This is a genomic window from Streptomyces sp. NPDC054872, from assembly GCF_053610705.1.
In genome coordinates this window covers 112,314-196,685 of the sequence record NZ_JBSGYY010000016.1, presented here as the reverse complement: position 1 = coordinate 196,685, position 84,372 = coordinate 112,314, and the positions used below count along the sequence as shown (strand labels likewise).

The window sequence follows — 84,372 nt, the reverse complement described above, 5'->3', positions numbered from 1 at the left end:
AGCGAGGAGCCCTCCAGATGACGCTGGCTCTCCCGCCACTCCGTCGCGTACTCCTCGAACCGCATCGCCCCATACTTCGCAACACGAACCGCCTTACCCTGGCTCCAAGGTGCCGCTCGTTTCGCTGCGTAGACATCCGCCAGTCGCGAAATCGCACTCTCTTGTGACGCGTACCCAGATTCCTGGGTTTGCCGCCCGCCCACTGCCCTATATCTAATCTTGTATTGATGACCACACTTAGACCACCGGTCCTTCGCGTGCTCACAGTCCTTGAAGAAGGTCCCCATTCCGCGAGCCAGAGTTCTTGCAGCCAATGCGCTAGCACCACCTAATCAACTGATACGAAACCGCAAACCTTAGAGCAGACCGCCCTGCGCCCATATGTCACTCCACCCCTTTTCGCTGACGAATCCACGACTTCACCTCAGACTCCTTGAATTGCAGCTTGGCATTCCTACCAAGACCAAACCGATAGGGAACAAGGCCCGAACGCGGTCCACTCTTGTACACCCAAGAGGCAGACATATTTATGTACTTCGCCGTCTCCTTGACGCCCATGAATCGCTCCACAAAGATCCCCAATGCATCGCATAAAAAATGTCCATGCCACCGGGGAGCAGGCGGATGCGATACACCGCTTTCACCGCTGATCTCAGGAGCACGACTCATCCCTTAGGGTGCGGAGAATCGCCGGTTTGGCTAACCGGCGATCGTCGGCTATGTTGCGCGCAGCATCGGAAGATCCCGACGGCTTCCACGGCTGGCTGCCCTGAACTACCGGCCGTCCAGGCGGAACCCGACGCGCGACCGTGACCGACGGCCCGAGCCTCCAAGGAGACCTCTGGTGATGACCCCGCTGATCGACGACAGCAGGGCCTTCCCCGCGGCACCGCCTGCCGATCTGGACGATCCCCAGAAGATTGCTTCGAACGACTGGGACGCCTTCCGGGCCGTCGAGAGGATGACCAATCACTGGGACAGGCCCGGATGGTCTCCGAGACACCGGGCCTACTACTGGATGCTGGCCTTCCCCGAGGAGCTGGAGCTGATCGCCCAGGCATGCTCGTGCCAGCGGGCTCTGGCCGGCCTGGCCATGGACGAGGTGCCCCAGGACGGACTGCACATCACCATGAACAAGATCGGTAGCTGCGCGGACGTCGAACCCGGCACTGTGGACGCCCTCGCCCAGCTGGCAGACGGCACGCTCGGTGACGACTTCGAGATCCGCGCCGAGCCCCTGGCCGGATCCACAGGGGCGATCCGCTTCAGCGTCACGCCGTGGACACCGCTGGTGGAGCTGCACGCCGCCCTCCACAGAGCCGGACAACTCGCCGATGTCCCAGGCGGAAAGCCGATTAGTCTCTTCCGCCCTCACCTCGGAATTCTCTACAACAACCGGGTCCGGCATGCCGGGCCCGTGATCGACGCCGTGGCCCTTCTGAGGAACCGCCCGTCCATCGCGCTCCCGGTTGAGCGGGTCGACCTCGTCGAACTGCGCCGGGAAGAACGTATGTACCGATGGCGCGTCCTGCACAGCCTGGCTCTGGCAGACCGATCGCTCTCCCGCTGACTCCAGCGGCGCAGCCTCGCCACGCGAACGCTCCGAGCCTTGAGCGCAATCTCGGCCGCTTCCACGTTCGGGGATCGATGCACCATAGGTCGTAGCGGTCATCCTCAGAAGTGTCGAGGACCCTCCGCTCCCGAACACTCACCGCGGGCACCAGTCCTCCTCGTGCCCTACTTCGGCATGAGGGGATCGTGGCGAGGCCGTATCGCAACGGGCATGATCAGCCTCATGAAGATTCTCGTGCTTGGTGGGACATGGTTCTTGGGGCGAGCTGTTGCTCAGGCCGGACTCGATCGCGGATGGTCCGTGTCGGCATTCAACAGGGGGAGGTCAGGCACGGCACCGCAGGGGACACGGGAGGTTCACGGAGACCGGACGGTCCCTGAAGACCTGTCGGCACTCGCCCAGCACGGCCCGTGGGACGCCGTGATCGATACCTCTGCCTCCGAACTGGCACCGAGGGATGTGTTGAGCGGCGCAAAAGCGCTGGAGCCCGTGGCCGGGAAGTACGTGTACATCTCCACGGTCAATGCGTACCGAGGGTGGCCGAACGAGCCGTTGACAGAGTCGTCCGAGGTTCTCGACGGGCCCGCTGAGGCCGACGCTGACTACGGGCGACTGCCTGCGAACTGGGACGGCCCTGACTGGTACTACGGACGGCAGAAAGCGGGGGCTGAGCGTGCGTCGCTGGCAGCTTTCGGCGCAGAGCGCGTGTCGGTCCTCCGACCGGGGGTGATCTTGGGACCAGGCGAGTATGTGGGGCGTCTCCCCTGGTGGCTGCGTAGGGCAGAGAAGGGCGGATCAATCCTCGCTCCGGGCGAGCCGGACAAGTCCATTCAGCCTGTGGACGTCCGAGACGTAGCGGCGTTCGCGCTGGACCAGGCCGTCGTAACGAGCGGCGGAGCGTTCAACGTGACGGCTCCTGTGGGCCGCGAGACGATGGGGGGCTTCCTTACAGCTTGCCTGGAAGCGACGGGGAGTGCGGGACGCCTTGTCTGGGCACCAGACGGCCTCCTGATCGAGCACGGGGTGCAGCAGTGGACCGAGATGCCGCTCTGGCGTACGCATGCCGGCGTGTGGAACATCGACTCCTCTGGAGCGCAGGCCGCTGGCCTGCGGTGTCGGCCCTTGGCTGACACGGTTGCTGCCACGTGGGAGTGGATGCAAGGCGGTGGCACACCAGTTGAGCACCCGCGTTGGGCTGAGCACGGCATCTCGATGGTGAAGGAGGCCGAGATCCTGGCGAGGCTGGGAGCCTAAGCGTCAGCTCTCGATAGCCAGCGGCGTGGTGGCGCCGAGCCTGTGCGCTGTTGCCGCCGCGCTGTACTCCTCGATCTGTTCGCCGAGTGTGCTGGCCTCGGCGGCGCCAGCGAAGGTGGGATGGCAAAGGCCGGAGCGAACGGCGGCCAGACGCTCCAGCGTCCCCGCGCCACGCCATACCGTGGGCACTTCGAAGACGGGGCCCAGAGCGTCGTGGGCCCCGTCGAGTTCACCGCGCAGGAGCCGGGCTCGGGCGAGATCCACCGACGCTTGGGTCGAGATAAGTAGAGGGCGCTGGTCTTCGGGCCTACTGCCCAAGAGGTGCAAGGCGCTATGCGCGGCTGCCTCTGCCCCCTCAGCGTTGCGCAGCAGCAAGTAAGTCGTGGCGTTACTCATGGCAACGCGGTCATCCGGGAACCCGAACTCGCCGCCGATGTCGTCGTGGAGCTCGTCTCGAGCCCCGGTCTGGTGTTCAAGAGCGTTGCGTACAGCGCGCTCTGCTGCGGCTGGATTCCCCAGGTGCCCGTACGCGCGGCCTTCGATAACGGACAGGCGGGTACGCGCGGTGTCGCCGAGCCCTCCGAACTGCTGCGCTGTGTGTACGAGCCGCACGGCTTCGGATGGGCGACCGCCCCAGTACGCCAGGAAGGCGAGCGCGCCGTGAGCATATGCCTGGAGAGGGCCGTGCTCGATGACCTGGCCGTAGAGCGCCGCGGTGCGAGACAGCGATACGGCCGTGGGCAAGGAACCGAGGTCGAAGGCGATCGCGGATAGCAGAGCTGCGGACTGACCGGCGGCGAGGTATCCGCGCGTTCGCTGGCGGGGTATCTGGGTCCGCTCCAACAGGGACTGGGCAGTGTCCAGCAATTCCTTGGCGCGACGATAGACCTCAATCGGTGAGGTGCAATTGTAATCCCGGGCCAGGTCCACCACGTCGTCGTCCAGCTGGTCGAGCGTCATGTCTGGAACGCTGAGGGAGGCGGCGTCACCGGCGTGTGCGGCTGCGTCCCGAGCAGTCATTGCAAGTTCACTTTCGTTGAGCGCAAGTATGTGGATTCCGGGCGGGGCCGGAGGCAGATCGGTCGGCGGGTCCAAGAGCTGCCGCGCGGAGTAGCCGAACATGCGCTCCAGGATCTGCGGGGCCGGTTGATTCGGGAGCCCCCTGACGCGACCTGAGGTCCATCGACGGAAGGTCTGCTCCTCCACCGTCGCGGTAGAAGGTGACTCACCGGATGCGGCTGCGGCCTCCCGGGCGGCCTTCTCATAGGCCCGTCTGAACATGTCATACGTCCAGCCCCGCTCACGAACCAGCACTTGGAGCAGTGTCCGCGCGTCCATGGCTGACGCTTCCTTTCCAACCGATGTGTTCACCGTGGGGCCGAAGCGGCTTTGGTAACCCCACAGCCACTATTGCCCAACCCGAACCGTTAATAGGGATCTTGAGCGCAAGTGGGGTCCAGATGACACGTCGGTGATACCCGCGTCACCTGATGCCGTGCGAGGTGGCACTCGCCGCGACATGGCGAACCTCACGGCACGACGGGAATCTTGATCTCCCCTCGCCGTTCGGGATGCGCATCGAACCCGGCCGGCGCAGGTCGGTCCACTGGGGATTCGACGCCAGGGCGATGGAGGAGCCATGACCGTCATGGCAGAGGCAGGCGCAAAGCAGTACAGGCAAGAGATGACCGTCGACCCGAACAAGCTCGGAATCGTGCGGCGGATCGTCACCGCGCACGTCCGGTGCTGGGGTTGGGCTCCGATGGCGGACGCGGCAGTTATGTGCGTGACGGAACTGCTGTCCAACGTGAGCAAGCACGTCGACTCCAACGAGTGCGTACTTCTCCTGCAGTCGTCTGCGTCCGGTGTGCGGATCGTCGTCAGTGACGACAGTCCGGAGCTTCCCGTGGTGCGCACGCCGGACTGGGACAGCGAAAGCGGCCGAGGGGTGTTCCTGCTCAGTGAGACCGCTGACGCCTGGGGAGTCGACCCGACCGGCAATGGCAAGGACGTGTGGGTCGAGTTCCGTAGGGGAGGTGCCGCATGACCACCTCACCAGCTCTCCAAGCCGGAACCGCCGACCGCTGCCGTGACACCGGGGCCAGCGGTGGCATGACCTACGCCCCCACCCGGCTTCCGATGGAGAGACTCACTCCGGACGCCCGGATCGCCATCCGTATGCTGCAGGATGCCCTTCTTCGCGACGAGGAACTGACGGCCGACCTGGACGCCGTTCTCGGCGCCTCAGCGGGTCCCACGGGTGTAGCTGGCGCCAAGCGTCAGCTGAGCCGGCAGGCCAAGCCGTTCCGTCCGCATTCTCCCGAATTAGAAACGGTGGCCGAGTTAGGCCGCTCCGTCACCCGCCTGGACCGAATGCTCTTCCATCTCGTGGCCATCGCCCGAGAACGTGAATGGAACCCGCCGTACCCGAGCGTCGCAGCAGCCATCGCACGAGCCGAGTGTGTACGGGCCAAGCACAAGAGGCCAGTTGGCGATTTCGCGACCGACCAGACTCACCTGCGGCGCCTCGCGATGGCGGCCTCTGATCTCCTCGACCTGCTGGCCGATGATGACGGGGAGGCCAGTGATGACACTGCCGCGTAAATTCTGGTGCCATGCGGACTACGTCGGCCCCGCGTGCGACGGCCTAACTCCGCAGAGCGCGCTGACTCCCTACCCAGGCCACGCGATCACCTGGCTGCGCGAATCCGTGAGGGATATCGCGCCCCAACTGGATCGTGAGTCTTTCGCGTCCGCCTGGGCCTGGCTCGGTGACCACCAAGGTGTCGGAGTGGCCACGTACGAGCTGCGCTGTGGGCGCCCGTATGGCTTCAGGCTCCAAGCAGAGATCCACCGTTGGATGTGGACCGCGCACCTCGTCACCGTGCTGCCCGTCGTCGACCCATGTCTCGTATCCACGCCGCCACGATGCGAGTTCGCGTCATGCGTTGCGATCAGGCCACCGCCGTGACGGTGCACTCCATGCTCATCCACCGTCCACGTGACCGCTTTTCAGCTCGGAGCCTGACAATGACCAAGGAACCACTGCGGCCGGACAACGTGGTCCACGTTCCGCATCCCTGCGCGCGGGCCCTGGTGGCCGCCCCTGCGATGGGCACCGTCGAAGAATTACGGGAATTCGGGCTACGGACGCTCCGAAGCGTCCAACCAGTACGTGGCCAGCATCTCGCCCGGCCACGCTGGCTGGCGGACTCCGCTTCGAGGCCCCATCTCCACGAAGTACGGCGCCAGGTCGATGACCGGCGTCCCGTCGACGGCGTCAAGGTCCGTGACCATAAGGTCCCGCCCGTCCACTCTCTGCAACCGCGGGTAGCTGGTAGCCAGTTGGTTCGGCCTCCGGTGGTTGCGGTGCCCGAACGTGCCTACCGTCGGCCACCTCGGATTTCCCCTGGGGCTACGCGTGTGCAACTGGACGTCTTCCGGCCGCGCCAGGTGGAAGCGCCACGTCACCGTCAAGTGGGAGAACTCCTCGATACCCTGCAGCGTTTCGAGGGGGTACGCGTCGTTGAGCCGGATGACAGATTCGACCCCGCCCTGGTAGTCGTCCTGAACGCGGGTGTGCCCCCCGACCACCGTTGCGATCGATTCGACCTCGTACGTCGCCATCGAGGCTTGTTCCTCTCCCTCAGAGTTGCACATTCGGTAGTCGTCACTCGAAGCGACGGGCCTGCTCCGTGGTCAGCCTATGTTCAGCAGCATCTCCCGTGCTCGGCGGTCCAGTTCGGCGACATGGCGTCCCCCGCGTTGCCGAACGGGCGAGAGGTCGCTCTGCATCCGAACGATGACATCGCGGGCGCGGCCAGACTGGACGCCGTCCATGGCATCGAGAGCTTGGCCCCAGGTGGCGCATGCCTCATCGAGGCGTCCTTGCTGGACCTGAACAGCGCCGAGGTAGCCGAGCGTAACGCTGTGGGTACGGGCGTATTGCTGCGGGCGGCGGGTGGCAACGCTGCGCCGGAAGTGGATCTCCGCGTCGCGTGGCTGGCCCATGTCGCGCAGGGCGCAGGCGGTCTCGTGGGCGAGGGAGGCTTCCTGGAAGAAGCCCACGCGGCCGGGCGCTTCGTCGTTGTCGGCGCGGGCGAGGTCCCGCTCCGCGCGGCTGATGGCAGCGAGGGTGCCGGGCCGATCGCCGTCGGCCGCGAGCGCTCGGGCGTGGACGATGGCGAGCAGGGCCTTCTCGCGGTGGCTGGCCTGGCCATAGCGGTCGCGGGACATGGAGGCGTCTGCCAGGTCGAGCGCCCTGCGCGGGTGCCCAAGGTCCACTGCTTGGTGTGCGAGGGCGCGCAGAATGTGGCCGCCGAGGGGTCCGTCCTCGGCTTCGGCTGCGATGCGGGCGGCAAGGGTGAGGTAGCGCTGGGCCGTGCGGTGCTCGGAGGCGTCGAAGGCCATCCAGCCGACGAGGTAGGTCATCTCCGCAACGGCGGAGTACGTGTCCCAGCGGTGCCGGTCCGTGTGAAATCGACTGCCGAGCAGGAGAACTGCTTCGTCGCGCAGGTGGCCGGCCAGGGCCGAGCGCCCGGAGGCTCCGCCGCGCTGCTGGTCGCGCGCGGAGTAGAAGTTCGTGAGGTGGCGGACGTCGTCGATGTCAGCCTGGGCCACCAGCCGGGGCGAGACTGCCCTGCGCCTGGCTGCCGCGGCAGGAGCGGCTTCCCACCACGAGGCGGTGGGCAGGACGAGTCCAGCGGCGGAGTACGCGGCGGTCGCCAGCAACTTGCGTCGGTGCATGTCCAGATCGTCGCTTCCCAACTCGGCCAGCACGGTCAGAGGGTCGACGCTCCAGTCGGAACCGCTGTCGGTCGTGTCTGTCGGCTCTTCTTCCAGCCCGAGGTCTGCCAGAGTGAGGGGGCGGCGGAGCCTGCGGGACAGCGTCTCGCGCAGGATATGCCGCGCTCTTCTGCCGGGCTTCGTGCCCTGGACCCACATGGCGATGTGCGAGCGGGAGACTGCCTCCAGCTCCCGTACGGCGCTCTCCGCGGCCACGCGGGCGACCGCGGCGGCTGCTTGGGGCTGGGACCAGCCCGCTTCCCGCAGGAGTTCGGCGAGGGCGACGTTTCGCTCACGGGCCATGGACTGCCCCTCGGTTCCGAAATGATCATTGACGCCTTTGACGGCCTTGGCGGCCATGCAGGCATACCCCTCGTCGGGGATTCACGGTTCGCTCAACGTAGCGGCCAGATCACTCACTTCGCACGTCAACCGTCGGTATTCCACCGCGTACCCCAGTCAACATGGCTGGTCCAAACAGGAGTTGCGCCATGCGTCTATCGCTGTTCCTACGTCGGGAATCCTGTCACCGCGATGGGCGAGGCAGGCGGGGCCACATCACCAAGGAGTCGGCTGATGTGCAGCGAGATCAAACGGTGGCCGCGGCGGAGACAGTGGCGCTCGTGTTGGGCGAGGACTCGCCGCTGCCGGAGAGCACCAGCGACGTGGAGGAGCTCGCGCTGCTCCTTCGCGGTCACATCAGCCAACTTGGGATCGTGGCGCCGCCTGAAGCATCCGCGCTGCGCGGCGCGCAGCAGCTCGCTTCGGCGGGTGTCCCCGACGGCTACATGCCCAGCAGGGTGCATCTGGTCAAGCTGGCCGAAGCAACCCAGGCACTCATCGCTGTCGTGCAAGCCCACGGCGCTGACCCCGCGGAGCCGACGCGCAGACGGCGTTGGTGGAAACCGCGGATCAACATGCTGCGCGGCCCCGTCTTTGCTGTTGCCTTCGCCTGCTGGATTCTGGCCGCGTCCGCGCCCCGGGCATGACCGTCACCGGGGCGATTCTGATCGCACTGATTCTCGGCCCGGTGGCGTGGCTGGTTCTCCGCGGTGGTCGAGCAACCGGTCCCGCCGCTCGACAGGACGAGGACCCCGCACCGGGGCTCGATCGCGGTTCCGGTGCCCCGTTCGACATCACGCAGGCCGCGCCAGACCTGCAAAGACCTGACGTCGCAGCACGCTTAGCCGCCCCATCCACCGACGAGGATCCCCATGCCTGACAGCACGTTCCCGACACGGCCGGCCGCTACCGGCCGCCGCAGACGGCAGCCTCCCCGGCTCGATGCATTCACGGTGCGCTGTGTCCGTCGTGCCGTGGCACTGCCCCTGCTTCTTGTTGCGGCGCTCCTGGGTGCGGCCTTCACCGTCGGGGTGACGTCCGCGGTGGCTCTCGGCTGGCTCCTGGCCGGTCTTGTAATCGGGCTGATCGGAGTCGCGCTGGTGGCGGCCCGTGGAGCGCAAACGGCCGCATGGGCCGTGCAGGCAACCATTGAGGAAGAACGGGCAGCTGAGCTGACAGCGGTCGCGGGGGCCGCGGCGGCCGTCGAGAAGTCGGTGCTGTGGTCGGCAGACGAGCTGTGCCGAGGGGCACGGCCGCCGCTGCCGGACAACCAGATGCCGCAGCCGGCCAGTCCGACCGCGGAGATCGGCAAGGCTTTGAGCGCACTCCAAGTACAGGCCGTCGCCTCGCTGATACGCGTGCACGACGAGTCCCAGTCCGTCGTCCTCCTGGAAGTGCTGCGCCGCCTGGCCATGCGGGAGCACGCCCTGGTCGGGAAGGCACTGGAGGCATTGAGCCAGCTGGAAATGCTGACCGACGACCCGGAGCTGCTGTCGAAGGTCTTCGAGATCGATCACCTCGTGACGCGGATGCGTCGTCAGGTGGAGAGCACGGCGGTGCTGGGCGGGCAGTCCCTGCGAAGCGTGCGTCGGCCGGTTCCCGTCACGACCGCGCTGCGCGGTGCGATCTCCGAGGTGGTGCAGTATCCGCGTGTGGCGGTCGCGGCCGGATCCGTGGGTGCCGAGCTGGGTCTTCCGGGACATGTGGGTCCAGACCTGACGCACCTCCTGGCAGAGCTGATCGAAAACGCCTGCGAGTGCTCCGATCCGACTACACGGGTGACCGTGCGAGCCCAGCGCGTAGCGAACGGGCTGGCGATCGAGGTCGAGGACCGCGCCATCCCCATGCATCCGCAGACACGCGCACAGATGAACCGTCTGCTCCAGGCGCCTGACGAGGTCGACGTCAGCGGTCAGGTACGCGCGGGACAGCTCGGCTTGCTGGTCGCCGCGAAGATCGCCCAGTCGCACGGGCTGTCCGTTCTCCTGCAGGAGAACACGACGGGGGGGACCACCGCCCTCGTCGTCATTCCGGCAAGGCTCCTCGTAGCGGTTCCTTCCGGGGGTGCCGCGGGCGCCCGGGGCCGAGAAGCACGCCCCTCCGCGCCCCCACCGCCGCGGCAGGATGCTACGGGGGCGGCCGACCCGTCGGCAGGCCAGGTCACACGCCCGATCGCCATGGGAGCACCGGAAGCGTCAGGTCACTCTGCTATCGAGCCCGCCCTTCCGAGACGTACGCGCCGGCCCGGTTCATTCCGTCCTCCGCTTGAGCGAGAGCAAGCCCCTGCGAGCGCGGCGACGCCAGGGCTCGCAGCCGCTTTCCGTAACGGCATCGAGGCCGGCGGGACCGTTGGTTCTCCTCCAGCTTCGGCAGAGCAACCCAGGCCCTGACCATCGCCCGTTCCCCCTCTGCGCGTTCCCGCTGGCCCGGGTATGCCGCTGGCCCTTCCCCCTTCTGGAGCGATTCCTATGAGCATCCCCCCTGAGATGAACGACGCGACCGGCGTCGCGCCCGCATCCGAGGCGACACCAAGCGGTCAGCGGAAGGACATGGCCTGGCTGCTGCTGCAGTTCGCCGCCGAGGTTCCGGGCGTCACGCACGCCGTCCTGCTGTCGCGAGACGGTCTGCGCCTGCTGGACAGCGACGTCGACAAGGATTGGGCGGACGAACTATCGGCCGCGCTCAGCGGAGTGGCCTCCCTCGCGGCGAACATCACCGGTCCCAGCCACAAAAGGAGCCCGGCCAGGCAGGTCGTCATCGAGCGAGAGGACCGCCTGTTCTTCGTCCAGAGCGCCGGTCGCAGTGCGGCCTTCGAGGGACATCCCGGCAACGAGCGCGGCGTGGTGGACACGGTCCTCGCTGTCGTCACCACCGCCCACGCGGATGCCGGAACCGTCGGATTCGAGATGGGGCGCCTGGTGCAGAAGTTCGCCCCCTACATGCACATCCCCGTCCGCGTCGGCACGGGTGATGAGGTCCGGTGAGCACACACGGCGGCGCTGCTGAGGATTCGACGTTCGTGCGGACCTACACGCTGACGCGAGGGCGCACCCGGCCACGGCACCTGCTGGCCCTGGACACCGTGCTGGACACCGGAACCGGGCGGCCCGGCCCAGGCCAGGCCGAGGAATGCGCAGAGATCCTCGCCCTGTGCCGCGAGCACCGGCGTTCGGTGACCGAGCTGGCGGGACGACTCGGCCGCCCCATCACCGCCGTCAAGATCCTCGTCTCGGACCTCCTGGACGCTGACGCCCTGGTCGTTCCCGTCACCGCTGCCTATGCCGCATCCGGCACAGATGCGGAAGCGCGCCCCTCCCCACAACTGCTGGCGGCCCTCTCAGCGGGCCTGAAAAGGAAGTGGCCCAATGCCATCGCCTACCCCCAGGCCGGATAACCCGGCCGTGGTACTGCGGACTCCATCGCCCCCGCACGCCGGTGGATCGACCGTGCTGAAGGTCGTGATCGCCGGGGGCTTCGGTGCGGGCAAGACCACCGCCGTGGGCGCGGTCAGCGAGATCACGCCGCTGAGCACGGAGGAGTACCTGACCGAGGCGAGCGCTGACGTGGACAGCCTGGAGGGCGTCGAGGCCAAGCAGACCACCACGGTCGCCTTCGACTTCGGCCGCCTCAGCCTCCCCGACGCGCCCATGCCCCTTGAGCTGTTCCTGTTCGGCACGCCCGGCCAGGACCGGTTCATCAACCTCTGGTACGACCTCTCCCTCGGAGCCGTAGGTGCGGTCGTCCTGGTCGACACCCGCCGCCTGGAAAGCAGCTTCACCCCCGTCAGCTTCTTCGAAGACATCGGCCTGCCCTTCGTCGTCGCCCTGAACCAGTTCGACGGAGCCCACCGCTACCACCCCGAACAGGTCCGCACCGCCCTCGAACTGCCCGCCTCCGTACCGGTGGTCACCTGCGACGCCCGCAATCCGAGCCACGTCGCCGGCGTCCTGCTGACCCTCATCGCCCACGCCGAGAACGCACCGGCAGACCCCATCCGCCGCACACCCACTACCACCCTCCAGGACGCCTGATGGCATATCAGCCCAACGACCCACACCTCGTACCGCAGACCGCCGCAACCACACTGGTGCTGCCGCGACGCGGCAGCCGGGACGTCGCCCACGGGCCGTCCATTGCGGCCGGCGACGCCGTCACCGGCCCGCAATCCCAGCAGGCTGCCGAGCTGGCGCAGCGGTATGAGCTGCTGGAGCACCTGGGCGTGCCCACCGCTGCCAGCGAGGACTTCGACGAGCTGGCCCGCGACATGGCCACGCAGGCCGGATTCCTGTACGGGTTCGTCAACCTCTTCTTGGAGAAGCAGACCTTCGTCGGCCTGCACCAGCCACCCGCGGACAGCGGGTACGTCATCATCGGCCGCACCATGAGCCGCGACTACGGCTGGTGCCCGAACGTCATGGCCCGCAAGAAGGCCCTCCCGCTGCACGACGTGCACGCCAGCCCGCGCTTCAGCGGCAACCACGTGGTCGACGCGGTCGGGATCCGCTCCTACTTCGGCGCACCGCTCATCCATGACAGCGGCATCGTGCTGGGCACGGTGGGCGTCATCGACCCCGAGAAACGGCCCTTGAGCCAGGCTCGACGGATCAGAGACATCACCATCAGCACCGGCGCCCAGGTGATGGGTCGCATCGCCCACGCGCCCGTCCGCTAGGCGCGTTCACCACCCCCACCCGGGAGCCGCAGGCGATCCCCGGCCGCTCCACCGTGTGACCTTCAACCAGGGAGAGGGAGACGACCATGCCCGCCATACCCAGCACGCCGCCGCCGGCGCTGCGCCCGTATCTCACCGCCCGCCACGATCTGCTGTGGGACGAGGTGGACGCCTTCGCGGCCGAGCACATCGCGCCGCGAGCCGTACGGATGGAGGCCGCTCCGGGCCGGGTGGAGCGCAAGGTCGCCGATCTGATGGCCGCACGGGGGTGGTTCGCCGTCACCGTTCCGGCAGCCTTCGGCGGTCTGGGCGCCGGCCATGTGGCCAAGACGGTCCTGGTTCACCGCATCGCCTGCGTCTCGGCGGCTGTCGCGGCCATCTTGCAGGCCACCCTGATCCCCGTCGGCGCCTTGTTGCACTTCGCCACGGATGAGCAGAGGGGCCGCTGGCTGCCGCGGGTGGCGGACGGTTCACTGCTCTTGTCGATTGCCGTGACCGAACCGCAGGCTGGCGGGCACATCGGCGGCATCGAAACCACGGCCGAGCGGACTGGCGATCAGTGGGTAATTACCGGCAGCAAGGTCCACATCGGCAACAGCCATCTCGCGGGAGCCCACCTCGTGGTCGCCCGGACCGCCGAGGCTGGCGTGCGTACCTCCCAGGCACTGACCGCGTTCATGGTCGAATCGGACCGCCATGGGCTCTCCGTCTCCGACCACCGCCCCGGCCTCGGCCTGCACGGTTTCTCCGCCGGCCGCCTCGACCTCGACCGCGTCCGAGTGCCCACGGACCACGTGGTCGGCGAGGTCGGCCAGGGGCTGAGCGTTGCCCAGAGCAGCAGCATCCTGTACGGCCGTCCAAACCTGGCCGCGGTCAGCCTGGGGATCCACGAGGCGGTTGTGGCCACCACGGCTGCTCGCCTCAAGGCACGCTCCCGCTACCGGGGCGCTCTGTCCGATCTGCCGGTCCTGCGGGACCGCATCGGTGGTATGGAGGCTCGCCTGCGCGCCGGACGCATCCTGGCCTACCAGTCCGTACACCTGCTCGACCAGGGCTTGTCCTGCGACGCCGACCTGATCAACGCCAAGTACCTGGGCCACCAGTGGGCCATGACTTCAGCCCAGGACGCCATGGAACTGCACGGCGCCCACGCCCTCGACCGCGACTACGTCCTCCAGCGCCTGTGGCGCGACATCCAGCACACCTACCCGCCCGCCGGAACCGGCGAAGTCCAGCGCATACGCCTCGCCGACGCCGCGCTCAACGAGGACCACATCCAGTGGTCCGAACGCCTCGCGGCCCAATCAGCCTGGGCACATCACGGCTCGACCGCCGCATGAACTCCAAACAGGACCTCCGTGGGTCCAGCCCGCCATCCATCGACACTCCAACGAGAAAGCCGCCCTCATGACCGCCCCAGCATCGAAGACGTCGCTCACCCCGTCTGAACAAAGAACCGCCCAAGCCTTTGTGAACGGCAAGACGGTGCCCGACATCGCGGCAGGCGCGACCATCTCGCCCCACACCGTTCGCGGGCGTCTCTACGTCATGCGCAGGAAGCTGCACTGCCCCGACCGCTGCGCCCCTCACATTGTCATCCACCGCATCATGAACGCGGCAATAGCGACGCCCCCCGGCCCAGCACCCCGGCACCGGCACTTGGCGAGCAGCAGATGTCACTGCTGTAGGCCATCACCGAGAACAGCACGCCGTTCCAGATCTCGCGCGGGGCAGGCATCCCCTCCGGTGAGGTACACGCCGCGATCGACGAGCTGCTGTACCTCACCGACGCTGCGGACACTGCAGACCTGGTCCGACGAGCCTACGGATGTGGGCTGCTGGCCAGTGAGCAGCCCTCTGCCGCTGTGAACGGGGACGGCCGGTGACCGCCCTGACCGCACCCGCAACAGAACCCTTGCAACAGTCCTCGCTCGCGTCCGCGTACGTCCTGCGGCCCGCGAGCGGGCACGGGCTGGGAGTTCATCGCGAGCCAGTTTTGCCGCGCTCGCACCAGTGCTGGGTCCTGCAGGAGGGCGGGCACGTCGGCGCTCGACATCAGCGCCATCGAACCCGGTGAGAGTGCCGGGGTGAGTGCCGCTTCCGATGGCGGATGCGGCTCGACGTGCAGCGGCAGCGCCTGCATCTCCAGCAGCTCCTGACCACACCAGACCACCGGCACGGTGCACCTGCCGTGCCGGCGCCGCCCACGCGGCACGTACCCCGCGGCTCGATGGGAGCCGTGCACACCTACGGAGGTAACAGCAAATGGAGAACGACGACTTCGACCTCGACATCAGCGTCCTGGAGTCCGGCGACGGACAAGCCGCGCTGATCAACCTCACCGACGACGGCTGCGGCAGCACCTGCTCCAGCCCGTGCGCCACCAACGTGGCCTGAGCATCTTCCCGCACGACGAGTAGGGAGAGATCTACATGAACACCAACACGCTCAAGGACCAGGTGCAGTCCGCGAACACCGCGACGGACGGTGACGCATTCGAGCTGGACATCAGCGTCCTGGAGTCCGGTGACGGGTCCGCCTCGCTGATCAATCTGACCGACGACGGCTGCAAGCCCAGCTGCAACGGGTCCTGCGCCACTGCCGTGGCCTGACCGCAAGAACGGACGATCTACCAGCCCGCGCGGGCTCCTGCCGCGCGGGCTGGCACTCCCGACACGTCACGCTCCAGGGAGGGTGCATGGATTCCAGGATGGACAAGCCGCTGTACCGGTGTGCGGACACGACGCTCGTGCGTGCCGCACGTTACTCGCGGCTGTCGCTGCCAGCGTGGCCGGACCTCACCGACGACACTCCGGCCCGACGGGTTCGGTGGCAGGCGTGGCTTGGTGACGTCTGGTCGATGACCGAGGTCGCCGACACCATCGAGCAGGCAAGCCCCTTGCTCGCCCAACAGGTCGAGACCCTTTGCTCGGCGGCTCGGTCCGAAGCCCGTCCGCTACGCCGCGCTGTGGTGTCCGTCATGCGGTACGTGCTGCGGATGACGGGCCGAGCGACTCCCAACGGCCTGTTCGCTGGCATCGCACCCGCCTCCTTCGGAGCACGGCCAGGATGGACCTGGGGCGAGTGTCACCGTGCCGTCGTACGGGCCGACGGCGACTGGATCGCTGACCTGATCGCCCGCCTGGAAGCAAGCCCCGACCTCCTGCAGCATCTGAGCGTAGTGAGTAACAACACCGCCTACGTACGCGGCGACCGGCTGATCGTGCCCTACCCGCCCCGCTCGCACCGCACCAAGAACAGGGCCGCGGCGGAAGTGTCCCTCCGCTACACCGCCGCCGTACGGATCGCCGTCGAAGCCGCCGCCTCGCCCAGCCCCTTCCACACCGTCGCCGAACTGGTGAAGGTCAAGTTCCCCGACGTTCCCCATGGCCGGGCAGAAGGACTCGTCACCAGCCTCGTCCAGCGCGGTGTGCTCATCAGCAGCCTGCACGCTCCCTCCGCCACTCTCGACGCTCTCGACCACCTGGTCCGACAGGCCGAGGCCACCGATAACCCGCCAACAGCAGAGCTTGTGGCCGATCTGCGAACGGTCCGAGACGCCATCAACCAGCACAACCAGGCCCGCGTCACGGAGGACGGCCGACGCCTGCGCACCGCCTTGCGCCAGAAGATGACGGCCTTGAGCCCTGCCAAGGCTCAGCCCCTCACGGTGGACCTGCGCATGGACTGCTCACTCACTCTCCCTACTCAGGTTGCCCGCGAGGCCGAGAAGGCCGCCACCGTACTGGCCCGGCTTACCGCGTATCCCTTCGGCACTCCGGCGTGGAAGGACTTCCACAACCGGTTCTTCGAGCGGTACGGCATCAACGCGCTCGTACCTGTCCGGGATGTCGTGGACCCGGACGTCGGCCTCGGGTTCCCGGCCGGATACCGCGATGCGGAACCTGAACAGCGTGAGTCCCTGACCTCCCGTGAACAGCGGTTACTCGCCCTCGCACAGGCGGCCGTGCTCGACGGTCATAACGAAATCTGCCTGGACGAAGAACTGATCCGCACGCTGACAGTCGGAGACCCGGACACACCGCAAGTACCGGCCCACACGGAGCTGCGCTTCCAGATCCACGCCACCTCACAAGACGCCCTTGCGGAAGGCGACTTCACCCTCCACGGCATCGCGCCCTCCCGCGGAATCGGCACGACGAGCGGCCGAAGCCTGGGGCTGCTCACACCAGAGGACCAGGCCCACGCCGCCACCGTGCTGAGGGAGCTCCCGGTCAATGCGCCCGGCTCGTTGACCGCACAGGTCTCCTTCGCTCCACTCGACCGTGGCGACACCAACGTCACCCGCGTTGCCGAACTCCTGCCCGCCGTCATCAGCCTGGCGGAGCACCGCCCGATGGACGAACGCACCATCCCGCTCGACGACCTCGCTGTGGGCTGCGACCGCCGCAGGCTCTACCTCGTCTCCCTCTCCCGCGGGTGCTTGCTGGATCCCATGACCCTGCACGCGCTGGACCTGCGTGGTCACGCACCTCCTCTGGCGCGCTTCCTCACCGAGATCAGCCGTTCCCAGTGCGCCGTCCTGACCGTCTTCCCGTGGGCATCCGCCACGGCCCTGCCGTACTTGCCACGCGTGCGCTACGGACGCACGATCCTCTCGCCAGCCAGGTGGCGGCTGGACCGATCGGAGTTGCCCGGCCACCGGGCCTCTTGGGAGAAGTGGCTCAAGGCCGCCGCCGAGTGGCGCACTCGCCGCCAAGTGCCCGACGCGGTCACGCTGGCCGAAGGTGACCAGCTCCTACCGTTGGACCTATCCGACAGCGCGCACCTCGCTCTACTGCGTGCTCACTTGGACACCAACGAGTCGGTTGTCTTGACCGAAGTGGTTTCCGATGGCGGCTGGTTCGACGGGCGGGCCCACGAGATCATCGCCCCGATGACGGCCACCCGCCCGCCGCAGTGGCCGGACGTTCCGCCCGTGACCGCTGACCAGCTCGTTACCCGCGACCACGGTCACCTTCCAGGCACCGCACCGTGGCTGCTGGTCAAGCTGTACGGGCACGTCGAGCGTCAGCCCGAGATCCTTGCCGACCACCTTCCCGGACTCCTCGCCCAGTGGGACGAGCCTCCGACGTGGTGGTACATGCGCTACCGCGACCCCCGATGTCACCTGCGACTGCGCATCGCAGTGCCCGGCCCACAGGACTTCGCACGAACCGCCCAGCGCGTGGGCGCGTGGACGGCCGGACTGCGCCGCGCCGGACTGCTCGCCGACCTGCAGTTCGCCACCTCTTACCCGGAAACCGGCCGGTGGGGCACCGGAGCACTGATGGGCCTGGCCGAAGACGTCTTCGCCGCAGACTCCCGCGCCCTGGCCATCCAGTTCGCCCAGCGGGCCCGCCCTCACCAACAGGCGCTCATTGCAGCGCACTTCGTCGCCCTCGCCGCCGCCTTCACCGGCAGCACCGCCGGCGGAATGGACTGGCTGATCGCCCACGGCCGGATCACCGACCCGCGCCCCCTGGACCGGGCGGTGCTCGGTGAAGCGGTACGTCTGGCCGATCCGAACAACGGCTGGGCGGCCCTGCGCGCAGCCCCCGGTGGCGCGGCCATCGTGGCCGCCTGGAGCGAGCGCGACGAAGCCTTGGCCCGCTACCGGCAGTTACTGAATGGATCCCGTGGCATCGACCCGGACCTCGTTCTCGACTCGCTGCTGCACGCCCACCACATCCGCGCCGCCGGCATCGACAAGGACGACGAGCGCATGTGCGTACGGCTGGCCCATGCCGCGGCAATGGCCTGGACCCACCGAGGAGGAGATCGTCATGGACCTGCGTGAGAGCGCACGGGTCGCCACCGACACCATCGCGCAGCGGCTTGCCGCACCGCAGGACGTACGGGCACTGCGTCACCGACAGGGCTGGTGGCCGCAGTCCCTCGCGCACGGCGCAGTCGGTGTCGCATTGCTGCACATTGAACGAGCCCGCACCGACCAGGGGCCGTGGCAGCGCGCACACGACTGGCTCGCCTGCGCCGCAGCAGAACCTGCCGTCGGAGGCCCGGACAGCCACCTCTACTACGGGGCGCCCGCTCTCGCCTTCGCCCTTCATACCGCCGCGGACCGCCCCGGACGATACGCCCGCGCCCTGAGCACCCTCGACCAGTACGTCACCACGACGATCCGAGACCGGCTCGACGGCGCCCATGCGCGCATGGACCGGGGCGAGATGCCCGCGCTGGCTGAGTACGACGCGATCCGGGGCCTGAGCGGGATGGGTGCGCTCCTGCTGCACCGCGACGTCCACCGCGACGTGCTGCGGGGGATCCTCGCGTACCTGGTCCGGCTGACCGAGCCGGTCAAGCACGAGGGTGAACTCCTGCCCGGCTGGTGGAGCCACCTCGCCCCCTCTGGCGAGACCTCCCCGGACTACCCGGAAGGGCACGCCAACAACGGCGTCGCCCATGGCATCGGCGGCCCCCTCGCCGTGCTCTCCCTCGCGGCGCGCCGCGGCGTCACCGTCAACGGTCACCTCGACGCGATCACCCGTGTTCTGGCCTGGCTCGACGAGTGGCAGCAGGACAGCCCCTCCGGCCCGTGGTGGCCGTACTGGATCACCCGCCAGCAGCTGCGATCCGGCGCGTCCGGCCCGGGGCCCTCCCGGCCGTCCTGGTGCTACGGGACCGCGGGGTTTGCCCGCATCCAGCAGCTCGCCGCTCTCGCCCTCAACGACCCCGCACGCCAGCGCAGGGCCGAGACCGCCCTTCGGCGCGCGATGACGGACCCCGGCCAACTTGGCGCGACCGTGGACGTCTCCCTGTGCCACGGCTTCGCGGGCCTGGCACACATCACGCAACTCGCCGCTGCCGACGCCATCACCCCCGGCCTCACTGAGTGCCTGCCCCGACTCCTGGCCCCGATCACCGCCACCGCGCCCGGCACACTGGCGGACTCCCTGATCAACCCTCCCGGAGGCGGGGACATCGGACTCCTCGAAGGTGCCGCAGGCACCGCCCTCGCCCTCCACTCCTTCCACACCGGAACGCCCTCCGCATCCGGGTGGGACACCTGCTTCTTGACCAACTAGCCCTGAAACGAGGAAACATGGCAGCGGACGAATGGCCGCAGCGCCTCATCCGGTTCACCGACTGGAGCCGCGCGGAGGACACCGCCGTGGAGCATCTGCTCCCGGTCCTGACCGCCCGGGACTCGGAACTGGACCAATGGTCGTTCCTGCGGAAGTACCCCTGGTGGCGGTTGCGGTACCGCCCCGCGTGCCCGGACTCCGCGAAGGTCCTGGACGGTGCCCTGGACGAGCTGGTCAGTGCCGGCATCCTCGCCTCCTGGGCACCGGGCATATACGAGCCGGAAGAGACCGCCTTCGGCGGTCCGGCCGCCATGGAGATCGCGCACACCCTGTTCCACCGTGACAGCCGCCATCTGCTGGACGAGCTGGCCCGCGAGCAAGCTGTGAGCGCGCCTGGGCTCGGGCGTCGCGAGCTGGCGGTCCTCCTGCTCAGCGTGGCGATGCGTGCGGCGGGACTCGACTGGTACGAGCAGGGCGACGTCTGGGCGAAGATCGCGGCCGAACGCCCCGGCGGCGGGATCAGCGATCGGCAACGGCACAGGGCCGCTGTCCAGCGTCTGATGACGGTCCACGTCAGCACCACCAGCCACAGCGTCACCCGGGGCCGGCTCGCGCCGCTGGCCGAGTGGATAGCCACGTTCGAGTGGTTCGGCCAGCAGCTCGCAGACCTCAACCGCCAGGGCTGCCTGGAACGCGGACTGCGGGCCGTGATCGCCCACCACGGCATCTTCCACTGGAACCGTCTGGGCCTCCCCGCGGAGGACCAGCACACCTTGTCCACACTCGCGAAAGAGGTAGTCATGGGAACGAACGACAACGCCGCGTCCAGCCGAACCGAGGAGGCTCCGAGCACTACGGTCAAGGCGGTGAACAGTGACACCATCGAAGCCAGTTCAGCCGACCGACTGCGTACCCAGCTGATCGACCATCTGGTCGAGCAGGGATGCGTGCGCACGCCCCGTGTGGAAGAGGCCATGCGGACCGTGCCCCGCCACCTCTTCGTCCCCAACGCCCCGCTGGAAAAGGCGTACGGGAACGCCCCGGTGAACACCAAGCTCGACGAGAGCGGCGCTTCCATCAGCTGCGCCTCCCAGCCCGACATCGTCGCCATGATGCTGGAACAACTCGACGTCGAGCCCGGCCAGAAGATCCTGGAGCTGGGGGCCGGCACGGGCTTCAACGCCGGCCTCCTCGGCTACCTCGTCGGGGAGAAGGGGCACGTCACCACGATCGACGTGGACGAGGACATCGTGGACGGGGCCCGTGGCGGACTGGCCGCCGCCGGCATCCACAACGTGGAGGTGATCCTCGGAGACGGAGCCGTGGGCCACGCCCCCAACGCGAAGTACGACCGCATCGAAGCCACCGTCGGCGCCCACGCAGTGCCCCACGCCTGGCTCGACCAGCTCGCCCCCGGCGGACGGCTCCTCACCCCGCTGCGTCTGCGCGGCAGCGTCTCCCGCTCGATCGCCTTCGAGAATCAGAACGGAACCTGGCGCAGCGTCGGCAGCCAGATGAACACATTCATGCCGTTGCGCCAGGGGATCGCCGACGACCCGCGCGTCTTCGTCCCCCTCGATCCCGACAACACCGTCACCCTCGTCACCAACGGAGACCAGAAGGTCGACGCGGACGCCCTGGCCGACATCTTCCGCACGCCGCGCACCGAGGCGTGGACGGGAGTTAGCTTCCGGGGACCGGAGTCCGCGGAGTACCTGGAGCTGTGGCTCGCCTGCACCATGCCGAACGGGCTGAGCCGGATGCCCGCCAAGGCAGAAGCAGCCGAGAAGGGGCTGGTCACCGCACCCTATCCGTCCTCGACCGCGGTCTTCGAGGGCGGCACACTCACTTACCTCACGCGGCGTCCTGCCGCCGAGAAGACCCCCGACGGCGCCACTCTCTACGAGTTCGGCGTCATCGGGCACGGCCCCGACGGTGAGTCTCTCGCTGCCGACGTCGCGGACCAGATCCGCACCTGGGACCGGGACTTCCGGGCACTCGACGTCGGGTTCGAGATCCAGCCGCTCGACACAGCCCCGCTCGCGCCGAAGCCCGGTCGCTTCGCCTTCGACAACACGCTGAATCGCATCGTCATCGAATGGCTGTGACATGGACGTCGGCCAGATAGCACAGCGCTTCCCGCTTGTTGCCCGTCCACGTCCGGCCTGCCCGCCCCTCGCCGATCGGGTCCGCGAGATCAGCGACCTCGCTCGCGCCGCTGAGCGCGACAGTGAGGTGGCCTCCGCGACCGTCGCCTTGAACAAGGCGGCACTCATCGCGAGCGACTGCGGCATGCCGGACCTGGCGCGCACTCTGTGCTGGCGTCACACCGAGGTCTACCTGCGCGCTCAGCCCCTGAGCGCGCAGGAGGCCCGGTACGCCCTGGAGCCCCTGGTCAACCTGGCCCGTCTCCGCATCCGCGACGGCGACGGCGACGGCGCGTATCACCTGCTCAACTCCCTGAATCGGGCGGTGCGGTCGAAGACAAGCGTGGTCATCGACGGCCGCACCCTGTCCTTCCATCAGCTCACACACTCGGCGGACGAGCATCAGCAGGTGTGCCAGTGGCTCTGGACGGTCCTCCTTGGCGACGGAACCCGCGCCCTCGTCGCAGCAGGCCAATGGGACCGCGCACAGGAACACAGCGAGCAGAATCGCGGAGTGGGCCGGCGCCTCTTCGACGGACGTCAAGTGCAGGTGCTCGTTCGCTGCCTCGATGGGCAGACTCGCCAAGCGCTGGAGTTCCTGAACCAGAGCACCCCGACTGAGGGCTGGGAGCACTCGGTCGCATCCTGCCTCGCCGTGCTCTGCCACGCCGTAGCCGGCGAGCATCCGAGCGGCTCCGTCGAGTCCATGATCACCCGCTACTTGACCCTTGACACACCCCCAGAACTGGCTGTCTTCCGTACCCGTTTGGGACTGGCCGTGCTCGATCTCTCCCCACGTTTCCAACAGGCCGAGGCGCTGAGCCGCCTCACCCGCGAGGCGGCGACGAGTGGCGACGCTTATGTCGCGCGTGACGTCCTCGCGCATCCCGTGTGCTTCCAGGAGATGAGCCTCTACGAGCGCCGTACGTTGTCGGTCGCAGTCGCCTCGGCTGGTCTCGGACAGGGCCATATCCCCGACGGTCTGGAACAGGACTTGCAGAACGCTGCATCGGCCTCCGTAGCTGTGTGCGAGCGCCACAGTGCCTACCGGGCCAAGTGCAACTTGTCTCGGTCGCCGAGGGGCGGTGCGCCGAATTCGGTGGTGTGACGTCCGCCCCCCCCCGCCCGGCAATCCCCCGGAGGAGTTACCTCAACCCACATGAGTGATCGAACACAGCATCACAAACCGTCACGCGCGCCCACACAAGGAAAGGGCTCGGTATTCGAATTCGGGTTCTAGATTTCGCCCTCCTCCACCCGTTACGGCGACGCGAGACCCCCGGTTACCCGATAACTCGTCCGCATCTTCCCGAGGAGCCCTCCGTGCATCCCGTACAGCATCCTGCGCTTGTTCATCCCGCGTTCGAAATCCCTGCCGCCTCCTCGGGCACCGCCTCCGTCCGTAACACTCAGTCCTCCGACGGGTCACGACCGGATACGAGGTACCTGGCATGACGCAGCCCACCGGCCTTCCGTCCTTCCTCGCCCCCTGGGTGGAGAGCGTGCTGGGCCCTTTGGATGATGTGCGGGACACCTCGCACGCCCGCGACAACTCCCGGGTATGGAGGGTGAGCGGGCGCAACGGCGTTCATTACGTGAAAGTGGCGCCCAAGCCGATCCTGTACACGCGCGAGACCTGTGCCTACCGAGTCGCTGTTCCGCACCTCGGTCACGGCAACGCCCCCGTTCTGCTCGACAGTTCCGCAGAGCTGCTCGCCCTGATCCTCACCGCAGTGGACGGCAAACCGCTGAAGGAAGAGGATTCTCCCGCTCGGCGCCGCGTCGCCCACTGGCAAGCAGGCAAGTTGCTGCGCCTCTTTCACGACGCCATGACCGGCCCCCTGGTCCAGCCCGAGGCAGACAGAGTCACCGAACTCACGATGGCCGGCCTGGACAAACACCTCGCCGAAGCCGCTGACCACCTGTCCGCCGCGGAAGCCGACACGCTGCGGCAGTCGGCGAGCATGCTCGCCGACTGCGGCCCGCTGCCGGCCGGGTGGCGGCACGGGGACTTCTGGGAGCGCAACCTGCTGTGGAACGGCAGCCGCTGCGCATTGATCGACTTCGAGCGGATCGAACCGGGCCCGCTCGTCGCCGACTTCGTCAAGCTCGCGACCTCGCTCTGGCCGGACCACCCCGAGCTGCGGGCCGCTCTCGTCGCGGGATACGGCCGCCCGCTGTCCGAGACGGAGGAACGGGCGCTGACCGCGTTCGCGGCGGCTGACGCCGCCAGCGCCCTCGCCTACGGCCCCCGGCACGGCGACACGCTCGTGACCACACGAGGCCGGCGCACCGTCGAACGCCTGGTGCAGGAGGGGCGTCTGTGAGCGACGTGCCTCACCTCCTGATCGCTGACGTGGCCCAGATCCTGCTCCGATCGAACGGCGCCGCCCTATGCGTGCGCCGAAAACCCGACGCCGCCCTCGCACCAGGGCAACTAGCCGTTATCGGAGGCCACTTGGAGGCCGGCGAACCGCTCGACCACGCCGCGCGACGCGAAGCGGAAGAGGAAACAGGGGTCCTCATCAACGCCGAGCAGCAGGAATTCTGCGGCCTCATCCACCATCACGACCCAGGCGGTGGCCTGGACCGGCTCACCGCCGTGTTCGTGGCCCAGTCCTGGAGGGGTGAGCCGTACAACGCGGAGCCGGACAAGCACGAGGGACTGTTCTGGGTACCGATCGAGAAGCCGACCGCCGACTGTCACTCCTACACCGTCGCCATCTTCCACATGCTCACCCACGGCCCGTCCTACCGGGCTTTGAACTGGCCGGCGCAGGGAGGCAGCGAGTGAAGCGGTTCTTCGGCAGGATCCGTATGGCGGAGCCCCAGGTGTCCGAGGCGGAACGTGAACTCTTCGGCGGACCGTTGCGCTACGACATGGGCTGGTCCCAACACGAGCATGCGAGCCTGGACTTGACCATGCGATCCGCGCTACGGCAGATGCCCAGACTCGTCGGTGCCGCCCTGCGGATGGCCTGGAGCGCGGATCGACGCGCGCTCGTGGTGGTGGCGATCAGCGAACTCGGCCAGGGCATCGCCGCCGCGGTCGGCCTGCTTGCCATCAACGCGGTCATGCACGCCCTCTTAGGGGGCGGAGACGCTATCGAGCGGCTGCACGCCTTGCTGCCGGGCCTACTCGCCGCCGCGGGCGTCGCCGTCGTGAACTCCGCCCTGGCCGGCTGGTCGACCTCTCGGGCCGGACGTCTGGAACCGAAGGTCGAGCGGATCGCCACCACGCAGTACCTGGCCGCGGCGACCGCCGTCGAACTTGAGGCAATCGACGACCCGGACTTCCGCCGCCTGATCGACATCGCCCAGTACGGGCCCGCCTCCGCGCGCCGCATGATCGGCGCCTGTGTCTCCGCGCTGAACAGCAGCATCTCGCTGATCGCCACAGCCGGGGTGCTCACCGTCCTCCATCCCGCGCTGCTGCCGATGCTGCTGGTCATCGCAACGCCCCGCGGGTGGGGCGCCATGCGGGTGGCGCAGGAACGCTATGTGTCGATGATGACCTGGATCGAACACGTGCGGGCCATCCGACTCATCGGGAATCTCCTCACTGAGCGGACGGCCGCTCAGGAAGTACGCATCCACGCCGTCGGCCCCTTCCTCCTCGACAAGTACCGGCGCATGGCCGCGAGCGCGGAGTCGGAGCAGGAGCGTCTGGCCTCCAGCAAGGCCCTCACCGAATGGGTGGCCTCCGCGCTGTCCGGCCTGGCGATGGCGGCCACCTACGGCACCATGATCTGGCTGATCATGGCCGGGCACATGAGTCTCGCCGTCGCCGGCACAGCTGTGATCGCGGTACGGACCGGGTCGGCGAGCCTGGGCGCCCTGGTGATGAACATCAATCAGCTGCACGAAGAGTCTCTCTACGTCCGGGACCACGGACAGTTCCTCATCGAAGCTGGCGACCGTGCCATCCCGCAGACCGGCAGCCCCGTCCCCGAGCAAGTCAAGCAGGTCTCTCTGGAACACGTCACCTACCGGTATCCCGACCGCGAGACGCCGGCCCTGGACGATGTGACGCTCGCCTTCCCCATGGGGTCGGTCACCGCCGTCGTGGGCGAGAACGGCTCCGGCAAAAGTACCTTGATGAAGATCCTTTCCGGCCTGCTGCTGCCGCAGGACGGCTCGGTGAAGTGGGGTGGGGCCGACGTCTCCGGGCTCGAACGCGCCCAGGTCTTCGACCGCGTCTCCCTGCTCACCCAGGACTTCCAGCGCTGGCCCGTCACGGCCGCGATGAACATCCGTATCGGCCGTCCTGACCATGATGCCTCGATGCGCGACCTGCAGCAGTCCGTCGAATACGCCGGCGCCGGATCCGTCACCGCCAAACTCCCCAACGGGTTGGACAGCATGCTCGGCCGCATGTTCCGCGGAGCCATCGAACTCTCCGGCGGGGAATGGCAGAAGGTGGGTCTGGCCCGTACGCACTGGCGCGGCGCTACCTCGCGGGCCGACAGTGTCCTCATCGTGGACGAGCCCACCTCCGCCCTCGATCCCGAGGCCGAGATCGCAGCTTTCGACCGCATCCGGCGCCTGGCCGCCCCGCACCGAGCTGTCGTCCTGGTCACCCACCGCATGTCGGGCGTCCGCCACGCCGACCGCATCTACGTCCTCAACCAAGGGCGCCTTGCCGAACACGGCACACACAACGAGCTCATGGCCGCAGGCGGGCGGTATGCCGCGATGTTCGACACCCAGGCCGCCCAGTACGCCCCGGCTCCAAACGTCCCGAAGCCCGCTTCGCCCAACGTCTTGGACAAGGCATGACCCGCTCCACCGAAAGGCAGAGCATGTCCTCATTCCTGCCCCCGTCAGCGCAAGTTGCCTCGCCGTCCGACTCTTCGGCCGCGCAGTACGCCGCGTCCCGGCACGCGGTGTGGCTCGGCGCCGCCGCGATCATCACCGACCAGGTCGGCCGCGTCCTGCTGCTCCACCCGACCTACCGCAAGGACGACTCGTGGCTGCTGCCCGGAGGCGTCGTCGAACCCGGCGAACACCCGCACATCGCCTGCGGGCGCGAGATCACCGAGGAACTGGGCCTGGATCTGCCTTTGTCGGCCGTGCTCGCCGTCCACTCCTTCTCCGCACACCACCCCGACCTTCAGCCCGGCACGCCCTGCCCCGGGGAGGTCCGGTTCGTCTTCGACGGCGGTACTCTCACCCCCGGCCAGGCCAAGGCGATCCGGCTGCCGGGCGAGGAACTATCCGAGTACGCCTTCCTTGAAACCCGGGACGCGGTGCAGCGGCTGCGTCCCGTGGACGGGCAGATCATGCTCGCCGCCTACCGCGCCCGGCTCGGGAACACCGCCACCGCACACCTCGCCGACGGCCGGCGCATCCTCGACGTGCCTGCACTGGACCGCCATGACGTCCACGTCCGCTTCCGGCCTCTGTGGGACCGGCCCCTCGATCGCGGCCCTGTGCCCGAGCGGCTCCCCGTGCAGCAGGCGTGGGGGTGGTGCTTCGTTCCCGACGGCCGGGTCGTCCTCGTAGCCGACCCCGGCCCCCGCGGCGCCCTGCCGATGCTAACTGGAGTGCGAGCGGGTTCCTCAGCCGTCGGCGGCGGACTGTTGACCCATGTCGGCAGGTCGGGGGGAGTGCGATGACTCGACCCCCTCGCTTACTGAATTTCTAGCGCAACTGGCAGAATCTGAGAGTGGTTCCTGTAATCTCGTGGATCGTGACGGATTCCGGGACTCGCGTGCTGTCCCTGGTCCCGCCGCTCACCGACGAGGTGCTGAACGATTCCTCGGACGTGCGGGGCGGCGATCAGGATCTGGTCGACGTGCTCTCCTTGCAGCGCCGGTACGCCGGTGGCGTGTCGGTGGAGGACGAGCAGGCGTTCTTCATGGACACGCTGGTGGAGTACCAGTGGGCGCGGGACGTAGCGGGGCTCGCCTCCTCGACGCTGGATGCGCTGACGAAGCCGGTCATCGAGATCTGTGACCACTACCGGCTGGTGCCGTGGCGATTGACCCCGCGCCATGTGGACGCGTACTTCGCGGGGCCGGGCAAACGGCAGGCGCCGACGATCCGTTCCAAGCTCAACAAGATCGACCACTTCTTCGCGTTCTTGGAGCAGCGCTACGCCCACGAGATCTTTCTGCAGTTCGGGGCGACAGTCGAGTCTCCGGTCGATCCGTTCAATCGGCAGGCGCATCACGGGGACTTCGGGCTGCGGGTACCGCCGTCGGCGCGGGCGACCGGGGAGTTCTTCGCCGCGTGGCGGTCGGATCTGCCGAACGCCCGTAAGGAGGCGGTGGCCTGCCGCGACTACGTAATGTCGAAGATGATCTACATTTCAGGGGTTCGGGCGGCCGAGCTGTGCGGGATGAAGATGTGCGATCTGCACTGGGAGTCGGGGGAGTTCGGGCGATTCCTGGTGCAGGGCAAGGGCGCTCGCGGGTCGGGCCCGAGGCCGCGGGAGGCATACATGTTCGCCGAGGGGCGAGCCCTGATGTGGTGGTACGTCTCTGAGATCCGCGGCCTGTTCGCGGACGATCCGGAACATCCAGAGGCGCCGGTGTGGCCCTCCGAGCGCCTGCCCAAGAGCATCCAGGACCTGAACATGCCGGTGGCGCCGACGGTGACGCCCTCCACGCTGCGCAAGGCGCTGAAGCGGGCCTCGGCCGCCCACCTGCAGGGCCCGGTACGGCAGTTGTTTCCGCACCTGCTGCGGCACGCGTGCGCCACACACCGCTACGAGGGAGGGATGAGTCTGTGGGAGGTGCAGAAGTTGCTGGGGCATGAGTGGACCACGACAACGGTTCGCTACATCTTGTCTGCCCAGGGCGACCCGGAGGTCGCCAGCCGGCAGTCGTCGGAGAGGGCCGCGCAACGTTTGAAGGTCGACGCGGGGAGTCTATCGTGAAGTGGAATTTGCGGTGGGCCGCCGCCAAGCAGAACATCTGGCGGCCCAGCGAGCTGTTGCCGAGGTTCGCGGAGTACGGGTTCACGCCGTCGCTGTCGAAGGTATCGGCGCTGTGGTCCGGCATCCCGGTCACCGTGAGGCTCGAGGACCTCGACAAGATGTGCGCTGCCTTGAACTGCACGGTCGGCGACCTGCTGGAGGCTGATCCCGTCGAGCGGATCGCGCCGAGCGCGGAGCAGGGGCAGTCGCAGGAGCGGGCGGTCGGGGACAATGGCCCGCAGAGCCCGGGGCCCCGTCCGGTGCCGCGGCGCGGTTCGGGGCGGCCTCGGTCACTCCCGCCGAACTGAGCGGCCGCAGGCATGGGGAGGTCGAAGCCGCGGACGGGCGAGTGTGCGGGATGCAACGGGTGGGGCCGGCTCGCGCAGCCGCCGTTTTGCTCGCCCTGCCACCAGTGGCGCTCGAAGCGGCACAATCCCGCAGCCGCATGCCGTCGCTGCCGGCGCGACTGGCGCGTCAACGTCGACGGATTCTGCCGAATATGCGTCCTCGCCATCGTCCACCACGACGCCACCTGGTACTACGAACCCGTAGCGGCGGCCAAGCGGCAGGTCGCGACGCAGCTCGCCCTGATCGTTCCGGGCATCACACTGAAGGCCGCTCCGTTCGGCGCCTACCGGCAGCGCAGCGACGGCCGCTACCACCCACCCGCCTGGGCCCGCGCTCAACGCCCCGATCCAGTGCACGACGATCCGCGAATCTGCCCACCTGCCATACCCGGCCAACTGTCCTTGTTCCCGGCGCCGTACCGGATGCGCCACGAGCACGCCGCCGCCATCCTCGACCGGCCCGAGCATGAACTGCCCGACTTTCGAGAGGCGTTGGAGGCCCTGAATTCCCATACGGACAGGCACGCGTATGGGGCGGGCTCGCACCGTCTGGCGCTGCGGGTGCTGCGTCTGGCTCTGGCGGCCCGCCGCGCGGCCGGCTGCGGCCCGATCGACGACCGGCTGATCAAGGCGCTGCCCGGATCCCGGCCCATCGTGACCGCGACCCTCGGCCGAGCAGGGCTCCTGGCTGAGGGAGTCGGCATGAACGACCCGCAGCCGGACGAGCGCCGCCCGGCCCGCACCCGCGCGCCGATCTCGTGCCCGCAGTGCCAGGCGTGGGGCCGCGGGCACAGCGGGCTCTGCCGGGGCTGCTCCAGCTGGGCCGCTCGCCCTCGCCCCGTGGGGCACTGTGTGCGATGCGGCGCGGGCCCTCTGCCGTTACGGGAGGGCTGGTGCCACGGCTGTCTGCGCCACCGCGCCCTCCTCGGCCCCGCATACGACCACGTGTCCTGGCGGCAACTGCCCCTCACCGAGCGCGCGTTGGACCGGACCGACACGCGGACCAACCTCCGCCCACCCGGGCGCAAGCCCGCCAAGGAGGCCGTCAAGGCCGGAGCGGAGCCCCCGCCGTGCCAGGTCATCGCGCCCGATCCCGTGCCGCACGACCAGCAGGAACTGTTTCCCGCTGAACGCGACTGGTCCGCTCTGTGCCGGGCCGCCCTTCCCAAGCCGGGGCCGGAGGCCGCCCGGCTGCTGGCCACCTTCGACGCCCACGCCCGCGCACACGCCTGGACGGACAACGCCCGCAAAGCCGCCGCCCGCGTCCTGCGCATCGCGGCCACCTGGCTCGGCACCGACGCTCCCTTCAAAGAGTCCGATCTTCGCGCGATCAGGGCCGCCACCGGCCGCGGCAGCCAGTGCCGCCCCCGCGCACTGAGCGCCTTCCTGGTCGAACGTGGCCTGCTTCTCCCGCAGCCCCGGCCCACCATGAGCAGCGCCGAAGTCCTCGTGCAACAGGTCATTGCTGGCTACCCGCCCCGGATAGCCGATGAACTCGCTTCCTGGGCACGCCGATTGCGCAGTCGCCCCAACGGGCCGCCCACTGAATGGCCCACCCTGCGCCGATACCTCTTCTACATCAAGGTGCCGCTCGCCGACTGGGCTCGCCGCTACCAGACCCTGCGCCAGGTCACCGCAAATGACATCCACACCGCGGTCACCGCGGTTAAGGGCGACCGCGCCCACGACCGCGCGGTCGCCCTGCGCTCGATCTTCCGCGCCCTGAAACAGGCGAAGATCATCTTCACCGACCCCACCCGCGGCCTGAGCGTCACTCGCAACGAACCTCCGCCCGCGACTCTGCCCCCTGACCGCCTCGCCGGACTCCTCGACATCACCGACCGGCCCGCCATCCGCCTTGCCCTCGCCCTGGTCACCCTCCACGCACTCAACGGCACCGACCTCAACCGCCTGACCCTGGACGACGTCATCGCTGCCCGCGCCCAGCTCCTCGTCCGCCGGCCGCACGGCCGTCACACCGTCCACCTCGACGGCGTCACCCACCGTCTCCTGCACACCTGGCTCCGCTACCGCCACCAGCGCTGGCCCCGCACCGCCAACCCCCATCTCTTCGTCACCCGCCAGACCGTCATCCACACCGACCCCGCCAGTACCAACTACTTTCCCGCGGCCTTCCAGCACCTGGGTCTCACCCTCAACGGCCTGCGCACCGACCGCATCCTCGACGAGGCCCGCGACACCGCGGACCCCGTCCACCTGGTCCGCGTCTTCGGCATCTCCATATCGACGGCGATGAAGTACGTGCACACCGCTCACCCCCACCGCGCAGGCGTCATCCCACGGTGACGGCGGGTTCACTAGAGTCCGCCGGGAGGATCCCCACGCCGCCTGGCCCGGAGGCGCGGGGTGGGCACCGCTTGGCCAGAGGGCTCCTCCGTTGCACTCCTCAAGAGGAGCGGAGAGGCCCTCCGTTTTATGGGCTCGGGGGCGAGAAGGGGGTAGAGACGGTGGAGACGGCCTACTACAGCCACGGAACCGCGGCGGAGCGCTGGGAGCGCGCGCAACAGTTCTTCGACGCGAAGGAGTACATCGCGGCGGCGTTCCGTGGACGACAGAGCGGGCTTGTGTACTCAAGGGGCCACGCGGGCAGCGACACTGACCGGTGGCGTGGCACCCTTAGCAAAAGGCGGGGAGCGGTCTTCGCGCCAGGCCGTGTCGCGCCCACTGCGGCTGTGTGGCCAAGGCTGCCATGCGAGTTGGGAGCGCAGCCGGTCGAGGATGCGGGGGACGTGCAGCCCCAGAGCCGCAGTAAGGCAGCAGGCGGAGGGCGGTTTCTGACGAAGACGGGATCATGGCGCAGGGACACCGCCGAGATAAGCACGGACCGCTCCTGAGGTCTCGTCGTTCCGGCCGAGGACCAGCAGATCGGGCCCGGGTGGCGCTCCGCGCAGGGGACGGTAGGTGAGGCACGGCAGGTCGATGCGCTGCGTGGCGGTGGGGACGAGGGCCACGCCTGTGCCCGCCGAGGCCAGGGCGAGTGCGCCCAGGGTGCTGCCGACCAGGCGGACTTGGGAATGGTCCCCCTGACCGGCGGGCCAGATCCGGGACAGGACGGTCTCGTCCTCCTTGCTGCTCGCGAAAATGATGAGCTCGTGGGCGCTCAGTGCGGTTGTCGTCACCGCACACTGGGACGCCAGTTCGTGGTCGGTGCGCAGGGCGACGGACAGTGGAGTAGGTGCGCGCCGCGTGACCCTCAGACCGTCGGTGTCGCCGAGGCCCAAGTCAGGGCAGTAGCCGACGTCGATCGCTCCGTCACGCACCGCCTGGATCTGGGCAGCCGGCGGAAGCTCGGTCAGGGTGAGGCCGACCCGTGGGTGCGCCAGGCTGAAGTCGTGCATGTCGTCGGGGAGGACGCCTTCGAGGACGGCGACGCCGGCGAAGCCGATCCGGACCGTCCCCGTCTCGCCGTGCACCGACTCCCGAGCCACCTGCAGGGCGCGGTCGGCCTGCGCCAAGGCTCTGCGGGCCTCGGGAAGCAGAAGTTCACCGGCCTCGGTCAGCTTGACGCGTCGGCTTGTACGGGAGAACAGGCTTCCCCCCACCTCCCGCTCCAGCGCCTGGATCTGGGCACTGAGGGTGGATTGGGTGACGTGCAGCTGCGCGGAGGCGCGGCCGAAATGCTGTTCGTCGGCGACAGCGACGAAGTAACGCAAGTGCCGCAGCTCCATCCTTCACCTTTCCATCGTTCTTGGCGATCGATCGATCGTATCTTTCGGTTGGATCTATCAGTAAGAGAACTGCACTCTGAATACATGAACGCGAACGTCACTTATCAGGACCAGCAGGACATTGCCGATCTCATGACGGGTTGGATCCACCGGGACCTGGGCGAGTGGGACCGGTTGAAGGGTCTCTTCCACCCCGACGGCCGTATCGAGATCACGTGGTTCGAGGGGCGGGCGTACGAGTTCGTGGACGCCTCCGCCCGGATGGGAGAGTCCGCCTTCCGAACCAAGCACCTGATCACGGCGCCCGTGGTGACCTTCTCCCCTGACGGCACACGCGCGGTCAGCGAGACCAACGCTGTCATCATCGGCGAGAACGTCGACCTCCGCCTCGGCTGCAACGGCCAAAACCGGTTCATCGACCGTCTGGAGAAGCGGGACGGGGTGTGGCGCATCAGCGACCGTAAGAGCGTGTACGACTTCGGCTCTTTCACGTACCCCGTCGGGATCGGTCGACGTCGACGCAGAGGCGGTCGCCCGGTTCCCGCGGGAGTACGCGGCCCTCGCCCTACCTGCTGGAGGCCAGCGGATTCCCGGTGCGCCGCGTCTTCGCCACCAAGGGCAGCGACCTGGAGCGCGACATCAAGCAGTCCGCTTTCGCATGGCTGCGCGAAGAGACCGGCAAGTGACCGCAACAACAGCGGAGGAGTGCTGGGGAGCAATGAGACTGATCACGATTGAAGAGCACACGCTGCACACCGGCGTGGCCAAGGCGTCGGCCAGCCGGGCAGGCGCGGTCAGCCCTGGTTTCGGCAGGTCATTCGCCCCGGCGAGCGGTCTGCCTTACAGCCCGTCGGCCGAGGTGTTGGAGGATTTGGACGAGGGCCGGCTCGCTGCCATGGACGCCGACGGCATCGACATGCAGGTGCTGTCCAACCTCACTACCCAGTACCTCCCCGCCGACGTGGCCCCGGAACTGGTCCGCGACGTCAACGACCGCCTCGCGGCGGCTTGCAGGCGCCACCCCGACAGGTTCGCCGCCTTCGCGTCGCTGCCCACCACCGCTCCTGAGCACGCCCCGGACGAACTCCGCCGTGCGGTGGAGGAACTGGGCTTCGTCGGCACCCTCATCCACGGTCGCACCGACGACGAGTACCTCTCGGCGGAACGTTTCGACCTGATCCTGCGCACCGCCGCTGAGCTGCGCGTTCCCGTCTACCTCCACCCCGCTCCCCCTACGTGCGTCACGGCTGCCGACAACTACGAGGCCGGCCTCAATGACGTCGTCGCCACCCGGTTCGCGACCGCGGCGTGGGGCTGGCACAACGAGTCCGGCGTCCATTTCATCCACCTGGTGCTCAGCGGTGTCTTCGACCGCTATCCCGAGCTGCAGTTCATCCTGGGCCACTGGGGCGAGGCCGTCCCGTGGTACCTCGACCGTCTCGACGAAGCCCTGCCTCGTAAGGCCACCGGCCTCGACCGCACCATCGGCGAGTACGTGCGGCAGAACAGCTACTACACCCCGAGCGGCATGTTCACCGGCCCTCACCTGCGCTTCTGCACCGAGCTCCTGGGCACCGACCGAATGATCTACTCGGTTGACTACCCCTTCGTCGGCCAAACCGGATCCCGTGCCTTCCTGGCCGGATCCGGGCTCTCCGAAGACGCTCAGCACGACGTCGCCCACCGCAACGCCGAGCGCCTCCTTCATCTCTGACACCCGAGGCACAGGGCGGGGGCCGGCCTTCGGGCCCACCCTCGCTACGGTGCGGCGGCAGCACGCAGCGGGCGCAGGGCCTCGGTGACGCGGACCAGTTCGTCGAGCATCGCCTTGGCCGAGCTGGTCATGACGTCGTTGGGCAGGAGTCGCTGCTCGTCGTCGAGGAACTGCTGCACGAAGGGGATGGACACCGCCTCGAAGACGGGCGTCATCTTCAGCGTGGTCACCACCTGCTTGATCATCTGCGCTGCCCGTGTTCCCGCCGACACACCGCCGTAGCTGGCTATACCTACCGGCTTGTACTGCCACTCGCTGTAGAGGTAGTCGATCGCGTTCTTGAGTTCGGCGTTGTAGCCGTAGTTGTACTCCGGCATGACGAAGATGAAGGCGTCGGCCTCGGCGACCTTGGCGCTCCAAGCGCGGGTGTGCTGGTGGGTGTAGCGGCCGAACTTCGGGTGGTGGGGTTCGTTCATGAAGGGCAGGTTCACCCCCGCGAGGTCCACGATCTCGATCTCGTCGAAACCGCCGTGTGCCGCCGCTTCCGCATCGATCCAGTGGGCAACGCTCGGCCCTACGCGCCCGGGGCGCGTGCTCGCCACGATGATCTCCAGCTTGCTCATGGGCAGCGGTTACCTTTCGTTCGCGATGGCCACGTGACGCGGCCTGGTTTCAGGCGGACGGAATTCCAGTGGGCTGTGCGAGCGCTGCGACTCTCGCTTTCGCAGCGACCGCGCGAGCACCGCAGGCCGCGGTCCGTCCCGCAGGGGGCTCGCCAGCGGCGCTCTCGCGGTTGGTAGAGACCTCACGCGGCTGCGTATCGGCGCTCTGGGCCCTCGGGCACGGACGCTTACGGCCGGTGCTGTTCCACGGAGTGACCCAGCATCTCGGACATGGCCCGGGTCGAGGTCAGCAGCTCGCCCGAGAGGCGACCCAGGTCCTGCTGTGTGATACCTCGCGCGGGCATGACCAGGGTGACGACGAGAGGGAAGGACTCGCCTGCGGTGAAGACAGGCGCCGCCAGGGAGGTGACGCCCGGGATGACACCGCCGACGGTGCTGGCCACACCGTCTTGCCGCACCTCGCTCTTGATCCGTTCAACGTGGTCCCGAGTGGCTGCGTCGAGCTTTTCCGTTTCGAGCTGTCCGCGCAGCACTGGTTCCGTGAGCTGTTCGGGCAGGTGCGCGAGGAACGCTCCTCCCATCGCCGAGGTGAGCAGCGGCATGGTGGCGCCGACGCGGACCGTGATCGGCAGGGCGTGGGCGCCGTATTCCCAGCGCACGACGACGGGGCCGTGGTCTCCCCACACCGACAGGTTGACCGCGTGCGAGGTGCGGTCCCGCAGGTCCGGCAGGTGTTCGCTGACGAGTGCCACTTCGTCCATCCTGCGCAGCGACTCGACGCCGAGGCGCCGCATGGCCGGCCCCATGTCGTAGCGGCCGGAGCTGGGCGACTGGGCGACGAGGCCGACGCGGGCGAGGCTGACGAGATAGCGGTGGGCCTTGCTGGGCTGCATACCGCTGGCCGCGGCTATCTGCGTCAGGCTCATCGGGCCCCGTCCCTCTTCGAGGGCTTGCAGGACCGTCATCGCCAGTTCGACGGATTGGATGCCCTGCCGGGCCGGCGATGCTTCGCCGGCCTCGGTGTCGGAAGGATGGCGTGTCGTCACAGAAGCGATCATAGAGGCCGGCCTGATCGTGCCACCCGAAACCGTCTGTCCCGGGGCCTGGAGCTGTCGAGAGGGGACATCAGGCGTCCGCCCCCTCGGAGTCGGCCGCGTCGGCATGGATCGCTTCCAACAGCTCGACGGCGAGGGCGACCGCGGCGGAGGGTCCGTTCGCCGCGCCGTACACGTAAAAGTCGGGCCGGACGGCGACGGCGGAGCAGCCCAGCTCCGCGAACCATGCGCGGTAGGTGCCGTCGACATCCCGGACAACGGCCGCCGTCGGGTGCGCCGCCGTCCGCTCGCCGAGGACGACGACGCGCACGCCGGCCACGGCGAGGGCGTCCAGCAGCCGGTCGCTCTCCAGGGTGGCCAGTTGGTCTTCGTCGACGAGCAGGTGGAACCCGTCGCCCACGATCTGGTCGAGGCGGTCGCGGCGCGTGCCGTCGTCCACGACGCCCTGCACCGACAGCTGCCCTCGGCCGGCGCCCGTGCCCCGGGTGAACAGGCCCTCGGTCAGGTCCGGGAAGCGCACGGGATCGGGGGCGGCGGTAGCCACGCGGCGCGCCAGCAGCGTCCGGTCGCGCTCGGCGGCCCTTTCGGGGTCGCGCAAGGTCTGGAGGTGGCCCAGCTCTATGCCCTTCTCGGTGACCGCGCGCACATGCGGTTCGCGCTCGGTCTGGTACGTGTCGAGGATGTGGTCCGACGCGGCGCCGCGCAGGACGAGGTCCAGTTTGAACGCGAGGTTCTGCGCGTCGCGGAATCCGGAGCACATGCCCTGGCCTAGGAAGGGGGGCATCTGGTGGGCCGCGTCGCCCGCGAGCAGGACGCGGTCACGGCGCCACTCGTCGGCGATGAGGGACCGGAAGGTGTAGGTGGCGACCCGGATGAGTTCGGCGTCGTCGGGGGTGAGGTAGGAGGCGACCCGTTTCCAGACGCGCTGCGGGTCGCGCTCGGTCTCGAAGTCGCCGACCGAGTCGAGCATGAAGCTGAACCGGTGGTGCGCGGGGCCGAGCGAGATGATCGAGGTCGGGCCCAGCGGGTCGCCGAGCTGCAGCGCGCGCGGCACCTCGGTGGGGCGGCGGAAGCGGAAGTCGCACACCATCCACGGTTCGGAGAAGCCGTAGTCGTGCAGGTCGACCCCGAGCGACGCGCGCACGAAGCTGTTGCCGCCGTCGCAGCCCAGCACGTAGCGCGCCTCGACCCTTTGGGGTCCTTCGGGCCCCTCGAAGGTGACCGTGACGTGGTCCGCGGCCTGCTGCAGGGCGACGACGGTGCTGTCGTGCCGCACATCCACCCGGGGCATCGAGCGGCACACGGTGTCCAGCGCCTCTTCGAGGTCGGGCTGGTACATCATGTTCCATTCCGCCCAGCCGCTGCGGCCGGTCTCGGCGAAGGACTGCTCTATCAGCAGGTCGCCGCTGGCGTTGCGCCATTCGTAGGTCGGCTGGACACGCACCTTGGGCAATAGCTCCTCCGCCACGCCGAGACGGGCCAGGGTGCGCATGGTCTCGTCGTCGAAGCTGGCCGCTCGCGGCAGGTTGTACAGGCCGGCGTAGCGCTCCAGCACGAGAACGCGGTGCCCTGCCCGTCCCAGAAGTGCGGCCGCCACCATGCCGACCGGCCCATACCCCGCCACGACCACATCCGGCATGGCCCCGTCCGGGACCGGACCCGCCGCGGGGAGCTCCGTACCCGTCATCGGGCACCTCCATTTACTCGGACGTTCCAAAGGGTTGACACCAACGGAACGTACGTTTCACCATCGAGGAAGTCAATGCATATAAGTGAAACGTAGAGGAGTCGCGATGCGGACCATCGGTCTTGAGGAACACTTCGTCACACCCGAGTTGGAGAAGTACGGCGCCTCGGCGGCCGCGATCCTCCAACCGGACAAGTGGCGCGAGGCGTCCCGGCGGCTCCTGGACATCACCGGCGAGCGGCTGGCGGAGATGGACGCAGTGGGCCTTGACATGCAGGTGCTGTCCCTCAACTCCCCTGGTATCCAGGCTGAGAAGGACGCCGCCGTCGCGGTCGCCCAGGCGACTGCCGTGAACGACCTGCTCGCCGATGTGATCACCGACCATCCCGATCGCTTCGCCGGTTTCGCCGCCCTGCCGTTGCAGGACCCGAAGGCCGCCGCCGACGAACTGGAGCGCGCCGTCTCCGAGTTGGGCATGCGTGGCGCCCTGGTCAACGCCCACACCCAGGGCCGCTACCTCGACGATCCCGAACTGCGGATCGTGTGGGAGCGCGCCGCCGGCCTGGACGTGCCGCTGTATCTGCACCCGGCCAACGGTGTCGACGTCCCGCACGTCATCAAGGGGCACCCCGAACTCATCGGCCCGATGTGGAGCTGGGGTTCGGAGACGGCCACCCACTTCCTGCGGTGCGTGTTCGGGGGCGTCTTCGACGACTTCCCCGACGCCAAGATGCTGCTGGGCCACATGGGCGAGGGCCTGCCCTACGTGCTGTGGCGCATGGACTCCCGCTGGGACTACCACAACCACCAGGGCGTCGAGCTGGCCCGGGGCAACCCCTCGGAGTACATCCGGCACAACCTCTACATCACGACCAGCGGCGTGTGCTCGGCCCCACCGCTGTTGTGCTCGCTGCTGGCCCTGGGTTCGGACCACATCCTCTTCGGTACCGACTACCCCTTCGAGGAGATGGCGGCAGCCACCGAGTTCCTGCGCACGGCCCCGATCAGCGAGGCCGACCGGGAGAAGATCGCCCACGGCAACGCCGAGCGGCTGCTCCGCCTGTGAAGACCGGCGCGTTCCGCCGGGCCGCGCCCCCTCCCCCCTCCCTCATCTCCCCCGACCTGATCTCCTCCCTCTCACGCAAGGAGTCGCCGACATGACCCGAGAGAACACCGCACGGCACTGGATCGACGGCGAATGGGTCGGTTCCGCCCGGATCTCCGACAGCGTCGATCCGGCCACGGGCGAGACGATCGGCACCTACGCGGACGCCGACACGGAGGTGGGACAGCTGGCCATCGACGCGGCCGACCGCACGTTCAAGGAGAGCGAGTGGCGTCTCGATCCGATGGTGCGGGCCACGGCGCTCAGCCACCTCGCCGACGCGTACGCCGCGCGCATGGACGAGGTGATCGACACCCTGTGCCTGGAGAACGGCAAGCTGCGCCGCGAGGCCGGCTTCGAGTCGCACTTCATCCTGCGCGCGCTGCGCTTCGCAGCGGGTCTCGCGCTCCAGCCGCACGGCCGGGTCGCCGACACCCAGCCGGGCCGCCAGGCCATGTCGATCCGTCAGCCGGTCGGCGTCGCCGGAATCATCGTGCCGTGGAACTCCCCCGCCTACCTGTGCATCCGCGCGCTGGCCCCGGCCCTCGCCGCGGGCTGCACGGCCGTGGTGAAGATGCCGGGGCAGGCGGCCCGAACGGCCGCGCTCATGAGCGAGATCCTCGCCTCCGTTCCCGAGTTGCCGAACGGGACGGTGAACGTCGTCGTCGAGTCCGGCTCCGACGTCGCCCGACTGCTGGTCGAGTCGCCGCGGGTGCCCGTCATCAGCTTCACCGGCAGCACCGCCACGGGGCGGCTCGTCGCCCAGAGCGCGGCGGCCCACTTCAAGCGGGTCGGCCTCGAACTGGGTGGCAAGACCCCGCACTTGGTCTTCGCCGACGCCGACATCGAGGCCGCGCTGGCCACGGCCGTCGCGTCGTGCACCGTCTTCGCCGGGCAGTTCTGCATGACCGGCAGCCGGGTCCTGGTCCAGCGGGACATCGCCGACGAGTTCACCGCCGCACTGGCCCAGCGCCTGGAGAGCGTGCGCCCGGGCCCGGCCGCCGATGCCGAGAGCCAGATCGGCCCGCTGATCGACAAGGCTTCGGTCGCCCGCGTCGACGCCGCCGTGGAGGCGGCCATCGCGGCCGGCGCCAAACCGATCGTCCGCGGCGGCCCCAGCACCCGCCCCGAGCTGGCCGGCGGCGCCTTCTACCACCCGACCCTGCTGGCGGTCACCGACTCCTCGCTCCCGATCGTCCAGGAGGAGACCTTCGGCCCGGTACAGACCGTCCAGGTCTTCGACACCGAGGAGGAGGCGATCGCCCTCGCCAACGACACCGAGTACGGCCTCAGCGCCTGTGTTTGGAGCCGGGACGCCGACCGGCCAGTGCGGGTCGCACGACAACTCGACGCCGGACTCATCTCGATCAACAGCTGGGCGAACCTCACCATCGAGTTCGAGGAGGGCGGCTTCAAGTCCAGCGGCGTGGGACGTCTGGGCGGCCTGGCCTCCGTCGAGGACTTCCTGGAGTACAAGCAGATCACCCAGGATTACGTGCCGCAGCGCCACTGACGGACGCCTCGGCGAGGGCGGGCCGTCCACCGACCGGAATCCTTGCTGTTATTACATATAGCACCTAGGCTCACAGGCTCGGCGGCGCCCGGAGACGCTCCCATGATCAGTGCGTCCGTGCGCCCGGTTCACATCGCCGAACTGTGCGTCGTCATCCGCCGCAGGCGACCCCTCCCCGCGCGGCCCGCTGGAACCCACCCCTGGCAGGAGGCCACAGATGGCCAAACAGCACGACCTTCTGACCTTCGAGGTCGACGGACACAAGATCACGGCACTCGCGGCGGGGCCTGCCGAACCCACCGGCAAACCCCTCATCGCGGCCCTCCACGGCGGTACGTACACGGCGCAGTACTTCGACGTCGCGGGCGCACCGGAAGGATCCTTCCTGGACACCGCCGTCGCCCACGGGTACCCGGTGGTGGCCTTCGACCGCCCCGGCTACGGCGGCAGCACGGCGCTGGAGCCGGACGCCAACACCTTCACCCGGCACGTGGAGCTGCTCAACGGGGCCCTGGCGCAAGCCACCGAACGCCTCGACGCGCACAGCGTGTTCCTCGTCGGCCATTCGATCGGCGGCATGATCGCCCTGATGATCGCCGCGTCCGATCCGGGCATACCCCTGATCGGTGTCTCGGCGACCGGAATGGGCGCCGTCATCCCGAGCGGCGGAGCGGCCGAGGCCCTCGGCTCCCTGCCGGCAGACGCGACCGTGGACCTGCCCTACGAGGAGCGGGACAAGGTGATGTTCGGCCCCGAGCACACCTACCGGGCGGAGGGCGTGCGCCAGGCGCACGCATCGTATGCACCCGTTCCCGTACGGGAGTTGGTCCAGGCACCCCGGTGGCCGAGGGAGCACCTGCCCGCCCTCGCCCCCCAGGTCCGCGTCCCCGTCCACAACGCGCTCGCCGAGTTCGACGCCTTGTGGAGCAGCGGCGCGGAGAACGTCGCCAAGTTCGCCGCCCTGTTCACGGCAGCACCGTTCGTGGACGCGAGCGTCGCCCGCGCAACGGGGCACTGCATCGACCACCACACGCTCGGCCACGCGCTGCACCTGCGCCAGCTCGCGTTCGCCGAGGAGTGCGCGCACTGGGCCGCACAGCAGAAGACCGAGAGCGGCCGCTGATGTCGTCCGTCGAGAACAAGCACCTCCCTCGACACGTGCAGGTCCTCATCGCCGGCGGCGGACCGGTCGGTCTGGCTGCTGCGGTCGAACTTCGCCTGCGCGGCGTCGACTGCCTCGTCGTCGAGCCGCGTCCCACCGTGTCCCGCGCCCGCCCCCGCTGCAAGACCCTCAACGTGCGAACGATGGAGCACCTACGGCGCTGGGGCCTGGCCGAGCGGCTGCGCGAGCGCGCGCCGCTGCCCGTCTCCTGGTCCCAGGACGTGGTGTTCTGCACCTCCCTGACGGGCAGGGAACTGTCCCGTTTCACCGGTGTCCTGGGGCTGGCCCCGGAGGGCGACCGCTTCCCGGAGACCGGCCAGCAGGCACCGCAGTACGTACTGGAGGAAGTGCTGCGCGAGGCGGTCGAGGAACTGGCCCCGGGGCGACTCGCCCTGGGCTCGAAGGTCGTTGGTGTGCGTCAGGAGGACGACCTGGTGACCGTGACCGTCGAGGACGGCGCCGGGGCGCGCTCCGTCGTCACCGCCGAGTACGTGATCGGCTGCGACGGCCCGCGCAGCGTCGTACGGGAGGAGATCGGCGCCTGCTACACGGGCGGTGAGGCTCTGCGTCCGAACTTCGGCATGGTCTTCCAGAGCCCCGGCCTGGGGAAGCACGTGGCGCACGGGCCGGCTGTGCAGTACTGGGTCGTCAACGCGGAGGCTCCGGCCCTGGTCGGGCCGCTGGACCGGGCGGACACCTGGTGGGCGATCGCCTTCGGCGTCGACCGGGCCACCGGGGAGCGTGAGGCGCGACAGATCATCGACGCGGTGGCAGGCCGCCCGGTGGAGGCCCGAGTACTGTCCACCGACCCGTGGACCGCACGGATGCAGATCGTCGACCGCATGCGCCACGGCCGGGTCTTCCTCGCCGGTGACGCCGCGCACCTCAACCCGCCGTTCGGCGGCCACGGCCTCAACACGGGCATCGGAGACGCCGTCGACCTGGGCTGGAAACTCGCGGCCGTGCTCGAAGGCTGGGGCGGGCCGGACATGCTCGACAGCTACGAGCGCGAACGCCGCCCCGTGCAGGAACGCGTCATCCGCGAGGCGACCGCCAACATGCGCGTGCTCTCCACGGAGTTGCTCGCCGACAACCTGGACGCGGACGACGCAGCGGGCGCTCAGGCACGGCAGGCGGCGGACATGCGGATCCAGCAGACCAAGAAAGCGGAGTTCCACTCCCTAGACCTGGTCATCGGCCTCCGTATCGCCGCCTCCCCGATTCTTCCCGTCGCACGAGACGGAGGTGAGGGGGCTGAGTGCCTCGCGTGGGCCGGGGCCCGGCTGCCGCACCTGTTCCTGGAGGACGGCCGCTCCCTGTACGACCTGCTCGGTGCCGGTCTGACGCTGCTCGCGCTCGGGCCGGACGTATCGACGACCGCCATCGAGGAGACCGCGCACCGGCGGGGTGTCCCCCTCACCGTGGTACGTCTGCCGGACCCGCTGGCCGCCAGGCAGGCCGAACTGCTGAACGCCCGCCTCGTGGTGGTCCGCCCCGACCAGATGATGGGCTGGCTCGGCGAAGAGGCTCCAGAGGACGCCCTCGCCCTGATCGACACCCTGAGCGGCGGCGCACGCCGGGGCGAGACGGCGGCAACCTGCGGTTCTTGAGCCTTTCCGCGCGGCCTGCGAGGAACACAGCCCCATCGACCGGTGCCGTACACGCGCCCCCACCAGACCCCGCCCCGGCCGCACCCTGTCCGAGGCACCTGCCTCGCGGCCGGGGCGGACCGCTTTGCCGTGCGCGCAGGGTCGCCGCCGGCTTCGGCCCGGCTCGTGAGCGCGTGTTGTTCGGTGCCGAATGGTCTGCCGCCCCGAAGCAACGGCCGCCCGCGGCGTGTGACACCAACGGCGGGCCGGTGCGGCTCGTCGCGACGCCACTCCCCACTTCCGCGCCCCGTCTGAGCTTGGCACGCCATCTCTGCACACAAGGACGGCCGCGCCTCCGTGCGCTGCTCCCGCACACGCCGGCGCAGCGCACAGCATCCGCTTCCCACGCACCACAGACACCCTAGGAAAGAAGGCAGCACGTATGAGCGCTCACCCCTGGACCAGACGACAGGTTCTCAACACCGCGGCAGGCACGGCCGCACTCGCCGGCGCCTCCACCCTGGTGACACCCGGCGTTGCCCAGGCCCACGACGCCAAGCCCGACCCTCACGGCAAGCTGCGGATCATCGCCATCGAAGAAGCCATCATCCTGCCCGGCCTCATCACCCAGGGCACGGCGCTGAACGGTGCGATCCCCTTCAAGCCCGAGGTCACCGCCGAGTGGTTCAAGAGGCTGCCGGACGTCACCCAGTACCGCCTCGCCGACATGGACGCCAACGGCGTCACCATGCAGGTACTCTCCCTGACACCGCCCGGGGTGCAGATGCAGCCCGACGCGGCCATCGCCGTACGGGACGCACAGGTTGCCAACGACGCCCTGGCCGCCGTCATCGACACCCACCCCACCCGCTTCGGCGGCCTCGCCGCGCTGCCACTCCAGGACCCACAGGCAGCCGTGCGCGAGGCCAGGCGCGCCATACGTGATCTCAAGATGGCCGGGTTCCTGGTCAACGGCCATACGAACGGCCACTACTTGGACGAGCCGCAGTTCCGGCCCGTGTGGGCCGCACTGGAGGAACTGGGCGCAGCCCTCTACCTCCACCCCACCCCGGCCCCGGCCGGTGAATGGGGGCTGCTGAAGGGCCGTCCCGAGCTGGTCGGTCCCCTCTACAGCTGGGCTGCCGAGACTGGCGGGCACGCCCTACGGGTCATCCTCGGGGGCGTCTTCGACGACTTCCCGGGCGCCAAGCTCATCGTGGGCCACATGGGCGAGTTCCTGCCGTTCCAGGCTCCCCGTCTCGACGTGCAGATCCGAAACATCAACACCAAGGTGCCGCTGAAGAAGAAGCCCTCCGAGTACCTCAGGGAGAACATCGCCATCACCACCTCGGGGGTGATGGACGACACCATGCTCCAGGCCGCCATCAAGTCCGTGGGCATCGACAATGTGCTGTTCGCCATCGACTATCCCTTCGAGAAGAGCGAGCAGGCCGTCGGGTTCCTGCGCAGCGCCCACCTGTCCTCCCACGACCGCCGGAAGATCGCCAGTGGGAACTCCGAACGCATTCTGAAGCTCTGATACCTGCCACCCAGTCGGCCCCCGGCAGCGCCCCGAGCCGTGTCCATCACGGCCCGGGGCGTTGCCGGTGCGGTGTCCGCCGGGCCGCCCTCGTGAGGCACGCAGTCCACCCGTATGAGCGTAGTTATAGTTTGGTGTCCACCGCCGGTCGGCCGAAGCGAGGAACACACCGTGGCGACACCTCGAGGGGCGCTCCAGCCCATCACGTCGCGGTCCGTGGTGGAACAGGCCACCGAAGAACTGCGGCGCGCGATCCTAGCCGGCCACCTGGCCCCCGGCACGGAGTACTCGCTGCGCGAGCTGGCCGGAATGCTCAACATCAGCTTCATCCCCATCCGCGAAGCCCTGCGCAGCTTGGAGAGCGAGGGCCTGGTCGTCATGCGGCCGGGCCGCAGCGCGGTCATCGCCCCGCTCGACCTCGACGACCTGCGCGGTATCTACCGTCTGCGGCGCGCCCTGGAGCCGGAGATCGCCCGACGCTCGTGCGGTCTCCTGACGGACAACGACCTGGACCGGCTGGAGGCCCACGCGGCCGACTTCGGCGCCCGGGAGCACGGCATGGCCGACATCTACGACGACCACCACGCCTTCCACCTGGCCCTCTTGGCGCCCGCTGCGACCGCCTGGGACATTCGGATCCTGACCAGCCTGTGGCGAGCGGCAGAGCGCTACATCCGTATCGGCTTCGGGCAGCTCGACCCCGACCCCGCCGAGCACGAGCGGCGCGGCACAGCCCACATGAACCTTGTGAAGGCATTCCGCACCCGCGACCCCGCCACGGTCGATAAGGCCGTGGAGCAGCACCTCGCCCGCAACGAGAAGATCGCGTTCTCGGCCCTGTCCTGAGCGCGGCCGCTCCCGGCTGTGTCCGGCCAGGATGACTGGGCACAGCCGGGAAGCTTCGCCCGTACCTAGGGGACGGGCGACTCCGTCTCCGCGGAGGCCCCGGTCGACAGCGTGACGTGCGCAGGCTGGCCGGAGCGCAGCAGACCGATCAGGAGCGCTCCGAGGATCGCTGGGACGACAAAGGCATAGAAGCCGGCCTTGGACGAGGCGATGAGCACGGTGACGGCGGCGAGGTAGCTGGGGCCGACGATGGCACCGACTCGGCCGACGCCGAGGCTGAAGCCCAGCGCGGTGCCGCGCAGCCGCGCGGGGTGGGCGTGTGCGACGTAGATGTTGACGAGCGCCTGGGTTCCTAGGGCGCCGAAGCCGGCGACGGCGGAGGCTGCCAGAAGCACGGGGCGGGGCTGCGGCGTGCTCAGAGCGATCATGGCGACGGCGGCGAGACAGAAGCTGACGATCGTGGAAATCTTCAGCAGGCCGTGGTCGGCGACCAGGGCGGCCCCCAGGGTTCCTACGACGGCGCCGACGTTGAAGGCGATGGAGAACTCCAGCGACGAGCTGAGGTCGTATCCGTTGTCGACCATCAGCGTGGGCAGCCACGTGCTGGCGCCGTAGACGATGACGAGTCCGCAGAACGTCGCCGCCCAGAACAGCAGGGTCGAGCGGCGGTAGGTGGGGCCGAGCAGCTGGCGGAGCCGGTTGCGGGACTCCTCCGGCTCGGCGGCCCCAGCCGTGGCGGGCCCGGCAGCGGCATGGTGGTCCCGGATCACGGCGGGCACCAGACGCCACACCACGGGGATCAGCAGCAGGGGGATGACACCGAAGAGGAAGAGGATGCGGAAGTCCCACTCCGGCAGCAGGATGCGGCCGACGACGCCGGTGATGATGCCGCCTATGGCCAGTCCCGTGGTGGCGGTGCCCACGTGGAGGGAGTGCCGAGCGGGGTTGGCCGCCTCACTGACGTACGCAGTGACCAAGGGGATGAGGGCGCCGATGCCCATGCCGGTGAGGAAGCGGGTCGCGCCGAACAGGGCGAGGCTGCCGGCCGTGGCGCTCAGGAGCATGGTCAAGGAGAGCCAGGCCAAGCTGACCGTCATGGGGAGACGGCGGCCATAGAGGTCACCGGCCCAGCCGGCGGCGATGGAGCCGAGCGGCATGCCGAGCGCGGTGAGGCTGCCCAGCAGTCCCAGAGTCGACTTGGTGACGTCCCAGTCTGGGTGGGACAGCAGCGAGGGGCCGACCGCACCAAGAATGAAGAGGTCGTACCCCTCGATACACAGGATGACGAGCCCGAGGGCCACCGCGGGGCCGGGGCGGGCCCCGGTCGCGCGGGCGTCGGGGGTGGAGTTCATGTCTGTGCTCCTCAGAAATGACTGCGCGAATGGGGGGTGGCCGCGGGATGCCGATGAAGGCGTGACAGAGGGCCGCGAGTGATCGCGTGACGCCTGCGGGCGGCGAGCCGCGCCGGACAGGTTCGTGCTCAGAGCGTTCGTGATCACGGGTTCCGCAGCAGGCACGAGGTGCCGCGAGGGATGTCTGCTCAAGAGGGAGCGCCCGGGCTGGCCGACAGCACACGGGGCATTGCCTCGCCGGGACGCGTCGCCGGGCGTCACGGACATACTGCGGAACGAGCACGAGCGGGGCAGGAATCCCGTCCTTGCCACGGTCACGCCGGAGGAACTGGATGTGATGCTGAAGCCCATCACGGGCGCGTGTCAATGCCTGTGCGAGACCTAGCTCTAGCGAGTCACGACATGAGCCTGAAGGGTTGTTGTTATCACATATAGCGGCTACGGTCGGCGCGGCCCTGTACACCCCACAGCGTCGCTTCCGGACTCTCCACCCACCGCGCGAACAGGGCGCCACCGCAGCGGTCGCGCCCGGCAACACGGCGCCGACGGGACCCACTTCGGTACTCCACGGAGTACGGGGCATGCACGCTGCACCTTTCCGCACCCACCCGGCAGAAAGACACAACGATGTGCATCAATCACACGAACCGGCGTGACTTCATCAAAACGGCCGCGGCGGCCGGCATCGCCGCCGCGGGCGTGACGGCGATGGCCGCGCCCGCCTCCGCACAGGAACGCTCCGTCCTGCTCGACAAGGTCGCGCTGACGAACGTCCGGATCTTCGACGGCGACCAGGTGACCTCCCCCCGCACCGTGGTCATCGAAAACGGACGGATCGGCATCAGCTCTCTCGGCGCGCGCCGGATCGACTGCGCGGGCGCGGTCCTCCTCCCCGGGCTGACCGACGCGCACATCCACCTACGGGACGTCAACACCCTGCACGCACTGGCCGGTTCCGGAGTGACCACCGGTCTGGACATGGCCTCCTTCCCGCCCTCGCTCGTCGACTCGCTGCGCAAACTGCCCGGCCTCACCGACATCCGCAGTGCGGGAACGCCGGCAGTGGCACCCGGGAGCCCACAGAGCCAGATTCCGACCTTCCCGGCGGACGCGGTACTGACCGGCCCCCAACAGGCCACACAGTTCGTCCGCTCGCGGATCACCGAGGGTTCCGACTACATCAAGATCATCATCGATGAACCGGGGCTCTCGCCGGAAACCATCAAGGCCGTGGCGGCTGCCGCGCACTCCGCCGGCAAGCTCGTCATGGCCCACGCGACCACCACGGTCGCGGTGGTGCGAGCGCTGGACGCGAACGTCGACATGATCCACCACGTGCCGATGGACAGTGCGTTGTCGCCTTCGGTGGCCGCACGGTACGTCTCGACCAAGACCGTCGCCGTCCCCACCCTGACCATGATGGAGGGCTTCGGCAAGCTCGGGATACCTGGCCTGGACTACGCGGCCGCAGAGGGCAGCGTCGCCGCGCTGCGCCGGGCGGGGGCGCGGATTCTGGCGGGGACGGACTCGAACCTCACTCCGGGAATCCCAGTGCAGCCCCCGTTCGGCACCAGCCTGCACCACGAGCTGGAACTGCTGATCCACGCGGGACTCACCAACCGGGAGGCGCTTCGGGCCACCACGAGTCTGCCCGCCCAGTCGTTCGGCCTTGCGGACCGCGGAGCCATTCGGATCGGGAACCGCGCCGACCTCGTCCTGATCGACGGCGACCCGCTCACCGACATCACCGCGACCCGCGCGATCCGGAGCGTGTGGGTCGGCGGCGTGCAATACACCCCGCCCGCCGCCTGACCCGCCGAACGCCTTGCAGGGCCGACGCCAAGTCGTCGGCCCTGCAAGGCTGTTCGTCAACCGGTCACTGGGTCAGATCCAGAGCGGCGCCGACGATGCTGTCGGTGTCGATGCCGTGGTAGCGGTACACGTCGTCCAGGGAGCCGGATTGGCCGAAGCGGGTGACCCCCAGCCTGCGGACCGGCACCCGGTGGAGAGTGGAGAGGAAGGCCAGCGTATGCGGGTGACCGTCCAGGACGGTGACCATGGGCGTGGCCCGTTCCGCCGGGAACGCCTGGTCCAGGATCCAGTCGGGCGCCTCGCCGTTGCCGGCGCGGGCGTCGAGGGCCCGGTAGAGCAGCCCCGGGCTGGTGACGCACACGACGTCGGCCGGGATGCCGAGGCTCTGGAGGCGTTCCGCGGCGGCCAGGGCCTCGGTCACCATGGCGCCCATCGCGGCGATGGTGACCTTGGCACCCTCCACGCGGCGCAGCGGATAGGCGCCCGCCACGACCTGGCGGCGGCGGCGCTCCCTGGCCGCCGGGTCGCTGGGGACCCGGGCGAGGGTCTGATCGACGGGACGGGTGGAGAGCCGCAGATAGGCGGAGCCGCCGTCGGGCCGGCCGAGACGGGACAGGGCGGCCAGCAGCGTCCACTCGGTGTCCTGGGCGAACGCCGGCTCCCAGGTCGTGCAGCCGGGTTGCTCGATGCCGAGGGACGGTGTGGTGATGGACTGGTGGGCGCCGCCCTCGGGCGCCAGGGTGACGCCGGAGGGGGTGCCGACCAGGATCGACTGGCCCCCGGCGTAGATGCCGTAGGACCAGGGTTCCAGGGCGCGGTTGACGAAGGGGTCGTACAGGACGCCGATGGGCAGCAGCGGCTTGCCCCAGCGGCTCCAGGTGGCGCCCAGCTCGCCGAGGAGACCGACCAGGTTGGTCTCCGCGATGCCCAGTTCGATGTGCTGGCCGGTCGGCCGCTCGCGCCAGTGCAGGATGGTCTCCGCGTCGTCGGCGAACCAGTCCACGCGCTCGGCGGGCGACCAGACGCCGACCTTGTTGACCCAGCCGCCCAGGTTGGTCGAGGAGCTGACGTCGGGGCTGACCGTGACGACCCGGCGGGCCGCCTCGGGCGCGCTGCGGGTGAGGTCGAGCAGCGTCCGGCCGAGGGCCGCCTGGGTGGTCGCGATGCCGGTCGGAGTGCGGCCGATGTCCGTGGGGATCGCGGGAGGTTCGGACTCGGGGACGGCGTCGCGGCGCAGCCGTGCGCCGGTTTCGGCGCACAACCGGGCCGCCGCCGAGTCGGCGGGGAAACCCTCCCACGGGTTGTCGAGGTCGGCGCCCACCTCGCGGGCCAGCTGACGCATCTGATCGTCCGTCAGCAGCGAGGAGTGGTTCTGCGGGTGCCCCTGCGTGGGCAGGCCGTGGCCCTTGACGGTGTACGCGAAGATGACGGTGGGACGCTGGTCGTCCACCTCGGAGAGCGCTGTGTCGAGGGCGGACAGGTCGTGGCCGCCCAGGTTGCGGACCGCCTCCATGAGGGTGGCGTCGTCGATCTCCGCGAGCAGATCGCTGATCGCCGGGGCTTCGGCGCCGGTGCCCGGGAGCCGCTCGCGGAGTTGGTCGGCCGTGCAGCGCAGCAGGCGCTGGTACTCGGGGTTGGTCATGTCGTCGATGCGGGCGCGCAGCGCGGCGCCGCCCGGCCTCGTGAACGACTCCTCCAGCAAGGTGCCGTACTTGAGGGTCAGCACCTGCCAGCCGGCCGCCGCGAACATGCCGTGCAGGCGGCCGGCGGCGATGTTCGGCACGACGCGATCGAGGGACTGCCGGTTGAGGTCGACGATCCAGACCAACTCGCCGAGGTCGGCGACCTGAGGATCTATCAGAGCTTCCCACACCGCGCCCTCGTCCAGCTCCGCGTCGCCGACCAACGCGTACTGGCGGCCGGTGAAGCTTTGGGCGGCGCCCTCATCAGCGTAACGGCGTGCCAGAGCGCCCCAGATCGTCGCGGTGGCGCCGATGCCCACCGATCCGGTGGAGTAGTCGACCGGGTCGGGGTCCTTGGAGCGGCTCGGGTAGCTCTGGAGGCCGCCGAAGGCGCGCAGGCCGGTCAGGTAGGAGGCGTCCAGTTCGCCGAGCAGGTGGTTGATGGCGTGCAGGACCGGCGAGGCGTGCGGTTTGACCGAGACCCGGTCCTCGGGGCGCAGATGACGGAACCACAGGGTCGTCATGATGGACACCATCGAGGCGCAGGACGCCTGGTGCCCGCCGACCTTGAGTCCCGAAGGGTTGGGGCGTACGCGGTTGGCATGGTGCACGAGCGCGCTGGACAGCCACAGCACACGGTCCTGGATCTCGTGCAGCACGTCGAGGTCGTCGACCGTGGGCCGCCGGGGGGCTGCTGGTGCGGTGGTCATGGCGAAATGGTCTCCTCGATCGGCACACCCGGCGCGCGGACGCGCGGCCGGCTGTGGCTTGGGACGTATCGCGCGGCGGCGTGGAAAGCGCGCCGGGTGTGCTCCCGGCACGGCGGATCGGCTCGCCACCGGTTCACGGTCGGCGGCGTGCGGCCAGGGCGGGATCGCTGCGGACGAGGAAACCACCAGGTCAGAACAGCGCACAAGAACCCGCGAGGAATCTACGCAGAATGCCCAATCACCCGTTCCCCCAGCCACGGAAGGTGCGCATCGTGCCCAACTCCGCCCGGATCGACCCCACCGACGCGCGTCTGCTCCTGGCACTGGCCGCTCATCCCCGGGCCACCACGGTGGCGTTGGCCGAGGCGAGCGGGTTGAGCCGCAACACCGTCCAGGCGCGCCTGGCCTCACTGGACCGCACGGGGGCCGTGGACTCCTTCGAGCGGCGCGTCGACCCCGCGGCCCTCGGCTATCCGCTCACCGCGTTCGTGACGACCCAGGTCGCGCAGCGGAGCCTCGACGAGGTCGGACGCGCGCTCACGGCGATCCCCGAGGTTCTCCAGGCGCACGGGATGACCGGTGACACCGACCTACTGGTCCATGTGGTCGCGACCGACGCCGAGGATCTGTACCGCGTGGCCGGCCAGATCCTCGGCATCCCCGGTGTGGAGCGGACCAGTACGGCACTCGTCATGCGCCAGTTGGTCAGCTACCGGATCGCCCCGCTGTTGCGTAGGTCTGCGACGCGCTGATCACTCGCGAGTCGCCGTCGGCCCGCCGCGAACCCACGGTGCGGAGCCCACATCGTCGGATGGCTCCCATACGCCCGCCTCTTGCCGTGGGCGCGACGGCGTCCTAGTGCGCCGCCACATGGCTCCCGGCACATCTGCGTCGGTGTCGTCGGGCCGCCAGTGATCCGGCGCCGTCTCGCGGACGCGGTCCAGCGCCCTCCGCCCCTCTCCTTTCCCCGTTTCTTCGCTGCGCGCGCGGCCAGACACGGCAGCCACAGGCCGCTGGCCTCGCGTGTGGCCGAAGCGCTCATGGATGCCCTCAGCGGAGTTCGCCGGGCCTGGTCCGGCGCCCGAAGCGAACCCCAGCGCCGCCGCCCCACCCCGGCTTCACGTCGCCGGGGGGCGGACCGGCCAGCTTGTGCCGACGCGAAGCGCAACTGCCAGAAGCGACGCGAGCGGTGCGGACACTGTCAACGGGGACTCCTGAGTCCCACCCCGCCCAACCTGATGAAACCGATTCCCCCCGGCTCTTGCTGTTATCACATATAGCGACTTACTGTGTGGCCAGCGTCGCAGCGACAAAAGTCGGTTCGATGGCGCGGCGGGATCGACCGGCACGTACGGCACGGCGCTGTTCGACGTCGACGGGAAGATCACCCTCGTCGAGTCCGAGCCGTCGGCCGCGGCCATCCACACAAGGAACAGAGGAGCAGTTCGTGCGCATCGCCAACCTCTCCGAGCGCCTGGTCCTCATTGTCGACGGCCTCGCCGTCGACGTCGAGGACGCCAGCGGTGGGCGCTTCACCGCGGACCCGCAGGCCGTCTACCCGCGGTGGGAGGAGTTCCGCCAGTGGGCGGCACAGGCCCGCCTGCCCGAGGGCAGCCCCGTGGATCCGGCCCTCCTGGGCGCCCCCGTACCCGCTCCGCGGCAGATCGTCGCCGCCGGCCTGAACTACCGCGACCACGCGGCCGAGTCCGGGTTCGCCCTGCCCGAGAACATGCCTCCGGTCTTCACCAAGTTCGCCACCAGCATCACCGGCCCCGTCACCGAGGTCACGCTCCCACCCGGCGGGCACACCGACTGGGAGATCGAGCTCGTCGTCGTCATCGGTACCCGCACCCACCGCGTCTCCGCGGGCTCCGCCTGGGAGCACGTCGCCGGACTGACCGTCGGCCAGGACATCTCCGAGCGCATCACGCAACTCGAAGGTCCCTCGCCGCAGTTCAGCCTCGGCAAGTCCTTTCCGGGGTTCGCCCCCATCGGACCCTGGGTGGTCACGCCCGACGCGTTCGGCGACCCCGACGACCTGGGGCTGCGCTGCACGGTGAACGGCGAGGAGGTCCAGAAGAGCCGCACCAGCGACCTGATCTTCTCCGTGCCCGAGCTGCTCGCCCGTCTCTCCTCGGTGATCCCCCTGCTGCCCGGGGACCTCGTCTTCACCGGAACCCCGGCCGGCGTCGGCCTGGGCCAGGACCCTCAGCGCTTCCTAGCCCCCGGAGACGAACTGGTCAGCACCATCGAGGGCATCGGCGAACTGCGCCAGCGCTTCATCGCGCAGACCTGACGCCCCCGGCGACCGGATCCCCTGTAGGCCGCACCCACAAACCACCTGAACCGTCGGAGAACGAGAGCGCGGGCGCATTACCGGGTCGACGTCCTGCCGCTCGGCCGGTGAAAGTCCACGAAGACTTACGCCCGTAGATTCGATTGAGGAGGACCGAATGACCGCCACCCCGAAGTTCGCCCACGTCGTCTTCCAGACCAGCAACCCCACCGCCATGCGGGACTGGTACTGCACCGTCCTCGACGGACACGTGGTGTTCCAGAACGACAGCCTGTGCTTCATCACCTACGACGAGGAGCACCACCGCGTCGCCCTGCTCACCCCGCCGGTCGCCCTGGAGCGCAAGACACCGACGACGGCCGCCGCCCATCACGTCGCCTACACCTTCGACCACCTCGACGACCTCCTCACCCGCTACGAGATGCTGCGCGACAAGGGCGTCACCCCGGCGGTGTGCATCGCCCACGGCGTCACCACCTCCATGTACTACCAGGACCCGGACGGCAGCTTCGTGGAGATGCAGATCGACAACTACGCCGACCCGGACGAGGCCACCGGCTACATGAAGGGTCCGGAATACAGCGCCGACGCCGTCGGCCCGGCCTTCGATCCCGAGGCCATGCTCGCCGCTCGCCGCGCCGGAGAAACCGTCGAGAACCTGGTCCACCGCTCATGGGCCCTGAAGAGCGACATGCCCGACCCGATGCTCGTCCTCACCGGAGCCGTCTGAGCGTGCAGCGGGCCCATCACGTCAGACCAGGGGTGCCGGGACGAGACCGGCACCCCCTCGGCGCGCCGCCACTCAGTGACCCGTGAGCAGTCACCCCGCTGTCCGCCCTCATCCACGTACCAGGGGAATGTGTGAACACCTTCAGCCACGTCGACGCCGACTGCTTCATGTGCGGCCTGGAACAGAGCGACGACACCAACGTCGTATTCCGTGACCCCCTGTGGTCGGGGGAACAGGTGCCCGGCTACGACGTACCCGGCTGGTTCGTCCTGCGGGTCCGTCGGCATGCCGAACGCATCACCGGGCTCAACGAGGCCGAGCTGGCCTCGTTCGCCCGCCGCGCGCGCGACCTGGTCGCCGCGGTGACCGAGGCGACCGGCGCGCCCGCGACGTATCTGATGGTCTTCGGCGAGAACCATCCGCACTTCCATGCGCTGATCACGGCTCGGGGTGACGACGTTCCGCAGGACCGGCGCAGCGGGGACATACTGCGGCTCCGGACCGAGCGCGCCGATCCGGAGTCGGCGGCCCGTCTGGTGCCGGCGGTGCGCCGCGCTTATGAGCGCCTCGCCGGCGACGTCGTGTCACCACTCTCGGCCTGACCGCCGTCGAGCGAGGCTGGGGACCAGGCCGTCAGACAGCCGGGGTCTGTTCGGTGCCGGCGCACCAGATGTGGCGCAGGGATCGGGTGGCGCGGATGTCGGAAAGAGGGTTTCCGTCGACCAGGACGAGGTCGGCACGGAATCCGGGGGCGACCGAGCCCCGGCCGTCCAGACCGAAATGCCGTGCGGGCAGGACGGTGGCGGAGCGCAGTGCCTCCGCCGGCGTGAGTCCGGCCGCGACGAGCAGTTCGAGTTCGTGGTGGATGCTCGCGCCGTGCTCGACCTGGAAGGGTGTCCCGGGCTGTGTGTTGGCGTCGGTACCGGCGAGGATCGGCACGCCGGCGTCGCGCAGCGCGGCCACGCTCCGCACGGCGTTGCCATAGGCGGGGGTTACGCCTCTCGCCGCCGCCGTGCCCTCCATCATGGTAAGGGTGGGAATGCAGACCTGGCCCTGGGCCGCCATGCGGGCGGCCTCCGCGGTGTCCAGCGGACGGTCCAGTGGAATGTGGGTGACGAAGTCTGCGCCCGCATCGAGGGCCATGCGATAGGCGCCGGCGCTCGCGGCGTGTGCGACGGTCTTCCTGCCGTGCGTGCGTGCCGCGTCCACCAGCGCGTTCAGCGTTGCCTGGTCGGGGCCGCCCTCACCGGGCGCCTCTGCCACGATCTTGATGTAGTCGGCCCCTGCCGACACCTGGGCCGCCACGAACTCACCGGCCTGGCGCGGGGAGCGCACCACGGCGTCCTCGTTCATGCCGGGGATCCGGGCGTGGGGTCCGCCTTCTCCGATGGCCGGTGTACTGGCGCTGCGGATATCGGTCAGCTGACGTACCTCGCGCAGTGATGTCAGCAGTGACGGCGGCCAGGTGGCCATGTCCAGGGCGGTGGTGACGCCGTGGGAGGCCAGGGCCGCCAGTGTGTCCGCTCCGTGCAGATGTACGTGGGCGTCGATGAGCCCGGGCAACAGGGTCATACCAGTGCAGTCGATCAGCCGGGCGTTCGTGGTGTCGGTGTGGGATGAGACGACGGCCCCCTCGATGACGACGGTCCTTGGCTCGCTGAGCTCGTGGCCGTCGAAGACGCGGACGTGCAGGAGCGCCGTGGTGGTGGGGCCGGGCGCGGCGGGTGCGGGTCGGGTCACCGAAGTACTCCTGTACGCGTACGGGCGGACGGACTGGGGGCGTGCGGAGGCAGGGCTGGCAACGCCACTGTGTACGGGTTGTCCGCCGGACGCAGTGACGTGGGGAGGCCGGCGTGGCGGCCGGTGACGGCGTCCCTCGGGCGCGCCCCGACCGCTAGGCAGGGCAGCCTCAAACAGGTCGCGGCCGGGGCGGGTCCCAGGGACGCCGCGCGGTTTCGCCGTCCCGGTGGCTGTCCGGGTTCACGGGGTCGGCGGAAGCGGGTTCACCGCATCAGGGCGTCTTCCGGGAGACGTACGGGTGCCGCGGTGGCGGCGATGGCCTGTTGCGGCGTGACACCGGGGGCTGTCTCCACCAGGACGAATCCGCCGCCGGTGACGTCGAGGACAGCGAGATCGGTGATGACCCGGTGGACGCACGAACGTCCGGTCAGCGGAAGAGTGCACTCCGGGACGAGCTTCGGGCTGCCGTCCCTCGCGGTGTGCTCCATGAGGACGATGACGCGGCGGGCACCGTGGACGAGGTCCATCGCACCGCCCATGCCCTTGACCATCTTGCCGGGGATCATCCAGTTGGCGAGGTCGCCGCGGGCGGAGACCTGCATGGCGCCGAGGATCGCGGTGTCGATGTGGCCGCCGCGGATCATGCCGAAGGACAGCGAGGAGTCGAAGAAGCTCGCGCCGGGCAGGACGGTGACGGTCTCCTTGCCGGCGTTGATCAGGTCCGGGTCCACGGCGTTCTCGACCGGGTAGGGGCCGGTGCCCAGGATGCCGTTCTCCGACTGGAGGACCACGTGCACGCTCTCGGGCACGAACCCGGGGACGAGGGTGGGCAGGCCGATGCCCAGGTTGACGTAGTCGCCGTCGCCTAGTTCAGCCGCGGCCCTCGCGGCCATCTCGTTGCGGGTCCAGGCCATCAGAGCGTCACCGTCCTCTTCTCGATGTGCTTGTCGCCCGCTTGTTCGGGAGTGAGCGCTACGACGCGTTGGACGAAGACGCCGGGCAGGTGGATCTCGTCGGGGCCCAGGGTTCCCGGTTCCACGAGTTCCTCTACTTCCGCGACCGTGATGCGACCGGCCATGGCGGCGAGGGGGTTGAAATTGCGGGCCGATTTGTCGAAGACAAGGTTGCCGTGGTGGTCCCCGCGTGCCGCGCGCACCAGGGCGTAGTCGCAGGTGATGGCCTCTTCCAAGACGAAGTCCCGGTCGCCGAAGCTCCGGGTCTCCTTCGCCGGCGAGGCGACGGCGATACTGCCGTCGGCCTGATGACGCCAGGGGATACCGCCATCGGCGAGCGGCGTGCCCACCCCGGCCGGGGTGTAGAAGGCGGGGATGCCGTGCCCGCCGGCACGTAGCCGCTCGGCCAGCGTGCCCTGGGGCACGAGTTCCACTTCCAGTTCACCGTTCAGGTACTGGCGGGCGAACTCCTTGTTCTCCCCGACGTACGATCCGGTGACCCGCGCGATGCGGCCGGCCCCCAGGAGAACACCGAGCCCGTGCTCGTCGGTACCGCAGTTGTTGGATACGAGCCTCAGCTCGCCGGCGCCCTGTGCGTGCAGGGCCGCGATGAGCGTGCTCGGGATGCCGCACAGTCCGAAGCCGCCGACGGCCAGGGAGGCGCCGTCGGCGATATCGGCCACGGCCTCGGCGGCGGAGGCGAATGTCTTGTCCATGAACGTCCTTCAGGATCTTCGTCAGGTGCGTTGTCGAACGGGGGCGCTCTCACGGGGGGCGCCAAGCGGCGTCCGGGCCGTGTGGCAGCGGCGACGAGGCCCGGACGCCAGGCGGGTGCTTCCGGCTCGCGCCGCCGGAAGCACGACGGCGGACGGACCGTGCGGAAGTCCGGGCGCCGTGGTCGGTGGGTTCCATCGCGGTCCACAGACCTCGCGTCCCTCGGTGCCGGGGTACGACCGGCGCCGAGGGACGCGGCCGGCTACCCCTCGCCGGCTGTCGTCAGCGGCTGGGGTGCCGGGGCCCGTTCGGCGGTGACGACGGGGTGCCGCAGCTGCTCGCGCAGTTGGGTCACCAGCTCCCGTAGTCCGTGCGCGTCGGCGGCTGCGCCGAACAGGTAGAAGTCAGGCCGGATGACGGCGGCCACGTGTGCGTGTTCCCGCAGGTGGGACACGTAGCCGCCGGGCGCGTCGAGGTAGGCCCCCGGTGGGGCGCTCTCCGCGTAGAGGGGCACCAGGTGTGCTCCGATGTCGTCAAGGAAGTCGCGGTCGGTGGAGTCGAGAACGTCGAGCGGACCCACCCCGTCCGTCAGGATGGTGAATCCGCCGCCGGTGAGGTCGTCGAGTAGCGCCGTGCGGCCCTCGTGGGTGACTTCGTACTGTGGAGTGAGTTGACCGACGTCCGGGGCGCGGCTGCCGTCGGGGGCGCGCTGGAGGACGCCGTCGCCCAGAACGGGGGGCGGGGTGGGCGGCAGGGCGTGGCGGGGGTCGGCGCCGGCGGCGATCATGCGGGCGTCGCGAGCGGCGGCGGCGTCGGGGTCGAGGACACAGATGACCTGGCCCAGGGCCATCGACATGCCGATGGCGTGCTGTACGTGCTCGCTGCGCTCGGTGGTGTAGGTGTCCAGCAGCGCGGGGTCGGCCCGTCCGCCGAGGACGAGATCGAGTTTCCAGGACAGGTTGATGGCGTCGCGCAGTCCGGAGCACATGCCCTGCCCGGCGAACGGCGGCATCTGGTGAGCGGCGTCACCGGCGAGGAGGAGCCTGCCTTCGCGCCAGCGGTCCACCCAGCGGGCCTGGAAGGTGTAGAGCGCGTGCCGCTCGATGGTGGTGTTCTGCGGGGTGCGTCCCCAGGGCTCCAGCAGACGCCATGCGGCCTCCGGCGTCTTCAGCTCCTCGGCGTCCTCGTGCGGCAGCCGCATGAACTCCCAGCGGCGTCGTCCCGGACCGCCGGAGACGATCGTGGTCGGCCGCTCGGGGTCGCACAACTGCCAGTTCTTCGGCGACCATTCGATCTGGTCGTGCGGAATCGTGTCGACGACCAGCCAGTCGTAGAAGAAGCCGAGGTCGGTGACGGAGGTGGTTGCCATGGTGGAGCGGACGAAGCTGTTGGACCCGTCGGCGCCGATGACGTAACGGGCGTGAACCTCATCGCCGTCAGCACCACCGGCGGTCAACCGGACCGATTCCGGGCCGGGTCGCAGACCGACGACCTCGCAGCCGCGGCGCAGGGTGACCGTGGCCTGGTTCTCGGCGGCCTCGGCGAGGACAGCCTCCAGTTGGGGCTGGCTGAAGAAGTTGGCGATGGGCCAGCCGGAGGGGCCGTTACCGGACCAGTCGATCCGTACCAGGGGCTCGCCGGCCGCGTTGCGCCACTCGTAGTGGTCGGGGACGGGGTCGGTGACCGCGCGCACCGCCTCCCCGACTCCCCCGGCCTGGAAGATGCGGGCGATCTCGTGGTCGAAGTGCGCGGCGCGCGGCAGGGGGTACGGGTCGGGCCAGCGCTCCAGGGCGATGACGTCGTGACCCGCCCGGCCAAGCAGCAAGGCCAGCATCTGGCCGATGGGCCCGAAGCCGACGATCGCGACGTCGTGCACCTGCGGAGAAGTTCTACTCACGGCTCTACCTCGCCTCGCTGTGGGCGCCGGTCATCAGGGCGGCAAGGTCCTCGGGAGCGAGGAAGGAGGGCGGGGGCGGCGGCCCCCAGCTGAAGAGACCCTTGGCGCCCTCCAGGACCTCCGGCGTCCACAGCTGGTCGTCGACGATGCAGTCCATGTCGGAGTAGTACTCGCTGAAGTTGCCGGCCGGGTCCTTGAGGTACCAGAAGAAATTGGACCCCGCGTGGTGACGTCCCAGACCCCAGATGTGCCGCTCCGGGTTGCCCTCCAGCATCGCGGCGGCGCCACGGCCGACCTCGTCGATGTCGTCGACCTGCCAGGAGGAATGGTGGAGAAAGGCGACCGGGGCGGCCAGCACCAGGATGTTGTGGTGGTCGGTCGAGCAGCGCAGGAACGCCCCGTGATCCTTGATGTAGTCGGACGCCTTGAACCCGAGGCCGTCACGGAAGAAGGCCGTCGTGGCGTCGAAGTCGGTCGTGCCCACGACGGCGTGCCCCAGCTTGCGTGGCCGCACCCGGTCCGTGCGCAGGATGCCGGGCGCGCGGGTGCCGGTGCGCTCGGTGCGGCCGGGGCCGTTGTAGACGGTGGCCGCGACCGGGTCCTGATCCAGGCGGGGGGCGACCTCGAGGACGGCGCGTATGAAGGTGGCCTTGTCGTACGCGGTCAGCGTCCCGGCGTCGAGGGTGCTCTCGATGCCGAGCCGCTCCAGGCGGGAGGCGGCCGCCGCCAGGTCGTCGGGTGTGTCGACGCCGACGCGCACTTCCACCAAGCGGCGGGCCGGGGCGTGGACGATGCGCAGCTGGCGTCCGGCGTCCCGGGTGGTGAACCAGCCGTCGCCGTCCGAGGCGAGGCCGAAGTCGGTGTAGTAGGCGGCGGTCTCGACGACGTTGGGTACCCCCATGGTGATGGAGGTCAGACGGTGCAGTGCCATGGGAACTCCTCGACTCCTTTGTCCGTCGGTCCGGCCGTCTCAGGCGACGAAGGTCTGACGCAGCTCGCCGATGCCCTCGATGCTGCTGACCAGTTCGTCACCGGCGGCGAGGAAGCGCTGCGGATCCCGGCCGAGGCCGACGCCGGCCGGAGTGCCGGTGAAGATCACGTCACCGGGCAGCAGCGGCAGCACCGCGGAGAGCTGGGCGATCAGAGCGGGCACGGAGAAGATCAGATCGCGGGTGCGGCCCTTCTGCACCTCCTCCCCGTTGACCGCGCAGCGCAGTTCCAGGTCGTCGGGGTTGTCGAACTCGTCCGGCGTGACCAGCCACGGGCCGATCGGGGCGAAGCCCGGATAGGACTTGCCCACGCTGAACTGCGGTGCGGGGCCTGACAGTTGAGCCACACGCTCGGAGATGTCCTGCCCGACCGCCAGGCCCGCGACGCGGCTCCAGGCATCAGCCTCGCGGACGCCCTCGGCGCGGCGGCCGATGACGGCGACCAGCTCGACCTCCCAATCGGTGTTGCCACCCGCCGGCAGCTTCACCTCGGTGACCGGTCCGGTGATGCTGGTGACAAACTTGGTGAAGACTGGCGGGAGCCCTTCGGGCGCGGCGAACCCGGACTCGGAGGCGTGGTCCCGGTAGTTAAGGCCGATCGCCAGTGTCTGTCGCGGCGAGGGTGCCGGACTGTCCAGTTCGACGGTGTCGAAGGACTCCCCTGCGGGCAGGTCGGCGTCGGCTGCCCAGGACGAGAACTCCTCCCACTGCTCGTAGACGGCCTGCGGGTCGGCGGAGAAGCGGCCACCACTGGCCTGTTCGACGTCCACGGCGCGGCCGTCGACGATGACGGCCAGACGGCCGGAGAGGTTGGCGATGCGCATGATGTGTCTCCCGGACTGGGGAAGGGGAGCGGACCACCCGTAGCCGCTTCGGCGGGAGTGACCGCTCGACTGCCGAAGGAATCACAAGGACGGCTCGCCGGCGACAACGAGGTCTTGCCCCTCCATCAGCAATTCAGCATGATGATTACCCCGATGTTGCGTGCGGGTGACCTCACCGTCAAGAGGTCAGAGCAAAATGAGCATGATGAATATGATGTGCCGAGGAGACGACGTGAGTGCGACACCCGACCGAGCCCCGCGGCACGGCGTACTGGAAGCAATGCCCAGGCACACGCCCTCGGGGCGGGCTGAGCGCGCGGCGGAGAAGGTCGCTGAGCTGGTCGAGAGTGTGCCGCCCGGCTCCCGTCTGGGCACCAAGGAGCACTTGCGAACCCTGTGCGGGGTGTCCGTCGGCACGTTCAACGAGGCACTGCGGCTCCTGCAGGCTCGCGGCCTGGTCACCGTGAAGCCCGGCCCTGGTGGCGGACTGTTCAGCGCCGAGCAGTCCCCGATGGTGCGCCTCGGCAACTCCGTCCTCGCGCTCGACGCCCAGGCCAACGACGTCGCCGACGCGGTACGCATCCGCGACGCCCTCGACCCCCTGCTGATCGAGGACGCCCTCTGGCACGCCTCACCCGCCGACATCGCGGGACTGCGCCGTCACATCACCGCCATGGAGCACGCCGTGGACGCCGAGGATCCCGTGGCCTTCGTCCACGCCAACTGGCGCCTGCACGCCGCGATCGCCGCCATCAGCCCGAACGCGCTTCTCAGCTCGCTGTACACCCACCTGCTCGACCTGATCGAGAGCCACACGCTGACGGTGCTGCCCACGAGCGAGCAACCCTTGGCCGAGTACATCGCGCATAGGCACCAGCTCCACCGCGGCCTGGTCGACGCCCTGGACCGGCGGGACCGTGACGAGGCGCTGCGGCTGATCCACGAGCACAACACAAGTCTTCAGCCCTCCGAGGACCACGCCGCCGGGCATTGACCGTTCCACGTGAACGTCCAGAACGGCTCCCAACGGCGCCTACGGCCGGTTCACCCCGAGGCGTGCGCCAGCCGGGCACTGTTCGTCCTGCACCAGCGCCACGCACGGGACCGGGATGACGGAAGGACATGGACCGCAGGTTCGCCTGAGGCGGGAGCGAAGTGGCGGAGATCCTCGCCGTGACCGAGCAGGAGAGGCTGACCGGCGTCACCGCGTTCGTCGACCACCTTCGCCAACAGGGCATGCTGCGCACCGGAACGGACCCGACCCGGGAGGCCGACGCCTGCTGGGTCCTCACTGCACCCCACACCTACGCCCGGCTCGCCGCGGCGGCAGTGGGACGCCGAGAGCTATCAGCAATGGCTGCACCGAATGCTCGCCGCCTCTCTGCTGCCGTAACGGCAGGCTGTCGTGCGTAACCGACCGCAGACGACAAGGGCTCCGCGCAGGGGATCGCACCGCGACCAAGCGGATCCGCCAGTCCACGAGGTGCAGGAGAGATCCTGATGTACACCCCCATCGCCTCCGCCCACACGAAGCCCCCCGGACGGTCCGCCTGCACCCTCCGGGGGACGTCCCGGCCTGTCGCCGCTCTGAGGGCGAACACTCGGGGTCGCGGCGCCGTCAAAGCGCCAACAACGTCCCCACACAGCTCGGTACAGCGACGTGGGGGAATCGGAATTCATAGGCTGAAGCGGAGACGTCTGTTCCCGCTTGGCGAGCTCGATCACGGCCGATTCTTTGCCATTAGGCGAGCAGGACGCGCTTGCGGAGGAGCCGCGTTCAGCAGATGGCCCACGCTTCATCAAATCGTTGATTCAAGTTGAGCATTGAGCCACTGGCGATGTGGCTAACCCGCCATACTCTTCCCGATGTTGCCGCCACTCCCACACGGGTTCCACGCCCTCACGCTCCAGTTTCTGACGAACCTGCTCGCTTCGCCCGGCGGCACCGTAGAGCAGACCGACACCACGCCCGAGGACACCCTCCACCGAGAAGCAGCCGAGGAAGCCCAACTCCCCCTGACCGACCCGGTGCGACTGGGCTGGGTGCTCGATGAGACGGGCGAGGTGTACGGCGGTGTAGGGCCCAACGCGAGGCTCCGTCTGGTCGCCCGTGTCACCGGCATCGGTCCGGCGGCCGTCGACCCCGCCACCGGAGATCCTTTCGCCCGCCTGCTCGCCACCCCCGCCCAGGCAGCAGCGCTGCTCGGATGGGGTCCGCCGGGAGCGCGGCAGGCCGCGCTTGCCGCGGAGACAGCCCAGGAGCGCTGGGGCCTGCCCACCGCGCACCCCACCGCGATCGAGGAAGTCCCGGCCGAGGGATGCACCTGAGCTGACACACACCCGCCTCGACTCCGTCCACATACTGCCGCTCTGAGGTGCACCCATGCCGCTGTCGCACGACCACATCCGCACCACCGTCGAGACCTACCTCGCTCGCCACCCTGACGAACGATCACGACTCGGCGCCTTCCTGAAAGCCCTCGGCCGACCCGCTGACATCGTCAGTCGCTCCACCTTCTCCGGACACGTCACCTGCGGCGCGATCGTCGTCGACCAGCTCGGGCGCGTCCTTCACGTGCTCCACCTGGCGAGCGGGAAGGTTCTCGCCCCTGGTGGACACGCCGAGCCCTCAGATGAGTCCCTGGTAGCAACGGCCCTGCGGGAGTTGCACGAGGAGACCGGGATCCCGCCCCAGGCAGTGACACCCTGGCCCGGATACGAGGCCGTGCCGTTCGACGTCGACATCCACGAAATCGACGCCCACCCGGACAAAGCCGAGCCCGGCCACCAGCACTTCGACGTCCGCTTCCTCTTCCGCCTGCGTTCAGCCGACCAGGTGTCCGTGGTGCTGCAGGAAGAAGAGGTCGGCGGCGTCGAGTGGCGGCCCCTGGACCAGGTGACCCAGCCCTCCCTACGCGAGAAGCTCCTCAAGCTCACGCCCGCCGTCGAACCGGAGACTGCCAACGCCTCCGCCCTGATCTACAACGACCGCGGTGAGTACCTGCTCCACCTGCGCGACTACTTCCCCGACCAGATCTGGGAGCCGGGCATGTGGTCGCTCCTCGGCGGCGGACGAGAACCCCAGGACGCCACCGTGCGACGCGAACTCGACGAAGAAGCCGGGCTGCGCATCCCCGACCGACTGGCGCCGCGCCCGGCGGGCCACCTGCATGCCGCCGCTCACGGAGGCCACAGTCTCAAGGCCGAGCAGGTCGCTGCCGAAGAGTCGGTAGCGGACCAGGTCAATCGAGCGCCGGTGCTCACGCACGGCGTGCACGTCGTAGCGGGTGAAGTCGCCGGCGATGCAGATGAGGCGCGGGCCGCTCCACAGGACCTGGTCTGCGGCCGTCACCCCGAGCCGGTCGCGGACCAGCTGCTCGAACTCGGCCCGGTGGTCCATCAGCCAGGCCAGGTAGAACAGGCCCTGATTGATCACGCCGGCATCCGTGCCGCGCTTGTACTCAACGATGACCGGCGAGCCGTTCTCGTCCAGCCCGAGCGAGTCGATCCGGCCCCCGTGCACCGGTCCGGTGCTGTACTCGCTCGCCAGGAATCGCACCCCCAGCAGCGTCTCCATGTGCGTCTCGACGAGACCCTGCACATCGGCTTCGATCTCAGCAAGACGCGGCATGACCTCCGTCATGCCGCTATACGTCGTGTCCGTACGGAACAGCTTCAGGCCCGACACCTTCCCCTCCTCGGCTCGGAGATCATCAACGCCGACAAGGTGCGGGATTGTTTCCACGAGAGGCTTCGGAGGCGGCCGAGAGGTTCTATTGCCGTACTCATACGTGGGTTTCGCCATTGAGTGGTTTCTGTATCGGTCGCCCTACGCCAGCAATGAGCTGCGGCCGGGCGTGCACTAGGCCACTCACGCCGCCAACACTGCCGTTGCCCCTCGGACATGACATATGCCCAGGCGCCTGCCAACGTATGACAGGTGTCGGGGCGTACACCAGCTCTTGCAGCATTCGGTGGACTTAGCGGTTGACGATATGTCAGTTTTCGCCAAAGTCCGGATCAGGTTTCTGCCGCTGTGCTGAGGTGCGGGCTGCGGTGATTCGGTTGCGGAGGTCCGCGATGTCGAGGCCAAGACGGTCGGCGATGTCCGGGATGCACGCGTGCGGGATACGCGAGGCTAGACGTACGGCGTCCTCATCCCAGGCGCATTCGAGCGGCACTCCGATGCGAAGGAAGTCCCTGGCCTGGGCCGCGGCATCGTGAACGAGGGCGTGCAGGTCCTCGGCAATAGGTGCGGGAGGGGGTGGTAGAGGCCAGGCTGGGAGGCCGGGCGGTTCGCCGGAAAGGGAGGGCGAGTACTCAGGGATCGGCGGTAGGTCAGGGGACTCCCGGTACCAGGCCCAGGCATGGTGCGCCGAGAGCCGGGTCTTCGGCCTAGCGTCGGTGCTCGTGCCCGCGACGGGGAGATCCTGTGCTGGGTGTGGGGGCTGACGCAGGCCGCGCAGGGCGGCAAGATCTTCGGAGTGGGTGCGGAGTCGGTCGGTTAGTGCGTGGGCCAGGGCGGCTACGTGTCTGCAGGGGGAGGTCGCTGGGCAGGTACAGATGAAGCTGAGCTCGGCGGGATGGGGCAGTACCGTCACGCCGCCGGGGTGGGCGGGATCAGCCAGGCACTCGGGCAGTACGTCATCGGCCTCGTGGTGTTCGCACTGAGGCGTTGCTGTTCGGAGGGCAGCCACCTGGTCCGGGGCCAGGACCGGCAGGCTGATGGCGGCATGGAGTTCCGCACCGCTGCTGCGTGCAGTGACGAGGCCGGAGATACGTCCGGGTGAAATCCGGAAGCGCTCGATGCCTAGGTCGTCCAGGTCCGCTCGACCGTCGAGGAAGACTTCCTGATCGACGATGGCAGCGCGCGCGGTGGCGTCGAAGCGGTCGGCCCACAGGCTGGTGTTGTTCATCGTCGGGCTCCCAGGGCGATCAGCTCGCAGATTTCATCGTCGGTGAGCTCGCTGAGGGCGGAGCTGTCGCTGGCGAGGATGGAGTCGGCCAGGGCGCGCTTGTGGCGGAGAAGTTCATCGACCCGGTCTTCAAGAGTGTTCTCGGTGGTCAGTTGGTGGACGGTGACGGTACGGGTCTGGCCGAGGCGGTGTGCGCGGTCGATGGCCTGGCTCTCCTTGGCCGGGTTCCAGGGGCGGTCGAAAAGGATGACGTGGCTGGCCTGGGTGAGCGTGAGGCCGGTTCCACCGGCCTTGACGGTGATGACCATGGTCTGTCCCGGGTGGTTCTGGAAGGTGTCGATGATGCGCTGTCGGTCGCGGCCGGCGGAGATGTCGCCGCTGAAGTAGAGCGGGTTGACGCCGTGGCATTGGAGGTGATGAACGAGTCGGTGGGCCATCGTCCGGTACCGAGTGAAGATCAGGCAGGACTCGTCCGGGTCGCGAAGGACGGGCAGGAGGTCGTCGAGGGCCGCGAGCTTGCCGGAGCGGGCGGCAGCCTGTTCGGGGTCGTAGGACTCGTCGAGCGGTTCGGCCAGGAAGTGCTCGGGTGCGTTGCAGATCTTCTGCAGCTGGTCGAAGAGCTTGAGCAGGAGGCCCTTGCGTGCGATGCCTTCTGCGGAACGGATCTCACGGAGGGTCTCGTCGGCGACGTGCTGGTAGAGGGCGGCCTGCTCCGATGTCAGCGTCACGATCCGGGGACTGTGGACCTTGGGCGGGAGCTCTGGCAGGACTCCGGGGTCGCTCTTGCGCCGTCGGAGCATGAAGGCTTTGAGGAGGTTGGAGAGCCGGTCGGTCAGTTCGGTGTCGGTGATGTTGCCTTCGATCGGCTTGCCGAACTGGTCGCGGAAGGTCCGCAGGGCTCCGAACAGGCCGGGGTTGAGCCAGTCCATCAGGGACCAGGCGTCGGTGAGGCTGTTCTCGACTGGGGTCCCCGTCAGGGCGATGCGGATCTGGCACTGGAGGCGGCGCATGGCCATGGCCGTGGCGGTTCGGTGGTTCTTGATCAGCTGCGCTTCATCGGCAATGACGAGGTCGAAGGGGTGCGTGGCCAGTACGTCGATGTCGCGGCGGACGGTCTCGTAGGTGGTGATCACCATGGTGCGGGCAGTCGTTCCGTCCAGGGTGCGATCCGGGCCGTGGTAGCGGACGGTGGGCACTGTGGGGGCGAACCGCTGTACCTCGCGTTCCCAGTTGATCACCATGGAAGCGGGACAGACGATCATGGAGGGCCCCGCGGGCCGGCATGCACCGTTCCGGCGGTGCAGGTGGAGCGCGAGGGCGGTCAGGGACTTGCCGAGTCCCATGTCGTCAGCGAGGAGGGCTCCGAAGCCGGCGTCGGTCGTGTTCGCCAGCCACGCGAGGCCGAGCTTCTGGTAGTCGCGCATAGCGGCGGACAGCCCATCGGGGGGATTCACCGGTGCGCTGCGTGAGCCGGCGCGCAGGAACTGCACGAGTTCGGCGAGGTCGCCGACCGGCTCGCAGTCGAACGTGGTGCCGTCGACGTTGATCTTCCCGGTCAGGGAGGCCCTCAGCGCCCGGTCGGCGGCGAAGGGAGGCATCACTCGGTCGCCTGCTCGCCGGGCTGTCTCCTCATCGACGAGCACCCATTGGTTACGGACCTTGGCCAGCGGCACAGGGGCCTTCGCGAGGTCGTCCATCTCGCCGTCAGACAGGTCGCTGTCGGCCACCGACAGCTGCCAACGTCCGTCGAGTACGTCGTCCAAGGAGAACCGGGGGCGGGCGGCGGAGGCCGGGCCTGCCGGGCGGCGCTCCAGTACCGCACGGGTACGTAGCCGGTCCGTCCAACCGTGATGCCACTCAACGCGCAACCCTGCTCGTTTCAACTGCTCGACGATCCGTCCTCTCAGCAGGATGGCCTCGGCCGCCCGCAGGGTGAAGGTGTCGGGCACAGGGCGTTCCAAGAGCCGTTCGGCGGGGGCCCAATCGGCGGCGATGCGACGCAGCCGACGGCGCAGAAGGGCGACGAGCTGAGGGTCAGACGCGATGTCCGCAGCAGGGCGCCAGTTCCGTTCATGAACCGTCGGAGCATCGGGCATGCGTAGCCGGACGTCTGCCCAGAGAAGCTCGGTGTCGTCCGGGCTGTCCTTCTGGGGAGCGCGGACCGACAGAACTAGCTCCAACGCTTCGGCGCCCGAGCCTTCGCGCAGGGCGTCGCCCCACTGGACGAGGGCAGGCGTACGCTGCTGCCGGGGCACCGACCCTGTGAACGGCCGGTGGCCGAGCGCGGTCGACGTCCCCGGGCCCCGGAGCATCGCCTCGGCGACCGTGTCGAGTCCGGCGAGGATCGCCACTCGCGGGACCCACAGCTGGCGCGGTTTCGAGTCTGTGACCATGCCACAGTTCGCCGGCGGCACCAGGGCATCGGCGAGTCGCCCGATCCATTCCTCCTCTTCGGCGGTCAGCGGACCGGCTCGCCACACGTCCGTCCCGTCGTCGGCCAGCGCCGGGAAGACGCGGCCATCGGCCACGACGGCCAGCCCGAGACGGATCGCCTGTCGCCACACGCTGACGGAATGCGCCTCCTTGCCGCGTTCCCCATCCAAGGCGAGCACGTTGGCCAGCACACGCAGCGGGACGTGCCAGCATTCGACGAGCTGGAGCTGGATCGCGGCTCCCTGGCCTGGCAGGATCAGCGCGGCTGTGCACGAGCGGATCGGGCGACGCGGCGCCTCCTGCATTGGTAGACCGTCAGCGGTGTAAAGCAGGAAGCGGGCGCTACCGCCTTGGATGTCGATGGTGAGTTCCGCACCTTGCCGCAACAGAGCCGCCAGCGAAGCCTCTGCGGCGGCGACGTCGCCTGCTCCAGCGACCGGTCCGGCGGGCCCGTGTCTCACACGGTCATCGTGGATATCCGGCTCCGGCTCAGCGGATTGCGACGGGATAGCCGGCGGCGCGGCCAGCAACTCCAGCATGGCCTTCGCCGCATTACGCTGCGCCGGGCGCTTCTCTGCCCCGGTAGCCTCCGCCCGCAGGTCCTGTCCGGCGACCCGGCACTTGACGCTCGCGAGGTATCCAACCCCCGGTTCGAGCCGGGGGTTGCCGATAATCAGCTTACTGATCCGGCCCTTCTGCTTGAGCTGGTTCAGCATTTGAAGAGCGGTCATCTCGTTGAACGCCGGTACGTTGCCCGGCCAAACGGTGAGCGCGGGCGCATTCGTCCGCTTCCATTCGCTGAGCAGGTGTTTCGCCGCTTCACGCCGGGCACCTGACCTCCCCACGCTGCGTCCTGTACCCGAGAGCACCTGCCCATTGCTGACGCAGGCAGCCACGCACACGAACAGAGGATCCAGCCCCGTGATGCTCGGCTGCTCCCTGAACGCCAACTCGCTGATGACACCCCCCTCCTGCATCACCACAAGCCGGTCCTGCGGGCCAGAAGAGCCTGTCTTCACCGCCGGAGCAGAGGTCGGCCGCTCCCTCGGCAAAGGAACCTCGACGGGCAGACCGGCTAGATCAGCCAGAACGCGCAGCGCGACCACGCCCCGGGCGTCACGCTTGTTGCTGCGCCACGGACCGGTCACGGTCGCCGTCTCGCCGTCGGCGACGTAGGTGATATGAGACCGGAACAGCAGCGCGCCTCCGGGCTTCTCCTCCTCCTTAAACCTCAGGACGGGTTGATTGCGAACGGAGTGGTACAGCGTCAGCACAGCAACTGCCGCCCCAGGCGTCTCTGCAACAGCGCACAGCACCGCCTTGCGGGCCGGCTCCCAGGCAGACGACGTGGCATCGAAGAGCACAGCATGCAGATCGCGCGGAATCAGCGCACCCGCAGCGATCCGGGTAGCCACCTCGGCCACCACAGCCGGGGCCACGACCGGCTGTCCGAGCACGCGCAGCAGCCTGGACGCAAAGGTCGGATCAGCAGCTGCCACCGCCGAGCCAGCCGAATACCGAGCCGCCGGCAGCCACCCCTTCTCAGTGAAGCCGACCTGCTCCACCGGCTCACAGCCGGCCATGTGACCAAGAAGGCTGACCACAGCTCCTTGCAGGGCCGCCTTCTTCGTCCCGCGGGTGACGGCGGCGCCGTGGATTTGCCGGACCTGATCGCGCCAGCCAGCCTGCACGACGAACAGCCCAGGACCACCGATATTCAGGTCCCGAACCACAAGAGCGGTCGGGACCCCACTGTCTTGGGCATGGGAGTGCAGCACCGACGTGGCAAGCTCGGGCCTCGCCCTCACCACCGCCCAGGCCGCCGCCGTCGCCTGCTCGCCAAGGCGAGATCCCCGGAACCGCAGAAGGAGCAGACGGAGCTCCTTTACACCCAACCGACCGTTCCCGGCACGGACTGCTGCCTCGGCAGCCAGCCCAGGGGTGAGGTAGCGGGCCTCGTGCGCCTTCTCCAGAAGCCGGGAGAACACCGTAGGTTCGAGACCGCTGAGGTCCACCCGGGCGCCGACCGAGGGGCGCGGCACCCGGGCTGACTGAGCGGTGGGGAGAGTCGCCATGACAAGCCTTCACGAGAGCACAAGAACCTCACCAGAGCGGAGAGGTGATCACAAGCAGTAGTCGATGGTTACAGTTCGTCTGCGCTCTAAACAGTCAGCCCGACGCGTCGCCGACGGGAACTACCCGGACGTGTTCACGCAGACCAACGCCTTGACAGGACGTCGACTGAGGGCGCCCAGCACGCTGACTCGACGGCTCCCACGACGGCGTGGGATCACATCGACGTCGGCACCGACGCGGCCGCTGCTGTGGCAATCTGCTTGTGCTTCGGAACCGAGCAGCGCCGCCTACCGCACACCGTGCCGTCCCGCTTGACCACGAGGCACAACTCGAGGTGACGGGCGCACCGATCCCTGTCAGGTACGCGAGGCTCCCGGCACAGCCGGGCCCTGTCGGGGTAGATGCAGCGCCCCAGAGCGTAGGCGTTCCTAGGGCTGTGCTCCCAACATGACTCCCCTTCACGTTCCACGATTGCCGCGCAGAACCCAGTGGGCTGCCTCTTCTCGGACAGGTCGTCATAGAGCGGCTCCAGGCACATGGGCCCGCTGAACCGGCGGAGACATTCCGCGAGTTCGACTTCTTTGTGGTGATGGGCCAGGTCTGCCAGCGCGCGCAAGAGTTTTGGGGTCGCCTCGACGTGCCAATCCGCGTAGTCAGTGCCGTTCACGTACCCGGGAGTAGGCATCAGGACCGTGGAGGCGTCAAGTACCGCTTCGACGGCGCTCCTCTGGTTGCGCGCCCGGGTGCTGGTCGGCGTCTTTTGGGCTGGAGGCAACGGGATCTCCTCAGGTCGCAGGTTCGAGGGCATTCTGCGCGCCTCTGGAAGTGCGGCACTGCGACACGCGGGCGTCTGGACCCGGCTGGGTGGCCGAGCCCGCGCTACGTCACTGGCGTAGCGTCAATAGGGATACGAACGCCACACCTGTGGGTGCCGATCACAGCATCGGATCGAGTCCGGTGAGCAGGCCGACGGCGATGCCGAGCAGGGCCACGTGCATCATCGCGAACCGCACCGGCATGATGTCCAGGCCGACGATCACGACGCCGATCACCGGCAGCTCGAAAGCAGCGAGCAGCAGTGCGAGGCCGGCTCGGTGGACGGGGACGAGCTTCAGGAGCGGTCCGAGGTCGGCCGTGGCGAGCGGTCACCGGAATTCCCTGAGTCGCCCGACCGCCATTTCGAGGACTCGGTCGCACCGCTCGGCCAAGGCGCGGTCGTGCGTGACGACGACCACGGTGACCGGCAGCGACAACAGCACGCCCACTGCCTCGTCCTGCCCGGCGAAGTCGAGCGCGGCGGTGGGTTCGTCGGCCAGGAGCACGCCCGCGCCGGCCGCCACACCGCCGACCGCGCGGGCCAGGTACATCCGCTGCAGCTCTCCGCCGGACAACATGTGCAGCGGCCGTGGGGCCAGGTCCGCCACCCCCAGTCGGCGGGCCGCCTCGGCCGCGCCCGCGGGTTAATTCGCTGGTGTCCAGCAACTCGTGGGCCAGCAGCGGGAATGGTCCGGTCGCGGGTTTCTGCGGGATCCAGGCACAGGCGCGTCGCCGCCACGCCCGGTCGGTCGAGGTCCTGGCCTGGCGGCCGCCGACGAGGATCTCGCCGTCGTAGCTGCCGTGCAGTCCGAGGACCGCGCGGATGATGGTCATCTTGCTGGATCCGCGGCACGGATCCTGGAGGGAGCGGGGGCAGCGGCCGGGCCTACGCCATTCAGGCAGGGCACAGCAGTTCCTCGGGGCGAGCGTGCTCGAAGGCAGACGGCTTCTGCGACGGAGCTGGTCATGGGCCGTGCTGACTGGGCAACATCGCTTGTGTCCCGTGAAGTTCGATCTCATACCTCTGCGCCTCGGCCATACTGTTTCGTCGGGAGCTGACAGTCCAACGGGGTGGGGTGCGTGCATGACGACCGTTGAGGATGATGGGAGCAGAGCGCGCCTAGGCGTGCTTGAACTTCCCGTTGAGGCTCGAGTCCGCGAGGCTGCGCCAGCATTCGCGCACCTGGACACTCTGGGACTTTCCGCCCCGAGAGACGGTGTACGAAACGCTATCGCCGCGGCACTGATACACCGGTCGTACCTTTTCGAAAGCCGGGGAGCAGTACCAGGCATCACGCAGACCTCCCTGGACGCGCTGGGCCGGCTGGGCAGCGCGTTCCTGTGGAAGACGGCCGCGGTAGAGCGGTACCGCAGGATCGCAAATCCCACCTCCGGGACGATGAGCGCAGATGTCGCCCGGATTGTCGCTACCTTCCCGGCCTGGGCCGCACATCAGGAGTGGCTGAGAAAGTCCGCCGCCCTGAGCGTGGGACTCGACAGAGATGCGCTTCCGCCGAAGGTCACCACTCTTTTATGCCACCAAGTCATCGGTGTGCTGTGCTTGGAGGGCGAGGAGGACGTTGCCAGACGACTACTCCATGGGCACCTGGCCACGCAGCAGCGCGAGATCGCATCCAGCATCAACGACCCGAAGACCACACTGTATGAGGTCCTGGGGCACGCAGCGTTGACCTGGGAGTACGAGCGCGGTGGTCCCGATCACGCCCCTGCGTTCCGGGCCGTCGTCACTGACACGCACCGGCGGGCTGGCGAGGGAAGCGGCAGCAACAAGAAGGCCGCCTCGCAGCGGGCAGCGCTCGACTTCCTGCAACGGCACGTACCTGAGGTCCTTACGGCGCGAAATACCGCTGCCTCACCGCCTCCGCCCGCCCAGGAGATCCCCGTATCGCGTGCCCATGTCGGGGCCGTGCGGCGTCTGGAGACGCTCTTTTCCCTTCCCGAGACGTCACGCCCCCTGCTCTCCCAGGCACTCGTACACGCATCATGGGCATACGAAAACGCCTACCAGATGGAGAGATACCGTCAGCAGGACTACCAGACCCTGGCCTACCTGGGAGCCCAGATACTCGGCTACGAGCATCTGCTCGCCACTGCACGACACATCGTCGTGGCGCCACCCGCCGAATTCGCTTTCACCACTCTCCCCAACAACGTGTACAACACCGCCTTCCACGAGGTCGAGTTGGCATCAGGGCTACTCCTCGGGGCAGGTCAGCGATCACTCGGCATACCTATGGAGATTGGGGCCGACTCCTTCCAAGCCGTGATCGGCGCAGTCTCCGAAGCGGGGGACTTTCAGGGTTCGCTGGCCGACCGCTGGCCACAAGAATGGTCCCCCACATGGCAGTTGGTGGCGCCGAGCGCACCACCACCGGTCGAACCCACCACGCGCCTGGCCCGCACGGCCAGCCTCATGAAGCTCCCCGTGACCTACGAGCACACCGTCAGCGGGCCGGACCACCTGCAGCGGTATACGGCGACCGCCGTCATCCACAGCAAGGCGCTGGGCGTCACGCTCAGAACGGAGGGCGCTTCCGTTCCGGGCAAGGTACCCGCGAAGCACAGTGCGTCCTTAACTGTGCTCGGTGTCCTGGACCGACTCGCCGACGGATCCCCGGCCCGGTCTTTTGACGGCGCCAAGGAAGAGGACCGCTCCCTCGCCCGGTTCCTCCTCGCCCAGCAGGCCCTTCTGCTCGACGCCAGCCCGGTTCCCACGCAACGATGGATCACCGCGCGCCTCTTCGGGCTGCATCTCGCCTCGGACGCTCCGGCGCTGCTCAAGTGGGCTATTGGCGTGGACGAGCTGCTGGACCTCGACCTTCCCCTGCAACCCGGCAGTCATCTGCGGGACGCGTTCCGCAAGGCCGTCGAGAAGCCCGCTGTCCCAGACCCCATCAACACCGTCCTGGCGCGAGCGATAGACACCCTGGAGCGGATCGAGAGTCCCGAAAACATCACCACGGTGCATGTACGTCACCTGGTGCAGTTGTGCGACGTCTACCGATGTCTCGGCTCCGACGATCCCGACATCTTTCTGCCCGATCTCGCCGACGACTGGCGGATCCTTCACCGGGGCCGGATGGAGACCCTGCCGTCGCTTCCTCCTGTCTCAATCTCCGGTCGGGCGCGAGCAGTGCTCGACGCCGCGCTCGCCGCCCTCGCCGCAGGTGGCGGAGAAACCTCCGTCGAAGTCCTCGCTGAGCGGCCGTTGCGACTGGGATTCCGGTCGGCTCAACCTCCGTCACTGACCATCCTGAAGGACGTGTGCTCGCTCTGGTCTGCGGTGAGCAAAGCGATCACCGTAGAGGTGACCGAACAGGGCATCGACGTGATCGTCGCCATGATGGAGGCCCCGCCGCAACCGGGTCCGATCACTCAAGCCGTCATCGCCGCACTCCAACCGGTCCCCGAGCCTTACCGGGCGGCCGTGGCGGACCTTCTGCACGATCTGAAGAATCAACTTGTCGCCACCCGCCTCGCCGACTCCCAACCCGCTGAGAGCCGTACGGCCCGGCTGCAGCAACAACTCGCCGCGAGCCGGCACCTCGACGAGGCACACGCCCTCGCGCTGCGCCTGCGCGCAGCAACCTCGATGCTCACGTCAGCCGACACCGAGAGCGTCGAGCTCGGAGCCTTCCTCCGCCACTACGCCGGAGCAGTCCTCACCCGACTTCCTGCCAACATCTCGCTGTCGGTTCCCACGGCCAGGAGCACCGTCCACGTCGCACTGGGCACACGAGCCCTAACCGCCATCTTCGACAACCTGATCGGCAACGCGATCGAAGCCCTGCGCAACGGCGGGGCCATCACCCTGGACTGGACCGCCGATGACTACGAAGCCGCCGTCGAAATCTCCGACGACGGCCCCGGACTTCCTTCCGACATCGCCGCCGCCCTGAACTCGGGCAAGCGAATCCGCAGCACGAAACCCGGAGGCAACGGCCTCGGCCTCCTCGGAGTCCGCTCGCTCCTCGCCAAGGTCGGCGGACAACTCAGCCTCATAGCCACGCCCTCCGGTACCGCATGGCTCACCACCCTGCCACTCGCTACCTCTACGCCAACGGAGTCCGCATGACCCAGCGACTGGCCAACCTGCGCATCCTAGTTGCCGACGACCAGATGGACGTGGCCCGCACTCTGTGCCGGCCACTGCACAAGGAAGGTGCCCGCCTGCGCTTCGCCGCAGACGGCCACACCGCTCTGCAGGAGATCGACACCCACCCGTTCGACCTCCTGCTGATCGATATGAAGATGCCGCCCGAGGAATGGGGCGGTCTGTGGCTGCTCCGGCAGCTCAAAGAGCGCAAGTGCCGCATGCCCAGCCTCGTACTGTCCGGCGAAGGCTCGAAGCAGCAGGTCATCGAGGCGCTCCGCCTCGATGCAGTCGACTGGGTCGTCAAGGACACCGCCGGAGAAGAACTGCTGGACCGATGCGCCGCGACCCTCGCCGATCGCCTGGGCGAATCCCTGGAGCTCGCCACCCACCGCCTGCCGACTCCCCTGGCCCACCGCTTCGCCAGGTATGCCCGCGCCACCGATCCCGACAAGAAGATCCACGAGGGCCTGCATACGCTGGAGTCGATCCTGCGCTTCGCTGCCGTTCTTGGGCTCAGCAGGACCCCGCCCACACCGCTCCGGGGGATCACGCCGGAGCGGCTGGCGGCCCCGAGCATGGGCACCTGGTTCGACATCTGCACCGCTCTCGCGATCCTGCCCGATGCGGGCAGCGATTTCCGGCGCGTACATTCCTGGATCACCCCGGAGCGAGCTGATCACCAGCCGGTCCAGAGCCTCATCTCCGTACGCAATGCACTGGCACACGGCCGGGACATACCCACAGCGGACCAGGCCGACCAACTCGACCAACTGCTGCGCCGATTCGCGCACCGCGCAGCATCCTCCTGGTGCGCTGATCTCGTGGTGCCCACCTCCATGACCTACGACGGCGACCGATACACCCTTGAGGTACTCACTCTGCACGGGGTCGGAAGGCCAGCCCCCAACACGGTATCGGCCCCTACGCCGGTGATCACGGGACAGCCGATCCTCGCGTCCCGTGAAGGCACCCTGCTGTCCTTGGCTCCGTGGCTACTAGCCCACACGGAACCCGCCACAGGCACAGTGAGCTGCCTGCAATTCGACGGTCTCCAACGCGCAAAAAAGGGTCTGACGTCAGACACTCCCTTCCGGTACGCGCGAACAGATGACGGCAGGGGCCTCCCCTCAGTCCACCACGCTCAAGCACGCTGGCTGACCCTGTCCCAGTGGACGTAACCCCAGCGGCTACCCAGGGCTCAGACCAGTGCACACGCGAAGATCAGGACAGTCCCCGGCCCGGGACTGGGGCGTCCTTGAGGCCAAAGCACTCCGGCACCCGCCCCGTGACGCGCCCACAGGGAAACTCGCGACGTACATGGACGCTCAGACTCGGCGCGGCCGCCCGTGGAACGCCCACCTAGAAGTCGACGTCGAGGACTGCGTAGGGGCGCCGCTCGAGTTTCGCCATCCGGGTCTTCTGACGCAGCCAGGATCCGAGACTTTCCTCACGCTCAAGGAGCAGCACTAGCTCGCGGAGCTCACCCAGCACCATGACGCCGTGAACGAGGAAGCGTTCACACTCCTGTACCGCGGGCGAACTGTACCCGGACGCCGAGATCATGAGGCCGCTGACACCGGCTCGGTTGATGACCCGAACCAGGTGGCGGCTAATTGGGTTAATGTCCAGCGGCTTGGCCCACCACTTCACTTCAACTAGGTAGATCTGGCCGTCCAGTTCAACCACTCCGTCGATCTGCTCGGCTGCCTCGCCGTCTTCTAGTCGCAGCGTGAACGCCTCCCTGATGCCGATTCCGTCCAGGGAGAAGATGCGGTTGAGGAGGCTTTCCAGTTCCAGGCCACGCTTGTGCGTGTCCTCCATGCCGAAGAGGTTGGAGATCTGTGTCCGCAGGTCTGCATAGAGTGCGCCTCGACGTCGCAACTTGTCCTCGGTAGCGCGGCGAGCGGCCACGTGGGCCTCGCGCTCTTGATCGCGTTCCTGCTTCATGCGCGTGAAGGAGTCCTTTACGCCGACGACGTCGCGGATCTGCGCAACGAGACCGCGGGCCTTGAGTTGGTCGTCGGGCCAACAGGTGGAGAAGTCGTCGAACTCAGTGACTCTACGCAGCAGCGCCCTGCGCACACCGAGACCTTGATCGCCCTGCTCGTTCAGCTGGCCGATGACGTCACGCGTGATCTTGTATTTGCTCACGGCGCCACGATCGAGCGCGAGTTGTTCACGAATGCCGCCAAGGAGAGCCTCGCTGGTTCCCGCACCGCGCAGGAAGTTAACAACGTCGTCCTTGCTCCGGCAGAGCAGAGGGATGGTGTCAGTCAGCAGCGCCATGAGCTCCGGAGGCCAGTGGTACGCGGCATCGTGGACCATCTGGGCTGGACTCCCAACACTTCGCAGCAAGAGGCCCAGGCTCAGAGCCTCGCGATCCCATCCATCATCCCTCTGACCGCGCAAGATGTCCCCGAATCGAGGGATACCGCGGGTAAAAATGCGATCGTGGCAGCCTTTCCCTCTCTAGTCCTTGGCCGTGCCCTTCTTGCGGTGGGTGGCAGGCAGGCGAACCACTGACAGACTCGTTTGCCCCGCGCGAAGTCGCATCACAACGTCATCGGTCAGCACGCTGGCACCCGTGTCGGGATGAAGGTGCTGCTCTCGGCCATCGGTAGCCATGTCACCTAGGCCCTGATCGATAGCTACTTCTAGTCGCTCAGAGGTGCCTTCATCCGCATCTCCGCCGCACCGACCAACGGTTCGATCATCGACAACGTCCGAATCACGTCGCAGTATGCCACCTCCTTCATCACATCGAAGGTGCTCGACAGTCGAGGCAACAGCACCACGAAGGCGGACGAGATCGAGGCGTGGCTCAAACCCGAGCCCACTTGCCACGCAGCCTGGTCGCCCGGCATCTGACCGGGGACGGAATCCGGTGGCATCCCGACCTGGGGAGGTCCATGCTCATGAGCGTGGACCTCCCCAGGCCCAAGTGGCCCGCTCACGAGATCGCCGTCATCGGCGGTCGGCACGAGGATGACCTCGTCATCGCTGGCGGATACCTGCGTGTAGCCGAGCTCTCGGCAACGGAGTGGAGCCAGAACGGCCCCGACGACTCCCTCCCGATCCCGATCTACTACAACTACCGGCACAGCGTGGAGTTGAGCCTGAAGGGGCTGATCCGGGAGGCCGCCATCATCATCCGTCGCGGCGAGTACGACACCCGTGGTGAGAATCTTCGGCCCGAGCGGATCGACGAAAAACTGCGCGAGGACAGCCACAGCGTCAGGAAGTTGACCGAACGGCTGAACCGCTACCTTGGCCTGATCGCTGACCTTGAAGCGCCGAACAACAAGATCGATCCGGAGTCCTTCGAGACACTCCCGTGGCTCGACGACATGGATCAGACCGGGGAGACCTTCCGCTACGCCCACATCGGCGCAGGTGCGGCTAGCAGACCTGCACGCCCCGTCCAGACGAATATCAACTTCTACGACGAGATCCGCAAGGTCCACGACCTGGCCTGGCTGCTCCAAGCGGGCTACTCCGGTGCCCTCCAGGAGTTCGGCGACCTCCAGCAGGAGTACCTAGAAGAGATGCGTTGGGCGACGGGCTGCCGACAACCCGCCCCAGCTGACTCCTCGATCAACATCCGGTCGGTGCCGAAAGCCAACAGATCTGGACTATTCACGCGTCGAATTTGCCCACTGGGCCTCCTCGTCGCCGCCCTCATCGGAGAATGGCGATGTGGTGAATCTTCAGTTCCTCGTCGAACGGCCAGTCGGTACAGCGCCTTTCAGCGTCATGAGGACCGGCCTGGCTACGGTGCGGGTCGAGCGCCTTCGCACCACCGCGCTGGACGACGTGACCGATCTGGACGCCGCATACGCCTTGGCCCGCATCGCCTGGACCGAACTCGAAGCGTTCGGTACCAGCGGGGGCCAGCGGCTTGATGACGACGAGATCGCCCTCCTCCTCAGGTCCCTCACCGGAGTCCTCCGGCGCCTGAAGACGCCCCTAGAGCTTCCGTTCCGCGACTTCAAGAGCTTCAAGAGCTTCTGGAAGCAGCAGGGGATGAGCGACAGCTACGAAGCCCGCCGCAGCTACCTAGGCCGCGTTTTCGAGCCCGTGCTGAAGAAGCTGGACGCCTACCACCCTCATCTCGCACCGGGCCGGGTGTCCTCGCACCGCATCACCGAGGTCACCCGTCGGCGACTGCGCGAGGGCCTTCCGACCGCCTGGTGGGGGACCCTTGACGAATTGCAGTTCCTAGAGCGTTTGTACGACCTCAACAACCTGCCTAGCCTCGACCCGAAGCACGTCACCGCCGCCGAGGATATTGGCCACCACTGCATCCTCGATCCGGACGATTGGGAGGCCGACTGGATCTGGCGCGACGAACGTTTCGCTCTCGCCGACGGCGACGACGAACTCCTGTGCTTTTTGGCCGAGATGCTGCACCCGGCGGTGCGCACCGACGCCGACGAGGTCGAAAGGCTCCGCGCCTGGATGAACGAGACCCTGGCCCACGACGGCTACGAGCTCACCGCCGTGGACACCATCAGCGGCGCACCGGTCTTCACCGCCCGGACGGTCGGCGCCGGGGCCTCGGGGGCCATGAAGAACCTCTTCTTCGCCGCGGATGGCCCCAAGCCGGAGTTCGTTCTCGGTGACGCCATCAACAACGACGTCCTGTTGGTGAAGAACGGCGAGTTCTGCCTCCAGTACGACCAGGCCCTCGGCGCCGCCGGCCTGACCTGGGGCGACTTGATCGCTTGGTGGCGCACTCATGCGCCCTTCCCGGAGGACGCAACCGATCAGGACGTAGGTCGCGCACTCTACAAGCGGCTGTCGGCGTCGCTTCACCGCGATCCAAAGCGGCCCGAATGGGTGTCCCCAGAGCGAAAGGTGTTCCGCGCCTATTGTCGGCGCTACCCGATCGACGGGACCGGAGCCCACTACCCCGCGCTGATCCCGCAGGTGTACCTGCACCTGGACCCGCGAACCCGCCTGGAACGCGGAGGCAGAGACAGCGTCCTCGGCCGTGAGCGCATGGACTTCCTGCTCCTCCTCCCCCGCGGAGTGCGGATCGTCGTGGAGGTAGACGGCCAGCAACACTATTCCGAAGGGGACATGGCATCGCCACGGCTCTACTCAAAGATGGTGTCCGAGGACCGATCTCTACGACTCAAGGGGTACCAGGTCTACCGCTTCGGCGGCCATGAACTCGGCCTCAGCGCAGCTCCGGCGATGCTCCACAACTTCTTCGGCCAACTGGTCGAACACCAGCACTAGACCGTCGATCCATCGCATTCGACGGACGAGGTCCTCGTGTCACGGGCGAATCACCAAACCCATAGACACCTCCCACCCAACGGTCCCGAACTGGACATAAGTACTCGGGTTGGACTGGCTGGACGCCCTGAGAGGGCTTTACCTACGTGTGCCATGTGGGACCGGATCGCGCCGTCGCCCAGAGTGGTCCGGTCCACGATCAGCAGTGGGCCACCGTGTCGGCCTTCCAGACCGCGCCCCGACCGCGGGAGGCCACACAGCGCTTCAGAGATCCCGACACCCGCCCCCCACCTGACAACCAATCACCAACGCCTGAGCATCGCCCGGCAAGAAAAGCCTCCAGCAGGCCGTCGCGACGATCGCCTTCTTCCAGGACCACCGCATCGCAGCCACCCGCCCAGTAATCATCCCCAGGCTTCGCCGGGTCAGAGGCCCCCAACACCCCTGCGACCCGTCCAAGACGGCCACGCGCGCCGAGGTATCACGGGTCATCTCGCTCGCCGCCTGTCCCCTGCTACCAATCAACCATCGCGTTACAACACGCCCCACTACCACCAAGATCCGGGCCATACGCGGGCCAACTCCCCACATTGAATCCGTCGGATCGGCATCCTTGCTGGTCAGAAGGCTGTACCGCCTGTACCGCCAGCAGACAAAGAAGGTCTCCGCTCACCACGGCAACTTCTGGGAAGTGCTGCTGTACGGGCAGATCGGCACACAGCGGAGTTCCGTTGCATGCTCTGCAATAGACGGCGGGGCACACACTTTGTGTTCAAATATTCCACAGAAAATTCACATGACTACATGCAACCATGACATCGATCACAGCTAACACACAGCAGCGATAGGCGAATTGGGCGTTTAGCGGCATTGCCCGAGCACTCTCAACCCGCATAGAACGGTCTTGGCATGGACCACACAACTCACCTACACGTGAGGAGACATGGGTTGAGGCACAGACAGATGTCACGATTAGTACGAAGGGCAGCCATAGGCGCCGCCCTCGCTCTTCTTCTCGGGTCCAGCCCGGCACTCGCCGCCGGAACCGAGGCAAGCATCGACCCCAATGCGGCACCTTCCAGCCGCCCCGCAGCAGGCCCCGAGTCCCGAACTGTGACTGCAGGCAGCAGGCCAGTTTCCGGCAAGACTCCAAAGGCCGGACCGGAGTTCAAGCAGGCCAGCGACGTGTGGACCGTCACCAGCCCACAGACGGTCCTCCGCAATACTGTGACCGACGCGGACGGCGACAAGAGCACCCAGACTTTCGAGGTCTGGACGACTGACGCCAACGGCAATGCGAAGACACAAGTCAAGTTGAAAGATGATGAGTACGGAGTGCTCGTCTCCCCTGCTGTAGCTTCCGGCAGCACGGCCGAGGTCACTGTCCCCGCCGGCAAGCTGAAGCCGGGAGTCACCTACACCTTCCACACGTCCGCGTTCGACGGCTCTTTGTATGAGACCAACTGGTCCCCGTGGGCCAAGTTCCGCATCGCGCCCTACGCGACCTTCCCTGCTCCGCAGGCGAGTTCAAACATCGATCCGGTGGCCCAGAAGGCACAAGAGATCTTCCGCAGCGACCCCGGCGCGTTGGCGATCCGCAAGGCCGGGGGAACGAACTGCTCGAAGGCTGACGCGCAAGGCCGCCAGGTGTGCCTCAAGTCCCACCCGGCATCCGAGAAGAAGCAGAAGTCTTTGCTCTCCCCCACGGCAGAGGTTCCGGACCTCGTGTCGTGGTGCTCCGACAAGCCCTCGGGCCACGACTACATCAACCGCACCGACGCCTGTCTAAATGATGTCGGCAGCGCCAGCTTGATCTTCACTTCCGGCGGAGAACCGGACAAGCCTCCCTTTGGCGTGGCGACGTTCAACTTCCAGCAGCGGCTGAAGACTTACCCGAACAAGTCGTCCGGCGGCAGCGACTTCGCGGAGTTCGACCAGCAGTTGTTCGTCACTCCCACCTCCATCGACCCGCAGCTTCTTGGCGTCCGCCTCACCTGGAACGCAGGAACGGTCTGTGACCACTGCACCAGTACCCCGGTGGCCTGGAAAGACTACAAGACGGGGGAGGCCGAGAGGGGGTACTGGCTGGACAGCGAGGTCGGCCAGACGCAGGTTGCCAGCACCACCACGAAGTGGACGGGCACCGGCAAGGAGACTATCGACCTGACCTGGGACATGGTCGGCGCTGTCGATGTCGATCTTGACCTCGCCGCGAACGCCGACTTCGGCACCAGTGGCAACGAACTCAAGGTCCGCTGCGACGATCTCAGCACGGCCAGCAGCACACCCGGGTGTGTACTTCCGTACTACACCCCGACCTACACGATGGACACCAACAAGTACCCGGCAGCTGGCGCCTACTACTGGTTCATGCAGAACCGTATGACCGGACGCCCCGGTACCGGCGACGCGCCCATGCACTACCTCGGCCCGGACACCACCAAGACCAACGCGGACGGCAACAAGTGGACCAGTGACGACAGCCGCAACGTGGTCTGCCCGGACGCATGGAAGAAACATCCCATGGACGCCTCGATGGGTTCGCCGACCTGCGACGAGTTCGCCATGGCCTCAACCCACGAGAGTGGCGGCTACCCCGACACCGGCAACAAGTACCAGGTCGACTCAGGGGACAAGTGCGCTCAGCTCTACGCGGACCCCTCGGGGAGCTCCTTCGGCCTTTTCGCCGACACGCGCAAGGACAAGACCGGCCCCTCCAGCGCCGAGAAGTGCGGTCGTGCCACGATCCCCGGCGATCAAAACAGTGGGGCCTTCCACAAATTTCCGGCTCCTGCCTGGCGCATGCTCGACAAGGACGCCTTCTACCTCAGTAACCCTGGCTTCGAACACTGCACCACCACCAGCAGCACCTGCGCGTGGAAGAAGATCGGCTAGATCTTCGTGACGTGTGTGGGGTGGGTGCGAACACTCACCCCACACGCATCACCCGGCCAACGGCTCCCACACCGCACGCTCGGCATCATCGCGCGGCGCCCCCCACACCAAGAACCCGTTCATCAGGCCAACCCGCGCCTCTTCTGCGAGCGACGGGACTTCGAGGACGTCAGCCATCTCCTCCATGTAGTCCGTCAGTGACTCAAACTTGACGCTGCGCTCCGCGTACTCATTCCAGTACCAGATCCTGCCGGTCTCAGCGTCCAAACACAGACCAGCCAAAGCATCCGCACCGATCGCAGCGAAGGGGATCCAGGAGGGACGCCACACCGTGATCTCTTCTGCGTCACCCGCCCCCCGCTGCGCCTCTTCGTCGCTCTGTCGCAGCAGCATCTGCTGCTGATACGTGCGACGGACGACCTCGAACGGCATCAGCACACACCGGCCCGGCATAAATCCAGGTGTCGGTTCCGGTCCCACACCCGCCCGCCGACTCCACAACGCCCTCAGACCGATGGGCAGACGCACGCCCAAAGACTCCTGCAGTCCCTCGATTTCCGCCTCG

At 68.3% G+C, this 84,372-nt stretch carries 66 protein-coding genes and 4 pseudogenes (1 of these 70 cut by a window edge); 47 read left to right on the top strand and 23 right to left on the bottom strand.

Going from position 1 to position 84,372, the window contains the following annotated elements; translation table 11 throughout:
* Positions 1–847: 847 nt before the first annotated feature.
* Together ACWGIH_RS21790 and ACWGIH_RS21785 are read left to right on the top strand one after the other, a co-directional pair.
* A complete protein-coding gene (locus tag ACWGIH_RS21790; RefSeq protein ID WP_453451001.1) occupies positions 848–1,570 on the top strand; it encodes a 2'-5' RNA ligase family protein in 723 nt (240 codons plus the stop codon).
* 225 nt (positions 1,571–1,795) lie between these two features.
* Complete coding sequence (locus ACWGIH_RS21785) at positions 1,796–2,827, top strand: NAD-dependent epimerase/dehydratase family protein (protein ID WP_453451002.1); 1,032 nt, start codon at positions 1,796–1,798, stop codon at positions 2,825–2,827.
* Between the two features lie 3 nt (positions 2,828–2,830).
* Here the strand turns inward: ACWGIH_RS21785 and ACWGIH_RS21780 are convergent, their stop codons facing one another.
* Positions 2,831–4,165, bottom strand: coding sequence for a hypothetical protein (locus ACWGIH_RS21780; protein ID WP_453451003.1), 1,335 nt, complete (start codon positions 4,163–4,165; stop codon positions 2,831–2,833).
* Between the two features lie 301 nt (positions 4,166–4,466).
* Between ACWGIH_RS21780 and ACWGIH_RS21775 the strand changes: the two genes are divergently transcribed.
* A complete protein-coding gene (locus tag ACWGIH_RS21775; RefSeq protein WP_453451004.1) occupies positions 4,467–4,874 on the top strand; it encodes an ATP-binding protein in 408 nt (135 codons plus the stop codon).
* Entirely contained in the window at positions 4,871–5,431 is a 561-nt protein-coding gene (locus ACWGIH_RS21770) for a hypothetical protein (RefSeq protein WP_453451005.1), read from the top strand. Before ACWGIH_RS21775 ends, ACWGIH_RS21770 begins: the two co-directional genes overlap by 4 nt.
* A 540-nt stretch (positions 5,432–5,971) precedes the next feature.
* On the opposite strand, the gene ACWGIH_RS21765 is transcribed toward ACWGIH_RS21770, so the two are convergent.
* Positions 5,972–6,454 (bottom strand): SAM-dependent methyltransferase, encoded by a 483-nt coding sequence (locus tag ACWGIH_RS21765; protein ID WP_453451006.1) that lies wholly within the window; start codon positions 6,452–6,454, stop codon positions 5,972–5,974.
* A 72-nt stretch (positions 6,455–6,526) separates the two neighbouring features.
* Positions 6,527–7,915, bottom strand: coding sequence for a Tat pathway signal protein (locus ACWGIH_RS21760; protein ID WP_453451007.1), 1,389 nt, complete (start codon positions 7,913–7,915; stop codon positions 6,527–6,529).
* A gap of 275 nt (positions 7,916–8,190) precedes the next feature.
* On the opposite strand from ACWGIH_RS21760, the gene ACWGIH_RS21755 reads away from it, so the two are divergent.
* From ACWGIH_RS21755 to ACWGIH_RS21650, 22 genes are all read left to right on the top strand, one after another.
* Entirely contained in the window at positions 8,191–8,601 is a 411-nt protein-coding gene (locus ACWGIH_RS21755) for a DUF6415 family natural product biosynthesis protein (protein WP_453451008.1), read from the top strand.
* The gene (locus tag ACWGIH_RS21750; RefSeq protein WP_453451009.1) at positions 8,598–8,834 is read left to right on the top strand and encodes a hypothetical protein; all 237 of its coding nucleotides are present in this window, start codon (positions 8,598–8,600) and stop codon (positions 8,832–8,834) included. Before ACWGIH_RS21755 ends, ACWGIH_RS21750 begins: the two co-directional genes overlap by 4 nt.
* Positions 8,827–10,344, top strand: coding sequence for a sensor histidine kinase (locus tag ACWGIH_RS21745; protein WP_453451010.1), 1,518 nt, complete (start codon positions 8,827–8,829; stop codon positions 10,342–10,344). Before ACWGIH_RS21750 ends, ACWGIH_RS21745 begins: the two co-directional genes overlap by 8 nt.
* A gap of 78 nt (positions 10,345–10,422) precedes the next feature.
* Complete coding sequence (locus tag ACWGIH_RS21740) at positions 10,423–10,938, top strand: roadblock/LC7 domain-containing protein (RefSeq protein WP_453451011.1); 516 nt, start codon at positions 10,423–10,425, stop codon at positions 10,936–10,938.
* Positions 10,935–11,348 carry a DUF742 domain-containing protein gene (locus tag ACWGIH_RS21735; protein ID WP_453451012.1) on the top strand — a complete coding sequence of 138 codons (414 nt, stop codon included), beginning with the start codon at positions 10,935–10,937 and terminating at the stop codon, positions 11,346–11,348. The genes ACWGIH_RS21740 and ACWGIH_RS21735 overlap by 4 nt, the downstream gene beginning before the upstream one ends.
* 52 nt (positions 11,349–11,400) lie before the next feature.
* Positions 11,401–11,985 (top strand): GTP-binding protein, encoded by a 585-nt coding sequence (locus ACWGIH_RS21730; protein WP_453451013.1) that lies wholly within the window; start codon positions 11,401–11,403, stop codon positions 11,983–11,985.
* Positions 11,985–12,626 carry a GAF domain-containing protein gene (locus ACWGIH_RS21725; protein WP_453451014.1) on the top strand — a complete coding sequence of 214 codons (642 nt, stop codon included), beginning with the start codon at positions 11,985–11,987 and terminating at the stop codon, positions 12,624–12,626. The genes ACWGIH_RS21730 and ACWGIH_RS21725 overlap by 1 nt, the downstream gene beginning before the upstream one ends.
* Positions 12,627–12,712: 86 nt before the next feature.
* On the top strand, positions 12,713–13,966 hold the full coding sequence (locus ACWGIH_RS21720) for an acyl-CoA dehydrogenase family protein (RefSeq protein ID WP_453451015.1): 1,254 nt from the start codon (positions 12,713–12,715) through the stop codon (positions 13,964–13,966).
* 642 nt (positions 13,967–14,608) lie between these two features.
* The gene (gene fxlA, locus ACWGIH_RS21715) at positions 14,609–14,785 is read left to right on the top strand and encodes an FxLD family lanthipeptide (protein ID WP_453691689.1); all 177 of its coding nucleotides are present in this window, start codon (positions 14,609–14,611) and stop codon (positions 14,783–14,785) included.
* Positions 14,786–14,891: 106 nt separating this feature from the next.
* On the top strand, positions 14,892–15,023 hold the full coding sequence (locus tag ACWGIH_RS21710) for an FxLD family lanthipeptide (RefSeq protein ID WP_390149965.1): 132 nt from the start codon (positions 14,892–14,894) through the stop codon (positions 15,021–15,023).
* A 35-nt stretch (positions 15,024–15,058) separates the two neighbouring features.
* On the top strand, positions 15,059–15,238 hold the full coding sequence (locus ACWGIH_RS21705; protein ID WP_453451016.1) for an FxLD family lanthipeptide: 180 nt from the start codon (positions 15,059–15,061) through the stop codon (positions 15,236–15,238).
* Between the two features lie 86 nt (positions 15,239–15,324).
* Positions 15,325–18,426 (top strand): lantibiotic dehydratase, encoded by a 3,102-nt coding sequence (locus ACWGIH_RS21700; protein ID WP_453451017.1) that lies wholly within the window; start codon positions 15,325–15,327, stop codon positions 18,424–18,426.
* Positions 18,413–19,672, top strand: a complete 1,260-nt coding sequence (locus tag ACWGIH_RS21695; RefSeq protein ID WP_453451018.1) for a lanthionine synthetase C family protein — start codon at positions 18,413–18,415, stop codon at positions 19,670–19,672. Before ACWGIH_RS21700 ends, ACWGIH_RS21695 begins: the two co-directional genes overlap by 14 nt.
* A 17-nt stretch (positions 19,673–19,689) precedes the next feature.
* Positions 19,690–21,780 carry a methyltransferase, FxLD system gene (fxlM, locus tag ACWGIH_RS21690; protein ID WP_453451019.1) on the top strand — a complete coding sequence of 697 codons (2,091 nt, stop codon included), beginning with the start codon at positions 19,690–19,692 and terminating at the stop codon, positions 21,778–21,780.
* Between the two features lies 1 nt (position 21,781).
* Positions 21,782–22,927, top strand: a complete 1,146-nt coding sequence (locus tag ACWGIH_RS21685) for a hypothetical protein (protein WP_453451020.1) — start codon at positions 21,782–21,784, stop codon at positions 22,925–22,927.
* 343 nt (positions 22,928–23,270) lie between these two features.
* Positions 23,271–24,146 (top strand): phosphotransferase, encoded by an 876-nt coding sequence (locus tag ACWGIH_RS21680; RefSeq protein WP_453451022.1) that lies wholly within the window; start codon positions 23,271–23,273, stop codon positions 24,144–24,146.
* Positions 24,143–24,613 (top strand): NUDIX domain-containing protein, encoded by a 471-nt coding sequence (locus tag ACWGIH_RS21675; protein WP_453451023.1) that lies wholly within the window; start codon positions 24,143–24,145, stop codon positions 24,611–24,613. The genes ACWGIH_RS21680 and ACWGIH_RS21675 overlap by 4 nt, the downstream gene beginning before the upstream one ends.
* A gap of 23 nt (positions 24,614–24,636) precedes the next feature.
* Positions 24,637–26,598 carry an ABC transporter ATP-binding protein gene (locus ACWGIH_RS21670; RefSeq protein ID WP_453451024.1) on the top strand — a complete coding sequence of 654 codons (1,962 nt, stop codon included), beginning with the start codon at positions 24,637–24,639 and terminating at the stop codon, positions 26,596–26,598.
* 23 nt (positions 26,599–26,621) lie between these two features.
* Positions 26,622–27,437, top strand: coding sequence for an NUDIX domain-containing protein (locus ACWGIH_RS21665; RefSeq protein WP_453451025.1), 816 nt, complete (start codon positions 26,622–26,624; stop codon positions 27,435–27,437).
* 149 nt (positions 27,438–27,586) lie between these two features.
* Positions 27,587–28,702 (top strand): site-specific integrase, encoded by a 1,116-nt coding sequence (locus ACWGIH_RS21660; RefSeq protein WP_453451026.1) that lies wholly within the window; start codon positions 27,587–27,589, stop codon positions 28,700–28,702.
* Positions 28,699–29,049 carry a helix-turn-helix domain-containing protein gene (locus tag ACWGIH_RS21655; RefSeq protein WP_453451027.1) on the top strand — a complete coding sequence of 117 codons (351 nt, stop codon included), beginning with the start codon at positions 28,699–28,701 and terminating at the stop codon, positions 29,047–29,049. The genes ACWGIH_RS21660 and ACWGIH_RS21655 overlap by 4 nt, the downstream gene beginning before the upstream one ends.
* A gap of 12 nt (positions 29,050–29,061) precedes the next feature.
* On the top strand, positions 29,062–31,395 hold the full coding sequence (locus ACWGIH_RS21650; RefSeq protein WP_453451028.1) for a hypothetical protein: 2,334 nt from the start codon (positions 29,062–29,064) through the stop codon (positions 31,393–31,395).
* A gap of 503 nt (positions 31,396–31,898) precedes the next feature.
* Here ACWGIH_RS21650 and ACWGIH_RS21645 read toward each other — a convergent pair.
* Complete coding sequence (locus tag ACWGIH_RS21645; protein ID WP_453451029.1) at positions 31,899–32,777, bottom strand: LysR family transcriptional regulator; 879 nt, start codon at positions 32,775–32,777, stop codon at positions 31,899–31,901.
* Between the two features lie 84 nt (positions 32,778–32,861).
* Here ACWGIH_RS21645 and ACWGIH_RS21640 point away from each other — a divergent pair, with 84 nt between their 5' ends.
* Both ACWGIH_RS21640 and ACWGIH_RS21635 read left to right on the top strand, forming a co-directional pair.
* Positions 32,862–33,515 (top strand): nuclear transport factor 2 family protein, encoded by a 654-nt coding sequence (locus ACWGIH_RS21640; protein WP_453451030.1) that lies wholly within the window; start codon positions 32,862–32,864, stop codon positions 33,513–33,515.
* Positions 33,496–34,491 carry an amidohydrolase family protein gene (locus tag ACWGIH_RS21635; protein WP_453451032.1) on the top strand — a complete coding sequence of 332 codons (996 nt, stop codon included), beginning with the start codon at positions 33,496–33,498 and terminating at the stop codon, positions 34,489–34,491. The genes ACWGIH_RS21640 and ACWGIH_RS21635 overlap by 20 nt, the downstream gene beginning before the upstream one ends.
* A 44-nt stretch (positions 34,492–34,535) precedes the next feature.
* On the opposite strand, the gene ACWGIH_RS21630 is transcribed toward ACWGIH_RS21635, so the two are convergent.
* The 3 genes from ACWGIH_RS21630 to mhpA (ACWGIH_RS21620) form a co-directional block, all read right to left on the bottom strand.
* The gene (locus ACWGIH_RS21630) at positions 34,536–35,114 is read right to left on the bottom strand and encodes an NADPH-dependent FMN reductase (protein WP_453451033.1); all 579 of its coding nucleotides are present in this window, start codon (positions 35,112–35,114) and stop codon (positions 34,536–34,538) included.
* Positions 35,115–35,341: 227 nt separating this feature from the next.
* Positions 35,342–36,160 carry an IclR family transcriptional regulator gene (locus tag ACWGIH_RS21625; RefSeq protein ID WP_453451034.1) on the bottom strand — a complete coding sequence of 273 codons (819 nt, stop codon included), beginning with the start codon at positions 36,158–36,160 and terminating at the stop codon, positions 35,342–35,344.
* Between the two features lie 79 nt (positions 36,161–36,239).
* Entirely contained in the window at positions 36,240–37,856 is a 1,617-nt protein-coding gene (gene mhpA, locus ACWGIH_RS21620) for a bifunctional 3-(3-hydroxy-phenyl)propionate/3-hydroxycinnamic acid hydroxylase MhpA (protein ID WP_453451035.1), read from the bottom strand.
* A 106-nt stretch (positions 37,857–37,962) separates the two neighbouring features.
* Between mhpA (ACWGIH_RS21620) and ACWGIH_RS21615 the strand changes: the two genes are divergently transcribed.
* The 6 genes from ACWGIH_RS21615 (at position 37,963) to ACWGIH_RS21590 (ending at position 45,611) form a co-directional block, all read left to right on the top strand.
* The gene (locus ACWGIH_RS21615; protein WP_453451036.1) at positions 37,963–38,922 is read left to right on the top strand and encodes an amidohydrolase family protein; all 960 of its coding nucleotides are present in this window, start codon (positions 37,963–37,965) and stop codon (positions 38,920–38,922) included.
* 91 nt (positions 38,923–39,013) lie between these two features.
* Positions 39,014–40,474, top strand: a complete 1,461-nt coding sequence (locus ACWGIH_RS21610; RefSeq protein ID WP_453451037.1) for an aldehyde dehydrogenase family protein — start codon at positions 39,014–39,016, stop codon at positions 40,472–40,474.
* 217 nt (positions 40,475–40,691) lie between these two features.
* Positions 40,692–41,597: an alpha/beta fold hydrolase gene (locus ACWGIH_RS21605; RefSeq protein WP_453451038.1), complete on the top strand. Its 906-nt coding sequence runs from the start codon at positions 40,692–40,694 to the stop codon at positions 41,595–41,597.
* Positions 41,597–43,246 (top strand): FAD-dependent monooxygenase, encoded by a 1,650-nt coding sequence (locus tag ACWGIH_RS21600; protein ID WP_453451039.1) that lies wholly within the window; start codon positions 41,597–41,599, stop codon positions 43,244–43,246. Before ACWGIH_RS21605 ends, ACWGIH_RS21600 begins: the two co-directional genes overlap by 1 nt.
* 421 nt (positions 43,247–43,667) lie before the next feature.
* Positions 43,668–44,765: an amidohydrolase family protein gene (locus ACWGIH_RS21595; protein WP_453451040.1), complete on the top strand. Its 1,098-nt coding sequence runs from the start codon at positions 43,668–43,670 to the stop codon at positions 44,763–44,765.
* Between the two features lie 171 nt (positions 44,766–44,936).
* Positions 44,937–45,611 (top strand): GntR family transcriptional regulator, encoded by a 675-nt coding sequence (locus ACWGIH_RS21590; protein WP_453451042.1) that lies wholly within the window; start codon positions 44,937–44,939, stop codon positions 45,609–45,611.
* Positions 45,612–45,676: 65 nt separating this feature from the next.
* Here the strand turns inward: ACWGIH_RS21590 and ACWGIH_RS21585 are convergent, their stop codons facing one another.
* The gene (locus ACWGIH_RS21585; protein WP_453451044.1) at positions 45,677–46,963 is read right to left on the bottom strand and encodes an MFS transporter; all 1,287 of its coding nucleotides are present in this window, start codon (positions 46,961–46,963) and stop codon (positions 45,677–45,679) included.
* A gap of 627 nt (positions 46,964–47,590) precedes the next feature.
* Here ACWGIH_RS21585 and ACWGIH_RS21580 point away from each other — a divergent pair.
* The gene (locus ACWGIH_RS21580; protein WP_453451046.1) at positions 47,591–48,775 is read left to right on the top strand and encodes an amidohydrolase family protein; all 1,185 of its coding nucleotides are present in this window, start codon (positions 47,591–47,593) and stop codon (positions 48,773–48,775) included.
* 64 nt (positions 48,776–48,839) lie between these two features.
* Here the strand turns inward: ACWGIH_RS21580 and ACWGIH_RS21575 are convergent, their stop codons facing one another.
* Positions 48,840–51,167 carry a transketolase-like TK C-terminal-containing protein gene (locus tag ACWGIH_RS21575; protein ID WP_453451047.1) on the bottom strand — a complete coding sequence of 776 codons (2,328 nt, stop codon included), beginning with the start codon at positions 51,165–51,167 and terminating at the stop codon, positions 48,840–48,842.
* A 272-nt stretch (positions 51,168–51,439) separates the two neighbouring features.
* On the opposite strand from ACWGIH_RS21575, the gene ACWGIH_RS21570 reads away from it, so the two are divergent.
* From ACWGIH_RS21570 to ACWGIH_RS21555, 4 genes are all read left to right on the top strand, one after another.
* The gene (locus tag ACWGIH_RS21570) at positions 51,440–51,919 is read left to right on the top strand and encodes an Lrp/AsnC family transcriptional regulator (protein WP_453451049.1); all 480 of its coding nucleotides are present in this window, start codon (positions 51,440–51,442) and stop codon (positions 51,917–51,919) included.
* A 695-nt stretch (positions 51,920–52,614) separates the two neighbouring features.
* A complete protein-coding gene (locus tag ACWGIH_RS21565; protein WP_453451050.1) occupies positions 52,615–53,463 on the top strand; it encodes a fumarylacetoacetate hydrolase family protein in 849 nt (282 codons plus the stop codon).
* 157 nt (positions 53,464–53,620) lie between these two features.
* Complete coding sequence (locus ACWGIH_RS21560) at positions 53,621–54,193, top strand: VOC family protein (protein WP_453451051.1); 573 nt, start codon at positions 53,621–53,623, stop codon at positions 54,191–54,193.
* Positions 54,194–54,324: 131 nt separating this feature from the next.
* Positions 54,325–54,795, top strand: coding sequence for a hypothetical protein (locus tag ACWGIH_RS21555; protein WP_453451052.1), 471 nt, complete (start codon positions 54,325–54,327; stop codon positions 54,793–54,795).
* A 31-nt stretch (positions 54,796–54,826) separates the two neighbouring features.
* Here the strand turns inward: ACWGIH_RS21555 and ACWGIH_RS21550 are convergent, their stop codons facing one another.
* From ACWGIH_RS21550 to ACWGIH_RS21525, 6 genes are all read right to left on the bottom strand, one after another.
* Positions 54,827–55,933 (bottom strand): amidohydrolase family protein, encoded by a 1,107-nt coding sequence (locus ACWGIH_RS21550; protein WP_453451053.1) that lies wholly within the window; start codon positions 55,931–55,933, stop codon positions 54,827–54,829.
* Between the two features lie 263 nt (positions 55,934–56,196).
* Positions 56,197–56,847, bottom strand: a complete 651-nt coding sequence (locus ACWGIH_RS21545; RefSeq protein ID WP_453451054.1) for a CoA transferase subunit B — start codon at positions 56,845–56,847, stop codon at positions 56,197–56,199.
* A complete protein-coding gene (locus ACWGIH_RS21540; RefSeq protein WP_453451055.1) occupies positions 56,847–57,602 on the bottom strand; it encodes a CoA transferase subunit A in 756 nt (251 codons plus the stop codon). The genes ACWGIH_RS21545 and ACWGIH_RS21540 overlap by 1 nt, the downstream gene beginning before the upstream one ends.
* A gap of 260 nt (positions 57,603–57,862) precedes the next feature.
* Positions 57,863–59,476 carry a bifunctional 3-(3-hydroxy-phenyl)propionate/3-hydroxycinnamic acid hydroxylase MhpA gene (gene mhpA, locus ACWGIH_RS21535; protein WP_453691687.1) on the bottom strand — a complete coding sequence of 538 codons (1,614 nt, stop codon included), beginning with the start codon at positions 59,474–59,476 and terminating at the stop codon, positions 57,863–57,865.
* Positions 59,477–59,501: 25 nt separating this feature from the next.
* Positions 59,502–60,428, bottom strand: a complete 927-nt coding sequence (locus ACWGIH_RS21530; RefSeq protein WP_453446947.1) for a VOC family protein — start codon at positions 60,426–60,428, stop codon at positions 59,502–59,504.
* Between the two features lie 39 nt (positions 60,429–60,467).
* Entirely contained in the window at positions 60,468–61,310 is an 843-nt protein-coding gene (locus ACWGIH_RS21525) for a fumarylacetoacetate hydrolase family protein (RefSeq protein ID WP_453446949.1), read from the bottom strand.
* A gap of 232 nt (positions 61,311–61,542) precedes the next feature.
* Between ACWGIH_RS21525 and ACWGIH_RS21520 the strand changes: the two genes are divergently transcribed.
* From ACWGIH_RS21520 to ACWGIH_RS21510, 3 genes and pseudogenes are all read left to right on the top strand, one after another.
* Complete coding sequence (locus ACWGIH_RS21520; protein WP_453446951.1) at positions 61,543–62,304, top strand: FadR/GntR family transcriptional regulator; 762 nt, start codon at positions 61,543–61,545, stop codon at positions 62,302–62,304.
* A gap of 872 nt (positions 62,305–63,176) precedes the next feature.
* Positions 63,177–63,638, top strand: a complete 462-nt coding sequence (locus ACWGIH_RS21515) for an NUDIX domain-containing protein (RefSeq protein WP_453446953.1) — start codon at positions 63,177–63,179, stop codon at positions 63,636–63,638.
* A gap of 55 nt (positions 63,639–63,693) precedes the next feature.
* Positions 63,694–64,428, top strand: a pseudogene (locus tag ACWGIH_RS21510) (NUDIX hydrolase); the annotation flags it as partial.
* Here the strand turns inward: ACWGIH_RS21510 and ACWGIH_RS21505 are convergent.
* The 5 genes and pseudogenes from ACWGIH_RS21505 to ACWGIH_RS21485 all read right to left on the bottom strand — a co-directional run.
* Positions 64,429–64,998 (bottom strand): annotated as a pseudogene (locus ACWGIH_RS21505) (DUF5655 domain-containing protein); the annotation flags it as partial.
* 310 nt (positions 64,999–65,308) lie between these two features.
* On the bottom strand, positions 65,309–66,226 hold the full coding sequence (locus ACWGIH_RS21500; RefSeq protein WP_453446955.1) for a hypothetical protein: 918 nt from the start codon (positions 66,224–66,226) through the stop codon (positions 65,309–65,311).
* Positions 66,223–70,734, bottom strand: a complete 4,512-nt coding sequence (locus ACWGIH_RS21495; RefSeq protein WP_453446957.1) for an SNF2-related protein — start codon at positions 70,732–70,734, stop codon at positions 66,223–66,225. The genes ACWGIH_RS21500 and ACWGIH_RS21495 overlap by 4 nt, the downstream gene beginning before the upstream one ends.
* Positions 70,735–71,673: 939 nt before the next feature.
* A pseudogene (locus ACWGIH_RS21490) lies at positions 71,674–71,850 on the bottom strand (metal ABC transporter permease); the annotation flags it as partial.
* Between the two features lie 30 nt (positions 71,851–71,880).
* Positions 71,881–72,397 (bottom strand): annotated as a pseudogene (locus tag ACWGIH_RS21485) (ATP-binding cassette domain-containing protein); the annotation flags it as partial.
* A gap of 238 nt (positions 72,398–72,635) precedes the next feature.
* Between ACWGIH_RS21485 and ACWGIH_RS21480 the strand changes: the two are divergent.
* Both ACWGIH_RS21480 and ACWGIH_RS21475 read left to right on the top strand, forming a co-directional pair.
* The gene (locus ACWGIH_RS21480) at positions 72,636–75,647 is read left to right on the top strand and encodes an ATP-binding protein (RefSeq protein WP_453446959.1); all 3,012 of its coding nucleotides are present in this window, start codon (positions 72,636–72,638) and stop codon (positions 75,645–75,647) included.
* Complete coding sequence (locus ACWGIH_RS21475) at positions 75,644–76,846, top strand: response regulator (RefSeq protein WP_453446960.1); 1,203 nt, start codon at positions 75,644–75,646, stop codon at positions 76,844–76,846. Before ACWGIH_RS21480 ends, ACWGIH_RS21475 begins: the two co-directional genes overlap by 4 nt.
* 181 nt (positions 76,847–77,027) lie before the next feature.
* On the opposite strand, the gene ACWGIH_RS21470 is transcribed toward ACWGIH_RS21475, so the two are convergent.
* Both ACWGIH_RS21470 and ACWGIH_RS21465 read right to left on the bottom strand, forming a co-directional pair.
* Entirely contained in the window at positions 77,028–77,954 is a 927-nt protein-coding gene (locus ACWGIH_RS21470; RefSeq protein WP_453446962.1) for a restriction endonuclease, read from the bottom strand.
* Between the two features lie 368 nt (positions 77,955–78,322).
* Positions 78,323–78,532, bottom strand: a complete 210-nt coding sequence (locus tag ACWGIH_RS21465; protein WP_453446964.1) for a hypothetical protein — start codon at positions 78,530–78,532, stop codon at positions 78,323–78,325.
* 51 nt (positions 78,533–78,583) lie between these two features.
* On the opposite strand from ACWGIH_RS21465, the gene ACWGIH_RS21460 reads away from it, so the two are divergent.
* The 3 genes from ACWGIH_RS21460 to ACWGIH_RS21450 all read left to right on the top strand — a co-directional run bounded on the left by ACWGIH_RS21460 (position 78,584) and on the right by ACWGIH_RS21450 (position 83,807).
* Complete coding sequence (locus tag ACWGIH_RS21460) at positions 78,584–79,570, top strand: hypothetical protein (RefSeq protein WP_453446966.1); 987 nt, start codon at positions 78,584–78,586, stop codon at positions 79,568–79,570.
* Positions 79,482–80,912: an AbiJ-related protein gene (locus tag ACWGIH_RS21455; RefSeq protein WP_453691683.1), complete on the top strand. Its 1,431-nt coding sequence runs from the start codon at positions 79,482–79,484 to the stop codon at positions 80,910–80,912. Before ACWGIH_RS21460 ends, ACWGIH_RS21455 begins: the two co-directional genes overlap by 89 nt.
* A gap of 1,113 nt (positions 80,913–82,025) precedes the next feature.
* On the top strand, positions 82,026–83,807 hold the full coding sequence (locus ACWGIH_RS21450; protein WP_453446969.1) for a hypothetical protein: 1,782 nt from the start codon (positions 82,026–82,028) through the stop codon (positions 83,805–83,807).
* Between the two features lie 48 nt (positions 83,808–83,855).
* Here ACWGIH_RS21450 and ACWGIH_RS21445 read toward each other — a convergent pair whose 3' ends face one another.
* Positions 83,856–84,372 carry the 3' portion of an SMI1/KNR4 family protein gene (locus tag ACWGIH_RS21445; protein ID WP_383270136.1) on the bottom strand. 128 nt of this gene lie beyond the right edge of the window, so the window shows 517 of its 645 coding nt (coding positions 129–645); its start codon lies beyond the right edge, outside the window; its stop codon occupies positions 83,856–83,858.

Bases quoted from the DNA above. Each gene is read 5' to 3' on its own strand.
- ACWGIH_RS21790 (WP_453451001.1), top strand. From the start codon at position 848: ATGACCCCGCTGATCGACGACAGCAGGGCCTTCCCCGCGGCACCGCCT.
- ACWGIH_RS21785 (WP_453451002.1), top strand. From the start codon at position 1,796: ATGAAGATTCTCGTGCTTGGTGGGACATGGTTCTTGGGGCGAGCTGTT.
- ACWGIH_RS21780 (WP_453451003.1), bottom strand. From the start codon at position 4,165: ATGGACGCGCGGACACTGCTCCAAGTGCTGGTTCGTGAGCGGGGCTGG.
- ACWGIH_RS21775 (WP_453451004.1), top strand. From the start codon at position 4,467: ATGACCGTCATGGCAGAGGCAGGCGCAAAGCAGTACAGGCAAGAGATG.
- ACWGIH_RS21770 (WP_453451005.1), top strand. From the start codon at position 4,871: ATGACCACCTCACCAGCTCTCCAAGCCGGAACCGCCGACCGCTGCCGT.
- ACWGIH_RS21765 (WP_453451006.1), bottom strand. From the start codon at position 6,454: ATGGCGACGTACGAGGTCGAATCGATCGCAACGGTGGTCGGGGGGCAC.
- ACWGIH_RS21760 (WP_453451007.1), bottom strand. From the start codon at position 7,915: ATGGCCCGTGAGCGAAACGTCGCCCTCGCCGAACTCCTGCGGGAAGCG.
- ACWGIH_RS21750 (WP_453451009.1), top strand. From the start codon at position 8,598: ATGACCGTCACCGGGGCGATTCTGATCGCACTGATTCTCGGCCCGGTG.
- ACWGIH_RS21745 (WP_453451010.1), top strand. From the start codon at position 8,827: ATGCCTGACAGCACGTTCCCGACACGGCCGGCCGCTACCGGCCGCCGC.
- ACWGIH_RS21740 (WP_453451011.1), top strand. From the start codon at position 10,423: ATGAGCATCCCCCCTGAGATGAACGACGCGACCGGCGTCGCGCCCGCA.
- ACWGIH_RS21725 (WP_453451014.1), top strand. From the start codon at position 11,985: ATGGCATATCAGCCCAACGACCCACACCTCGTACCGCAGACCGCCGCA.
- ACWGIH_RS21720 (WP_453451015.1), top strand. From the start codon at position 12,713: ATGCCCGCCATACCCAGCACGCCGCCGCCGGCGCTGCGCCCGTATCTC.
- ACWGIH_RS21710 (WP_390149965.1), top strand. From the start codon at position 14,892: ATGGAGAACGACGACTTCGACCTCGACATCAGCGTCCTGGAGTCCGGC.
- ACWGIH_RS21705 (WP_453451016.1), top strand. From the start codon at position 15,059: ATGAACACCAACACGCTCAAGGACCAGGTGCAGTCCGCGAACACCGCG.
- ACWGIH_RS21700 (WP_453451017.1), top strand. From the start codon at position 15,325: ATGGATTCCAGGATGGACAAGCCGCTGTACCGGTGTGCGGACACGACG.
- ACWGIH_RS21695 (WP_453451018.1), top strand. From the start codon at position 18,413: ATGGACCTGCGTGAGAGCGCACGGGTCGCCACCGACACCATCGCGCAG.
- fxlM (WP_453451019.1), top strand. From the start codon at position 19,690: ATGGCAGCGGACGAATGGCCGCAGCGCCTCATCCGGTTCACCGACTGG.
- ACWGIH_RS21685 (WP_453451020.1), top strand. From the start codon at position 21,782: ATGGACGTCGGCCAGATAGCACAGCGCTTCCCGCTTGTTGCCCGTCCA.
- ACWGIH_RS21680 (WP_453451022.1), top strand. From the start codon at position 23,271: ATGACGCAGCCCACCGGCCTTCCGTCCTTCCTCGCCCCCTGGGTGGAG.
- ACWGIH_RS21670 (WP_453451024.1), top strand. From the start codon at position 24,637: ATGGCGGAGCCCCAGGTGTCCGAGGCGGAACGTGAACTCTTCGGCGGA.
- ACWGIH_RS21665 (WP_453451025.1), top strand. From the start codon at position 26,622: ATGTCCTCATTCCTGCCCCCGTCAGCGCAAGTTGCCTCGCCGTCCGAC.
- ACWGIH_RS21650 (WP_453451028.1), top strand. From the start codon at position 29,062: ATGGGGAGGTCGAAGCCGCGGACGGGCGAGTGTGCGGGATGCAACGGG.
- ACWGIH_RS21645 (WP_453451029.1), bottom strand. From the start codon at position 32,777: ATGGAGCTGCGGCACTTGCGTTACTTCGTCGCTGTCGCCGACGAACAG.
- ACWGIH_RS21640 (WP_453451030.1), top strand. From the start codon at position 32,862: ATGAACGCGAACGTCACTTATCAGGACCAGCAGGACATTGCCGATCTC.
- ACWGIH_RS21635 (WP_453451032.1), top strand. From the start codon at position 33,496: ATGAGACTGATCACGATTGAAGAGCACACGCTGCACACCGGCGTGGCC.
- ACWGIH_RS21630 (WP_453451033.1), bottom strand. From the start codon at position 35,114: ATGAGCAAGCTGGAGATCATCGTGGCGAGCACGCGCCCCGGGCGCGTA.
- mhpA (WP_453451035.1), bottom strand. From the start codon at position 37,856: ATGACGGGTACGGAGCTCCCCGCGGCGGGTCCGGTCCCGGACGGGGCC.
- ACWGIH_RS21615 (WP_453451036.1), top strand. From the start codon at position 37,963: ATGCGGACCATCGGTCTTGAGGAACACTTCGTCACACCCGAGTTGGAG.
- ACWGIH_RS21610 (WP_453451037.1), top strand. From the start codon at position 39,014: ATGACCCGAGAGAACACCGCACGGCACTGGATCGACGGCGAATGGGTC.
- ACWGIH_RS21605 (WP_453451038.1), top strand. From the start codon at position 40,692: ATGGCCAAACAGCACGACCTTCTGACCTTCGAGGTCGACGGACACAAG.
- ACWGIH_RS21600 (WP_453451039.1), top strand. From the start codon at position 41,597: ATGTCGTCCGTCGAGAACAAGCACCTCCCTCGACACGTGCAGGTCCTC.
- ACWGIH_RS21595 (WP_453451040.1), top strand. From the start codon at position 43,668: ATGAGCGCTCACCCCTGGACCAGACGACAGGTTCTCAACACCGCGGCA.
- ACWGIH_RS21585 (WP_453451044.1), bottom strand. From the start codon at position 46,963: ATGAACTCCACCCCCGACGCCCGCGCGACCGGGGCCCGCCCCGGCCCC.
- ACWGIH_RS21580 (WP_453451046.1), top strand. From the start codon at position 47,591: ATGTGCATCAATCACACGAACCGGCGTGACTTCATCAAAACGGCCGCG.
- ACWGIH_RS21575 (WP_453451047.1), bottom strand. From the start codon at position 51,167: ATGACCACCGCACCAGCAGCCCCCCGGCGGCCCACGGTCGACGACCTC.
- ACWGIH_RS21560 (WP_453451051.1), top strand. From the start codon at position 53,621: ATGACCGCCACCCCGAAGTTCGCCCACGTCGTCTTCCAGACCAGCAAC.
- ACWGIH_RS21545 (WP_453451054.1), bottom strand. From the start codon at position 56,847: ATGGCCTGGACCCGCAACGAGATGGCCGCGAGGGCCGCGGCTGAACTA.
- ACWGIH_RS21540 (WP_453451055.1), bottom strand. From the start codon at position 57,602: ATGGACAAGACATTCGCCTCCGCCGCCGAGGCCGTGGCCGATATCGCC.
- ACWGIH_RS21530 (WP_453446947.1), bottom strand. From the start codon at position 60,428: ATGGCACTGCACCGTCTGACCTCCATCACCATGGGGGTACCCAACGTC.
- ACWGIH_RS21525 (WP_453446949.1), bottom strand. From the start codon at position 61,310: ATGCGCATCGCCAACCTCTCCGGCCGTCTGGCCGTCATCGTCGACGGC.
- ACWGIH_RS21515 (WP_453446953.1), top strand. From the start codon at position 63,177: ATGTTGCCGCCACTCCCACACGGGTTCCACGCCCTCACGCTCCAGTTT.
- ACWGIH_RS21500 (WP_453446955.1), bottom strand. From the start codon at position 66,226: ATGAACAACACCAGCCTGTGGGCCGACCGCTTCGACGCCACCGCGCGC.
- ACWGIH_RS21495 (WP_453446957.1), bottom strand. From the start codon at position 70,734: ATGGCGACTCTCCCCACCGCTCAGTCAGCCCGGGTGCCGCGCCCCTCG.
- ACWGIH_RS21480 (WP_453446959.1), top strand. From the start codon at position 72,636: ATGACGACCGTTGAGGATGATGGGAGCAGAGCGCGCCTAGGCGTGCTT.
- ACWGIH_RS21475 (WP_453446960.1), top strand. From the start codon at position 75,644: ATGACCCAGCGACTGGCCAACCTGCGCATCCTAGTTGCCGACGACCAG.
- ACWGIH_RS21470 (WP_453446962.1), bottom strand. From the start codon at position 77,954: ATGGCGCTGCTGACTGACACCATCCCTCTGCTCTGCCGGAGCAAGGAC.
- ACWGIH_RS21465 (WP_453446964.1), bottom strand. From the start codon at position 78,532: ATGCCGGGCGACCAGGCTGCGTGGCAAGTGGGCTCGGGTTTGAGCCAC.
- ACWGIH_RS21460 (WP_453446966.1), top strand. From the start codon at position 78,584: ATGAGCGTGGACCTCCCCAGGCCCAAGTGGCCCGCTCACGAGATCGCC.